This is a genomic window from Rhodoferax sp. XS2R6 (assembly GCF_056521365.1).
In genome coordinates, this window is record NZ_JBWMAY010000001.1 from 1 (window position 1) to 111493 (window position 111493).

Sequence of the window (111493 nt, forward strand, 5' to 3'; positions counted from 1 at the left end):
ATACAGCGATGGTCTGGCGCTCTTGGTAGTCCAGCTGTTTGTATTCTTGCTTCAGTTTCATGAACACACCTTATTGAAGTTTCAATCGGTGTGTTGCACTTCACTTTTGAGCGGGCCTGGCACAAGAACCTATATGGCACCAAACTATTGTTAACTTAGTAGCCCTGCGTGGTTCGTTGTGCTTCTTGACGATTGCCCTGGCTCTTGACAGAGCAAGCAGGGCAACGTGCCAACCAATTAGGTCTTGGTAGCTCCCGATTTGTCCTTTGCATTGTTGCGACGGCGAGCGATCGTACCCATCAAGCCCAAACCAGCCAGCAAGAGTGCATAGGTTTCAGGCTCCGGAACTGCAGCGGCAAATCCAAGGGCGTTGTCACCAATGCCGTTAAGCAAGCCGAAGTTGCCCGGCTGGTACTCGCGTGCATTCGTACGAATGATTTGCGTAAAACTGCTTGTTCCCGGATTGATTTTGGACAGACCGTTGGGGACGAAGTTGAAGCCAATCACCCCGGCGTTGGTACGGTCTGCATAGTCAGACTTTTCAGTACCAGAAACAAACAAGTCAAACGCAGCATCCGTCTGGTACACGTTCACTACGGACGTGCCGAGACTGCTGAAGTCATAACCGGTGAAACGTTCCACACCGTTCTTGGAGCTGGTGTTGTTAGTGAACTGGTAGTAGAAGTCCAGGCCATTGCCGGTGTCATATACCGCTGCGCGGGCGGTACCGTTGTAGCTGGCGTTGCTGATGTAGCTGACAGCCTGTGCCAGCAGGGTTCCTCCGAATGAGGTGGCCGAGTAGTCCACATTGGCGGTGGGCGTGTTGCTGACCAATACAGTGGCTTGTGCATTGCTGAACGCAGCGATGACCGCCAAAGCGACGGCACCTTGTTTCATTGAAAATTTCATGGTTGCTTCCTTGTAAGGTTGAAGGGATGTGGTCCACCGATTGCGCACTCCGCGGTGACCCAAACGCAGGCTAGCGACCTGCCTCCATCCCATATGTGCGCTACAGAACATTGCATCCGAATGATTAACTTTGCACCGCCCGGAGTGCAGGCATATTCCCCAGAGTCGCCTGTGTGCTCTTCCATACAGACCGCGGTGATTGGACTATCTAAGCTGCAGGCATCGGACCCAAATCCAGCGCGCTGACTTCTCGCTGGTTCGGCGATGAACGTTGACGCGGAGCCTGTCATGTGCCCGCGTTGCGCCTATGTCTTGTCACACCAAGGAGGCTCTATGCCCATTCCTAAACTTCAACTGATCTTTCTCGCCATGGGGTTGGCCAGCAGTACCTCACTGCTGGCCCAGGGCTTGCCCAAGGCGGAGTACAAATCCGGCCAGCAAGTAGTGGCGGATGACTACCAAGCAGCCAAAGTCAAATGCGATGCCCTCTCGGGCAATGCCAAAGATATTTGCGTGGTGGATGCCAAAGCGGGGCGCAAGGTGGCCAAGGCCAATCTCGAAGCCAATTACCAACCCACCGAGAAGAACCACTACAAGGCACGCCTGGCCAAAGCCGAAGGTGACTATGACATGGCCAAGGAGCGCTGCAGCGAAAAAGCGGGCAATGCCAAAGACGTCTGTGTGAAAGAAGCCAAGGCCCTGGAAGTAACGGCCAAGGCCGATGCAAAAACCCAGATGCAGACCCGTGACGCCAACAAAGAAGCCAAAGAAGTGACCCAGGATGCCCGCAAAGATGCGGCCGAAGAAAAGACTACGGCTGCCTTTGCACTGGCCAAAGAAAAGTGCGACGCGTTAGCAGGCGTTGCCAAAGACAACTGCGTGAGTGAAGCCAAAGTCAAGTTTGGCAAGCAGTGAGCGCAGCACCTTCCATCTACCAAGGAAAAACACCATGAGCCATATCAGTAAAACGGCATACGCCGCAATTTATGCGGTAACTTTGGCAAGCCTGGCCGGTTGTGCAGGCATGACTGCACAAGAAAAAGGCACAGCCATCGGGGCAGGTGCCGGAGCCATTGGCGGCGCCGTCCTTGGCGGCGGTGCCTTGGGCACTATCGGTGGTGCCGCCGTAGGCGGTGTCATCGGCCACGAGGTCACCAAGCCGTGATTCGCCACGCCTCAAGTCCATCCCCCATTCCCACCCTTACGGAGCGTTCTATGCTTATGTCCAACACCCCCCATCCTACTGAACCCTTGAGTGACGGCATCTTGCCCTTTATGAGCGAGACCGTCGAACAGGCTGATGCGCTCATGCATCGGGGCGCCGACGCAATGCGTCAAACCGGCCAGAACCTGCAACAACGAGCCACCCACGCGGGTGAACTGGCAAGCGACTATGTACGCAAGGAGCCCTTCAAGTCCTTGCTCATGGCAGCCGCCACCGGGGCGGTGCTCATGGGCATGGTGAGTTTGCTCAGCCGTTCCCACGCTCCGCGCTAGCAGCATGCTGACGCCCGACGCAGTACTCAGCCGGCGGCTGGTGTATGTGCTGACAGCGTACTGGGGGCACAAGATCTTGTGCTACCTGGGCGCCTTGGTGCTGGCCACAGTCGGGCTGGCGCTGGGCGGTGCTGCCACCATGCTCTGGGATATCACACCCGCTGCATCACAGTGGATTTTGCTGGTGGTCCCTTGCCTGGGTTTGCTGGCATCGGCGGCATGCTGGTTTTCGGCCCGCGCTAGCACCGAAAGCATGGAGTTGGAGCAATGCATTGCGCTGCTGGAAGCGGATCAGCTAAGGCTGTATGCTGGCAGCACAGAGCAGTGAGCGGGAGCGCCACCACTGTGGCGCTCCCCTCGATCTCCGCTTAATTCACTTCGCCGCACTGGTCAAAAAACGCATAGCCGCTCTGCATGCGTTTGGCGTGGTACATCGCTGCATCAGCGTTCTTCAACAGAGACACCGGAGTAGCCCCATCCTTGGGGCAAATGGCAATGCCGATGCTAGGGCGCACTGTCACGTCATGGATGCCAATCTTGCAGGGCGCGGCGACTGAGTCGAACAACTTGGCAGCGAGTTGTGTCAGTTGTTTGCGGTTACCCAGCCCACGCAGCAGGCAAGCAAATTCATCGCCGCCCAGGCGGCACACCACGTCCTCCATACGCACCCCCTGGTTCAGACGGGCTGCCACGACACGCAGTAACTCATCGCCAGCGCTATGGCCACGCGTGTCATTGATCAGCTTGAACTCGTCGAGGTCCAAAAACAGGACTGCCAGCCCCGCTCCGGCCAATTGCGGGTCCTCCAGTGCGTGGTGCAACTGGTCTTCAAAAAAACTTCGGTTGGGCAGTAGGGTCAGACTGTCGTGCAGCGCAGAGTGGCGAGCCCTTCGTTCGCCCGCACGCGTGCCCATCAACTCGTTGCGCGCCTGTAGCAGCGCGGATTGGGTTTCCAACATTTCCAACTTGAGCAGAGCGTTGCGATCCAACTCACCATCCAGACGGGTCTGCAGAGTATCCAAAGATTCGACGCATTCCAGCACGCTCATGCAAAAGCGCGACAGCACATGGTGATCGGCTTGGCCATGGCCTTGCGCCGATAGCTCACCCACTGTGAGGTTCAGGCGCAGTTTCACCGCGTTGAGCATGCTGTCCCAGTCGGGACTCGCCAGGGGCAGTGCTACCGTGTCTGTGTGGTGCAGGCCGTTGTAGCCAGGGAGTGCGCTCATGGCTGCTCAGCTCGCTTTGCGCGCAGTGGCAGGGGTCGGCGATACCGCTCCATGCAGTAGAGGCCGGATGGGCAGATGCAGGATCTCCTTGTGCACCCGTGCTGCGGTCGCCCGCAGCACGTCCATCGCGGTATCTCGCGGTCGGGCGTCAGGCACCAGGTCGCGAACCAAGTACTTGGGGCTTTTGCTCGTGGTAATACTGGTCATGGGGAGTCCTGTGGATGTAGAGAATTACTTTTTAGCAAGCGACGTTGACAAGGTCTGTACGCCAACGAACAAGTTGTATTGGTTCTTTCGGGCCATGGTGCGCCAGCGCACAGAGAGGCAGCGCAACCATTGCCACACTGGGGCTCACATTCACTTCAAAGGACACCATGAAAGCCATCTCCGGCACGCTGAGTCCCGGTGAGGCCAGCAATAACTTGCTGCTGGCCCGTCTGACCCGTAAAGATCGCCTGATGGTGCAAGCGCAGGCCGAATTGGTGGACTTGACGCTCCAGCAGGTGCTGTGGATGCAAGGCGACAAAGTGGGTTACGTGTATTTCCCGCTCTCCGGCTACGTCTCACTGGTGGTTAACGCCGACGCAGTGCACGCCATTGAAGTCGGCATGGTGGGCGCAGAGGGCATGTTGGGCACAGGGATTGGTTTGGGTGTGGTGCACTCCCCTCTACAGGCATTGGTCCAGGAAAGTGGACAGGCATTGCGTCTAAATGCGAGTGATTTCTCCCTCCTGCTCACCACATGCCAATCCTTTTCCCGAGTGGTGGGGCGATTCACTTTTTTTACCATGAGCCAGCTGGCCAACGCCTGCGCCTGTGTGCGCTTCCATTTAGTGGAGCAGCGGCTTGCGCGCTGGCTGCTCATGAGCCATGACCGCTCACCTGGCGATGAGTTTCCCATGACGCATGTATTCCTGTCTGCCATGTTGGGCGTGCGCAGGGTCAGCGTGACCAATGCTGCAACGGCCATGCATGCTGCGGGGCTGATTGACTACCACCGCGGTGTGGTGCGCGTGGTTGATCGTGCAGGACTGGCGGCCGCGGCCTGCAGCTGCTACCAGCGGGATTGCGAAAGCTACGACGCTGTTTTTTCTTTACCCACCAAAAGGAGCGCGGCATGAGCCTTGGCACACTGATACTGATTGTTCTGGTTCTTATGCTGGTTGGGGTGTTCCCGGCCTGGCCGCACAGCCAATCCTGGGGCTATGGCCCCAGCGGTGGATTGGGGCTTTTGTTGATCGTCCTGCTCGTTCTGGTACTGACGGGACGCTTATAGCGGAGTCAGGTCGCCATGGCTTTAGGCAGCAGGCGGTCGTACTCCACTTTAACCACCTCGTAGCATTCGCAAGCCCGGGCTTCCAGGCCCGGGCGGTCCAGCACAGTGATGTGCCCCCGCGCGTAGCTGATCAAACCTGCACGCTGCAGCTTGAGGGCAGACTCGGTAACTCCCTCGCGCCGCACGCCCAGCATATTGGCGATGAGCTCCTGCGTCATGATGAGCTCGCTGCCGCGCAAGCGATCCAGACTCAACAACAGCCAGCGGCAGAGCTGTTGGTCCAGCGAGTGGTGGCGATTGCAAACCGCGGTTTGCGACATCTGGGTAATCAAGGCCTGGGTGTAGCGCAGCATTAGATGCATCACCGGACCGGAGCGGTTGAACTCCTCTTTCATGGTGTGAGAGCTCAATCGAAAGCCCTTGCCTGCGCTTTGCACCACCGCACGGCTGGGGGTAGAGCCGCCTCCCATAAACAGGGAGATGCCGACCACCCCTTCAAAACCGACCACCGCAATCTCGGCGGATGCGCCGTTTTCCAGCACATACAACAAGGACACGATGGCCGTGGTGGGGAAATACACATGGCGCAGCGTAGCGCCAGACTCGTAAAGCACCTTGCCGAGTGGCAGGTCTACTTCTTCTAAGAGCGGCAGCCAGCGCGCCCATTCGGCATCGGGCAGGCAGGCTAAAAGTTGGTTGCGTTTCGGGTTGCTATCTGGGGGCATGGACACCTCGGATTGGTGGAGGGACGGTAGCCAAACCGACAGATGGGTGGTTCGTACTGAAATGCAGTTTAGTCCTGCACCTTGCGGAGGTATGTGCGCTATCGCACCAAAGCTCCCATCCTTGCACCAGAAAGAGTGCGCTGGCGAACAGACTGGAGCGTGAGAGTTACGCAGGATGGAGCTCTACAAAACGGAGGCACCCGATGGGGCTATTGACAATCGAGCACAGCCTTTTGGCCTACCGCCTGGATTTTGTTCTGTACACCGCCGCCGTGTTGTCACTGGGTGGCTTTTTGCTGGGGTTGACACCTGCCCCCATGGCCTGGCCTGTGGCAGGGTACGCCCTGCTGGGCTTGGTAGCCTGGAGCCCGCTGGAGTACGCCCTACACCGCTTTGTGTTGCATGGCATACCTCCTTTCAAACGTTGGCACCAGGCACACCACGCGAACCCCATGGCACCCATCTGTAGCCCCACGCTACTGAGTGCGGGCGCCATCCTGCTTTTTTGTTATCTGCCTGCCTGGTGGGTGTTGGGCGCTTGGCGTGCCACAGGACTCACATTGGGGGTGTTAGTGGGCTACTTGTTATATGCAGTCACACACCACGCTTTGCACCACTGGCGCGCACCTTGGCCGTGGCTGCGCAGGCGCAAGAGTGCCCATGCTTACCACCACCATACCCACGCGTCGAGTCACTTTGGTGTGACCACCGGTGTCTGGGACCAGATCGCGGGCACCACCCGCATTGGCAAGGAAACCCCATGAAACAAGCATCTCCTACACCGCCACCATGGAGCACCGCTGCCTTTGGCACGTCAGCAGACACCTCACCCATGGAGCTGGATGCCCTCTCGGGACATTTGCAGCGCTGCACCGTGCGGCGCAGTGGTGCACAGGCCATGCACTTTGCGGCCGGCTCCTTGCTGCGTTTTGTACTGGGCCGTTCGGTAACGAGTGTGGTGCTGCTGGTCCTGCTGCTCAGTGCGGCTGCGTCTGTGGCTGCCTGAGACGCATGCGATTGGTAGCGCTGCGCCACTTGGTTCCTTTTGCCCCGGCCGGCCTGGCACGGGTTCTGGATCTGCAGGCCGGCCCCCTGGATCCCCCAATTCGCTCTGAGGTCTTTGGTGAAAGCCGTTTTGCACAACACGGGCGCAGCCTGGGTATCAGCCACCAATACACCAGTGTGCGGCGGCGCAGGGATAGCTTCACGCCTCGGCTACGCCACAACATCCAGCGCCTGCGCTTGGCCAATGCCTACATCGGGACCCAGGCGCAGACGGGCTACGACATCAGCCCCGCGGCAGAGTGGTTGCTGGAGAACTTTCACCTGCTGGAGGCTCAGTTCAAGGAAGTGTATGAGGGCCTGCCCAGCTCCTATTTCCAATCTTTACCCATCCTTGTACAAGCGCCTCTGGCCGGGTTACCCAGGGTGTACGGCGTAGCCTGGGCATTTGTAGCCCACACCGATGGTGCTTTTGATGAAGACTTGCTGGTGCAGTTTTTGCACGCCTACCAGGAAACATGCGCGCTCAACCTGAGCGAGCTGTGGGCCTTGCCCACCACCTTGCGGGTGGTGCTGATGGAAAACCTGCGCCGCCTAGCAGACCGGGTGGCAGCAAACAAAGCCGCCCGTGAGCTGGCCAACATTTGCTGTGACCACCTCGATAGTCACGACGTAACGCGACTGAATGCCCTGTTAGACCTGTTACGCCCACGTGGAGTTGGTGGAGTTTTCATGGCACAGATGGCATTGCGCCTGCAGGCCACGGTGCTGGACAGCAATACCGTTTACAAGGATTGGCTGTACATCACCATGCCGGATGTGGCTGAGATGCTGGTGCAGCAGCGTGCCGACCAGGCTGCCGACAACGTAAGTGTGAGTAACTCAGTCACCTCCTTGCGCGCCATTGGAGACACCGACTGGGCCAGCGTGATTGGGCAAGTGGACATTGCCACCCGCTTGTTGCTGGAGAGCCCAGTGTTCCAGGCAGAGCACCCCCTGACTCGGGAAGACACACTGCACGGCGTAGAGGCGCTGGCCAAGCGCAGCGCCAGAAGCGAGGCCGATGTGGCCAAAGCCTTGCTGGCCGCCATGGCACAGGCCAACCCTGCGCAACAGGCCAGTACGGTGCCCGCATACTGGTTGCAAGGGGCAGGCGCACCCACATTGCGGCAAGCGCTTGGAATGGCGTCGGTGCCCTATCTGTATGGACCTGAGGCCGTGCGTCGGCTGGCCTTGCCCGCCTACTTACTCACCATGGCCTGCAGCACGGCGGGACTGGTGTGGTGGCTGCTAACACAACATTGGAACGTAGGACTCGCAACGCATGCTGGCTGGGGCTGGCTGGCCCTGGGGCTGTTGGGCATTCCTGCGTCAGAGGCCATGGTGGCCCTGGTGAACCGCCTGGTGAGCGAGTCGGTACGGCCGGCCCGCCTGCCCCGCATGGCTTTTGCCCAAGGCATTACGCCGGAGCACCGGGTGCTGGTTGTGATTCCCGGCATGCTGGGGAGCGTGCAAGACGTCAATGCGCTGGCCCACCGGCTGCACCTGCACTACCTGGCGAATACCGAGGAACAGGCCCAGTTCGGCCTGCTAACCGACTGGCTCGATGCACCGACCTGCACCCTACCAGGGGATGCGGCCTTACTGGCACATGCGCTAGACAGCATTGCAGCGCTGAATCTGAAATACCCACGGTCTGACCCGACCCAATGCCCACGTTTTGTTTTGTTGCATCGCAAACGGCGGTTCAGCGAGTCAGAACAGCGCTGGATTGGGTGGGAGCGCAAGCGGGGCAAACTAGAGCTTTTGATTACCACTCTGGCACTGGGCCATAACGTCGGGCTGATGGACCTGGGAGATGCGAGCCGTCTGCAGGTCGGTACCCGTTATGTGTTGACACTCGATGCCGATACCCAATTGCCCTCCGGGCGCCTGCGCTCGCTGGTGGGCATTGCGGCCCATCCCAGCAACCATCCGCGCGTAGACCCAGTTACGCGCACCGTGGTCTCGGGCTACGGCATTCTGCAGCCGCGTGTTGCGACACCCTTGCCGAAACAGGGCATGCGTACCCCCTACCACTGGCTGTTTGCGGGGCAATACGGCATTGACCCCTACAGCATGGCCAGCTCCGAGGTGTACCAGGACATTTTTGCGCAGGGCACCTTCACTGGCAAAGGACTGTTGCATGTGCAGGCCCTGCACCAAGTGCTGGCAGGACGCCTGCCAGAAGAGCGGGTGCTGAGCCACGACCTGCTGGAGGGCGCCATGGCACGTTGTGCCGCCGTGACAGACGTGACCGTGCTGGAAGATGCGCCACACCACCCCGATGTGGCCTATGCGCGCATTCATCGTTGGACGCGCGGAGACTGGCAACTGCTGCCCTTCATGCTGCGTGCCAGGCACTACGGGATCACGACCCTCAACCTATGGAAGATGCTGGACAATCTGCGTCGCTCGCTCGTAGCGCCCGCCTGTGTAAGCCTGCTGTTGCTGTCTGTCTGTGGCGTGGGGCTTACCCCTGCTGCTGCGATGGGACTGGTGTTCATGGCCTATACAGCAGGCCCGCTGATGGGCGCCTTTGCCGGCCTGTTTCCGAGCCGACCGCATGTGGCACTTCGTTATTTTTACGCCCAGGCTGGCACCGAGCTGCTGCGCGCGCTGTGCGTAGGCGCCTGGCAGATTGCGCAGTTATTGCGCCAGTCCGCCCTGGGCTTGGATGCGGTGGCGCGCGCGCTGTACCGCATGCTGGTCAGCGGCAAGGATTTGCTGGAATGGACCACGGCAGCGTCCACACAGGCGTCTGCCAAAACGGGGCTTGTGCCACTGTTGCGACAACATTGGCCAGTGTCAGCCTTCGGTCTGCTGCTGGCCGCCACGCTGTGGCACCAGGTGGAACACCCGGCATACGCCCTGCTGCTGTTTGGGCTCTGGTTCCTCTCTCCTGTAGGAACCTGGCTGGTCAGCTGCGTGCCAAAAGCCCGCACGGCCCAGAGTCTGTCCAAGGCAGACCGCCTCTACCTGGGCAGCGTGGGCCGCGATACATGGCGATTTTTTGAGCGCTGTGTCACCCCACAAGACAACTACTTGCCACCCGACAACCTGCAGGTTGTGCCGATTGACCAACTGGCCCACCGCACCTCTCCCACCAATATCGGCCTGTACCTGTTGAGCACGGCATGTGCAGCTGAGTTTGGTTGGATTGGCACCACCGACATGCTGGACCGCATGGAGCACACCCTGGCCACCCTACGCACCTTGGAGCGCTACCGAGGGCATTTTTTCAACTGGTACGACACGCAGACCCTGGCACCGTTGTTACCGGTCTATGTCTCCACCGTAGACAGTGGCAACCTCAGCGGCCACCTGCTGGCCAGTGCACAAGCGTGTCTGGCCAGGGCAGCCCTGCCCCACGCCCTGGCACACCGCACGCGCTTGTGCACATTGGCACAGGCGCTGCAAGGCCTGGCATGGGAAGCCGGGTACGGTTTCTTGTACAACCCCAAGCGGCGCCTATTCCACATTGGTTACCGCGTACTGGAGCAGGAACTGGACGCCAGTTACTACGACCTGCTGGCGTCGGAATCACGGCTCACAAGCCTGCTCGCCATCGCCAAAGGAGATGTTCCGGTCTCTCACTGGGCGGCCTTGGGCCGCATGCACTATGTATCGGGTTTGCGGGTCGGCTTGCGTTCATGGTCGGGGTCCATGTTCGAGTACCTCATGCCCTCCTTGGTACTGGCCGAACCGGAAAACAGCGTGCTACAGGTCGCCAACCGCGCAGCGGTGCAGGCACAGCAGGCTTATGGAGGGTTGCGCGGTGTGCCATGGGGCATTTCGGAGTCGGCATATGCCGGACGTGACAGCTCCCTGGCGTACCAGTACGCACCGCAAGGCGCACCAGCACTGGCCTTGCGCCGCACGCCAGCGGATGAGCTAGTGGTGGCGCCCTATGCGACAGCGCTGGCCACTTTGGTGGACCCGGTAGCGGCCATCGCCAATTTCCGACGTCTGGAGGGCTTGGGTGCACGCCAGGCCTGTGGCTTCATTGAAGCCCTGGACTACACACCGGCGCGCCAAAACGGCCCTGAACCCTTCACGCCAGTCGCCACCTACATGGCACACCACCAGGGCATGTGTATTGTGGCGTTGGCCAATGTGCTGATGGAGGGCGTGGTGCAACGTTGGGGGATGGCAGATCCCCACATTGATGCGACCTCGGCCTTGCTCCACGAACGTTTACCCAAAGAGGTGTCGCAGCACCTCAATCTGGCCCCAGGCTTGCCGTTGCAGATGCTGCGCCACCGGGTTCCGGGCATGCTGCGCAGCGTGCGCCCCGGCGCTGCAGCCGTGGAGCCCAGCCACTTGCTCTCCAATGGCAACTACAGTGTGGCACTGCGCCCTCAGGGCGCTGGCTGGAGCCGCTGGAAAGGCGTAGGCGTGTCCCGCTGGCGCGACGATGCGTTGCGCGACCACTACGGCACCTTCTTTTTTGTACGCGCCCTTGCCCCAAGATCCACCAGTGGGCGCCACTCGCTCACCCAGCATCCAGCGCCAGATGCCAATGCCGTGTACGACTGCACCTTCCATGCAGACCGGGTGGTGTTTTCGGCCCTCTGGCCGAATCTGCGAACCCAGATCACCGTCTGGGTGAGCCCTGAGGACGATGTCGAGTTTCGGCAGGTCGAAATTTGCAATCTGGCAGATGAAGGCACTTGGCTGGAGTTGTCGTCAGCGCTGGAAATCACGTTGGCCAGAGCCCAGGCCGATGCGGCACACCCCGCTTTTTCCAACCTCTTTGTCAACACACAGTGGCTGGCACCACAGCGCGCCCTTCTGTTCGAGCGCAAGGCCCGGATCGCCAACGAACCAACGGTGAGTGCCGTGCACTTCATCGCGCATGCCGATGCGAGCGTGCTACAGGTTCGGGCCTGTGCGGACCGCCAGCAGTGGGCAGGACGCAACCGCAAGCCCGGCGAGGACAGCGGCTGGAGCGAGGCCTCCGTGGCTCCACCTGCATATTTTCAGGACGTAGGTCCTGACGCCAATGGCCTGGACCCCGTAGCGGCACTGGCGGTACGCCTTCACCTGGCGCCCCATGCGAAAACCGTGCTGACCTTTGCCACGGCCGCTGCAGCAGACACACAGCTGCTGCATGCCTTGCTGGACAAGTACCAGCAGGCCAATCACTTGCAACGCGCCTCATTGATGTCTGCGACCCTCACCGGCATCCGCCTGCGAGCCTTGCGCATCAACCCGGAAAACTTTGCAGCAGTGCAATCGCTGACTACCGCACTGCTGCTGGTGCTGAGCAAGCCGCGCATTAGCCGTGCATTTGCTTTTCCTGCGCCAGGCGTGGTGTGTGACAAGTCGGTATTGTGGCGCTGGGGAATTTCGGGTGACCGCCCTATCGTGCTGGTCTCCATTGCGATTCTTCAGGGTCTGGGGTTGGTGCGGGGCTTGGCACAGGGGCTGCGCATCTGGGCATGGGGTGGGGTGGACTGTGACCTGGTGGTGATCAATGCCGAACCCGCGTCGTACCAACTGCCGCTGCAGCGGGAACTGCTGGACCAGATGCAGCGTCTGCAGTCAGATTGCCCGCCGGCCAGCGCGCGGGGTACGGTTCAGTTCTTTGTGCTGCGCAACGAGGCCCTGAGTGCCGATGAGCGCAGCACCTTGCACGCCTTGGCTCGCATCCACATCGATTCCCACGGCCGCCCACTGGCACACCATGTGTCGGAATGGGAGGCCTTGCACCATCGCGATGCGCTGCTGCGCCAACTGAAGGCCTGCCAATCCGTGGGAGTCGCCGGCCGTGCGGGGCAGGCGCACCAAGTTAGCGTAGGAAGCTTTGACACGGAATCAGGGAACTTCAGCTTTGACGTGACACAGCAACAACGCCCCCTGCGCCCTTGGTCCAACGTACTGGCAAATGCAGAGTTTGGCACAGTGCTGACCGAAACCGGGGGGGGCTACACCTGGGCGCGCAACAGCCGCATGAACCAGCTCACCCCATGGTCTAACGACCCGGTCGCTGATCCGCCCGGAGAATGGCTCTTGTTGCAGGATCGCAAGACGCTGGAAACCTGGTCACTGGCCCCCAACGCCTGGGGAGATATGCGGTGTCGCTACACAGTGGTGCATGGACCAGGCGGTTCACGCATTGGGCACCAACGCGGCCCGTTGGACATCAGCCTGCATTGGACTGTGGACCCGCATACGGCGGTCAAGCAAGTGCAGCTGCGTATTCACAACCAAGGAGAGCGCCTGGTGGCACTGCGCCTGGTGGCCATGGTGGAGTGGGTGCTGGGGGCAGGACGGCAGGACCGGGCCAGCACCCACACCTCCAGCCACCAGGAAACGCTGGTGGGTGGGCGCAACACCGTACTCATGTGCCACCAGCGTGAGCGCTCGGGGGGGCTTGGGAGCGGTACTGCCTTTTTAGCGACCAAAGAAGCCACACGTGGCGGCGCATTGGAGTGGACCTGTGACCGACGCGAGTTTTTTGATGCCAGCGGTGCGCTGGTCATGCCCGCCCGGCTGGCATCACACTGTGGCGATGGGCTTGACCCATGTGCAGCACTGTCCCAAAACCTGGAAGTCGAGGGCGGTGAAAGCACCGAGCGCATATTTTTAGTGGGTTATGCATCGGACGCGGTGTCTGCACTGACCTTGGCCCGCGACGCATTGCGCGTGCCGGGTGCCAGCCGTCTAGCCGCAGTGGACGCCTATTGGCGTGGCGTGCTGGATGCCACCCAGGTGCACACCCCCGACCCTTTGTTTGATGTGTTGGTCAATCGCTGGCTGCTGTACCAAGCTGTGGTGTGCCGCTTGCATGCCAAGGCCGGTTTTTACCAGGCAGGAGGCGCCACAGGTTACCGCGACCAACTACAAGACGCCATGGCACTGAGTTGGGCCAAGCCCGAGCTGCTGCATGCGCAGATCGTGCTGTGCGCCTCGCGCCAGTTTGAAGCCGGCGACGTGCAGCACTGGTGGCATAGCCCCCTGGGGGCAGGTGTGCGCACCCATATCTCGGACGACCTGCTATGGCTGCCCATGGCCTGCAGTCGTTACCTGCAGGCAACGGCCGATACAGCGCTGCTGGATACACCTGTAGCATTTCTGCAGGGGCAGGATATTCCAGCGGGGGCAGAGGACGTTTATTTCACCCCCGGGATCAGCGCGGTCCAGGCCTCGGTCTACGAACATGCGGCCCGGGCCATTGACCACAGCCTCACCCATGGTGCACACGATCTGCCCCTGATGGGGGCGGGAGACTGGAACGATGGTATGAACACCGTGGGCCACCTGGGGCGCGGTGAGTCGATCTGGCTGGGCTGGTTTGTCTGCGACATCGTGCGTGACTGGGCACCGTTGGCCCAGCAGCGGGGCGAGCTGGCGCGGGCACAGCGCTGGCGCGAGGCAGCAGCACGCTGGGAGCAGGCCTTGCGCACCAGCGCGTGGGACGGGGCCTGGTTCCGACGGGCCTACTTTGACGACGGCCAGGCCCTGGGGGCCAGCAGCAACGCCGAGTGCCGCATCGACCTGGTGGCCCAGGCGTGGGCGGTGTTGTCCGGCGTAGCCGGGCCAGCACAGCAAGCAACGGCCATGGCATCGGCCCACTCAGAGTTAGTCGACCCACACGCCGGGCTGATTCGGCTTCTGGCTCCGCCCTTGCAGCACATGCTGCCCCATGCGGGTTATATCCAGTCCTACCCGCCCGGAGTGCGGGAAAACGGCGGGCAGTACTGCCACGCAGGTGTCTGGGCGCTGATGGCGCAAGCGCGCTTGGCCTCTGCGGGGCAGACGGACGTGCCCTACACCTACTTCACCTACCTGAGCCCGGCTCACCGTAGCCACCACGCCGTGAACGGCCCGGTATATGGCTTGGAGCCGTATGTGATGGCAGGTGATGTGTATGCCGCTGCGCCCTATATGGGGCGCGGTGGCTGGAGCTGGTACACCGGCTCCGCAGGCCTGATGCACCGTGCGGCGCTGGAATCCATTCTGGGTTTGCAACAGAGGGCGGCGGAGCTGTGGTTCTCCCCCTGTCTGCCTGCACATTGGCCCGAGGTGACCGTGAACTTGCATCGCGATGGCTGTGACTTGCATTTCACGTTGCAAAGGCTGGAACACTCCGCAGTCGCCGCCCGGGCACAGGCGCTTGGCGCGACTGTCTTGCACGTAGGAGAGCGTTTGGCATGGAGCACAGTGCAAGGGCCCGCGCACTTTCTGGTTCCCATCGATATGGCATTGGGTGCGGCAGCGTACCGACGCGCCTGAGCAAGCCCTCTATATTGACTTGGTACCTATCCTGTATCTCTGGAGAACACCATGAAAACCATTCCCCGCCTCGGCAGCACCCTGGCCCTTGTCGCTCTGGTCTCGCTGTCTGGCTGTGCCGTTCAGCGTGGGCAAGAAAGCATGGGGGCTTACATCGACGACGCCACCATCACCACCCAGGTCAAGAGCCGCTTTGTCGAGAGCAAGCTGGTGGATGCAGGCGCTATCAGCGTGGAAACCATGAAGGGGACTGTCATGCTCTCCGGTTTTGCCAAAAACACCACGGAAAAAACTACCGCCGAGAGCATTGCTCGCAAGGTCAGTGGCGTGACCTCGGTGAAGAACGAAATCACCGTACGTCCTTGAAAACCATGTCCCTACCCGCACAGGAGAACAGCATGAAAGATGCAGCACGTTATTGGGCCTTGATTGAGAGCAACTGGAAACAGGTGGCAGGCCAGGCCAAGGAACATTGGGGAAAATTTACCGACGAGGAGTTGACGGCGATTGCTGGCAGGCGCGAGCAATTCATGGGTAAATTGCAGGAACACTATGCCCTGACCACGGTAGAGGTGGAGCGGCAAATGGCGCAGTGGGCCCGCAAAGCCAGCGAACCCTGGTTCAAAAAGCCACCGGTCAGAGAGGCACAACCATGAGTCCGCGCGCCATCCTGTGGGCGCCATGCAGTGCCTTGCTGCTGTGCTTGCCTTTGGCCGCACAAGCGCAAACAGCGGTGAAGCCAGGGTATTGGTTGGACGCGAGCGGCCAATTCATTGGCTCTGCCACGCCCGGCCAGTGCTGGCACAGCGCAGAGTGGACCCCTGCCCTTGCGGCACCGCCCTGTGACGGTGCCATTGCCGCCGTGGCTGCCGTGCCAGTGCCTGCGCCACCCGCGCCCGCTGCGCCAGAACCCGTTGCTGCGGCCCCCGTGCCGATACCTGTCCCGGTTGCTGTCCCGCAAAAAATGAGCTACGCGTCAGATGCGCTGTTCGCATTTGACAAGTCAGCCTTGAATAACGAAGGCATGAACATGCTCGATGAGTTGGCTCTCCAGCTCAGTGGCGCCAGCTATGACACCATTCAGGTGACTGGGCATACCGACCGGATGGGCGCTACCGCGTACAACCAAAAATTGTCACTGCGACGCGCAACGGTGGTGGGCGACTACCTGGTGTCCAGGGGCATAGCAGCAACCGCCATCAAGGCATCAGGCCAGGGAGAAAAGCAACCCGTGACGGCTCCCACTGACTGTGTGAGTGGAAATCGCAGCGCGCGGATTGTCTGTTTAGCGCCGGATCGCCGGGTGGATGTAGAGGTTCAGGCAGTCAAACCGGTATCGCCCTGACATTCACCAGCCTGCGCCTGGAGAATGGGGGCGTTCCCTCGCGCAAAGTGTTCTTTGTTCCAATAGAACTCGACCCCAAGAGTCAACTGAAGGTCAAAGGCAACTGGGGAGTGGCGAGCTCACCGGGTCTGTTCAATACAGCTCTGCGCCAGCCACTCCCGAAACGCCAGCATCGCGTCACTCTCACGCCGCGTCTTGAGCCGGGTCAGCCAATAAGCACCCAACTCGACCTGGGTGTCGAACAGGCGAACCAAACGCCCTCCCCGCAGGTCACGACTGAACAGGCGTACCGGCAACAGGGCCACTCCCGCCCCCTGCGCGGCCGCATCCGCCAGCACCAGGGATGAATCAAACATGGGCCCGGTCAGGAGCGGGGGCTCCAGCCCTGCAGCCTTGAACCAGGCCAACCATTCATCCACACGGTACGAGCGCAACAGGGTTTCACGACCCAGGTCGCGCATGGTGTGGATTCGGCTTGCCACGGAAGGCGCACACACAGGGGCCAGGGGCGCGGACAACAGATGGACGGCTTCTGTGCCGTGCCAGTGGCCGTCTCCAAAACGAATGGCGTAGTCCAAGCCGTCGCCAGCCAGGTCCACCCGGTTGTTGTTGGTGAACAGCCGTAACTCGACAAACGGATGCCGCGCCTGAAACTCACGCATACGCGGCAGCAGCCAACCCACCGCAAAGGTGCCCACCACGCCAACCGACAAAACTTCTTTCTTGTGCGTGGCCTTGAAGGTTTCCAGCGTTGCGCTGATCCGCTCAAACGCATCCACCAGCACCGGGAGCAAAGCCATGCCCTCATCGGTCAAAGCCAGCCCTTTGGGCACGCGCCTGAACAACTTTTTGCCCAGCCGGTCTTCCAGGTTCTTCACATGCTGGCTCACTGCGGTCTGCGTCAGGTGCAGCTCCAGCCCGGCACGGGTGAAACTCAGGTGGCGGGCGGAGACCTCAAAGGCGCGCAAAGCGTTGAGTGGTAAATCCATAGTGACCCAAGTTTTTCTTTGGTTAAAGCCCAATTATTCCCGTTTGAACAAACACCCGGTCATTTTTATGATTCGCCTCTTTTCAGAGGAACCACCACAATGCATCGACGCACCTTCTCCGCTTCCATGGCCTGTGCCGTCTTGGGCACCACCCCCCTCTTGCCCAAGAATAGCTTTGCCAGCAATCAACAAACGCAGATCACGGCAGCACTGCAAAAACTGGAGGCCAAAGCCCAGGGCCGCCTGGGCGTGCACATGGTGGACAGCGCCTCCGGCCAGGAATACGGCTACCGCTCGGACGAACGTTTCATGATGCTGAGCTCCTTCAAGATGCTGGCAAGCGCCCTGGTGCTGGCGCGCGTTGACCGCGGCCAGGAATCACTGGAGCGGCGAATTCGCTACCGCAAGCAGGACCTGGTGCCATGGTCCCCGGTAACCGAGGCGCATGCCGATGGCGAAGGCCTGACCCTGGCCCAGCTCTGCCAGGCCACCATCACCACCAGTGACAACACGGCGGCCAACCTCATCCTGGCCAGTTATGGCGGCCCCCAAGCGCTGACCGCGTTTGCACGCCAGTTGGGCGACACGGTCACGCGGCTGGACCGCAACGAACCCGAGCTCAATGTCAGCAAAGGAATACTGGACACCACATCGCCCCGTGCCATGGCCAAGACCCTGCAGGTGCTGCTCACAGGCAACACACTTTCGCCGTCATCGCGCCAGTTGCTACAGCAATGGTTTCTGGCCAACACCACAGGCGGCAAACGGCTCAAAGCCGGCATGCCCATCGGCTGGGCCATTGGCGACAAAACGGGCACCAACAAGACCGACTCCAACGACATTGGAATCCTGCTGCCCCCGCAAGGCGCGCCCATTTTTGTAACCGCCTACCTGGCCGACAGCGCGGCGAGCAGCCAGGTCAGGGACGAGACGCTGGCTGAAGTGGGCAGGCTGGTGGCCAGCACCGGCAGAACAATATAGCTACATAATTGATAGCGGCTTGCGCATATTCCACAAGGGCCAAAGGCATTTTTGGCACTAAAACTGGGCGCTGAGACAGCAACTTGCAGAGCGCATCACACGGGCCCCGTTTCCAGCGTAGCCTGCAGCGTGATTTCTGCCACGCCCGCCAGCGCCTTGGACACCGGGCAGTCGCGTTTGGCCGAGGTGGCGATCTGCTGAAACTGGCCTTCATCGATGCCAGGCACGGTGGCATTCATGTGAAGCGCAATCCGGTCAATCACAAAACCAGCGCCCGGCTCCGACAGCCGCACATGGGCCTGGGTGTCGATGGTGGTGGTGGCAAAGCCGGCTTTCTCGCAGGCGAACGAAAACGCCATGGTGAAACACGCGGCGTGGGCAGCGCCCAGAATTTCTTCGGGGTTGGTGCTGCGGCGATCTTCACCCCATCGGCTCTCAAAGCCGTAGGGGTAGTCCATCAGTGCTCCAGACCCGGTACTGACTTTGCCCGAGCCATTTTTGCCCGAGCCGTCCCACAAAACACTGGCAGATTTTTCAGTCATGGTGAATCCTTTCGTGAATGCTTTGGCGGCCTCTAGCCCAAGGTCTGGTCGGAATACCCAGGGGCCTACAGCAGGGCGAACAGGCGGTCCATGTGCCGGTGTTTGCCTATCGCGTGGATGAATTGGGCGGTCCCGTCTGCCACCTTGCTGGTGGTGGACTGGATGATGCCGGGGTCGGGGACCGTGCCGCGCAGAAAGGTGTTGATGCCCGCTTGCTCCACCAGCACCTCCGATGCGCCCAGCACCAGCAAGCTTTTGCCATGGTGGTAGTGGCTGCTGATGAACGCTTGCACCGCGCGGCAGGTAGTCAGTTGTGCAACGCATGCCTCACCGTCGGGCAACACCACCGCATCAAACAACACGGGTGAGCTGTTCTCAAACGTTGCCGTGGCGTGCAAGGCCGTGCCATCGGAGGTGTTGATGGCACCCAGCGTTTTGGCAACGATGCAGGGCACCGCGTCGGCCGCCGTGAGTGCCTGCACCACCGTGGCGATGGACGCACCCGACACACCGTCGGCCACCAGAATCGCCACTTTGCGAGTGCGAATGCCACCGTCCCCCGGCAATGCGGTGAGCGACAGCGCCGGGGACCGGTCAACTTCTGGCTTGGGGGGCTGGGGCATTGCGCGTGCCAGGGCGGCGGGCACGGCAATGCCCAGGCCCTGGGCCACGGTGCTGGCCAGCGCGGGGGACACATTGACCAGCGAGGCCACCATGCGCTCCTGGATGGCGGGCACGGTCAGTTTGCTTAACTCGAACCGAAAACCCGCGGCCAGGTGGGCCTGCTCCAAGTCGGTCTGGCTGTTCCAGAACAAGGTGGCCTGGGTGTAGTGGTCAGCAAACTTCTCGGGTTTGCCACGCACCTTGTCCCCGTGCTCGGGTTGTGGAAACGAGTTGAAGCCCGCCGCACCGGCCTGGAACGGGCAGCCCCCGCCCAGCGAGTTGGGCTCATACGCCACGCGGCCCGTAGGCACGGCCATGCGGTGCAAGCCATCGCGCTGGTTGTTGTGGACCGGTACCTTGGGCGCGTTGATGGGCAGCTCGTGAAAGTTCACCCCGCCCAAGCGCGAGATTTGGGTGTCGATGTACGAGTGGATGCGCCCCGCCAGCAAGGGGTCATTGCTGAAATCAATGCCGGGAACCACGTGTGCGGCGCAAAACGCGACTTGCTCGGTCTGCGCAAAGAAGTTGTCGGGGTTGCGGTCCAGCACCATGCGCCCCACCGGTGTGACCGGGACCAACTCTTCAGGAATGAGCTTGGTTGCATCCAGCACATCAAAGCTAAACGCCTCGGCCTGGGCTTCGGTGAATATTTGCAGGCCCAGCTCCCACTCGGGAAATTCACCGGCATCAATCGCCTCCCACAGGTCGCGGCGGTGAAAGTCGGAGTCCGCACCGGCCAGGGCAACCGCCTCGTCCCACACCAGAGAGTGGGTGCCCAGCAGAGGCTTCCAGTGGAACTTGACGAAGTGCGACAGCCCCTCTGCATTGACGAGCCGGAAGGTGTGCACGCCAAAGCCTTGCATCATGCGCAGGCTGCGCGGAATACCGCGGTCGGACATGACCCACATGAGGGTGTGGGTGGTCTCGGGGCTGAGCGAGGCAAAGTCCCAAAACGTGTCGTGCGCGGACGCAGCCTGCGGCATGCCGTGGTGGGGCTCGGGCTTGACCGCGTGGATCAGGTCCGGAAACTTCATCGCGTCCTGGATGAAAAACACCGGGATGTTGTTGCCCACCAAGTCCCAGTTGCCTTCGTCGGTGTAGAACTTGACGGCAAAGCCGTGCACATCGCGGGCCGTGTCCACCGAGCCGCGCTCCCCGGCCACGGTGGAAAAACGTACGAACACCGGTGTGATTTTTCCGGCAGCCTGGAACGGGGCCGCACGGGTGAGGTCCGGCAAGGCCTGGTAGGCCTCGAAGTAGCCGTGCGCCGCAGAACCGCGCGCATGCACGATGCGCTCGGGAATACGTTCGTGGTCAAAGTGCGTGATTTTTTCGCGCAGGATGAAGTCTTCCAGCAGCACCGGCCCGCGCAGGCCTGCCTTGAGCGAGTTCTGGTTGTCGCCCACTGGCACGCCTTGGTTGGTGGTGAGGGTGGGAGGAACGGGGGGAGATGTTTTCATGGCGTGGCCTTTTTCGGGGTCAAGTGTTCAGCTCACAAACAGGGGAATCGAATGGCTGCGTGCGGCTGGTGTGCATAAAAATGCGTCCCGCTTCGGCCAGCTCCGTGGCATTCGCATACGCAGGGCTGTCTTTACCGAGGGGGGCCTGTGTAGAAATTTTTCACCTGAAAGTGCTGAAGAAATACGCATGCAAAGTCCCATCCATAAACTGCAAAAAAAGGGGCATAGCGGCCAAATAGCCGCGTCATGCCGAAGCTGGACCTTAGTTCTGCAGATGACATCTGTATGTGTGAAACCGCACATTCAGGCGCGTGCATCTGCAATAAGGTTCGTTTAACTTTTATGGGTGAACGATGGGCAAGAAATTTTGGACAAAAGCCATGCAACGCCAGATGGTCGCGTTGGCCCGCAGTGCCTTGCGCGCGGGAAAGAAGGCACAGAAACTGGCGATCAAGTCGGCACCTCAGGTTCGAAAACGCACCGCGCCCCTAGGCAGCCATTGGAGCTCGGGTGTGGCCACAAGCGCAGCGGGGCTGCGCCGCTACCACCTGTTCAAACCACCCGCCGATATGGCGGAACACGGCATGCCATTGATGGTGATGCTGCACGGCTGCAGCCAGGATGCACGCAGCTTTGCGGCCAGCACCCACATGAACCGCCTGGCCGCAGCGACAGGATTCATGGTGCTGTACCCCGAGCAGGAGCTGTTGGCCAATGTGCAGGCGTGCTGGAATTGGTTTGACACACGCGCGGGCCGCGCACACAAGGAGGCCACCAGCATTCTGTCGGCAGTGGACCAGGTGTGCATCCGTTACCCCGTGGACACACGGCGCGTTGTGGTGGCTGGCATGTCTGCGGGAGCCAGTATGGCGGCGTTGCTTGCATTGCAGGCCCCGGAGCGTTTTCTGGCGGTGGCCATGCACTCAGGCGTAGGGCCAGGAATGGCCGAGTCCACCGCCACCGCACTCTCCGCCATGCGGGGCCACATACCCAAAGGCACGACCAAGTCGCTTTCCGCCAAAACGGTGCTGCCCGCTTTGCTGGTCATACACGGTGATAGAGATGCCGTGGTCGTACCGTCCAATGGGGCGTTAACGGTTCAGCGCTGGGCTGCGGCATCAGATGCCACTGCCGTTGCCCCCCGGGGGGTACAGCGCGGTGCGCGTTACCCAGTGACCGTACACGACTGGAAAGTGGGGCAGCGTGTGGTTGCAAGCTTGGCGGAGGTCAGGGGTTTGGGTCACGCCTGGAGCGGTGGTTCTGCAGCGCAGTCTTTTTCAGACCCAGCAGGCCCGGACGCGTCACGCATGGTGTGGGCATTTTCACAGCGTGAATTCCAATGGACCCAAAGCCGCCGTCATGCTTGATCTACGCGGGGTCATCGCAGCCCCCGTGCAACTGCCAGCACCTCTCGCGCAATTCAGCCGATGGATTCTTTTCCGCGACAACGGCCCTCACAACACCCGCATCACCCAAGGCATTTTTCTTTGGCACCAACATCGCCACCTCATGGGAAGCAGAAAGTCCCATCCGTATCACGCCCGACAAACCCGACACGGCGGCAAATTGCCACGTTGCTTCTTTCCAACTTTCTCGCCGGGGTGCAGCAACACATATCCCTTTGAGTCAAGCCAACCTGACGGGTGGTGTAACGGCGGCAGACATCAAGAGCCGGGCCGAATATGAGAAGAACGGATCTTCTGCCCTCAATGGTTTGAACAAACTATTCCAGTGAGGCAAGTAGCAGGCAGGTCTCTGTGCGTGACCGCCCACTGCTGAAAGGGATTAACGTGATGTGCGTGAGCCCTTCAATGCAGCCTTGGCGTTTTCGATCGCCTGCGTAGCATTGCCAATGCTTTTTTGTGCGGAGCCTTCCAGCTGCTTGCCAAATCCCTTCATCTGCTGCTCTTTGCTACCCACCAGTTTGCCAGCAGCCTCCTGGACTTTGCCCGCGGCGGTTTTTGCGCTGCCTTTGATCTGATCTTTGTTCATGGTGCGTATTCCTTAGTTGGGTGTCGTCTGCAAACATGCAGGCCAGAAACTGGCTTGCCACCGCAGATTAAGAGCTCGCAACCGATTTATCTGTGGGGTAACAGACCAAGGGCCTGTGCAAACAAAAAAAATAAACCCTGGGTGATCCGGTGTTCACCCCTAGACTGCGCCTGCGGCAATCCAATGCGCACCCTATTCATTCCAAAGGAACGCGCGCTATGCCGACCGACTCAGAGAGCCTGATTTTTGCCAAGCTAACCGAACTTGAAGCGGAGATTGCAGCGCTTCGCAGCGGCTACCTGGTTGTCAACAAACGCTACTCCGATGCGCTATCGACCATGAAGGCGCTAACAGCCAATTCACTGGAAGCGGCAATCCGTGCGGCCATCGCCGCAGAAAAAGCAACCCAGGCCTGCAAAAATGCCATGAATGCAGCCGTGGCTGCGGCCTCTTTGTATATCTTCAACCAGGCAGATGCAGGCATACAAGGCTCCGCACAGTACGTCATTGAGGCAACAGAGGCAGCGGCTGAGGCCGCCAGTCTGGCCGCGCTGGCAGCATCGGAAGCCGCAGCCTCCGCGTCTGCTGCCGCATCCGCAGCAGCATCTGCAGCCGCTCTTCAGGCAGAAGAAACTGCTATTCAAGCCTCCGCCGAAGCAGCGCGGGCCACCGTGCGGGCAACTAGCGCTGCGGCACAGGCAGCAGAGATGGCCTTGGAAGCAGCTGCAGTGGCTAAGTCGATCCGAAAATAGTCAGCAACGGCAGCACAGCGCAGCCATGCCAAGGGCTACAGGTTCGCCCAATGCCCAAAGCAGCTTCACGTCGCAGTGGCTGCGAAGAAACCGACACCACCTTGCCCCCTCACCACCCTAACAATTGCGCCGGTGCATCCCACACCATCTGCCGGACCTCGTCCGGGCTGAACCACTGTTCGGTCAGGCGAAGCAAGGTGCCGTAGTCCAGCCGGTACGGCGCGCGCAGGTAGGGCCAGTCAGACGCCCAGATGCAGCGCTCGGGGCCAAACGCGTCCAGCACGCGGCGTACGTGGGCGCGGGCATCGTCAAACGGGTAGGCCTGTTGTGAGAACTTGGCAAAGCCAGAGAGCTTGATGACGGCACGGCCGCGCTCGCCCAGTTGCAGCAACGCCCGCACGCCCGGCGCATCGGGGCCATCGGCCAGGTCCGGGCGGCCACAGTGGTCGATCATTACCTGCACACCTGACGCTTCGATCATCGGCAAAAAATCGAGCAGCAGGTCTTTGCTGACCTGGAACTGTGCCCACATGCCCAGCGCCGCCAGGCGCGCAAGCAAGGGGGCAATGTCCTGGTAATAGGCAAAGCCGTGCAAGGCGGCGTTGAACGCAACGCCCACGATGCCTTGGGCCTGCAAATCCTGCAGCGCAGCGGTAGAGGTGTCCGCCGGTACCACCGCAATGCCCTTGAAGCGGCCCTGGCCGCGCGCAATGGCGTCCAGCAGGCAACGGTTGTCGTTGCCATAACCCGAATTGGGACCAACCAGCAGGGCGTGCCGCACGCCGTAGGCGTCTAACACGTGGTGAAAGTAGTCGGCCGTGCCAATCTCCTGCCCGGCCGGGTGGTACGGGATGTCGGCCCCATAGGCAAACCGCGCGGGGTCCAGCACATGGCAGTGCCCGTCGATCTTGGGGATGTCAAAAATGCCCACGCCCTGCCCCACCTAAAACGTGGCCTGCACCGCGGCGCGCAGTTCCGGCGTGATACCCGGCAGCACGCCAAACCAGGCGAGGAAGGCCGGACGTGCCTGGTTCAGCAGCATGCCCAGGCCGTTCACCGTCTGGTGGCCCCGCTGCCGGGCAGTGGCCAGCAAAGGCGTTTCCAGTGGAATGTAAATCGCGTCCGACACCATGGCAGTGGCGGGCAAGTCGTCCAGCTGCACGTCCAGCGCGGGCTGGCCATGCATGCCCTGCGTGGTGGTGTTCACCAGCAGGCTGACACCCGCCATGGCCTGGTTGCGCTCGGCCCAGGGCACCACGGTCACGCGGTCGCCAAAGGCGTCTTTCAGAGCCTGCGCTTTCTCTTGCGTGCGGTTGGTAATGCGCAGCTCGGGCACGCCTTCGTCCAACAGGGCCACCACAATGGCACGGGCCGCACCACCGGCGCCCAGCACCAGCGCGGGGCCGGCGTCGCCGCGCCAGACGGGGTTGGCATCGCGCAGGCTCTGGATGTAGCCGATGCCGTCGTTGTTAACGCCCAGCAGGCGGCCGTCGGGCTGCACCACCACGGTGTTGATGGCGGCAATGCGGGCGGCCTGCGGGTGCAGCTCGTCCATCAGTTGCATGGCATTCACCTTGTGCGGCACGGTGATGTTGCAGCCCGCAAAGCCCAGCGCGGGCAGCCCGCGGATGGCGGCCTCCAGCCGGTCCGGCTGGACCGGGAGCTGCACATAGGCGCCCTTGAGCCCATGCTTGGCAATCCAGTGGTTGTGGATCACGGGCGAGCGGGTGTGCGCCACGGGCCAGCCCATGACACCGGCCAGTACAAAGCGTTGTTCAGACATGCAGTTATTTTCCAAAGTACGGGTTAACAGATTTACTTTTTGTTCAGCGGTGGCAGGGTTTCGGCCACCACGGTTTTGCCATTGCGGATTTCGGTGATGAAGCTCTCGCGGTCGATGTCGCCTTTGTCGTCAAAACACACGTCCATCAAGATGCCGGCCTGCTGCTTGGCCGAGAAACAGCTGTTACGAATGGCCGCGGCCACGGCCTTGCGGTCCAGCTTGCCGGCCTTCTCGATGGCGGCCTTGAGCACGTACATACCGGTGTAGCCCTTCACGCCGTTGTGGTCCGACACCGAGTTGTAAATCGCCTGGTAGCGTTTGCCAAAGTCCTGCAACTGGGGTGCCTCTACCGTCAGGCCCACGTGGGCCACGGCGCCGTTGGCGGCCTCACCAGCCAACTCCACCACCTTGGCGCTGGTGAGAGTGGTTTCGCCAATGATGGGTTTGTTCCAGCCCTGCTTGCGCAGTTCGCGCAGCAGGCGGGCCGACTCTTCTTCGTTGGTATAGGCAAACACCGCATCGGCGCCCGACTGCTTGGCCTGGATGACGGCGGCCGAGAAGTCGATGTGGCCGGACTCGGTGGAGATTTCGGCCACCACCTGGGTGGGCGAGTTGGCCAGCAGCTGTTTGATGGTGGTTTGCCCGCCCTTGCCAAAGTCGTTGTTCACGTAGATGACGGCCAGCTTTTTGGACTTGGCGTTGATGTAACGCGCCAGCTTGGGGAAGGCAATGCTCTGGCCAAACGAAGTGCGAAACACATAAGGGTTGCCCTGGGCGGTGATGCTGCCGGCCTCACCACCGGTGAAATTGGGCGTTTCGCCACGGCGGCTCTCGGCCATGGACACCATGATGGAACCCGAGAACACCGGGCCAAAGATGGCGAACACCTCGTTGTCCACGGCCTTTTGCGTCAGGCCCTTGGCCACGCCGGGCTGGCTTTGCGTGTCTTCGGTAGTGAAAGCAATCTTGCGACCCAAGATGCCGCCGGCCGTGTTGATCTCCTTGATGGCCATCTCCACGCCGTTCTTGAACATGGTGCCCGAGGTGGTGCCCGCGCCCGAGAGCTCCACGATGTTGGCGATCTTGATGTCCTGGCTGTGGGCCTGGAAAGAACAGGACGCCAGAACCCCGCTCAGGGCGAATCGGGCCAGTGTGTGCATGCGTGTCATGGGAGGTCTCCTCGTTGGTCTTGGGTGGTGCCGCGGTGCGGTGTGCTGCCCGGCTACTTTACGAAGCAAATGCCACGCGTCCGTGGGGAGGAAGCCATTTTTGTGCGATTATCAAACGCAAGCGAGCGATGAATAAACGTTTCTAGGGGAAGTACGTAGGGCCCATGAACACCCAATCAGGCGACACCACGCAGGACAGCGCCCTGCCCGCTGGCAAGACCAGCAAGCTGCTGGCGCGCGACTGGATTGCCGGCCTGGAGCGCGGCATTTCCGTCATCGAAGTGTTTGACGAAGAACACCCCCGGCTCAGCGCCAGCCAGGTGGGCGAACGCTGTGGCCTGGCCCGCACTGCCGCGCGCCGCTACCTGCTCACGCTGGAGCACATGGGTTTTGTGGCCACCGACGGCAAGCACTACTGGCTCACCCCACGCGTGATGCGGCTGGGCCAGCACTACCTGGCCTCGGCCCGGCTGCCGCGCCTGGCGCAGCCGTTTTTGCAACGCATCTCAGCTGCCACACAAGAGATTGCCTACCTGGCCGTGCTGGACGAGGGCGAGATTGTTTACGTGGCCCGCAACGGCCCCAACCGCGTCATGAACTCGGGCTTTGTGCTGGGCGCACGTGTCATCAGCCATGTCACCGCGGCCGGCCTGCTGCTCATGGCGCACCAACCGGCCGACTACATCCGGCACTGGCTGTCGCAGCGCGAGCTGTCCGCCTTCACGCCGCACACCATCACCGACAAGGCGCAGTTTCAGCAGAACCTGGCCACCTTCAAACGCCAGGGCTGGGCCATATCGGAGCGCCAGTTTGACCTGGACTGCCGCGGTGTGGCCGTGCCGCTGCGCGACATGAAGGGCGACATTCAGGGCGCCTTGAGCATCGTCATGCCCATCCACAACGAAACCACCGACACCGCCGTGCAGCGCGTGCTGCCGGCGTTGCAGGGGGCCGCGCAGTCGCTGCGCAACATGATCTGATACTGGGTAAAAAGCCGCCCGCATGTGTGCACGCGCAGCAACTGCCAATGGGTGCTGGTGCTAGACTGGTTACACAAGAGGTACACGTTGCCCACCACAAGGGCAACCCGCCTTGCAGTCAGGAAGGATGCGGCCTAGATGAAGTTCTGGAAGAGCCAACCATCGCGTTTTAGCCTCTACCTGTACTTGATGCTCAGCATCGTTTGTTTGCTGGTCGTCAGCTTTGTGGTTCTGGCCTATGGGCAAGCGAAGTACGAGCGTGCGCTGGAAAACAGAATGTTGTCCATCCGCCTGGCAGAAGAACTGCGCCAATCCTCCAACGACCTGACCCGCCTGGTTCGGGCCTATGTCACCACCGGCAACCCGGCGTTCAAAGAGCAATTCCAGGCGGTGATCGACATTCGCGATGGCAACCGCCCCAGGCCGCTTAACTACAGTCTGGCGTACTGGGATTTCAAAGCCATCAAGGCGGCTCAGCAGCCAGACGCAACCGAAGCACAGGGCGATGCCGTCCCCCTGCTAGAACTGATGCGCAAGGCAGGCGTCACCGATAGCGAGCTGGAAAACCTCAAAAAGTCAAAGGCCAGCTCCGACGCACTGGTTCAGATTGAGCACCAGGCCATGGCCTTGATCGAAGAAGACTCGCCCACCAATCCCCTCAAGCGGGAGAAGGCCTTGAAGATGCTGGTGGATGACCATTTTTTGTCGATCAAGGCCGAGGTCATGCAACCGATTGTGCTGACCGAAGGCCTGATCACCCAGCGAACACAGGCCGCCGTGAACGAAGCCCAACTGCGGCTGAAGATGGCTATCACGTCGCTATTTGTGTTTGGCGCTTTGTTGGTTGTCCTGATTGTCAAACTGCGGCAACAACTTCAGATGATCATCGGTTGCTCGATCCCGGAGCTGCAAAAAACCATTGCCAACTTGGGCAGTGGAGATTTTGTATCCCCGATCGAGGTGGACCAGCAACGTGCCGACAGCGTGTTGGGCTGGATTGCACAAACACAGCGCAAGCTGGCAGAGCTGGATCTGATGCACATCAAAGCCATCGTTGACTCTTCCGACGACGCCATCATCAGCAAAACGATGCAGGGCATTATTGCAAGTTGGAACCATGGTGCCGAAAAGATATTCGGCTACACGGCCAACGACATGCTTGGCAAACCCATGCAAACCATCATTCCAGACGACCGCCAACACGAAGAGCCCGAGATTCTGGCCCGTATTGCCCGGGGTGAGAAGGTAGACCACTTTGAAACCCAACGACGCCACCGCGACGGCCATTTGGTGGATGTCTCCGTCACTATCTCGCCGGTGTACGACCCGAAAGGCCGGGTCATTGGCGCCTCCAAGATTGCCAGGGACATCTCCAAAGCCAAGGCCGCAGAAGCAGAAATCCACCGGCTGGCGTTTTACGACACACTCACCGGCCTTGCCAACCGCCGCCTTCTCATGGACCGGTTGCACCTCACCCTGGCCAAGGCCACACGTGACAAGACCAGCTTTGCCGTCCTGTTTCTGGACTTGGACAACTTCAAGTCACTGAACGACACCCAGGGACACGAGGCCGGTGATGTCTTGCTCAAAGAAGTCGCCAAACGGCTGAATACCTGCGTGCGCGAATCTGACACCGTGGCCCGCTTTGGCGGCGACGAGTTCGTGATGATTTTGAACAGCAAGCACGAGAACACCGAGCATGCAGGCGACTGGGTGGAAGCGGTGACACAAAAAATCATCACCAGTTTGGCGCTCCCCTACCAGATTCTGGACATCTCCCATGCGTGCACCACCAGCGTGGGCGCCGCGGTGTACACCGGCCAGCCCTGCACCGCCAGCGACCTGCTAAAACAGGCAGACCAAGCGATGTACGAAGCCAAATACGCTGGCAAAAACGGCTATCGGATTTTTAAACCAAGTTTGGAAAAGTCAGGCGCTGCACCCTAGGCAACATTTGGTAGCACCGCTTGCGTGGCTACAGCTGAGCCAGAGGAATGCTGCCCGCGTCCTCATCCGTTGCCAACAATTGCACCAGTTTTTCCAGATCGCGGTTCAGGTTGGCCAGGGTTTCATCATCCAGCTGCCGCAACGCGTCGGGCAACACGCCTTCAAACGGGCCGGGCATTTTTTTCAGCGCCTTTTTGCCTGCCGGTGTCACGCGCAGCTCCACCACCCGTTTGTCACCATCGGATTTGGACAGGGTGATCAGCTCTTTTTTGAGCAAAACCTTGGCCAGGTTGCTGGCGGTGGACTGGTGGATGTCCATATGGGTGGCAATGTCGCCGACACCCAGCCCAGGGCTTTTCTGGATCAGGCTCAGTGCCCAGACCTGGGCGCCGCCCAAACCGGTCTCTTGCTCAACCTGTCGAAAGTGCGTTCTGACCGCGTTAAACACCACCCGAAACTGCCGCAGTGCCTGCGCGGCGCTGTCACTGGGGTTGGCAGTTGGCTTGGAATTTTTCATGGGTACACAGAGACGGTAAATGTGCCCGAATCATACGGTGGGGCACCGTAGCGGCGCGGCTAGTGGGCCCCGCCCGCCAGGATTTGCGCGCGCACCCGCTTCATCAACACATCGTCAAACGTGTAAAAACCATTGGGGCAATTGCGCAGTTCGTTCAGGGCAAATGCCGCCCCCGTGCCAAAGGCTTCGCGCTTGATGGAGTCGTGGATCAGCCGCACAGTTTGGTACGGAAAGCCAAAGATCACCTCGTGGTGCCCCACGATGCCACCCAAGCGCATGGACGTGATTTTGTCGCCGCCCACGTCCAGGCTTTCTGCAATTTTTTTGGCCGTGCCAGACACCTCCGGCTTGTCCCGAAAATGCTGCTCCAGAATTTCGACATCTGCAAACGGCGCAATCTCCCGCAACAGCCGTGCGGCCATGATCAGAAAGTTGATACCCACGGTGATGTTGGGTGAACACAGCACCTTGGCATGCGCACCCAGTGCGCGAATGCAGGCCAACTGGTCATCGTCATACGACGAAATCGCCGTTACCAGCGTCAGCCCTCTGCGCTTGACCTCTTCCCCGTAGATTGCCGCCGACGCTGCATTCGAAAAATCTACCAAGGCATCCACCGGATGCTGGTCCAGCCAAGCGGCCAAGCTGTCCGACGACAACGCGGTAACAGGGATGCTGGCCCCACCCAACTCCACGGATGCCAGCTTGCCACTGCGCGTGGCGATCCACTGCAGCGCGTAGCGCGGGTCTTCGCTTAACACCTGGGCCACCGCGCTACCTGCCTTGCCATATCCGATCAGTCCTACTTTCATGTCGGTCTCCTTGTTGTTGTGACTCATGCCATTTACATTGGTACAAATATAACAAATACATTTGTACCAATGTATGATTGACCCCAGCGATCACATGGACGGCAACACGATGCGGCAGCCCCCCCACATTTATTCGGCGTTTAGAAACGAGCTGTACGACGCCCACCTCTGGCGCGGCCGCGCCCTGTTCATCACCTTTGCCGCGCTGGCTGGCCTCACCGTGGTCGGCTTCACGTGGTTGACCGAACACGCGCTCGCCCTGTTCTTCAAGGTGCAGTCCGGCCACTGGTGGGCGCCGCTACTTTGGACACCGCTCACCGCAGCCGCCATCGTCTGGCTTACCAAGCGCTACGTCCCGGGCGCGGCTGGGTCCGGCATTCCGCAGGTCATGGCGGCACAAGACCCCGCGGTTACCGAGGGCACGCGTGGCCTGTTTGTGTCCCTGCGCTTGGCACTGGCCAAGGCGGTGCTCACCGCCTGGGGCCTGCTGGGCGGCCTGTCGCTGGGGCGCGAAGGCCCGTCGGTGCAGATTGCGGCGGGCGTCATGCACAGCGTGCGCCGCTGGTTACCCAAGCGCTCCCAGATCAGCGAACACAGCCTGCTGGTGGCCGGTGGTGCCGCAGGCATTGCGGCTGCGTTCAACACGCCGCTGGGCGGCGTCATGTTTGCCATTGAAGAGCTGACCCGCAAACCCGAGAACCGCAACCACGGCCTCACCATCGCCGCCATCGTGCTGGCGGGGCTGATGGGTATCTCGGCCTATGGCAATGGCAGCTACTTTGGCATCATTCGGGTAGAAGGTTTTGGCTGGGCCACGCTGCTGCCAGGCATTCTGGTGTCACTGGCCTGCGGCCTGCTGGGGGGCTTGTTTGCGCGCTTGCTGGTGGTGTCTTTGGCCGGCCATTCGCTGGACTGGTTCAGCACACAACGCAAAGCCCGGCCGGTGGCATTTGCCGCAGCGTGCGGCCTGGGCGTTGCCGTAATTGGTGTGGTAACGGCAGGCGACACCTTTGGCAGCGGCTATGCGCACACCAAGGCGTCGCTGGAGAACACTGGCGACACCAGCTCCCTGTATGTGTTGCTCAAGTTCGTCACCACCTGGCTCACCGCCTGGGCCGGTGTGCCCGGTGGCATCTTTGCGCCGTCGCTGGCCATTGGTGGCGCCGTGGGCGGCGATGTGGCGCAATGGACGTCGTATGCCAACCCGCCCACCCTCATCGCCCTGGGCATGGCCGCATTTTTGGCCGCTGTGACCCAAGCCCCACTCACCGCCTTCATCATCGTTATGGAAATGGTGGACGGCCACGCCCTGGTGCTGAGCCTCATGGCCAGCGCCTTGTTTGCCAGCGCCGTGTCGCGCCTCATCAGCGCACCCTTGTATGCGTCGCTGGCGGAGCTGCAACTGACCCGCCTGCCCAAAGCCTGAGGCTTTGCAGTGGCCTGATGACCGGGCACCGGTGGTGCGGGTCGCCTCGTAGCACCACTGGCAGAGTGGCAACCCTTCAGGCCATGGAGTGCAGACCCACCTTGTTGCCCTCGGAATCCAGAAAGTGCGCAAAGAAGCCGAAGTTGTTGCCGATTTCGGTTTTGGGCACCAGGATGCGCCCGCCTGCGGCCTCCACACGCCCCAAGATCGGGGCCAGGTCCACGCCTGCGTTGAGATACACCACCGTGCCATTGGCGGATGGCTGGCTACTGCCATCGAAAACAATGGCCCCACCAACCGAGGCCTGGTCGACGGGGAACATTCCCATCACCGTGGGCCCCATGTCCATGCGTTCAAGCGCGTTCCCCAGGATGGCCTCGTAAAACGCTTGCGCGCGGCGGAAATCGGACACGGGAATCTCAAACCAGTTCAGGGCGTTGGCCATATGAATCTCCTTGGTGGTGGGGTGGAAAGTCTTGCGTGTAGTGCCTGGCGTTTGCATTATCAGCAAGGGGCAGACTAGCAGGATGACGCCGCCACGCACGACTACAAATCGCTATGCAATTGATAGCTAGTTGCGCAATATCCATAAGCCTTACAGACCAATTTTATATATAAATCACGCCATACCCGTGCCCACTTTCTTTGCTACCCCCACCCTCCTCCTCTTCCGCACCTGGCTGCACGCCCACGCCGCCGGGCTACAAAAAGACCACATTGCATTGGGTCACCACTGCAAAGAAAGCGCCGGCGCAGGCTGGGGGGTGGAGAAACTGGTGAGGCTTGTGGGTATGGAGTTCGGTTGCGATAACTTACATACTTGATCGCACTTGCACAGAAAATGCAAATTTCACTTTGATCAATCCATAGGAAACGTGCAATGAAAGCCGGTTTTATCTATGTGTTAACTCACCCATCCAACCCCAATCTATTCAAAGTTGGAGTGACTACTCGTGACCCGGAACAGCGCTTGATCGAACACAACAACCGGTATGAAAAATATGCCGGCCAAGTAGTTCATACGACTGGCCAAAAATGGGAGTTGAAGGAATTCCACGCTGTTCCAGATATCTATTGGGCAGAGTCGGTTTTCTGGGGGAAAACACCGTTCGCAGACATCCCGTATCGATACGGAGTTGAAGTCGAATCGATGAACTGGGATCAATTGCAAAGAGGACTGGATACAGCAAAGAAAGCTGGGATTCGACCTCAACCAAGCCCCTTGCCGGATCATGTGTACGCCAATACGGCATCAATCAGAAAACGACTGGAAAGCCGGGGCATCACTCTTTTGAGCCACGTGAGAAGTATCGCTAGTGGAAAAGCCAACTTTCGTTGCAGTAACGGCCACACATGGCGGACGATCCCCAAGGATGTGGGAGACGGTCAGGGTTGCCCTGAATGTGGGGTTGGCGAAAGCGACCCAGAAGAAATTAGGCAAAGAATAAATGCGGGCGTCGTCTACCTATTGACGCATCCAGACAAGCCGGGGTTTGTCAGAGTGGGACTAGATAACGCCCCAAACAACGTGGCATACAAAGAGCGACTTAGCGATGGATGGGAAATTCATCGCTATCGAAATGTTGAGGATGTCGGATTGGCCGAATCACTAGTTTGGGAGTTGCTGGGCAACCCACTGCCCCATGATCGAGAACCAATCCCAAAGGCGTTGGATGAAGCAGAGGAGGCCTTCCGCAAATTGATTTACGAAATGCGAGAAGTAATTGCTTTGGCGGAAAAGGCCAGAGAGGTAGCACAGGGACCTACTTCAGCCAACCTGCCTGATTCAACACGCTGACGCTTGCTATTGAATCCATAGCTTCTTACGCTTATTCCATAAGCGCTAGAGACCTATTAGGCACTCAAACCTCACCCACCACCTGCCGCCCAAACATCGCCCGATAATCCCGCGGCGACAGCCCCAGCTGTTGCTGAAAATGGTGCCGCAGCGCCTGAAGGCTGCCCAGCCCCACCTCGGTGGCAATACGCTCCACCGGCAGCGCGCTGCCTTCCAACAAGCGCTTCGCATGCTCCACGCGTTCCGCCACCACCCATTGGCCGGGGGACTGACCGGTGAGCTCCACAAAACGACGCAAAAAAGTGCGCGGGCTCATGGCCACTTGGCTGGCCATCTGGTCTACCGTCCAGGGCGCTCGCAAGTCGGTGCGCACCTGCTCCAGCAGTTGCACCAGCCGTTGGTCGCCATGTTGCGGTACGGGGCGTTCGATGAACTGGGCTTGGCCGCCGCTGCGGTGCGGCGGCATGACCAGGCGGCGCGCCACGCTGTTGGCAGCGTCCACCCCAAAGTCGCTGCGCACGATGTGCAGCATCAGGTCCATGCCCGCGGCACTGCCAGCCGAGGTGTAGATGCGCTCACCCTCGGCATACAACACGCTGGCGTCTACCTCGATGCTGGGGTGGCGGGCCTGCAGCGCCTTGGCGTAGCGCCAGTGGGTGGCGGCGCGCTGGCCGTCCAGCAGGCCGGTGGCCGCCAGCACAAAGGCGCCGGAGCAAATGGACGCCAGCCGCGCGCCGCGCTGCCAGGCCGCCCGCAAGTGCTCTGTCAGATCACTAGGCACGGGCACCTGCGCCCCCTTCCACCCCGCCATCACGATGAGGTCCGCCTGCTCCAGCAGGCTGGGGTCGCCATCGGTGGTGACCTGCAAGCCACCGTGGGCGCGCAACGGGCCGGGCTCGATGGCGGCGCTGGCAAAGCGGTACCAGCCGGGCCCCATCTCGGGCCGGGCCAGGCCAAAGATCTCGGCCACGATGGAAAACTCGAAGGTGCACAAGCCGTCGTACACCGGGGCGACGACCAGCGGGCCTGTGGTGGAGTGCGCAGGTGGCGCAGCGGCAGGATTTGGCGTGTTTTTTGTCATAAATGGCTTTTACGCCAATTGTAGAAAACAGGCCGCACTTGCACCATAGGGGCATCGAATCACTTACCGGAGAACCCCAGATGCCTACTGCAGTCACCGCCATCCCCGCCGCCCCCTCTGCCCTGGCCGAGGCACACTTTGCCGCCGAATTCACCTTTGAGGCCGACTGCTGGGACACCCACGACGCGCTGGCCCAGGGCGCCGACTTTGTGCTGCTGGACGTGCGCTCCCCTGCCCTGTTTGCACGCGGCCATGTGCCCGGCGCCATCAACCTGCCGCACGGCAAGATCGTGGACAGCAAGATGGCCCAATGGTCGGCCGACACCCTGTTTGTGACCTACTGCGCCGGGCCCCACTGCAACGGTGCCGCCCGCGGCGCGCTGCGGCTGGCGCGCCTGGGCCGGCCCGTCAAGATCATGGCGGGCGGCATTACCGGCTGGCTGGACGAAGGGTTTGCGCTGGCCACGGGTGAGGCATAAAGGTGGAGTGCCCCGCCTCGCGGGGCCCCCGTTAGCCCAGACCTTCGGGCTTGATCTGGGCGCGGTCGATCACGGGCTTCCAGCGCGCCTTCTCCGCCTTGATGAAGGCGTCGAACTCTTTGCCCGTGTTGCCTACGGCCAGCGCAGTTTCCTGCGACAGCTTGTCTTTGACAATGCTGCCGCGCGCGGCCTTGATCGCCTCGGCTTCCAGCTTGTCCACATTGGCCTTGGCCCATTTGCGCGGTGCCAGCAGGCCGTACCACTGCGTCATCTCGAAACCCTTGTAGCCCTGCTCGGCCACGGTGGGCACATCAGGCAACTGGGGCAGGCGCTCAGGGGTGCCAGTAGCAATGCAGCGCAGCTTGCCTGATCTGATAAACGCCAACAGCGCCGGGGCACCGACGGAAGCCGCCTGCAGGCGGCCGGCCATCAGGTCGGTCAACATGGGGCCGGTGCCGCGGTAAGGCACGTGCAGCATAAAAGTGCCACTGACCATCTTGAGGTATTCAAACGCCAGATGGCCCGCGCTGCCGTTGCCGGCCGAGCCGTAGTTCAGCTGCCCGGGCTTGCTCTTGGCATAGGCCACAAACTCTTTGAGGTTGTGCACCGGCAAATCAGGGTGTACCACATACAGGCTGGGCACCTTGGAGATCAGGGTGACGGGCACAAAATCGCGCTCGGCGTCGTAGGGTAGCTTGGAAAAGATAAAGGGGTTGACCGCCAGTGTGCCGATGTGGCCCAGGATGAAGGAATGCTCGTCCGTGTTGTTGGCCACTTCCTGCATGGCAATGTTGCCAGCGGCGCCAGGCTTGTTTTCCACAAACACGTTCTGGCCCATGGTCTTGGCCATCTCGCCGGCAATGGCACGGGCCACGATCTCCGAGCTGCCACCGGGCGCAAAGGGCACCACCAGGCGCAGGGGTTTGCTGGGCCAGCTGCTCTGGGCCAGCGCGGGTGGCAGCCACAGGCCGGATGCGGCGGCAGCGCTGGCGCCCAGCCATTGGCGGCGGTTGAGTGTGGTTTCGGTCATGTTTTGTCTCCTTGTTGTGGGTAAGCCGGCGCCATGATGCCGGGCCCAACCTAACAATTCCCTATCAGCCGCACCGCAGACGCTGACCCATAATCCGCCGCATGCACATCCTCCTGGCCGAAGACGAACACGCCCTGGGCGAGTGGCTCAGCAAGGCCCTGGAGCAAAGCAGCCACCGGGTGGACTGGCGCGACGACGGGCGCCTGGTGGAGCAGGCCTTGGCCGAGACCGACTACGACGTGCTGGTGCTGGACCTGGGCCTGCCCGGGCGCAGTGGCACCGACATCCTGCGCCGCCTGCGCAGCAAGGACAGCCGACTGCCCGTGCTGGTGCTGACGGCGCGCGACTCGCTGACCGAACGCGTGAACACGCTCAACCAGGGCGCCGACGACTTTCTGCCCAAACCCTTTGCACTGGCCGAGCTGGAGGCCCGGCTCACCGCCCTGGTGCGCCGCGCACGCGGCAGCGAACACCCGCGTTTTGCCTGCGGCCCGCTGGCCTTTGACACGGTGACGCGGCAGTTCACGCTCGAAGGTGATGTGGTGCAACTCTCGCCCCGCGAACACGCGCTGCTCAAAGCCCTGATTTCACGCAGCGGCGAGCCGCTCTCGCGCCAGCAGGCCATGGACCGCATCTTCAGCGACGAGGCCGATGTGCAGGCCAGCGCGCTGGACATGCTGCTGCACCGCCTGCGCAAACGCCTGGAACACAGCGGCGTGCGCATCCACACTTACCGAGGCCTGGGTTATGCACTGGAATCGGATACGCCAAGCCAGCCTTAAGGTACGCCTGCTGGTCTTGCTGCTGCCCGTCATGGCGCTGGTGACGGTGGGCAGCCTGTGGCTCACCCGCAGCGACTCGGTGGCCGCTGCCAACGCCGCCTACGACCGCTCGCTCCTGGGCGCCATCAAGGCGCTGGACCTGAATGTCTCCACCGGGTCTGGCGGGCTGGCAGTGGAGCTGCCCTACCGGCTGTTCGAGTTCTTCCAGCTCACCGCCACGGGCAGCGTGTACTTCCGCGTGGCCACGGCAGATGGCCTGGTGGAGATTGGCAACCCCGATCTGCCCACCCCGCCGCGCGCCCTGCTGCCGGGCCAGCCCCAGTTTTACGATGCGGTGTACTTTGGAGAATCGGTGCGCGTGGGCGCCTTCATGCGCCCGCTGGCGCAGGCGCTGGAGAGCTCGGACAGCGGCTTTGTAGTGATCCAGGTGGCCGAGAGCACGGCCTCGCGCGAGCAGTTCACCGCCAGCTTTCTGCGCCGCAGCCTGCTGCGCGATGCGGTGTTTCTAGCCGCCATGGTGCTGGCAGTGTGGGTGGGGCTGACGCTGGCGCTGCGCCCGCTCACCCGGCTGGCCCGGCAAACCAGCGACCGCAGTGCCGAGGACATGCGCCCCCTGCCCGCGCAAGATCTGCCCCGCGATGTGCGCCCGCTGGTGGACGCCATCAACCAGCAGCTGCAACGCACCGAAACGCTGATCGCCGAGCAGCGCGGCTTTGTGGACGACGCATCGCACCAGCTGCGCACACCGCTGAGCGTGCTGCGCGCCCAGCTCGACTTCATCCTGCGCGAGCAAGACCCAACCCAAAAAGCACTCGCCCTGCGCGCCTTGTCAGACGCACTGGGCCACGCCATCCGCGCCACCAACCAGCTGCTGGCCCTGGCCCGCAGCGACACCGGTGTGGCCCAGCAGTCCCCATTTGACCTGGCAACGCTGGTGCGCGAAGTGGCGCTGGAGCTGATGCCGCTGGCGCGCGAACGTGGCGTGGACTTTGGGGTGGACGCCCCCGAAAACGGCCTGCCCTGCGTGGGCGACCGCGCCCTGCTGCGCCAAGCCCTGCTCAACCTGGCGCACAACGCCATCCAGCATGGCCGCCCGCAAGGCACAGCCACCCTGGGGGCTGCGGCCGACACCCAGGGCTACCGCGTGCAGGTGACCGACGATGGAGACGGTATGGACGACGACCTACGCGAGCAAGCCGGGCAACGCTTTGTCAAAGGGCGCCATAGCCCGGGCTCGGGCCTGGGCATGGCGATTGCGCGCTCGGTCATCGAGGCCCACGGTGGCAGCCTGCGTGTGGAGCCCCTGGACCCCGGCCCCGGGCTGTGTGTGGCGCTATGGTGGCCGCGGTGAAGCACGCCTGCGCTTGGGTCCTGCAGCTTGCCCTGCTGCTAGCGTGTGCGGGGGGCAGCCACCTGGCGATGGCCGGCGCGGTGGACGGGGGGCGCTGCGTGGCCCCCGCCAAACCCGGTGGCGGCTTTGACCTGACCTGCCAGCTCACACGCGACCTGCTGCAGCAAGTCGCTGCCAGCCGCACACCACTGACCATTGCCTACCAGCCCGGCGGCATCGGCGCGCTGGCCTTCAAGGCCACGGCAACCCAACGCCCACCCGACAGCAAGACGGTGGTGGCCTTCTCATCGGGCTCGCTGCTGAACCTGGCGCAAAACCGCTTTGGCCCCTACTCCACGCAAAGCGTGCGCTGGCTGGCAGTGCTGGGCATGGACTACGGCGTGGTGGCCGTGCAGCGCGACTCCCCCTACAAGACCCTGGGCCAGCTGATGGAGGCCTTGCGCCGCAACCCGGCCGGCATCGTCTTCGGCGCTGGTGGCTCCATCGGCAGCCAGGACTGGATGAAGGCCGCCCTGCTGGCGCGCGCGGCGGGCGTCAGCCACAAGGTCATGCGTTTTGTGGCGTTTGAGGGTGGCGGCGAAGCCCTCTCCGCCCTGGGTGACAACCATGTGCAGGTGCTGGCCGGCGACGCAGCCGAAGTGGGCCGGCAGATTGAACAAGGGGGGGCCGTGCGTGTGCTGGCCGTGCTGTCGGACAAACGGCTGGGCGGGCGTTTGTCGGGCGTGCCCACGGCGCGCGAGCAGGGCTTTGACATCCAGTGGCCCATTCTGCGCGGGCTCTACATGGGGCCCGGCGTGCCAGAACGCGACTACAAAGAATGGGCCGACGCACTGGCCAAAGCGGCCAGCCACCCGGGCATGGCGCGTGCACTGGCGCGCGCGGGCATGGAGCGTGGCTGGATCGCCGGCCCCGCACTGGACCACACCATCCAGCAGCAGGTTGACAGCTACCGGGAACTGGCCAGCGAGTTCGGCCTCAGCCCCAAAGCGCCACCGGCGCCGGGCAAATCGCTATCAAATCAATAGCTGTTTGCGCATACTCCACGAGGGCTAGAGGCCAATTTGGCACTAAAAATCCGCCTCCAGCAGGCTGCCCACGTTCGTCAGGACGATCCGGCCAGGCCCTGCGCCACCCGGTGCTGCGCCGCCTGCTGGCGGATAGCGTCACGCGCGCTGTCGTCCAGCCGTGCCAGGTTTTTGAGCTGCATGGCCATGCGGGCATTGGGTTTGAGCAGCGCCTCGTGCTGCATCAGAAAGTCCCAGTACAGCGTGGTGAAGGGGCAGGCTTGGGCGCCGGTGGACTGCGCGGGGTCATAGCGGCAGCCCTGGCAGTGGTTGCTCATGCGCTGGATGTATTTGCCGCTGGCCACATAGGGCTTGCTGGCCATCAGCCCGCCATCGCCAAACTGACCCATGCCCAGCGTGTTGGGCAGCTCCACCCATTCCACTGCATCCACATACACCGCCAGATACCAGACGTGCACCGCCTGTGGCTTCACGCCCAGCAGCAGCGCATACAGCCCGGTCACCATCAGGCGTTGGATGTGGTGGGCGTAGCCGTGTTCCAGGGTTTGGCCAATGGCGTCTTTGAGGCAAGCCATCTCGGTGTCACCGGTCCAGTACCAGGCGGGCAAGTCGGCCTGCGCATCCAACGCGTTGCGCGCCAGGTAGCTGGGCATTTGGGTCCAGTAGATGCCACGCACATATTCGCGCCAGCCCAAAATTTGCCGGATAAACCCCTCCACCGCGGCCAGCGGCGCATGGCCTGCGCGGTGGGCGTCTTCGGCGGCCTGCACCACCTCACGCGGGTTGATCAGCTTGAGGTTGAGCGCACAGCTCAAGTGCGAGTGGTAGAGCCAGGCCTCGCCCGCCCACATGGCGTCTTCATACTTGCCAAACAGCGGCAAGCGCTCGGTGATGAAGGCGTGCAAGGCCTGCAGCGCCTGCGGGCGCGTCACCGGCCAACCAAAACTGTGCAGCGTGCCGGGGTGGCTGGCAAAGCGGGTGTTGACCAGGGTGATGACGTCTTGCGTGATGGCGTCGGGCGCAAAGCGGGTGGGTGGCGGCACCTGCTGCGGCCCGGCCTTGCCAAAGGACTCACGGTTGTCGGCGTCAAAGTTCCACTGCCCGCCCACGGGGGCTTTGCCGTCCATCAAGATGCCGTGTTTTTGGCGCAGCGCGCGGTACCAGTACTCCAGGCGCAGCTGTTTGCGGCCTTGGGCGTGCGCCGCAAACTCGCGCACGGTGCTGAAGAAATGGTGGTCGTCGCGCAGGTCCAGTGGCAGTTGGTGGGCTGCCGCCACGGCGCGCAGGTTGTGCAGCACGCGCCAGTCGCCCGGCGCGGTGAGTACCAGGCCCGCGGGTTGTAGTGCGGTAATGTCCCGCTGCAGCACGGTGGCCAGCGTGCCCGGGTTGTTGTCGTCGTCCAGCGCGGTGTAGCGCAGCGGCAGGCCACGTGCGCGCAAGTCCTCTGCAAAGTGGCGCATGGCGCTTAAAAACACCGCCGTGCGCTGCTTGGCGGACCACACATGGGTGGACTCTTCCGCCACCTCGGCCATCCACACCACGTCTTGGGCCGGGTCAAAGCCTTCAAATGCAGACGATTCGGCATCGAGCTGGTCGCCCAGCACGATGACCAAGTGGCGCACCTGGGCGGGCATAGGGGTAGTGGGCATGGTGTTCAGTGAGTTCATTTTTTGGCCCTGCAGGCGTCGGAGCAGTAGCGCACCGCGTCCCAGTTTTTGGCCCAGGCCTTGCGCCAGGTCATGGTGCGGCCGCACACGGCGCACGGTTTGCTGGGCAGCGATTGTTTGTTGCCCTTGAAGTCGTTTTTGGCGTTGTTTTTCATGGGTGCTTTGCGGGTGTCAGCCAAACAGGTCGCCCTGGGGCGATGGCGTGTCGGCGGTTTTGGCACGGGGCTTTGCAGCCACCTTGCGCCGCTGGCCAGAGGGCGGCAGGCCGCTTTTGCGCGACCCGTGCCGTGCCTGCACATCGCCCGCCTCTGCACGCGCCTCCTGGGTTTGGCGCAGGCCGTACATGCGGTCTTTGGCAGCCTTCATGGCACGTTTGTCATCCACCACCGGGGCTGGGTAGTCGGTGCCCATCTGGCAGCCCGCCATGTTCTGCACGCTGGCGTCCATCTTCCACGGCTCAGCCAAATACGGCAGCGGCACACGGGCCAACTCGGGCACCCAGCGGCGGATGAACACGCCCTCGGGGTCCTGGTCCTGCGCCTGCTTGGTGGGCGAATACATGCGCAGCGTGTTGATGCCGGTGGTGCCGCTTTGCATCTGCATCTGGCTCCAGTGGATGCCGGGCTCAAAGTCGAGAAACTGCCGCGCCAAAAACAAGCCCGGCTCGCGCCAGTGCAGCCACAGGTGGTAACTGGCAAAGCTCACCAGCATGGCGCGCATGCGAAAGTTCAGCCAGCCGGTGGCCACCAGAGAGCGCATGCAGGCGTCCACCATGGGGTAGCCGGTGCGGCCCTCGCACCAGGCGGCAAAGTGGTCGTCGTTGAAGTCGTCCTCCCGCAGGCCGTCGCACACACGCGCAAAGTTGTGGAACTCAATGCCCGGCTCGTCTTCCAGCTTTTGCATGAAGTGGCAGTGCCAGCGGAGCCGCCCGGCAAAGCCGCGCAGCGCGTGGGCCAAGGTGCGGTCGGGGGTGGTGGCAATGGTGACCTCAGTGGCCTGGTGCACCGTGCGCACAGACAACGTGCCAAAGGCCAGGTGCGGGCTCAGGCGGCTGCAGCCGTCTTGGGCCGTGAGTGGGCTGGAGAGGGCCTTGCGGTAGTCATACCCCCGCTCGGCCAAAAACGTCTGCAGGGTGCGGCGTGCGGCTTTTTCTCCGGCGCGCTGCAGCTGCCTGCCATGCGGCGCAAAGCCCAATTCGGCCAACGTGGGCAGCACGGGCTGGTCCAGCGGCGCAGCGGCGGCAAACCCGCCCTCCAGCAGTTGCAAGGGCGCATCCATGCGCGCCTGCCAGCGCCCTGCCCAGCCGCTGCGGCTGCGCAGGCGGCGCACCACACCGGTCTGGGTGAATTCTTGCCACGCCACCTGGTGCGCCTGGCACCACTGGCCCACCTGCACATCGCGGCGGTAGCTCCAACCGGGGCCGGTTTCCTCGTGGCTCAGCAGTTGACCAAAGCCCAGCTCGGCATGCAGCGCGGTGAGCACCGGCAGCGCCGAGCCCACGCGCACCAGCAGCGGCAGGCCACGCGCGGCCAGCGCAGCACGCAGCTCGTCCAGGCAGCGCAGCACAAAGTCCACATGCTGCGCATCACACTCGGGGCTCTGCAACCATTCGGGTTCGATGATGAAGAGGCCCGCTGCATCGCCGCAGCGCTGCGCCGCAACCAGGGGCGCATGGTCGTGCACACGCAGGTCGCGCTTGAACCAGACCAGGGTGCGCAGGGCCTGCATGGCGATGGCCTGTGCGGACTACCGCCGTGGCTCCGGCGCTTGCGCCAGCAAAGCGGCGCGCAGCTCGGGGCGTTTGGTTTTGGGGTCCAGCCAGATCTTGAAGAAGGCCTCGCTAAACGCCGCGTCTGCGGTTTCGCCCAGCAACTTGCCATTCAAGAAGAAGCGTGCGCCCTCCCCCGGCAGGTGCACACCCACCAGTTGGTCACCCGACTTAACGTCCACAAACAACGTCTCCATCCATTTGGACCACGCCAGGATTTGCTCTGGCGACGAGGTGCTGATGCGCTGCAGCTCAATCAACGAGGTGTTGGTGATGTCACGCCCCTTGATGGTCGTGGCGTACCGGATATCGAGCGCAAACGGGCGCGAGAAACTGAAGGTAGCGTCAGCGCCAGGCAGCCACAGCGTCGCGTCGTAGGCCTTAAAACCAAAGAACCGCAGCGTGCCAGTGCCTTTGGCTTGCCACTTGGGCCCATAAGGGGCCAGCTCGGCAGGGGCGGCCACTGTGGCCGGGGCAGCGGCGGGCGCGGCAGATTGGGCCCACACAGCCTGGGCAGACAGCAAAGCCAGGGCCGCGAACCAGGGCAACAGCAACCGGGCGGGCAATAGATGCAAGAGGTTCATGGGCAGAGTGGGCAGGGCCCGGTTAAAAACCAAAAAGCCCAGGAATGCAGTGCAGTCCTGGGCAGCGAACGAAAGGTTCAGCGTTTACTTGGGGATCACCACGCTGTCGATCACGTGGATCACGCCGTTGTCGGCCACGATGTCGGTTTTGACAACCTTGGCGTTGTCCACCATCACCCCGCCGGTGGTGGAGATGGTCAGCTCGGAGCCCTGCACGGTTTTCACCTTGCCAGCACGCACGTCAGCCGCCATGACCTTGCCGGGCACCACGTGGTAGGTGAGGATGGCAGTCAGCTTGGCTTTGTCTTTCAGCAAGGCGTCCAGGTCAGCCTTGGGGATCTTGGCAAAGGCTTCGTCGGTGGGGGCAAACACCGTGAACGGGCCCTTGCCCTTGAGGGTATCCACCAGACCTGCCGCGCCCAGCGCTGCGGCCAGGGTCTTGAAGCTGCCCGCACCTACGGCGGTATCCACAATGTCTTTGGCCTGGGCAGAGAAAGCCACACCCAAGGACAGAACAGATGCAATCAGAAACTTTTTCATCGATATCTCCGTAACGGTTAGATCAATCAAACGCACCAAAAATGTGGCGCAGACGGAATGTACATACCAATAAGTATCCATGTGAACTTGATGGTATTTATTTATCCAAATTGGTTTTATTTTTGCCAAAGCCGGCACATTGACCACCCGACGGACCGGAAAACCCTGCATCCACTACAGTGTCTAGTGCTACAGGAAAGAGGAGCCCGCAATGAAAATCGGTGAACTGGCCAAGGCCACTGGCACACAGGTGGAGACCGTGCGGTATTACGAACGCGAGGGCCTGTTGCCCACGCCGCTGCGCACCGAGGGCAACTACCGCATCTACGGTGCCAGCCACACCGAGCGGCTGTCCTTCATCCGCCACTGCCGCTCACTGGACATGACGCTGGGCGAAATCCGCACACTGCTGGGTTTTAAAGACGCGCCCGAGGACAACTGTGAACAGGTGAACGCGCTGCTGGACGAACACATAGGCCATGTGGCCCAGCGCATCAAGGAGTTGCGCGCGCTGGAGCGGCAGCTCAAAACCTTGCGCGAGCAGTGCCAGGTGACACAGGCCGCGGCGCACTGCGGCATCTTGAGCGAGCTGTCATCGGCAGCATCCCGCGCCCAACCGGCGCAGGCAGCAGCGGGCCATGTGCATGGCAGTCACGCCCGAGGACAGCGGGCGCGCTAACGCCCCCTCATTACTCAATGCCGACCATGCCCGCGTCCGGGTAACGCGCCCCGGCCACCTTGCCCAGGGCAAACATCTGGTCCAGCTCGGCCACGTCCGCTGCCGTCAGCACAAGCTCGGCGGCCGCAGCGTTTTGTTCCAGGTAGGTGATGCGCCGGGTGCCGGGAATCGGGATCACATGCGGGTGTTTGTGCAGCAGCCAAGCCAGCGCAATCTGTGCGTTGGTGGCGCCACGCGCCGCAGCAAAACGCCCCAGCGCCTCCACCAGCAGGCGGTTGGCCACTTCGGCATCGCCGTTGATGCGCGGCAGGATTTTGCGGAAGTCGTTGCTGGCCAGCGCCGTGGTGTCCAGCGTGCCGGTGAGGAAGGCGCGGCCCAGTGGGCTGTAGGCCACAAAACTGGTACCCAGCTCGGCGCAGGTCTGCAGCATCTCTTGTTCGGGCTCGCGCGCCCACAGCGAATATTCGCTCTGCACGGCGGCAATCGGGTGCACCGCATGGGCCTTGCGCAAGCTGCTGACCGACACCTCGGACAGGCCAATCTGCCGCACCTTGCCGGCCTGCACCAGCCCAGCCATGGCACCCACCATGTCTTCCATCGGCACCTCGGGGTTGCGCCGGTGGCAGTAGTACAGGTCGATGCAATCCACCTGCAGACGGCGCAGCGAAGCCTCGCAGGCGCTGCGGATGTAGGCCGGCGTGTTGTCGATGCGGCGCTCGTATTTACCCTCCTGGCGCACGATGCCAAATTTGGTGGCCACCACCAGTTGCTGGCGCAGCGCCGGCCCGCTTTGGGCGATGAAGCGGCCCAGCAGGCTTTCGTTGTGGCCAAAGCCGTAGGTGTCGGCCGTGTCCCAGAAGTTGATGCCCAGCTCCAGCGCGCGCTGCAACGTGTGCAGCGACTGCGTGTCGTCGCTGGCGCCGTAAAACTCGCTCATGCCCATGCAGCCCAGCCCCAGGGCGGCCACGGGGGTATGGGCCTGGCCCAGGGTGCGGTGTTTCATGCGGGTGTCCTGTCGATCGTGGAAGTAGGGGTGGCGCCAATGGCTTGCAACACCTGTGCCGGAATGCGGCGCGGCTTGAGGGTCTCGGCCCACACACAGCCAATACGGATGCGGCCCTGCGCCAGCAGCGTGTCGCCGCGCCAGGCCTCTTGCACCAGCGCCATGCTGGCGGCGCCCTGCTCGACCACCTGCACGCTCACGGTAATGAGGTCATCCAGCTTGGCCGGCGCAAGGTAACGCATCTGCACCTCAGCCACGATAAAGATGGCACCGGTCGTGTCACGCAGTGCCTGTTGCTCCACGCCCGCAGCGCGCAGCCACTCGGTGCGCGCACGCTCAAAAAACTTCAGGTAGTTGGCATAAAACACCACGCCGCCCGCGTCAGTGTCCTCCCAATAAATGCGAATGGAAAAAGGATTGGGGATGTCGGGCACCGCAGCGGAACCTGCAGGTTGGCTCACAGCGTCTGCGCCAGTGCCAGCAACTGGTCGGTGGCCACGCCCCAGCCTTCGTGAAAACCCATGGCCTCGTGCTGGGCCTTGTCCTCGGCATTCCAGTGCAGCGCACGGGCGGTATAACGTGTGTGGCCCTCAGCCGTGTCTTCCAGCGTAATCTCACCCACCATAAACGGCTTGGCCGGTACCCAGCCCGCCTGAAACGCATCGGTAAACACCAGCTTGCGGCCCGGCACCAGCTCCAGAAACACGCCTTCGTTGGGAGCCTGTTCACCGGCCGGGCCCACCATGTGGGTGAAAAAGCGCCCGCCACTGCGCAGGTCCATCACCGCTTCGCTCACGCCCCAAGGCTTGGGGCAAAACCACTGCACCAAGAGCGCAGGTTCGGTCCAGCAGCGCCAGACTTTGGCAGGTGCGACAGGCAGGGTGCGCTCCAGTGTGAGGGTGTGTTCGGCAGTGGCAAGGGTCATGGTCATGGTCGTGCTCCTGGGTTTTGGCCGCAGTGTAGCGGACACCGCAGCTTGGCCCGGGCACAAAAAAAGCGGGCCGTTTGGCCCGCTTTCATCGTGAAGGCAACCCGCAGGTTTACTTCTTTTTCTCCATCATCTTTTTGCATTCCGCCTTCATCTTGTCGTCCGCTTTTTTCTCGTCCATCTTTTTGCATTCTTCCATTTTCTTGTCGTCCATCGCGCCCCCGTGGGAGGCAGCGAGTGCGCTGAAAGACAGGGTGGCAAAGGTTGCGGCAATCACAACTGACAGTAGCTTGTTCATGGGTAAACTCCAATGACTCGATGGTTAGCTGCCACCACAATAGGTGACAACTCACTCTACAACACCCATGGGAATCGTTTGGTTGACAGGTTCAAACCGCACTAGGGTTTACACGGGTGCCGCCGCCAGCCTGCTGCTTGCGCTGGCCGGCGCAGCCCTGGCAGAGCCCTACACCCCGCGCAGTGACACCCAGGTGCTGGAGACACTGCCCACCCGCCCCACCGACACCACGGCCCGCGAACTGACAACGCTACGCGCCGCCCTGGCACAGGCCCCCAACGATGCACAACGGGTGAGCGACTTGGCCCGGCGTTACTTTGCGCTGGCTACCGCCCGGGGGGACCCGCGGTATGTCGGTTATGCCGAGGCCGTGGTGGGCCGTTTTGCCGGCCCGCTGACGCCCGACCTGTTCACCCTGCGCGGCATGCTGCGCCAGTACCGCCACGACTTTTCCGGAGCCCTGCAAGACTTTGCCAGCGCGCTGCAATTGGACCCGGATTACGCGGTGGCCCACGCCTGGCGTGGTGCCATTTTTCTGGTGCAGGCCGACTACCACGCGGCGCGCCAAGAGTGTGCGGCGCTGCAGCGCCTGGGGCGCGACGCCCTGGCCGGTGGCTGCCTGGGATTGGCACAGGCCTACGGTGGACAGCTGGAGGCCGGCTACGCCACCTTGCAAAACGCACTGCGCCTGAGCCGTGATGCGGGCAACCGCCTGTGGCTGCTGACCCGCCTGGGTGAGGTGGCCGCCTGGCAAGGCCACACGGCCAAGGCCCGCGCGCACTACCAGGAGGCTTTGGCGCTGGGCCGGGACGATGTGTACCTGCTGGCGGCGTGGTCCGACTTTTTGCTTGACACCGGGCAGGCCGTCGAGGTGGTGAAGCTGCTGGCGACCTGGGAGTCTGCCGACAGCCTGCTGCTGCGCCTGGCCGAGGCCGAAACCGCTCTGCAACGGCCCGCCGCTGCGCGCCACCAGGACATGCTGCGTGACCGGTTTGCTGCGGCCCGCGCGCGCGGCGACACCACCCACCGCGCCGAAGAAGCCCGCTTTGAGCTGGTACTGCGCAAAGACCCGCGCACCGCCCTGCGCCTGGCGCAAGCAAACTACGCCATCCAACGTGAACCCCGCGATGCACGCGTGTTGCTGGAAGCGGCCAAAGCCGCCCAAGACCCGGCAGGCGCACAAGCCGCACGCGATTGGTTGGCTCGCAGTGGTTTTGAAGACCAACGCTTGCGCCGCCTGGCCGGAGACGCACCATGAACTGGCGAGTCCTCTGGCGCGTGTGTCTGACCACCCTGTGGCTGTGCGCCCTGCCTGCCTGGGCCCACAAGGCCAGCGACAGCTACCTCGTGCTCCAGGTCAACGGTACTGAGGTGTCTGGCCAGTGGGACATCGCACTGCGCGACATCGACTTTGCCCTGGGGCTGGATGCCGACGGCAACGGTGACATCACCTGGGGCGAGCTGCGTGCCCGCCATGCCGACGTTGCGGCCTGGGCTACCAGCGCCCTGACGCTGGAGCGCGGCGGTACCTGCCCGCTGCAGGTAACCCAACACCAGGTGGACACCCACACCGATGGCGCTTATGCCGTGCTCACCCTCTCGGGCCAGTGCCCGGCGGCGGGAGACGACCTGGCGCTGCACTACCGCCTGCTGTTTGACCTGGACGCACTGCACCGTGGCCTGCTGCGTCTGGAGCTGGACGGGCTGACCCACTCCGCCGTGCTGGCCCCTGACACAGCGCAACAGCGTTTTGCCCGGGGCGAGGCGTCACGCCTGGCACAGTTTGGCCAGTTTCTGGTGCAAGGCGTCTGGCACATCTGGATCGGCTTTGACCACATCCTGTTTTTGCTCTCGCTGCTGCTGCCAGTGGTGCTGGTGCGCCGCGCGGGGGCGTGGCAAGGCGTGGACCGTTTTCGTGATGCACTGCGTGAGGTGTTGTGGGTGGTGACCGCATTCACCGCGGCCCACTCCATCACGCTGTCGCTGGCGGCGCTGCGGGTGGTGGAGCTGCCTTCGCGCTGGGTGGAGTCCGCCATTGCGCTGTCGGTGGTGCTGGCGGCGGCCAACAACTTGCGGCCCTTGGTCGGTGAGCGGCGCTGGATGGTGGCCTTTGGTTTTGGCCTGATCCATGGCTTTGGCTTTGCCAGCGTGCTGGCCGAACTGGGCCTGCCGCAAGAGACGCTGGTGCTGAGCCTGGTGGGCTTCAACTTGGGGGTGGAGGTGGGCCAACTGGCCATCGTGGCGGTGTTTTTGCCGTTGATCTTCTGGCTGCGCAACACCCCCGCCTACCGGCATGGCATCTTTGTCGGTGGTTCCTTGCTCACCATGGCCATCGCCCTGGTCTGGCTGGCAGAGAGGGTACTGGACCTGAAACTGATCAGCGCCTAGTGACCCGAGGGGCAAGGACGGCTTTCTTGTCTACTTGCCGCCCAGCCCCATGGACCGCGTGATCACCTCTTTCATGATCTCGTTGGTGCCGCCGTAGATGCGCTGCACGCGCGCATCCGCATAAGCGCGGGTGATGGGGTATTCCCACATGTAGCCGTAGCCGCCAAACAGTTGCACGCATTCGTCCATCACCTTGCACTGCAGGTCCGTGGTCCAGTACTTGGCCATGCTGGCCGTGGCCGTGTCCAACTTGTCATGGCCAATCAGCTCGCAGCATTTGTCAACAAACACGCGCGCCACCTGCACCTGGGTCTGCAGCTCGGCCAGCGTGAAGCGCGTGTTCTGAAAGCTGGCCACGGGCGCGCCAAACACCTTGCGCTCTTTCACGTAGTCCACGGTCCAGTCGATGGCGGCCTGCGAGGCGGCCACGGCGCCAATGGCGATCTGCAGGCGCTCCCAGGGCAGTTGCTCCATCAGGCAGATGAAGCCCTTGTTCTCATACGCCTTGCCGCCCAGCAGGTTGTCGGCCGGCACGCGCACGTTGTCGAAGAACAGCTCAGAGGTGTCCTGCGCCTTCATACCCATCTTCTTGAGCCGCTGGCCCACGCTGAAGCCCGGCATGCCGCGCTCCACCAGCAGCAGGCTGGTGCCCTTGCCACCGGCGGCGGGGTTGGTCTTAGCCACCACGACCACCAGGTCCGCATGCCAGCCGTTGGTGATGAAGGTCTTGCTGCCGTTGAGCAGGTAGCTGCCATCGGCCTGCTGGATGGCGGTGGCCTTGATGCCCTGCAGGTCCGAGCCCGCAGCGGGCTCGCTCATGGCGATGGCGCCCACCATCTCGCCACTGGCCAGCTTGGGCAGGTACTTGGCCTTTTGCTCCGGCGTGCCGTAGTGCAGGATGTACGGCGCCACGATTTCGCTGTGCAGCCCAAAGCCAATGCCGGTGAAGCCGCCGCGCGCCAGCTCCTCCATCTGGATCACCGAGTACAGCTTGTCGGCCTCGGAGCCACCGTATTCCTCGGGCATGGTCATGCACAGAAAGCCGTTCTCGCCGGCCTTGTTCCACACGGCGCGGTCTACATAGCCCTGCTCTTCCCATTCGGCATGGAAAGGCGCAATCTCTTTCTCCATGAAGCGGCGAAAGCTGTCGCGGAAGGACTCGTGGTCGGGGGAAAACAGGGTGCGTTCAATCATGGGGTTTCCTCGGGTCATGTGACATTATTTTTACAAAGCGTTTGCTTGGTAAAAAGAATATACTGCAATTCAGTCCAGAACGACAGGCCCTAGCCTGCGCCCGAACAACCCGAGGAGACACCCCATGAGCGAAGCATTTGTGTTTGACGCCATCCGCACCCCACGCGGCAAGGGCAAGAAAGACGGCAGCCTGCACGAGGTCAAGCCCGTCACCCTGCTGGCTGGCCTTTTGTCCGACTTGCAGCAGCGCCACGGTTTTGACACGGCGCGCGTGGACGACGTGGTGATGGGTGTGGTCTCCCCCGTGGGCGACCAGGGCTCCGTCATTCCCAAGGTGGCTGCGCTCAAGGCGGGCTGGGACTTCCAGGCTTCGGGTGTGCAGATCAACCGCTTCTGCGCCTCCGGCCTAGAGGCCGTGAACATGGCCGCGCAAAAAGTACGCTCGGGTTGGGAAGACCTGGTGGTGGCCGGTGGTGTGGAGAGCATGAGCCGCGTGCCGATTGGCTCCGACGGCGGCGCCTGGGCCATGGACCCGGAGACCAATTCGCAAACCCTGTTTGTGCCGCAAGGCATTGGCGCGGATTTGATCGCCACGCTGGAAGGATTCACCCGTGCCGATGTGGATGCGTACGCGCTCGAATCACAACGCCGCGCCACCAAGGCACAGGCGGCGGGCTACTTTGACCAATCCGTACTGCCCGTGAAAGACGCGCTGGGCCAGACCATTCTGGCGCGCGACGAGTTCATCAAACCCGGCACCACGCTGGAAGGCCTGGCCGGGCTCAAGCCCGCGTTTGCCGATATGGGCGGCATGGGCTTTGACGCCGTGGCGTTGACCCGCTACCCGCAGGTGGAGCGCATCCACCATGTGCACCACGCGGGCAACTCGTCGGGCATTGTGGACGGCGCAGCCGCCGTGCTGGTGGGCAACGAAGCCGCCGCCAAGGCGCATAACTTGACACCGCGCGCGCGAATTGTGGCCACGGCCCTGAGCGGGGCCGACCCCACCATCATGCTCACCGGCCCCATGCCCGCCACGCGCAAGGCGCTGGCCAAGGCGGGGCTGACGGTGGATGACATCGACCTGTTTGAAGTGAACGAGGCCTTTGCCGCCGTGGTGATGCGCTTTATGAAGGAGATGAAGGTGCCGCACGACAAGGTGAACGTGAACGGCGGCGCCATTGCCATGGGCCACCCGCTGGGCGCCACGGGCGCCATGATTTTGGGCACGCTGATTGACGAGCTGCACCGACGCAAGCTGCGCTACGGCCTGGCCACGCTGTGCGTGGGTGGCGGCATGGGCATTGCCACTATCGTCGAGAGAATTTGAAGCCTTTTAGGCCTCTAGCCCACGTATTCATTGCGCAAGCAGCTCCTTATTTCATAGCAGGTTAACTCCATGAAAACCATCCAATATTCGCTGGACAACATCGACGGTAAGGGCATTGCCACCATCACCTTCGACGAGCCAGACTCCCCCGTCAACACCATGTGCCTGCAGTGGCAGGAAGACATGGACGCGGTGGCCGCCCGTGTGCTGCAGGACAAGGACAGCATCACCGGCATCCTGCTGGCGTCCGCCAAAACCACCTTCTTTGCGGGTGCCGACCTCAAGGCCGCCATGCGCCTTACGCCAGCCGACGCGCCGCGCATCTTTGAAGAAATCGAGCGGGTCAAAAAGAACTTCCGCACCATCGAGACCCTGGGCAAGCCCGTGGTCAGCCTGCTCAACGGCACGGCGCTGGGCGGCGGCTGGGAGGTGGCGCTGGTGGGCCACTACCGCATTGCCGTGGACGACAAGAAGACCCAGTTTGGCCTGCCCGAGGTGACGCTGGGCCTGCTGCCCGGCGCCAGCGGCGTGACCAAGATGACGCGCCACTTAGGCCTGATGGGTGCGCAGCCCTACCTGGTGGAGGGCAAGACCTTCAACCCCGCAGAGGCCAAAGCCCTGGGTTTGGTGCATGAGCTGGTGGCCCCTGGCCCCGATGCAGCCACGGAGATGAAAACCAAGGCCCTGGCCTGGATCGCCGCCAACCCCAACGCCCAGCACCCCTGGGAGGCCAAAGGCTACAAGGTGCCCGGCGGCCTGCCCTCCTCGCCCGCCGTGGCTGGCATGCTGCCGGTGGTGCCAGCGGTCATCAAGAAGAACACCCGCGGTCTCTACCCCGCGCCCGAGGCCATCATTGCCTGCATGGTCGAAGGCCTGCAGGTGGACCTGGAGACCGCGCTACGCATTGAGAGTCGCTACCTGGCCAAGCTCATGTCCGGCCCGCAGGCCAAGGCCATGATCAACACCTTTTTCTTCAACCTCAACGCCATCAAGAGCGGCCAGAGCCGCCCGGCCGGCGTGCCGCGCTTCAAGCCCGCCAAGGTGGGCCTGCTGGGCGCCGGCATGATGGGCGCGGGCATTGCCTACAGCCAGGCCAGCAAGGGCATAAGCACGGTGCTGAAGGACGTGAGCCAGGAGAAGGCCGACCTGGGCAAGAGCTACAGCGCCAAGATCACCCAAGGCCGGGTCGACAAGGGCCGCATGAAGCCCGAGGCACAACAAGCCATCCTCGACCTGATCCAGCCCACCGGCAGCGCAGCCGACCTGCAGGGCTGCGACCTCATCATCGAAGCCGTGTTCGAGAACCGCGAGCTCAAGGCCCGCGTGACGCAGGAGGCCGAGCCGCTGCTCGCGCCCGGCGGCTTCTTTGCCTCCAACACCTCCACCCTGCCCATCACCGGCTTGGCCACGGCCTCTGCCCGCCCCGAGAAGTTCATCGGCATCCACTTCTTCAGCCCCGTGGACAAGATGAAGCTGGTGGAAATCATCAAGGGCAAGCAGACCGACGACGAAACCGTGGCGCGCGCTTTTGACTATGTGCAGGCACTGGGCAAGCTCCCCATCGTGGTGAACGACTCGCGCGGCTTCTTCACCAGCCGCGTGTTTGGCACCTTTGTGATGGAGGGCGCGGCCATGCTGGGCGAAGGCATTCCGGCCGCGGCGATTGAGAACGCAGGCGTGCAGTGCGGCATGCCCGTGGGCCCGCTGGCCGTGCTGGACGAAACCGCTCTCACGCTGAGCCTGCATGTGATGGAGCAAACCCGCAAAGACTTTGAAGCCGAAGGCAAGACCTATGTGGCCACACCCGGCGAGCTGGTGGTGGAGCAGATGGTGCGCAAGCACGAGCGCCCCGGCCGTGCTGGCGGTGCGGGCTTCTACGAATACCCCACAGAAAAAGGTGCCAAGAAGTTTCTGTGGCCCGAACTCAAAGGCCTGTTCGAGAAAGCGGAAACGCCCTGGAACATCACCGACCTGAAAGACCGCCTGCTCTACCGCCAAGCCGTGGAGACCGCGCGCTGCCTGGCGGAGGGTGTGCTGACCAGCGTGCACGACGCCAACATTGGCTCCATCTTCGGCATCGGCTTTCCAGCCTGGACGGGCGGCGCCATGCAGTTCATCTATGGCATGGGCATTGAGGTGTTCGAGGCACGTGCCGCCGAGCTGGCGGCCCAGTTTGGCCCAGGTTTTGCATTGGGCGATGATGTGAAGGCGGCCATCCGCCGTTACCAACCCCACTACTGAGCCCACGGCTACCCCCACACCCATGCTTGCCCAACTGCTGCGCCGTATTCTGCTGGCCCAAACCCTGGCCGGTGCAGCGCTGGGCTACTGGCTGTGGAGCTCGGTATTCGGCGCCATCGCCCTGGCGCTGGCGCTGCCTGTGGCCATACTGCTGCTGGGCGATGTGGCCAGTGCCCTCATCACCCGCGGGCCTGAGCCCTGGCGCGATTGGTGGCGTGCACTAGCGGGCGAGATGGTGGCGGGCGTAGTGGTGTTTTTGCTGCGCCAGCCCTGGGAGCGCCGGGCCCCGCGCTACCTGGCCGCCACCGGCAGCACGCCGCGCGTGCCCGTGGTGCTGGTGCATGGCTACCTGTGCAACCAATGCATCTGGGACACCACGGCAGCGCAGCTGCGCGCCCAGGGCCACGCGGTGTTTGCGGTGGACCTGGAGCCGGTGTTTGCCTCCATCGACGACTACACCGCCACCCTCGAATCCGCCGTGGCCAGCGTGCTGCTGAACACCGGGCAAACGCAGGTGGCCCTGGTGGGCCACAGCATGGGCGGCCTGGCCATTCGGGCCTGGCTGCGCAAGCACGGCACGGCACGTGTGGCGCGGGTGCTCACGCTGGGCACCCCGCATGTGGGCACCAAGCTGGCCAAGGGCAGCCGCACCCCCAATGGCCTGCAAATGCTGTGGGGCAGCCCCTGGCTGGCCACGCTGGCCGACGGCGAAGACGATGCCCTGCGCCGCCTGCTGCGCATTGCCATCACCCCGCAAGACAACATCGTGTACCCCCAACGGGCGCAAACGCTGCCCGGCATCACGCCCACCGTATTCCCCGGCATCGGCCATTTGCAAATGTGCCTGGACCCGGACGTGAATGCCTGGGTGCTGCGCGAACTGGCTGACCTGCACCCCACCTTCCACGGAGCCACCCCATGACCGAGCTCGTCGTTCGCAAGCTGCTGATTGACCTGAACACCCCGTTTGCCACGCGCTGGAATGGCGGCGACGCGTTCCGCTCCGCCTTCTTCAACGCGCTGTCCATGAGTTTTCCGCTGGGCGAGCAGTACTTCATGGATTCAGTGCGCGCCGGGCTCAAGACCCTGCCCGACGACCAGCGCTCGCGCTTTGCCGCCGAGGTGCAAGGCTTTGTAGGCCAGGAGGCCACGCACCGCCGCATCCACAGCCTGTTCAACGCCCAGCTCACGCAGCAGGGCTTTGACAACGCGCTGGAGCGCCGCGCCGCCAAGCGCCTGCTGGCCAATGCCCACCACGATGTGCGCAACCACGTGGCCGCCACCGCGGCTACGGAGCACCTCACCGCCATCTTTGCCGACTGGATGCTGAGCCACCCCGAGGCGCTGGAAGGCAGCGAGGACCGCCTGAAAACCCTGTGGCTGTGGCACAGCGCCGAAGAGAGCGAGCACCGCAGCACCGCGTTTGACGTGTACCAGGCCATGGGCGGCAACCACGAGTGGCGCCTGCGCCTGTTCCGCTATATCACCTTGACATTTTTTGCCGACGTGGCGCGCCAGACTGTGCGCAACCTGTGGCACGACAAGGCGCTATTGCGCTGGAGCACCTGGCGCAGCGCGGGCCATTTTTTGTTTGGCAAGCAGGGCATCATCCGCAGCAACCGGGCGCTGTGGCGCGCCTACTTGCGCGAAGATTTTCACCCGCGTGAGCAGGATGCGACGCGGTCGGTGCAATGGCTGCGCGACAATAGTGGCCAGTTCACCGTGGTGGGGCAACCCGCCTAAGCCCCTGTCCCACTGCATGCCACCCAGCACATCCCCAGCCCCCCGCCCCGGCCCCCGTTCCAAGACCGAATTGTTTGTTGCCTTCTCGCTGCTCGCCCTGCAGGGCTTTGGCGGCGTGCTGGCCGTGGTGCAGCGCGAGCTGGTCGACAAAAAGAAGTGGCTCACGCCCGAAGAATTTATTGAAGACTGGGCCGTCGCCCAGATCCTCCCGGGCCCGAATGTGGTCAACCTCTCGCTCATGCTGGGCGACCGCTACTTTGGCCTGCGCGGCGCGGTGGTTGGCGTGGCGGGCATGCTGTGCTTTCCACTCATCATCGTGCTGATCATGGCCGCCGCCTTTGCCGGTGTGGCCGACAACCCGCAGGCCCAGGGTGCGCTGCGCGGCATGGGGGCGGTGGCCGCGGGGCTGATCGCCGCCGCCGGCCTGCGCCTGGTGCCGGCGCTCAAAAGCAATGTGATGGGCCTGGGCGCCTGCGTGGCTCTGGTGATAGCCACCTTTGCCGCAGTGGCGCTGCTACGGGTGCCGCTGGCCTGGGTGCTACTGGGCGTGGGCGGTGTGGGCTGTGTGTGGGCCTATGTGTGCCTGGGCAAGCTGGCGGCACAGGCCCCCAAGAAGGAGGCCCCATGAGCATCACCCTGACCGCCGCCCAGTGGCTGGAGCTGTTCATGCACTTTGCATCGCTCTCGCTGCTGGCGGTGGGCGGCGCCATCACCACGGCGCCCGATATGCAGCGCTTTCTGGTGGTGGAGCAAGGCTGGCTCAGCGACGAGCAGTTCAGCTCCAGCATCGCACTGGCCCAGGCCGCGCCGGGCCCCAACATCCTGTTTGTGCCCCTGGTGGGCTGGAACATCGGGCTCAACGCTGCAGGCAGCCTGGCTGCCGGCTGGTACGGCCTGGCCTTTGCCATGGCCGGTGTGTTCGTCACGCTCATCGGCATCATGCTGCCCAGCTCCATCCTCACCTTCACCGCCGCCCGCTGGGGCCACCGCAACCGCGAGCTGCGCGCCGTGCGCGCCTTCAAACAAGGCATGGCCCCCCTCGTCATCGCCCTGCTGGTGGCCACCGGCTGGATCCTGGCCGCCAACCACAAGGCCGACACCCAGCACCTAGCCCTGTGGGCCGTCACCGCTGTCAGCACCCTCATCGTCTGGAAAACCCGCATCCACATCCTGTGGCTACTGGGCGCGGGGGCAATAGCGGGCTGGATGGGGTGGATTTAGTCCGGGGTGACATCGGCTCAGCTTCGTTTTCTGGCCATCTCCATCCAGCAGTTGCTGCAGCGCCATCGTCCGGGTGCCAGCTCCACCCCGCCCTCTGGGGGGCGCTCGCCTTGGCAGCGCCCTGAGCAAAAGCGAAAACGGGCTGAATCTCGCATAGTGTGGCTGCTGTTCTCAGGGACAGCATGCACGGCGGCAGATGGAGACATGGCTTGCATTCGGTATCACCTCTCGGTTCACGTCAAAAAATGTCGTTCCCATGCTAACCAGGGTGTTTGACGCTGATGTTGCACACTTGCAAGCAGTATCCGGGCCACCAACACCGTAAAATTGCGGTATGAGTAAGCCAGCAGACAAAACCAAGATCCTGGAGGATGGCTTGCGCTACAAGTCCAAGGTCGGAGGATCACCCTTCATGACCGCATCCAATCCCGGCGCAGCCACCATGTCCTGCTTCTTGTGCGGCAAGCACAGGCCGCGCAGTGAACTGAAATCCCGCAAGTTCATTGGTAAATCCCAGGCCGTGTGTGACCCCAAGTGCGGCTGAGGGCACAAGCGCACCGGTGGTTAGGCCCCACCCGCGCATGCCCATGGGCCGCCTGAACACCGAATTTTCCCGCCTGTATTTGGTGCCCGACCCGGTGCCGCCGGAACAAGGGCATCTGCTCACCACGGATGGCACTGTCAGGGCGATGGTGCTGGAGATTGCCAGACCCGCGGACTGGACGGAGCTGTCTGCGGTCTGGAGCGGCGTGCAGCACGACTTGGCGTTGCCTGCGGCTGCCATCGCCGTGTCGGGAACAGACGGGTTGCAGCTGTGGTTTTCTGTGGCGGAGCCGGTCAAGGCCCAGGATGCAGCGGATTTTTTGTCTGGGCTGCAGCACAAGTACCTCAGCACCACCGCCGCGAAAAGGATCCACCGGTATCCGTCCGGTGCGCAGGACGCTGCGGTGGGGCACCGACATGCGAGAGAAGTTCCCGCGGTGCACGAGGACACCGGAAATTGGTCCGCATTCGTAAGCCCAGACTTGGCGTCCGTGTTTGGTGAAGAGCCTTGGCTGGATCTCCCGCCCAATCCCGATCAGCAGGCGGACATTCTCTCCCGGCTGAAGTCAATGAAAACGCCCCAGTTTCGCGATGCTTTAGGGCTCTTGCGGGCAGCACCCGACGCTGCGACACAAGCCGCGGAATCCCGTGCAAAACAACCCGGCAACAGAGCAGCTGCGCCCCCGGGATACAACACCGGAAAAATGAGCCCCAAAGAGTTTCTGATGCAGGTGATGAATGACCCTGCGGTCGGTTTGAAGGACAGGATGGAAGCAGCGAAGGCGCTGCTGCCCTACGCAGACTGAGCCAGCAGGCGCCGCACCTGCGCCAAGCCGGCGGCCATGATAAACACCAAAACCCCCGCCCATTTGGCACTGGCACACAGCCCCGCCAGCAGGTAACACGCCGCGGCCCAGGGAGAGACCACAGCACCGCTTCCCGTCAGCCCCCAGTGCAGCAGATTCTCCCCCGCGTCACACACTGCCGCCAGCGGCAACAGCAGCGCCAGCCACCGCAGGGGCAGCCATGTCGCCAGAGGTTCAAAAAAACGGGTGCGTGCCGCGGCCAGGTAGCCCGCCGCGCCATAACTCAGTAGCAGGAACCCATCCACCGGCAGGTGGGTGCGAAAGCGCTGCACACCTTCGGGGCCCCAGGCTTGCAGCACTTGGGCAAAAGCTTCTGGGGTAAAGGTGAACTGCAGCGCCACCACGCTGGGCTGCAGCGGCGCCAAGTAGATGCCGAGCCCACCGAACAAGAGCACGCAAGCCGCGGCGGCCAGCTTCAGGGGCGCGGTGGACGCGTGCATGAATCCGCTTAGCGTGGGTTTTCGAAGAACAGGTAGTTGGAGCCGAAGTCGCTGATTTCGAAGTAGACCTTCTTCTCACCGGAGTCGGCCTGCATGTTCAGGTTTTCGTCCAGCACGCCGTAGCCAAAGCGGTAGCTGCGCGGCTTGCCGTCTTCGGTGCCCATGGCGGTGCTGAGTTTGTCGATCTTGAGGAAGCGGCGCACCAGCTTGTCACCGGCGTAGAACTCCAGCACGCCGTCGGTACCGGTCCAGTTCTGGATGTCTCGGCTGATCTTGTTTTGCTGCTCCTGGGTGCAACCCAACAAGACAAAAGTGGCCACCAGGCCCACCAATATTGCGCGAACAGCTCCCGATTTCATAGCGATCATGCTCATTCCCTGGGGTTCAAGTTACTTGGCAACTGCGGTGCGCTGGCGCAGCGCCTCGTACAAGCAGACGCCGCTGGCCACCGACACGTTCAGGCTTTCCACCGCACCCTGCATAGGAATGCTGACCAGCTGGTCGCAGGTCTTGGCGGTGAGCTGGCGCATGCCGTCGCCCTCGGCCCCCAGCACCAGGGCCACGGGGCCTTTAAGGTCGGCCTGGTAGAGGTTGCTGGTGGCTTGGTCGCTGGTGCCGATGATCCAGATGTTGCGCTCCTTCAACTCGTTGAGCGTGCGCGCCAGGTTGGTCACCATGAAGTACGGCACGGTCTCGGCCGCGCCGCTGGCCACCTTGGCCACCGTGGCATTGATGCCGGCCGCGTGGTCCTTGGGGGCAATGACGCAGTGCGCGCCCGCGCCATCGGCCACACGCAGGCAGGCGCCCAGGTTGTGCGGGTCGGTCACACCGTCCAGCACCAGGATCAGCGGATTGGTGCGCTGGTCTGCAGGCAACTCAGCGTTGGCGGCTTCCAGGTTTTCCAGCAGCTCGTCCAGCGAATGGACCTGTTTGATCTCTTGCACACGGGCGGCCACACCCTGGTGGCCATGGCTACCGGCAATCTTGGCCAGGCGCATGCCGTCGGCGTCGACCACGCGGATGCCGGCCTCGGCCACCTTTTCCAGAAACTGGCGCATGCGCGCGTCGCGGCGCGTGGGCTCGTAGAAGATTTCGATGATGGATTTGGGGGCGGTCTTCAGGCGCACGCCCACGGCATGGAAGCCGAATAGCACTTTGGGGGATGACATGCCCCGATTATCGGGCCTACGCCCTCAAAACCCAGCCCAGCGACAGCACATAACGGCTGCCACCCACCACCCGGGTCACGCTGTGCTCGCAGGCGTCGGGGCGGAACAGCTTGATGCGGCGGCTGGCGTAGAGGGGCGTGGCACAGACAAAGTCGCCACCCGATGGGGACGACTTGAGCACGATGTTGAGCCGGTAGTGGTGCCCGGCCTGCACCGGGTCAGTGTGCGGCGGAATCTCGGAGCCCTCGGGGTAACGGATCAGATAACTGTCAAATGGCAGCGGCCAGCGCGCGGTGAGCAGCAGCATCTTGTCGTAGCCCGTGCCTTGACGGCCGTGCTGCCAGCGCAAGGCGGTTTGCAGGTACTTGCGCATGCCACACCAGGTCACAAAGGCACCATATTTGCTACGTTTTCAGGAGCTTCTCGCGCAATATCCACGGGCTCCAGAGGCCAAAATGGCTCAAACCTCAGCCGCAGGCTCTGCCACCACCCTGCCCGCCTCGATGGTGATGCGGCGGTCGCAGCGGGCGGCAATGCCGCGGTCGTGGGTGACCAGCACCAGGGTCGTTCCCTGTTCGCGGTTCAGGTCAAACATCAGCTCCATGATTTTTTCGCCGGTGGCAAAGTCCAGGCTGCCGGTGGGCTCGTCGGCCAGCAGCACGGCGGGCTTGACCACAAAAGCCCGGGCCAGCGCCACGCGCTGCTGCTCGCCACCGCTCAGCACCTTGGGATACGAATTGAGCCGCTGCGACAAGCCCACGCGGGCCAACATCTCGGTGGCGGCGCTGCGGGCGTCTTTGCGGCCATCCAGTTCCAGCGGCAGCATCACGTTTTCCAGCGCGGTGAGGTTGCCCAACAGCTGGAAGCTCTGGAACACAAAACCCACCTGCTTGGCGCGCAAGGCGGCGCGTGCGTCTTCGTCGATGGCAAAAATGTCGTGGCCGGCCAGGCGTACGGTGCCGCTGGTGGGAGTGTCCAGCCCGGCGATGATGGAGAGCAATGTACTCTTGCCCGACCCGGATGCTCCGACGATGGCCGCGGTCTCGCGGGCTTTGAGTGCAAAATCAATGTCGCGCAGGATCTCCAGCGTGCCGGTGGAATCAGTCACCGCCTTGAAAACATGGTCAACCGAAATGATGGAATCAGACATGGGGCTCTCTGTAGTTCGACGACACTGTATCGCGCTGCTTATTTTGGCGGGATTTGCAGGGGCTTCCCTGGCCCAGCCCAAGCCACACACCATTTTGGTGGTGGGCGACTCGCTGAGCGCCGAATACGGCCTCAAACGGGGCACCGGCTGGGTGGCGCTGATGGAGCAGCGCCTGGCCAAAGAGAACCCGCAGGCCAAGGTGGTCAACGCCAGCATCAGCGGTGACACCACCTCGGGCGGCCGCTCCCGGCTGCCCGCGCTGCTGGCCCAGCACAAACCCACGGTGGTGGTGGTGGAGCTGGGGGGCAATGACGCGCTACGCGGTCTGCCCCTGGCAATGACCCAGGAAAACCTGCAGGCCATGACCCAGGCGGCCCAGGCCGCCGGCGCCAAGGTGCTGCTGGCCGGTATGCAGGTGCCGCCCAACTATGGGCAGGACTACACCAAGAAGTTTTCCGAGACCTTTGCCGCCGTGGCCAAGGCCCAGAAGGCGGCGCTAGTGCCGTTCTTGCTCAAGGGTGTCGCCGACGGGCCCAACGCGGCCAAGTTGTTCCAGGCCGACCGCATTCACCCCAACGAGTCGGCCCACCCCACCATCCTCAACACCATGTGGCCCGCCGTGCGTGCGCTGCTGCGCTAAGCCGCCCCTATGAGTTTGAAACTGATGGCCGCCGCCCAGGCCCTGGCCCAGCTGGACCAGTTTGACGCGGTGATTGATGCACGCAGCGAAGGTGAATACGCACTGGACCACCTGCCCGGTGCGCAGAACTGGCCCACGCTGCACGACGACGAGCGCATCACGATTGGCACCCTGTACAAACAGGTCAGCCCGTTTGAGGCACGCAAGCTGGGTGGGGTAACGGCGGCGCGCAATATCGCCAGCAACATTGAAACCCACGCACTGGACAAACCCAAACACTGGGCCCCGCTGGCCTATTGCTGGCGCGGTGGCCAGCGCAGCGGCTCACTGAGCCTGGTGCTGGACCAGATCGGCTTCAAGGTCACGCTGGTGCAAGGCGGCTACAAGGCGTTTCGCGCAGCGATGCTGGAAGACATTCCGCTGCAGGCCCAGCGCTTGCAGTTGGAGGTGGTGTGTGGCACCACCGGCTGCGGCAAAACCCGCCTGTTGCACGCCCTGGCGACCGAGGGCGCGCAGGTGCTGGACCTGGAAGGCCTGGCCAACCACCGCAGCTCCCTCTTGGGTGCGGTGCCCGGTCTGCCCCAGCCCACCCAAAAGCGCTTTGACACGCTGGTATGGGACACGCTGCGCAAATTTGACGCCACCCGCCCCGTGTATGTGGAAAGCGAAAGCAAGAAGATTGGCAACCTGACCCTGCCCACGGCCCTGGTGGAGCGCATGCATGCCAGCCCCTGCCTGCAGCTGAGCCTGCCCACCGAAGAACGTATTGAACTGCTGCTGGAGGACTACAGCCACCTGGTGCATGACACCGCCTACTTTTGCCACCGGCTGGACGTGATGGCTGAGTTTCGCGGCAAGGTGGTGGTGCAGGGCTGGAAAGACCAGGTGGCAGCAGGCAACTTCCGCCCCGTGGTGCAAGACCTGCTGACGCAGCACTACGACCCGAGTTACCTCAAGTCCATGCAGAACAACTTTCGCCATTTCGGCGCCGCGCGCAGCATCACCGCCAGCGATCGCTCTGCAGACGCGATGCGCAAGCTGGCGCAGGCGCTCTTGGCGCCCTAACAGGTCATTGGGGGGGAGAGCGGGCCTAGGGAGCCTGACCGCTCAGTGGCGGTCGCTCTCAGGCAGCGTCGCCAGCGGCCGTGCCTTCTGCGGGCGTGCCGGGCTCTGCGTCGGTCTCATCGTTCTCAGGCGCGTCACCGGTCAGTTTGCGCTCGGCCTTGCTCTTGAGCTTTTCTTCTTTTTTCTTTCGCTTGGCCAGTTCTTTCTGACGCTTTTCGTAACCGTAATTGGGTGTTGCCAAGATGTGCTTTCAGTTTGATGGGGCCACTGTAACATCTCCCGGCCACTGCACCGCCCCCCGGTAGGCATGCCAGCTGGCGTGCCCCAGCCAGGGGCCCACCACCAGCAGGCCCAAACTCCAGGGCAACAGCATGGCCAGCACTACCAGCGTGGTCAGCAGCAGGCCCCACAGCACCATCACCCCGGTGTTGTGAAAGACCACCTCCAGGCTGGTGATGGCGGCCGAGATGGCGTCGGTGTCGCGGTCCAAAATCATGGGGATGGAGACCACTGCGGTGGCAAACACCAGCATGGCAAAGGCGCCACCCACCACGGCATAGGCCGCCACAAACTCCCAGTTTTGCGGGTTAAACACCGCCTCCAGCACCCCGGTGGTGGACGGCATGCCGGTGTTGAAGAACACGGCAAACACCACCAGCGACGCCCGGCCCCACAGAAGCTCCAGCAACACCAGCACCAAAACCAGCAGCCCCATGCTGCCCAGATGGCGGTCCCAGCAGGTGACTGATGCCCCCAGCGCCGGGGCAACGCCGAGCTCGCGACGGCGGCTCACCTCGTACAGGCCCATGGCCAGAAACGGGCCTAGCAACAGGCAGCCAGAGGCAATCGACATGGTGTATTCGGGTTTGGCGCGGAACACCGCGGTCAACACCACGGCCATGGTGCAAAAGGCCACGCCATAAAAGGCCGCAATGCCGGGGTGTGCCAGCAGGTCGGCCGCGCCCTTGCACAGCCAGACAAAAGGTTGCCCCCAGGTGAGCGGAACAATCGTCTTGCGTGGTGCATCCGAAGGCGGCGGCACATAAGGCTCGGCCATCACGGGCAAGTCTTGCCCGGAAGTTTCTGGTGGGGGTGAGGTGTGCATGGCCGCAGCTTAAAGCGGCGGTGGGGCCTTGCCTACTCAGGAAAACACGCAGAGGTCATGCGGGTGCACAGCCTCTGCGCGAACGCGACTCAGCGCAGTGCGTTCAGCGCTTGCGCGATGTCAGCTTGCAGGTCGGCCACGTCTTCCAGGCCAATGGAGAAACGTACCAGCGTGCCCGGCAGCAAATGCGCCGGCCAGCCCGTGCGCATGGTCTCCAGCTCGTACGGCACCACCAGGCTGATGGGGCCGCCCCAGCTGTAGCCCAGGCGGAACAGTTTGAGCGCGTCACAAAACGCGTCGGTCTGCGCCTGGGTGAAACGTTTGTCCAAAATCACGCTGAACAGGCCCGCCGCTGTGCCCTCGGCACCGCCACACAGGGCTTTCCAGTGTGCGTGGCCGGGCGACTCCTCCAGCGCCGGGTGCAGCACCTGCACAAACTCGGGCAGGGTTTGCGCCCAGGCCGCCAAACTGCGGGTCGCCACGTCGTGGGTGCGGTAGCGCAGCGCCATGCTGGGCAGAGAGCGCAGCACCAGCTCCACATCGTTCATGCCCACACCAATACCAAACCGCATGTGGGTGAGCTTGAGCTTGAGGTGCAGGCCAGCGTCACGTGTAATGACGCTGCCCATGAGCACATCACCACCACCGCTGGGGTACTTGGTCAGCGCGTGGGCCGAGATATCGACGCCCACGGCCGGGCTGGCGCCAGGTACCAGGTCAAACGGCGCAAACGCCAGACCCGCACCCCAGGTGTTGTCCAGCGCGGTCAGCACCTTGCGGCGCTGGCAGATGCGGACCATTTCCACCAGGTTGGGAAACTCCAGCGAGACCGAGCCCGCAGCTTCGAGCCACACCAGCTTGGTGCGGCTGGAGATTTGCGCTTCCAGGTCCTCGGGGTCCATGGGGTTGTAGTACTGGTGGGTAATGCCCCAGCCCAGCAACTCGCCCTCGACCAGGGATTTGTTGGGGCCGTAGGCGTTGTCGGGCAGCAGCACCTCGTCGCCGCTCTTGAGCAGCGACATGGCCACCAGGCCCAATGCTGCCAGGCCGCTGGGCACCAGCAGACATTGCGCGCCACCTTCCAGCGTGGCCAGGCGTTCTTCCAGCGCGTAGCTGGTGGGCGTGCCGTGCAGGCCGTAGGTGTAGGCGGTTTTGTCTTTCCACTCGCGGCTGCGCATGGCGGCCACGGTGGGGAAGAAGACGGTGGACGCCTTGAAGACGCCGGGCTGCGGCGCTTCAAACCCGCCAGGAGGCTGGTAGGCGTGGTGGATCAGGTCGGTAATGCGTTCGGTCATGCGGCGCTGCAGGGGTCTGTCAGACGCTCCACTTCTGGATGAGCTGCTGCGGACGCAGCGAGTCGTAGCCCTCGAAGGGCTGGTGGATCCAGGGGTTGGTGGGCAGAAACTCGACCGAATAATCGGGCGTGAAGGTGCTCAGCGCCTTGGTCCAGATCACGGCGCTGCGCAGCTCGGTGATGGGCTTGTAGTTGTTCTTGAGCTGGTGAATCACCGCATTCAAGGTGTGGCCCGAATCGGCCAGGTCGTCCACCAGCAGCACGCGGCCGGCGATCTCGCCCTTGGGCGTGGTGATGAAACGCGCGATGTCCAGGTTGCCCTGCTGCGTGCCAGCTTCGGCGCGGTAGGAGCTGGTGGACATGATGGCCAGGGGTTTGTCAAACACGCGCGACAAGATGTCGCCAGGGCGCATGCCGCCACGGGCCAGGCACAGGATTGTGTCGAACTCCCAGCCCGACTGAAAAATCTTGATCGCCAGTTTTTCAATCAGGTTGTGGTACTCGTCGTAGCTCACATAGAGGTGTTTGCCGTCTTCTGTCAACATCAGAATGCTCCTAAATTAGTAGCTGCTTACGCAATATTTACGGGGGCTAGAGGGCTATTTGACTTAAAAATGGCAATCACTCGGCCAGGTAGGGATGGCGCATCATGATGGTGTGGTCGCGGTCCGGGCTGGTGGACACCATGTGGATGGGCACACCAGTGACCTGCTCGATACGCTGCAGGTACAGACGCGCGGCCACGGGCAGCTTGTCATACTGGGTCACGCCCACGGTGCTGTCGCTCCAGCCTTCCATGGTTTCGTAAATCGGCTTGCAGCGCGAAATGTCATCGGCGCCCATGGGGAGGATGTCCACCACTTCACCGTCCAGTTCGTAGCCGGTGCACAGCAGCAGTTCTTTCAAGCCATCCAGCACGTCCAGCTTGGTGATGCACAGGCCGGACAAGCCGTTCACCTGCGCCGAGCGCTTGAGCAGCGCGGCATCAAACCAGCCGCAGCGGCGCGAACGGCCGGTGGTCACACCCTTTTCGGCGCCCACAGTGCTCATGTGGTAGCCGGGTGTGCCCTCCACTTCCCAGTCCAGCTCGGTGGGGAACGGGCCGCCACCCACGCGGGTGCAGTAGGCCTTGGTGATACCGAGGATGTAGTGCAGCATGCCCGGGCCCACGCCCGCACCGGCGGCGGCATTGCCAGCCACGCAGTTGCTCGATGTCACATACGGGTAGGTGCCGTGGTCCACGTCCAGCAGCGTGCCCTGCGCGCCTTCAAACAGCAGGTTGGCACCGTGCAGGTTGGCTTCGTTCAGCTCGCGCGACACATCGGCCATCATGGGCTTGAGCAGTTCGGCGTGGCGCATGGCCTCGGCATACACGGGCTCAAACTGCACCTGGCCGTCCTTCATGTAGGGCGCCAGCGTGGGGCCGAAATCAAATGCAGCGGAGCCCAGGTAGCTGGTCAACACATGGTTGTGCAGGTCCAGCAGCTCGCGCAGCTTGGCGGCAAAACGCTCGGGGTACTTCAGGTCTTGCACGCGCAGGGCGCGGCGGGCGATTTTGTCTTCGTAGGCGGGGCCAATGCCGCGGCCGGTGGTGCCGATCTTGGCGGTGCCGCCCTTTTCGCGGAAGGCCTCACGGGCCACGTCCAGCGCGGCGTGGAACGGCAAAATCAGCGGGCAGGCTTCGCTAATGCGCAGGCGCGAACGCAACTCCACACCGACTTTTTCCAGACCTTCAATTTCTTCAAACAGCTTGGCGGCTGACAGCACCACACCGTTGCCGATGTAACACTTGACGCCAGGGCGCATGATGCCGCTGGGGATAAGGTGCAAGGCGGTTTTGACGCCGTTGATGACCAAGGTGTGACCGGCATTGTGGCCGCCTTGAAAGCGCACCACGCCTTGGGCGCTTTCGGTGAGCCAATCGACCAGCTTGCCCTTGCCCTCGTCGCCCCACTGGGTGCCCACGACCACTACATTTCGACCTTTGGTTGTATTCATTTCGCTCTGCTTTAAATTGCTGTTACGACCCACTGACCGGCGGCTTGCACCAACTCGCGGTCGCACTGAAACTCATCGACTTCACTCTCGTGCCCTGGCAGGACACACACCACCGTTTCGCCCTGCTGGCGCAACTGCGCAATGGCAGCGCGCAAGGCGGACGCCTCACCCCAGGGCGCACGCACCGCCGCCCGCAAGGGACGCACCGCAGCGGCACTGGCCAAGACCTTCACGTCCAAACTGAACCCCACGGCCGGCCGCTTGCGGCCAAACACGGAGCCCACCTCGTCGTAACGACCACCGCGTGCCAGCGCGTCGCTGGCACCCGTGGCATACACCGAGAAACGCGCGCCGGTGTAATAGGCATAACCACGCAGATCAGCCAGGTCAAAGGAAACACGCACGCCATCCAGATGACTAGCCAGCCATTCCAGGTGGGTCAATGCTTCGCGGATACCGGGCAGATCTGGCAAGGCCTGCCGAGCTTGCGCCAGGACCGACACATCGCCGTACAAATCCACCAGTGCCAGCAGGCCCTGGGCCGTGGCCGCGGGGCAGTGCTGTACCAGCAGGTCCAATTCGCTGCGATCTTTGGCGGCCAGTGCAGCGTGCACCAGCACCTGCTGGGCGGCGCTCAGGCCCGAAGGCAGCAGCAAAGCGTCCACGATGCGGGCATCGGCCAGATCCACGGTGAGGGCCCCCACTTGGGCGGACTTCAAGGCGTCCAGCGCGAGGGTAAGGATTTCGAGATCAGCCTCCAACCCGGTGTGGCCATAAATCTCGGCGCCGAACTGCAGTGGCTCGCGGGTGGCATGGGGGGCCGCCGGGCGCGTGTGCAGCACGGGACCGCAATAGCACAGGCGGGTGACACCACGGCGATTGAGCAAGTGGGCATCGATGCGGGCCACCTGGGGTGTGCTGTCGGCCCGCAGCCCCATCATGCGGCCCGAGAGCTGGTCCACCAATTTGAAGGTTTGCAAATCGAGCGCCTCACCGGTGCCCGAGAGCAAAGACTCCAGGTGTTCCAGCAAAGGCGGCATCACCAGCTCATAGCCATAGCAGCGCGCCATGTCCAGCAGGTCTCGACGTATTTCTTCGATGTGGCGCGCTTCAGACGGCAGCACATCGGCAATGTGATCCGGCAGGACCCAAGCAGACATGGAATTGGAGGGGGCTGTTAAAACAGCGATTTTACCGGGCTTGGAGCCCGCTTTTCAGGGCAGCAGCCACCAAATCGACAACAAGCCCACCAAGATGCTGGCCAAACCGAAAAAGCGGATCTGGCCATCGTTGAGTTGCAAGAGCTGGGTGAACATGCGCCGCCACCCAGTGGGTGACAGAAAGGGGAAAAGCCCCTCCACCACCAGCACGAGGGCGAGCGCCACCCACAGGGTGTCTGCGCTCAAGGCTTACTTCTTGGCAGCGCCAGGGCTATTGCCACCGTTGCGGAACACCTTGAAGAACTCGGAGGATGAGGGGTCCAGCACCATCACGTCGCTCTTGTTCGCAAAGCTGGACTTGTAGGCTTCCAGGCTGCGGTAGAACTGGGCAAACTGGGGGTCTTTGCCAAAGGCTTCGGCGTAAATACGCGCAGCTTCGGCATCGCCCTCCCCCTTGATCTTCTGGGCATCACGGTAGGCGTTGGCAATGGTAATCTCGCGCTGGCGGTCCGCATCAGCACGAATTTTTTCGCCTTCAGCACCGCCGGTAGAGCGGAGTTCATTGGCCACACGTTTACGTTCAGCCTCCATGCGGCGGTAGACAGACTCGGTGATGGCCTCCACATAGTCGACGCGGGTGATACGCACATCCACCACATCCACACCCCAGGGTTTGGCACCACGAACCTTGTCCAGCACCTCAGCCTTTACGTCGGCCATCAGGGCTTCGCGTTTGAGCGACAGCAGCTCTTTCACGGTGCGTTTGTTGATTTCTTCCTGGAATGCATTGCGCACCACACGGTTCAACTGGCTAGCACCAGCGCTTTCGTTCAAACCCACATTGCGGATGTACTCCGTGGGTTCAGAAATGCGCCAGCGCACGTACCAGTCAATCACCACACGCTGCTTCTCGGCAGTCAGCATGGGCTCGGCATCGGTGCTGTCCAGCGTCAGCAGGCGCTTGTCGATGTACGAAACGTTTTGGAACGGTGGTGGGAGCTTGAAGTTAAGCCCAGGCTCGGTGATAACTTCCTTGATCTGACCCAAGGCATACACGACGCCAAACTGGCGCTGGTCCACCACAAACAGCGTGGAGCTGGCCAAAGCCAAGAGCACCAGCAGCGAAGAAAAAATAAATCCAATGCGGTTCATGGTCGGGTCCTAGCGAGAGTCACGTTCACGCGAACGGGCGGCATCGCGGCTGCGGGCATCGTTGTTCAAGATGGAGGTGGCGGGCGCTGCAGGCTGGGGAGCCGCCGCGGGTGCCGAGGCGTCCGCCGCGGGTGCGGCATTCATCTGAAGAATTTTGTCCAGTGGCAGGTACAACATGCTGTTGCCCTGGCGGGACTCTACCAATACCTTGGTCACGTTGCCATAAATCTGTTGCATGGTGTCTAGGTACATGCGGTCACGGGTCACCTGCGGTGCCTTTTGGTATTCGGTGTACACGGAGCGGAAGCGCTGGGCATCACCCTGGGCCTGGGCCACCACACGGGCTTTGTAGGCATCGGCTTCCTCCTTCAGGCGCGAAGCGGAACCGACGGCACGCGGCACCACATCGTTGGCATACGCCTCGGCCTCGTTCTTGGCACGTTCACGCTCTTGGCCAGCCTTGAGCACATCGTCAAATGAAGATTGCACTTGCTCAGGCGGACGCACACCACCCTGCTGCAGGTTGATGCCAACCACTTCCACACCGACCTTGTAGCGGTCCAGAATGGTTTGCATGAGGGTGCGCACACGGGGCGCAATCTGGTCACGCTCTTCCGACAAGGCCGCATCCATCTTCATCTTTCCCAAAACTTCGCGTACCGCGGTTTCGGCGGCCTGCACCACCGCGTCATTGGGGTTCTTGCTTTCGAACAGGAAAGCACGCGCATCACTCAGGCGGTATTGCACAGCAAACTTGATGTCGAGGATGTTTTCATCTTCGGTCAGCATGGCGGACTCTTTCAGGCCAGTCGCCTTGAGCACGGTATCTCGCCCCACGTCCACAGAGCGGATCTGGCTGACGAACACCAACTCGTGTTTTTCAATCGGGTACGGCAGACGCCAGTTGAAACCGGCGTTCACCGTGGACTTGTATTTGCCAAACTGGGTGATCACCGCTTGTTGGCCTTCTTGCACGATGAAGAATCCAGTGCCCAGCCAAATCAGGGCCAAAACGCCCAGAATCAAGCCAACACCGATGCCGGCACTTTTCATATCGGGCTGAAAACCACCACCCGAACCACCACCGCTGCCATTGCCACCACGGGGCTTGGAGGCGCCACCAAACAAGCCACTCAGCTTGCGGTTGAAATCGCGCCACAACTCATCCAGGTCCGGTGGACCCGATTGCGCCGCACCACGACGGTCCGGCTGCGCCTGGGGCACTGCAGAGGGTTTGGGGGGGTCACTGTCTGGAGCTGCGCCTTCGGGCTTATCGGAAGGTGCAGAGGAATCGTCTCCTCGGCCCCAACGGGAGTCGTTCAGATTGAACATATTGCGCATCCACTGGGGCCACGTGACCTTGGGGGGATTCGGCAGGGATAGTTTCATGGTTTTGTCTCGCGTACAACAGCTCGGGATTGTGCCCAATTACGAACCGGCCCCATAGGGCTCAGGGGAATACTCGTTGGCGGGGCCCGCACCCGGGGCCGCACTGGCCACAGCGGCCAAATGCTGGCGCAGCAGGGGCATGCCCACATTCTCGCGCGCACTAACAAACACGCGTGGGGTCTGCACGCCGTGCAGGTCGTACATGTCTTCCATGCGCAGCGGCTGCAGCTCAGGTGGCAAAGCGTCTACTTTGTTGAACACCAGCAGTTGCGGAATTTGGTCCGCACCGATCTCCGCCAGCACCGATTGCACCTGCTCGATCTGCTCGGTGTAGTTGGGGTTGGAGGCATCCACCACATGCAGCAGCAAATCGGCATCAACGGCCTCTTGCAACGTGGCCTGAAATGCATCGACCAGTCCGTGGGGCAAATCGCGGATGAAACCCACGGTATCCGACAGGGACACCGAGCGCTGCGCGTCTCCCAGGTACAACTGGCGGGTCGTCGTGTCCAACGTGGCAAACAGCTGATCCGCCGCGTAGGCCCGCGCCTTCACCAGCGCATTAAACAGCGTGGACTTGCCAGCGTTGGTGTAGCCAATCAGGGAGATATTGAACGCATCCCGGCGCTCACGCTGGCGGCGCTGGGTCTGGCGCTGGCGCTTGACCTTGGAGAGGCGCTCCTTGGTGCGTTTGATGGTCTCGTCGATCATGCGACGGTCCAGCTCAATTTGCTTCTCACCCGGGCCGCCGCGCACGCCAGCGCCACCCGTCTGCCGTTCCAGGTGGGACCAACGGCGTACCAAGCGGGTGCTGAGGTACTGCAAACGCGCCAGCTCGACCTGCAACTTACCCTCATGGCTGCGCGCCCGCTGGGCAAAAATTTCCAGAATCAGGTAGGTACGATCGTTGACCGGCAGCTCCAGGTGCCGCTCCAGATTGCGCTGCTGGCCAGGACTCAGGCTTTGGTCAAACAGAATTTCGGTCGCACCATGCTGCTGTGCAAGCAGCTTGATTTCGTCGGCCTTGCCCGAGCCCACAAACAATGCGGCATCGGGCGCACGGCGTTTGCAGGTGATGCGGGCTACCGGGCTCAGGCCAGCGGTCTGGGCCAACAAGCCTAACTCTTCGAGCTCGGCATCAAAGTTGGGCACCCCCAAGTCAACTCCGACCAAAATGGTGGGAGCGACGATCGGTGGAGTTTTGGCTGTCAAATGGGTGTGAGGCGTCTGACCGAACGCGTGCTGACGGGGCGCAGGCCCCGCAGCATCACGCAGCGGCGTTGTCTTCGGGAACGGCAGCCAAGTTCACGGCACGTCCGGGGACGATGGTGGAAATGGCATGTTTGTAGACCATCTGGGTCACGGTGTTGCGCAGTAGCACTACGTACTGGTCAAACGATTCGATCTGGCCCTGAAGTTTGATGCCGTTGACCAAATAAATGGACACTGGCACATGTTCCCTGCGCAAGGCATTGAGGAACGGGTCTTGTAAAAGTTGGCCTTTGTTGCTCACGATATTCTCCGTGTTCAAGTAGTGAAAGAAGCTTGACGATACCACAGCCACAGTAGCCCCGGCACCGGCCCAGGCGAATAGCCATCAGCTTATCGGTCGTCCTTGTCTGCAAAGGGGTTGGTGGACGACTTCATTTCGATGCGCAGCGGTGTACCAATGAGGTTGAACTCCTTGCGGAAACGCCCCTCCAGAAAACGCTTGTACGTCTCCGTCACATGCTCCAGCGAGTTGCCGTGGACGACAATGATGGGCGGGTTCATGCCCCCCTGGTGGGCGTAACGCAATTTTGGACGGTAGGCACCGTTCTTCTTGGGCGTCTGGAACTGGACGGCCTCCAGCAGCAAGCGGGTCAACACAGGCGTGGGCATCTTGCAGTTGGCTGCGCGGTGCGCCTGGGCAATCGAATCCCAAACCGGGCCCAGGCCCTGGCGCTTCTGCGCCGAAATCATGTGCAGGGCGGCAAACTTGAGAAAACCCAGACGGGTTTCCAGTGAGCGCCGCACCAGCTCACGCTGGTAATCATCGACAGCATCCCATTTGTTGACGGCCACCACCACAGCCCGGCCCGACTCCAAAATGTAGCCAGCAATATGGGCATCCTGGTCGGTCACGCCCTGGGTGGCATCAATGAGTAAGAGCACCACACTCGCAGATTCAATGGCCTGCAAGGTCTTGACGACGGAAAATTTTTCAATGGCCTCAAAGACCTGGCCTTTGCGACGCAAACCCGCAGTGTCAATCAACTCGAACCGTTGCCCATTGCGCTCAAAAGGCACAGAAATCGCGTCCCGTGTGGTTCCAGGCATGTCAAATGCCACCAGTCGCTCTTCGCCAAGCCAAGTGTTGATCAACGTGGATTTACCCACATTCGGGCGCCCTGCGACGGCCAGTTTGATGACAGCGGGATCTTCCTCTACCTCGGCCTCATCGGGTAACACCCAACCCAAACGATCTATGGCCATGTCTATCAGAGACCGAATGCCCTGACCGTGTGCTGCCGAGACAGGAAATACCTCGCCCAAGCCCAGCTCAAAGAACTCGACCAATTGGGCGCCTTCCTTCATGCCCTCAGCCTTGTTGGCGACCACCAGACAAGGCTTGCCCAACTTGCGGAGGTATTTGCCGATGTCGTGGTCTTGCGCCGACAAACCGCCGCGCGCATCCACAACAAACACCACCACGTCAGCCTCTGCCACTGCCTGGCGGGTTTGTTTGGCCATCTCGCGGTAAATCCCGCTGCTGGCATCGGGCTCAAAACCGCCGGTGTCAATGACGATGAACTCGTGTTTGCCCTGCTTGCCGTTGCCGTAATGGCGGTCCCGCGTCAATCCTGCGTAGTCCGCAACAATCGCGTCCCGGGTCTTGGTCATGCGATTGAAGAGGGTGGACTTGCCCACATTGGGGCGCCCTACCAAGGCGATCACTGGTTTCATGGTTCAGAACCCTTCAAACTTATTCGGGTCGGAACGCAAAAACGCCGCCCTTTTGCGTAACGGCAATCAATGTCTTACCAACAAGCACAGGGACACCCAAAATAGCGGAACCATCGGTAGTGGCCCGGTCCATGGGTGCGCCATCTGCGCGCGAGAGAAAATGGAGTACGCCAGCGTTATCGCCCACCACCAAGGACTGGCCGACGGCAAGTGGTGTGCCAAGACCGCGCCAGCGCAAGGCCTCGGACACCCACAAACGTTCACCCGAAACCCGGCTCCAGGCAATCAGCTTGCTGTCTGCTTCGGTACCGAACACATACTCGGCGTCCCCCCCCAGGCCCGTAGTCCCCGCAGCGGGTTTGTTCCAAACCATGGTGCCATTGGTGGCATTGACACATGCCACCGCAGCTTGGAAAGAACGCACACACACATTGGCCTGCAACCGGCTCACACCAGCCACCAGGTCGACCAAACGTTCCACCTCGTTGGTGCCACGGCTGACCGCCACGGGCGCCTCCCAGCGGGAAGCACCATTCAAGGGATTCACCCCCAACAAGCGTCCAGCCACCCCGACCACCAAAGTGTCACCCACGGCCAACAACACACCAGCCTGCCCCAGGACCAGGGGATCCGAAGACCGCTGTAATTGCCACAAGCGCTGACCACTTGTCGCATCAAACGCTGTGACGGTGCGGTCAGCAGACAAGGTAAAGATGCGCGCACCGGCCACGAGAGGCGGAGTAAGGCCCAAAGCACCCAGGCGCTGCTTCCACAGCACTTTGCCGGATGACATGGCGATCAATTCGCCGGCCTCAGACACGACCGCAGCAGTTTGCCCGTCGCTGCCCACACCAGAGACCAACGGCGTTCCCACATCCAACTGCCAGGCCACACTGCCCGTCTCACCCTGCAGTGCGGTCACTATTCCCTTGGCGGACGCTAGCAAAACTTGCGATCCCACTACATGCGGTTGTGCCGAGCTTTCCATGGCACCCAACTGGGCAGACCAGGCAGTTTTGACACCAATCAAGCCAATATTGGCACCCAAGTCCTTGGGCACTGGTTTGCTGGGCCCAGAGCAAGCCGCAAGCACCGCAACCAACGCCGCAGCGCTGGCCCATGTGGGTATTTGACGGAACAAAGAAAATGCCATGGTCAGTTGGCCGCCGTTTCCGACGCACCCAAAGCGCCCAGCTTCACAGAAACCAGACGCCGGTATTCTGCACGCGTGTCCATACCAGCCCACGCCTTGCGATACTCGGCAACCGCCTCCGCGTTCTTTCCCTGGGCCAACAACAAATCGCCTTGTTTGTCAGCTGCCAAGGCAACAAATGGCGCTGGGTAACTTTCACTCAGTACCTTGGATGCCAGATCAAACTCTTTCGCTTCGATATGGATACCCGCCAGACGTAGCTTGGCGATGGACGCGTAAGCCACATCTGCTTGACTGCCCCCCACCCAGGTTAATGCCGCCTTGGCCAAATCGCCCTTGCCACCCTGATACGCCAGCTTGGCGAGTGCCAGGCCCGCTTGTTGGGTGTAGACCGTGGAGGCAAAACGCTCCTTCATGTCACCAAACACCCGCTCAGCCAGGACCAAATCGCCGCTGCGCAGGACTTTGTCGACTTCTTCGAACATCACCGAGGCCTGGGCTGCGGTGCGTTTCTGCCAATACTGGTAGCCGTTCCAGGCGGCAAAGGCGCCCAGCACCACGATCAGCAGACCGGTGATCAGGTTGCCATACTGGTTCCAGAAATGTTTGAGCTGATCCAGCTGCTCTTGTTCTTCAAGGTCTAAATGGTTTGCCATAAGGGTCTCTGATTAGGTGGCGGATTGTAGGCCTTTGGCCCATTGGCTCAGCTCTTGCAGGGGCCTGCTTTGCTGGGCCTGCGACGCATCGCGCAAATCTTTGATGGTGACCTGTCCCTGCGCCAGTTCGTCCACGCCAAACACCAGCGCGTAGCGCGCGCCCGAGGCGTCGGCCTTCTTGAACTGCGACTTCAAACTGGCCATGCCCTCGGCCCCGGCGGGGTGCATTTGCACCGAGATGCCTGCCGCGCGGAGTTGCTCCAGGCTGACCATGACGCGCGGAGCATCCTTGGCATCACCCACGATGGCATAGGCATCCAGAGATGCCACAGCCTCGCTGGCACCGGTCTCCTTAAGCAGCTCCAGCACACGCTCCACGCCCAAAGCCCAGCCCACGGCCGGAGTGGGCTTGCCACCGATCTGCACGATCAGGTCGTCATAGCGGCCACCCGCACACACGGTGCCCTGGGAGCCCAGGCGATCGGTAACGAACTCGAAGACCGTCAGGTTGTAGTAGTCTAGGCCCCGCACCAGACGCGGGTTGATGGTGTAGGCCACGCCATTCGCATCGAGAATGGCCTTGAGCCCTTCGAAGTGCGCCAGCGATTCGGCACCGAGAAAATCCAGCAGGCGCGGCGCCCCCGCAACCATCTCTTGCATCGTCGGGTTTTTGGTGTCTAGGATGCGCAACGGGTTGCTGTGCAGCCGGCGCTTGGCGTCTTCATCGAGCAGCCCGGCATGTTGCTCAAAATAGGCGATGAGCTGGGCGCGGTGTAGTGCACGCTCCGCCGGCTGGCCCAGGCTGTTGAGTTCCAGTCGCACATCGGTGAGGCCAATGGCCTTCCACAGCGCAGCGGCCAGCAAAATCACCTCGGCATCGGTGTCCGGGCCACCAAAGCCCAGCGCTTCCACGCCGACTTGGTGAAACTGGCGGTAGCGCCCGCGCTGCGGCTTCTCGCGGCGAAACATCGGGCCCATGTAGAACAAGCGCTTGCCACCGTCATACAGCAGGTTGCTTTCGATCACGGCGCGCACCACCGCAGCGGTCCCCTCGGGGCGCATGCTCAGGTGTTCGGCCTGGCCGTGCTTGTCCGAACGGTCTTCGAAGGAGTACATCTCCTTCTCAACAATGTCCGTCACCTCGCCAATGCCGCGTACGAAGAGCGCGGTGTGTTCCAGAATGGGCGTGCGGATGTTGCGGTACGCATAGCGCAGCATCAGTTCACGCACCGTGGCTTCCAGAGCCTCCCATCGCGCCGACTCCGGCGGCAGGATGTCATTCATCCCCTTCACGCCCACCAACTTTTCCGCCTTGCGCGGAACGACCTTCTCATCCATATGCATTCAAATCAAGTGTTTGGGGTAGACGGCGTAAAGCGTTGCCGAATGTAGTCTTCGACCACCGTCTGGAATTCAGCGGCAATCGCATTGCCACGCAGGGTCATGCGCTTCTCGCCATCAATAAAGACCGGTGCGGCCGGCGCTTCGCCGGTACCCGGCAGGCTTATGCCGATGTCTGCGTGTTTGCTTTCACCAGGGCCATTCACGATACAGCCCATGACCGCAACCTTGAGGCTTTCCACACCAGGATAGACCGAGCGCCAGACCGGCATTTTTTCACGCAAAAAATCATCGATCTGCTTGGTGAGTTCTTGGAAAGTTGTGCTCGTGGTGCGTCCGCAACCTGGACAGGCTGTGACACTGGGAACAAACTTGCGCAAGCCCAAAGATTGCAGAATCTCGGAGGCCACCACCACCTCCTGGGTCCGCGCCTCGCCAGGTGCGGGGGTCAGCGACACCCGAATGGTGTCACCAATGCCATCTTGCAAAAGCACCGCCAGTGCCGCGGTGGACGCCACCGTACCTTTGGTGCCCATACCCGCCTCAGTCAGGCCCAGGTGCAGGGCATAACGCGAACGCTGGGCCAGTGCTCGGTAAACCGCGATCAGATCCTGCACGCCACTTACCTTGCAGGAAAGAATGATTTGCTCTGCAGGCAAGCCAATCTCCTGGGCACGCTGCGCAGACTCCAAGGCCGAAACAATCAAGGCTTCGTACATTACCTGCTTCGCATCCCACGGAACGGCACGCTTGCTGTTGTCGTCCATCAGGGACGCCAACAGCTCTTGGTCCAGACTGCCCCAATTCACGCCAATGCGCACCGCCTTGTCCCACTTGACGGCGGCCTCAATCATCTGGCCAAACTGCTTGTCGCGCTTGTCGCCCTTCCCCACGTTGCCGGGGTTAATGCGGTATTTGGACAGTGCCTGTGCGCAGTCAGGGAATTCACTGAGCAAACGATGGCCGTTGTAATGAAAATCACCCACCAACGGCACATCAATGCCCATGCGATCCAGTTGATTGCGGATGTGCGGAACTGCCTCTGCGGCCTCAGGTGTATTGACGGTAATGCGCACCATCTCCGAGCCCGCCAATGCCAACTCCTTGACCTGTATGGCGGTACCAATAGCGTCCACGGTATCTGTATTGGTCATGGACTGGATGCGAACAGGCGCACCACCACCAACGGTCACAGTTCTTCCACCCCAAACCACGCGAGCCTGGAGAGACTCCCTCAACTGGGGGGTAACGATGGGTATAGGAAAACCACTTTGCACTACTTCACCTCAAATCGCGCAACATTGTCTTTGGCGAACGCGGTCAGGCTGAACGGTTTACCCTTGACTTCAACCTCGGTGACATCCGCACGCCCCACCACCACCGACAGGGGCAACACACCCGAAATGCCAGCCGCATCACCTTGCACCAGATTTCTGCGCATCAAAACCACGCCTTTGGCGTCGGTCACCTCCACCCAAGACGGCCCTTTGACACGGAACACCACTTGCTGCCCCGCAACGGGAGCAAGCGACGGCGCACTCGCGGGCTTCATCACCTCTGGCACGGCAACCGCCGCGGCAATGGCAACGGGAGCAGGCGCTACAGGCGCCGGAGATGCGGAAGCAACTGCTAGGGCCGCCTGCGCAGCAGGCTCCGCGGCAATAACAGATGGGACAGGAACATCGGGCACTGCATTCTGTGCGGATGGCACGATTAGAGCGGATTCCGATGGTGCAGCGACTTCCTCAGGCGGGGCTTCCGTTTGCCACTCTGGGAGAAACACCACCACCAAGGCAGCCACCAACAAAAGCAAAACCACCAAAACTACAGGTTGCTTGAGGGTTGCAGGTACGGACAGGGAGCGATTTTCCCCCGCTGCATGGAATGGCGCGTTGATGCCCCCCTCGCTGGCTCCCAAGCGAGGCACGTGTTGGTGCGGCAGCCTAGAGAGTATCGGTGCAGGATCGATCTTCAAATTGCGGCAAACACTGGACGCAAGCGCCCGCACAAACACGGCATCGGGCAGCAAATCAAAACGGTCCGCTTCCAAAGCTTCCAACTTTTTGACAGGCACTTTCATGGATACCGCCAGCGCAGCCACATGCAGACCCGCCGTCTCGCGCGCAGCACGCAACAGGGCTCCCGCAGACGCCTGGGTTACCGGCTCATCCGCAGCAGAGGCCATATCCGCTGATTGCAAAGAGTTGCCCTCACTCATCAAATGCCCCACGTTCAAACAAAGTCGCTTCTTTGGATTGTGGAAAACGCTTGGCCAATTGCGCGCCCAATTGCGCCACGCCCTCCCGATTGCCCAGGCCGCGCTCCACCTTGGCGCCCAACCACAGGGACTCGGCATTGGCCAACTCGCCGTTATTGATGCGACGGATGTAGAACTGGGCGCGCAAGTATTCACCACGTTGAAATAACACCAGCGCCAAGTTGTACCCAGTGACAGGGTTGCCCGCGTCCAGCTCATAGGCGCGCTGCAAACTAGCCTCAGCTTCGACACGCTGCCCAGCTTTCGCCTGACAAACACCCATGGTCATCCAGGACTTGGCTTTGTCTACATAACTGGGCTCGGCAATGGCATTCATGAATTGACGGTTAGCCTCCGCCATACGGCCTTGCTGGCATAACATCCAACCCAGGTTGTGGTGCACCGACGAAGCCTGGGGATTGATTTGCAAGGCTTTTCGGAAACTCTCTTCCGCCAAGGGGGCATCGTTTAAACGCATGTAAATGAGGCCGCGCAGGTTGTGAGCCTCTAGCAACGTGGGGTCGGCAGCAATCGATTGCTTCAACTCATCCAGCGCAATGGTGGTTTGGCCATTGTTGTAATAACCCACTGCCAGCTCCAGGCGAATGCGGGCCCGCTTGCGGGCTACGGTCTCGTCAGACTCCGTCAGCAAATCACTTCCAGGAGCCGCAGTCGGCGCACTAGAAGCACAGCCAGTGAGCGCCAACGCCAACAAGCCCAGCACAGCAAAGGCCGTCAAGCCACGCCGCATCCAGCGGGCAGGAAAAAGCAAATCAGGCATCGGTCCCCTTTGTCTGCTCGGTACGAGCAATGTCCATTACGGGTTGGAGCATAACGGTTCGCTGCTTGGACATGCGCTTCGCGACATCCGTACGGTCCTTGACATCTCCGGCCAGCTGACCGCACGCCGCATCAATATCATCACCGCGGGTCTTTCGCACCGTCGTCACAATCCCGGCATCACTCAGAATTTTGGAGAAAGCCTGCACCTGTGCGGCACTGGAGCGCTTGAGACCAGATGCCGGAAAGGGATTGAAAGGAATCAGGTTGAACTTGCAAGAGACAGCAGGCCCATCCACAGGGCGCACCAACGCCAACAACTCGCGGGCATGGGCTGGCGTGTCATTGACACCATCGAGCATGCAGTACTCGAAGGTGATGAAGTCGCGTGGTGCAAACGCCAAGTAGCGGCGGCAGGCGTCCAGCAACTCGGATAGCGGGTATTTGCGATTCAGTGGAACCAGGTTGTCCCGCAAGGCGTCATTAGGAGCGTGCAGAGACACGGCTAATGCCACGGGGCAATCGGCGCCCAGACGGTCCATCATGGGAACCACGCCGGAGGTTGACACCGTAACCCGGCGGCGTGACAGCCCATAGGCGTTGTCACTGAGCATGACCTGCAGCGCGGGAACCAGGGCGGAATAGTTTTGCAGCGGCTCACCCATGCCCATCATCACCACATTGGAGATAACGCGCTGGCTCGCACCCAGATGCTTGCGCAGGAAGTGCTCGGCAAACCACAGCTGCGCAATGATTTCACCCGTCGTCAGGTTGCGACTGAAACCTTGGTGGCCGGTCGAGCAGAAACGGCAGCCCACAGCACAGCCAGCTTGCGAGGAAATACAGAGGGTGCCACGATCATCTTCGGGGATGAACACAGCTTCCACCGCATCACCACCCCCAACATCAAACAACCATTTGATCGTGCCATCACCCGAAATATGTTGGGTGATCACGGCAAGCGGTTTCATTTCCGCACAGGTTTTGAGCTTTTCGCGCAAAGACTTGGCGAGGTCACTCATATCATCAAAGGATGAGGCGCCTCTTTGGTGAATCCAGCGAAACAGCTGGGTGGCTCGGAATCGCTTTTCTCCGAGCCGCTCACAAAAAGCGGCCAATCCCTCAAGATCGAATTCAAGAAGATTGGCCGTCATTGCATGTCTTAGCGGGAGTAAACGTTCAGGCCAGCGAAGAAGAAGGCGATTTCGGCGGCAGCAGTTTCTGCAGCATCGGAACCGTGCACGGCGTTGGCGTCAATGCTGTCTGCAAAGTCAGCGCGGATGGTGCCGGCGTCGGCCTTCTTAGGATCGGTGGCACCCATCAGGTCGCGATTTTTCAGGATGGCGTTTTCGCCTTCCAGAGCCTGGATCATCACGGGGCCGGAGATCATGAAATCCACCAGATCCTTGAAGAAAGGACGTGCTTTGTGCACGGCGTAAAAAGCTTCTGCTTCACCGCGGGACAGGTGAGCCATGCGAGCAGCCACTACCTTCAGGCCAGCCGCTTCAAAGCGGGCGTAAATTTGACCGATCACGTTCTTGGCAACTGCGTCGGGCTTGATGATGGAGAGAGTGCGTTCGATAGCCATAGGATTCCTGTTATGAATGAAGAGACATTTGCCCCAGCAGAAGCAAAGCGCTGGATTTTACACTGTGATTAGCGGTTTCGGCCGCCTCTGCGCTGCCCGCCTTGCCCACCACGGGGTCGGCCAGCAGCGTCTTGGCGCTGGCGAGAAAAACTGTCTGCACCGATGTAGCCAAATGCCGTTTTCATGGGGTCTGGCTGAGCACCGGCCTGGCGATCAGAGGGCTTGTCCTTGCGTCCACTGGCGCCACGGCCAGGATTGGCACCAGGGGTGGGTCCGGCCTTGGGATACGACGGCCCACGGCCACCCGTAGAGCGCCCGCGGGCGGGATTGCGGTTACCCGTCGCCTTGGGGGGGCGACCTGCACCCTCGGCGGGACCGTCGGCACGCGGCCGCCCCGCGCCAGCCGCTTGTGCCAGGGCACGGATATCCGCGTCATCCAGCTCCATCCAAGCGCCACGCTTCAAGCCCCGTGGCAAGACCATGGCCCCGTAGCGAATACGAATCAGGCGACTCACCGCATGGCCCACGGACTCCATCATGCGACGCACCTCACGGTTGCGGCCTTCAGAAATTGTGACCCGGTACCAGCAGTTGGAACCCTCGCCACCGCCCTCTTCGATAGACCCAAACTGCGCCATACCGTCATCGAGTTGCACGCCATCCAACAAAGCCTGCTTTTCTTCCTTGTTCAAGGCGCCCAAAACACGCACCGCATATTCGCGCTCCAAACCAAATCGGGGGTGCATCAGGTTGTTGGCCAGCTCGCCTGAGCTGGTGAACAACAACAGCCCTTCGGTATTTAAGTCCAAACGCCCCACAGACTGCCACTTGCCCTGTTGCAGTTTGGGCAGCTTGCGGAACACGGTGGGTCGGTTCTGGGGGTCGTCATGCGTGACCACCTCGCCTGCAGGCTTGTGGTATGCAATCACACGGGCTGGTGGCGGATCAATGCGATAACGGATCGGCTTGCCATTCACCTTGATGCTGTCACCAAACTGGATACGCTGGCCAATGTGGGCCGGCTCGTTGTTGACTGAAATGCGCCCCTCCAAAATGAGCTGCTCCATCTCCAGGCGCGAGCCCATGCCGGATTGCGCCAGCACCTTGTGCAGCTTGGGCGTTTCGGCCTGCGGCAGCAGCACCCGCTTGGGAGGCGCCAACTCTTCCAACGCATCGTCCGCATCAAATTGGCCAGACACCACATCTTCAAACCGGTACACGGGGCTAACGCCGGCAGCGGCAGACGGTCCAACTGGGGCTGGATTCAGACTCTCTTCGTGAGACTCCATGGGCTGCTCGGCAGCATCAGAGGGCATGGATTCAGGGGCTTCATTCATGTGGGGGACCCATTTCAGGTTCGGGGGTAACTTGCGCGTCAAGAGACATGGTCATTTGGGGACCCGCATCGTCCACTGCGGGCATGGAGATCGTCGCGATGGTGGGCTCTTCCATGGCAGATGCCAAATGCCCAAATGCATCGCCCGCCTGCGCGGGATGGTCTAACAGGGGCAATTGGTCCAGAGAGCCCAAACCCAAATCGTCCAAAAACTGCTTGGTGGTCGCAAACAAGGCGGGCCGACCGGGCGCTTCGCGGTGACCTATCACCTCCACCCAACCACGATCTTCCAATTGTTTGATCAACAAGGAACTGATGGTGACACCGCGGATGTCTTCCATATCACCGCGCGTTACAGGCTGCCGATAGGCAATGATAGCCAGGGTTTCCAACGTGGCGCGCGTATATTTCGGCGGTTTTTCAGGGTGCAGACGATCCAGGTATTCCCGCATTTCGGGACGACTCTGGAACCGCCAGCCGGTCGCCACACTGACCAACTCCATGCCGCGTCCTGCCCAGTCATTGCGCAGATCTTCCAACATGTGCTTGATGGAATCCACGCCAATCGCTTCCGCAAACAACTCCCGCATGTTTTTCAGCGGCAAAGGTTGTTGGGCACACATCAGGGCGGTCTCCAGGACCCGCTTGGCATCGACCATGTTCATAGTCAGGGCGTTTCGAAAAAGTCACCAGCAAATTGAGCGATCACAGTGATCGTCGTTGGCAAACAGCGCGTCGTCAGCGCTTGGGTGGCAGGCCACAAGCGATGGGCTTGGACCTATCAGAGTCCTCCCGGACCTGCACCTGCATTGTAACTGAGCCCCCACAAAGCCAAAAGCGCAAGAAAATCAACGGCAGGCTCCGCACGGAATTCTTGCCACACACCGGTGACCGGATGGTGAAACGCTAGGCGAAACGCATGCAAAGCCTGCCGCTCCATACCGGGCTCTGAGCTGCCACCGTACAGCGCATCACCCACCAAAGGGTGCCCCAGTGAGGCCATGTGGACACGGATCTGGTGCGTGCGCCCGGTGTGCAAAGCACAACGCACCCAACAGCCCGCCACCGAGTTGGCAAGCCAAAACACATCCGTCTTGGCCAGCTTGCCAGAAGAAACAGAAAGATCCACCACGGCCATGCGCAGGCGGTTGCGAGGATCGCGCCCGATGGGCTTGTCCACCGTCACTTGCGCAGCACCCTTCCAGGGGCGTTGCGCCAATGCCAGGTACTGCCGACTGACTTCCCGGGCGGCAATCGCCTTGACCAGCACGTCCATAGCAGCGCGCGTACGGGCTACCACCATCAAACCACTGGTGTCTTTGTCCAGACGGTGCACGATACCGGCCCGTGGCACGCTCGCAAACTGTGGGTCCCTGGCCAACAGCCCATTGAGCAGGGTTCCGCTCCAGTTGCCTGGTGCGGGGTGCACCACCAGGCCTGCAGGTTTGTTGATCACCAGCACATGGGCGTCTTCGTAGACGATGTTCAAGTCCATGGGCTGGGCTTTGAAGGCCTGGCTCTGCTGCGTGGGCCGAAGCTCTACGGCGATGACATCCCCCGCCTTGACACGCTGCGCGGGCTTGGAGACCGGCTGCCCATTGAGAGAAACCGCCCCGCCATCGATCAGCTGCTGCAGGTAATTGCGTGAAAACTCACTCGCAGCCTGAGCCAAGGCACGGTCTATACGCTCACCGTGCTGGCCGGGGGTGACCTCCACACTGCGGAGTTCGACCTCAGAGACCCCATCCAGAACCTCGTCTTCCGGATCCGGTTCACTGGAGTGCGTCGATATAATTCCGCCGGTCTGATTCAAGAAGGTCCCCAAGATGCTACGTGTGAAATTATCGGTCGTTTATGCCTTACTCATGGCGGCCGTATCGCTGGTCGTAGCCGGATGCTCGTCCGCACCGATCGACAAGACCGCAGGCATGAGCCCCAACCGTCTGTATGCAGAAGCGAAAGATGAAATGGGCTCGGCCCAATGGGACAAGGCCGTTCCCTTGCTCGAAAAACTGGAAGCCCGTGCGGCTGGTACGCCCTTGGCGCAGCAAGCCCAACTGGACAAGGCCTATGCCCACTACAAGGCTGCGGAGCCTGCACAAGCATTGGCAACACTGGACCGCTTCATCAAGCTGCACCCCGCCAGCCCGGCGCTGGACTATGCCATTTACCTCAAAGGCATCATCAATTTCAATGATGACCTGGGGCTGCTCTCCTCCATCACCCGGCAAGACCTGTCCGAGCGCGACCAGAAAGCGGCCAAAGAGTCGTTTGAATCCTTCAAGGAGCTGGTAGCACGCTTCCCCGATTCACGGTATGCACCAGACGCACGCCAGCGTATGGCCTACATCGTCGGCTCCCTGGCGCAGTACGAAGTCCATGTAGCCCGCTACTACTACAAACGCGGTGCCTATCTGGCTGCGGCCAACCGGGCCCAACAAGCAGTAACCGACTACCGCGACGTGCCTGCCATCGAAGAAGCGCTGTTCATCCTGTACAAGTCGTACGATGCATTGGGCATGGAACAGCTGCGTGACGACGCCAAACGGATTCTCGAAAAGAATTATCCCCAGTCGGATTACGTACTCAAGGGAGAAAAGTCGAATACGGATCCGTGGTGGAAGGTTTGGTAAGCGCCCACAGCGCCTGCTGAAACTCACTGGCCTCACTCAGCACAGGCATACCAGGCAGGCTGGCCAACAGGGTTCGGCCGTAGCCCATTTGCAGCAACCGCACATCGCAAATCACCAGCACGCCGCGATCCGTCTCGCGGCGAATCAAGCGCCCCACTCCCTGTTTCAGCGCCATGGCCGCTTGCGGCACTTGGTAGTGCGTGAAGGCACTCTTGCCCTCCGTCTCCAACTGCAGGCAGCGGGCCTCCACTACTGGGTCATCAGGGGGAGCGAAGGGAATTTTGTCAATCACCACCATCTGCAGTGCGTCGCCCGGCACATCTACGCCCTCCCAAAACGATCCTGTGGCCACCAGGATGTAGCCAGAAGCCGCATCCTCCGTAAAACGTGCCAATAACTCACGTTTGGAAGCCTCGCCTTGCAAGAGCACCTGGATGCCACCCTTTTGGGGCAGACGTGCACGCAGCACCTGCGCAATACGCCGCATGGCACGCAGCGTGGTGGTGAGCACCAAGGTTCTACCGTGCAAAACCCCACTGGCCTGCGCAAGCAACTCAGCCACCTGGTCACTATGACGCGGGTCTGACGGTTTGGGAAAAACAGTCGGAATGTAGAGACGTGCTTGGCGCGCATAGTCAAACGGACTGGGAACTTGCAACACCCGCGCTCCGTCAAGACCGTGTGCAGTCACGAACGAAGCCAACCCCGCGTCATGGCCCAGGGTGGCCGACGTAAAGACCCAGGCAGGTCCGATCTGCGCTGCCGCCCGCTGCGCTACACGCTCACGCAATGCATCGGCAATGGTCAGTGGTGACTCCAGCATCCGCAGGCGCACCCCACATTCAATCCAGCGCACACCGCCCGCAGGCGGCGGTTGGATGAAATGTGCCAGCCGCTCGGCCAATGCCATGGCGCGCGCATACAAGGCAGAAAGCTCCGCGGCAGCTTCTGCCACACCCGCCACAGCTGCAATCGCGGCCGACAAGGCCACCTCCACCTGGGCCAGTGCCTGGCGCCACCGCACAGGTGCAATACCCTGGGGTGCATCTCCCACCCAGCGCAGTCGGGTCTGCGGCTCCGCCGGCGCCTGGCAGACCAGTTGCCACTCCGCCAAGGCCCCTTCCAAGCGCATGGCCAAGTCTTGCCAATCGGCAAAACCCCGCGCGTGCAGCAAGCCCACAGTCACCAAGTCACGCCCCCAGGCGAGCAACTGGCCAGTGCCCAACTGGCTTCCCAGAAACTGAATACCAATCTCATTGAGTTGGTGCGCCTCGTCAAACACCACGGCATTGACGGTCGGCAATAGCTCGGCCACGCCCGACTCCCGGACATTCCAATCGGCAAAAAACAAGTGGTGGTTGATCACCACCACGTCTGCCGCCATGGCTTTGCGGCGTGCCCGGTACACATGGCAACTATGGAACTGCGGACACTGGGCACCCGTGCAGTTGTCACGCGTCGAAGTAACCTGGGGGATGACTGGCGACTGCTCGTCCAGCGCCGCGAGTTCGGCCAAATCACCACTGCGGGTGCTGATTGCCCACACCTCCACCGACGCCAACGCCCGCAGGTCCGCAGGACGTTGCAACAGGCCTGTATGCCGCGCCTGCCCCAGGCGACTGAGACAGAGGTAGCTGGCTCGGCCTTTGAGCAAGGCGATGCGGGATGGCAAACCCAGGGTCGACAGCAACTGGGGAATGTCCCGGCCAAACAGCTGGTCCTGCAAGGCTTTGGTCGCTGTTGACAACAGGACACGCCCGCCACTCAGGAGTGCAGGCAGCAAATAGGCAAACGTTTTTCCAATACCAGTGCCAGCCTCCACCACCAGCACACCACCCTGCTCCAGCGTCTGCGCTACGGCATGGGCCATGGCGCGCTGGCCCTCACGGGGAGCAAAACCCTCGACCGCCCGCGCCAGAGGGCCCTCGGCATCCAGTGCCTGTGCCACGGCATCGGTCAGCATCACCGTTCAGGCCGGTTCATCGGGCTGCAAAGCGCCCTGCAAGCGGGAGATCTCATCGCGCAAGGCGAGCCGCCGCTTCTTGAGCCGACGCATCATCAACTCGTCAGCCGGTGCCGACTCGTGTGCGCGGTCGATCAGCGCATCGAGATCGCCGTGTTCCATGCGCAACTCAATCAGGCGCCGCTGCGGGGAGTGGTGATTCGTTTCCAAAGGTAAATGGGGAGAAGTACGTGGTTAAATGGCGCAGATTTGCGGGGCGTCCACTCGATAATACGACCGGACTGCCGCCTTCCGGACCTATTCCGATTAATTGCCCACACACCATGGCCACCACTGGATACCGACTTACCGCCTCCACCGGCATCCACAAGGGTGACCGCGAATACCAGCAGGACCAGGTCGCGCTGCTCAAGCATCCGCGTGTGAATGGCTGCCTGCTGGCCATCGTGGCCGATGGCATGGGTGGACGCAGCGGTGGGCGCAAGGCCTCCGACCAGGTGATGATGACCGCCAAACAGCTGTTTGAGCGTTACGACCCGGACACCGATGACGCTGCGGCAACCTTGATGCAAGTGGTGCAAGAAGCCCATATCGTCATCAAACTCACCGCAATATCCTCCGAAGAAGAGCCACACAGCACACTGGCCGCATTTCTGATCAACCCCGGCGGCGACTGCCATTGGGCCCACACCGGCGACTCACGGGTCTACCAGTACCACGGCAACCGTTTCATCAAACGCACCATGGACCACTCCTATGTGCAAGCCCTGGTGAACCGCGGGGAACTGACCGAAGAACAAGCCGCCGTACACCCACAGTCCAACATCCTGATGGGCTGCCTGGGTACCGAGAGCGACCCACCCGTCGACTTCCATTTCATTTCCAAACTGCGCCCTGGCGATGTGCTCATGGCCTGCAGTGACGGCGTCTGGCATTACTTCAACACCGGTGAACTGGGCTCTGTGCTGTCCACCTTGTCCGCACGCGAAGCCACTGAGTTTTTGATCGAAAAAGCGCGCTCCCGCGGCCATGGCGGAGGCGACAACCTCTCTCTGGTGGTGGTCAAAGTCGAATCGCTACACAGCTAGCCCCAAGCACCCGGCGCACGCCCACCTACTGGGGCGTTGGCAAAGCGGGGGTTTTCAGCGTCGACTCACGCAAACGTTTCTCACGCACAGCCCGGCGCTCTTGGGCAGCCCGCTGCTTGGCGGCATAGGCTTCGCGCAGTGATGCCTGCTCCCCAGCTGTTGGCGCGGCGGGCAAGGGTTTGCCGGCTGTATTGTTCACGGGTAGCACCTTGTGATGGGCTTGCTGCTTTTCCTGCTGGGCTTGAAGGCGATCGGCCATCGTGTTGTCAGTCTGTTCCGCCGTACGCGCCTGACGGTCACGCTCTTTTTCGGCACTGCGCTGCAACTGCTCTTGCGCGCGTTGCTGGCGCTCTGCGGCGTTGAGGGACGCTTCCTGCCGCCTGAGCTCGCGGTCCAGCGTCCGACGCTGGACCGCAATCTGGTCCACACAGGCCTGTACCGCAAAGCGGCTTTGGCAAGCCTGCTCTTGGCGGGAAAACTCAGCCTCGGTACGTGTTCGCTCCGCACTGATACGTTGGCGCTGCGCCTGCGCTGCCTCTAGCACCGGGGCGTCTGTTTGTGCCCAAACAAGCTGCGGCCCCAGGAGAACCGCAAGCACCCACAGCAGCCACAACCCCCTCATGTCAGGCGCGTATCCACAATGCGGCGCTCCAGGTCCAGAAACTCCCTGGATTGCATCTCGGTGAGCCTTGAGACGGTGCGCGGAAACTCATGCGACATGGGGCCTTCGGTGTAAAGCGCCTCGGGCGCCACCGCCGCCGACATGATGAGTTTGACGCGCCGGTCGTACAACACGTCCACCAGCCAGGTAAAACGCCGTGCCTCGGAAGCCATACGCACGGGCATATAAGGCACGTCACTCAAGAACACCGTATGAAAGCGCGAGGCGATTTCCAGGTAGTCGTTTTGCGAACGAGGGCCACCACACAGGGTTTTGAAGTCAAACCAGACGGCACCACCCGCCATGCGGCGCGCATGGATCTCGCGCGACTCGATGTGCAGCACCGGGTTTTCATCGTGCTGCTCCGCCAGCGCATTGAAGGTGGCCGTCATCGCTGCATCGGCCTCGGGGCCGTTGGGCGTGTGGTAGAGCCGGGCATCTTCCAGCGTGCGGCGCCGGTAGTCGGTCCCGTTGTCCACACTCAGCACCTCCAGCTTGGCATTGAGCAAGGCAATGGCGGGCAAGATGCGGTCGCGGTGCAGGCCACCGGGGTACAGGTCGTTGGGCTTGAAGTTGGAGGTGGTGACAAAACCCACGCCATTGTCAAACAAGGCCGTCAGCAGGCGGTGCAAGATCATCGCGTCAGTGATGTCCGCCACGTGGAACTCGTCAAAGCAGATCAGGCGGTAGCGCTTGGCCATGCGCTTGCCCAGCTCGTCCAGCGGGTTTACCGTGCCTTGCAGGTCGATCAGCTCACGGTGCACCTCGCGCATGAACTCGTGGAAATGCAGGCGCGTTTTGCGCTTGAGCGGCACGGCGTTGAAGAAGCAATCCATGAGAAAGCTCTTGCCCCGCCCCACCCCACCATGCATGTACACGCCGCGTGGAATCTCCGGGCGGTTGATCAGCTTCTTGAACGCGTTGGAACGTTTTTCTTTGAATGCCGCCCACTCGGTGGCGCAGCGCTCCAACGCCTCCACCGCGCGCAGCTGGGCCGGATCGGCGGTGTAGCCGCGTGCAGCCAGTTCGGCCTCGTAGGTAGCTTTAACGCTCAAATAGAACTCCGATTTGCTATGAAAACAATAGCTGCCAGCGCACGACCTACGTGGGCTAGCAGCCCATTTCACTCTTAAATCAGAAGTTCAGGGTGCGTTTGTCCACCGCCAGCGCCGCTTCCTTGGTGGCTTCGCTCAAGGAGGGGTGGGCATGGCAAATGCGCGCGATGTCTTCAGCACTGGCCTTGAACTCCATCGCCACCACGGCCTCGGAAATCAATTCCGACGCCTGTGGGCCCACGATGTGCACGCCCAGGATTTCGTCGGTCGTGGCATCGGCCAGGAACTTCACAAACCCGGTGGTGTCGCCCAGCGCGCGTGCGCGGCCATTCGCCAAGAAGGGGAAGCTGCCCGCCTTGTACGCCACGCCGTCCGCCTTGAGCTGTTGCTCGGTACGGCCCACCCACGCGATCTCGGGGCTGGTGTAAATGACCCAAGGCACGGTGTTGAAGTTAACGTGTCCGTGCTGGCCGGCAATGCGCTCGGCCACGGCAACGCCCTCTTCTTCCGCCTTGTGTGCCAGCATGGGGCCGCGCACCACGTCACCCACCGCCCACACGCCAGGCAGGTTGGTTTTGCAGTCGCCGTCCACCACAATCGCGCCACGCTCGTCCAATGCCAGGCCCACCGCTTCGGTGTTCAAACCGATGGTGTTGGGCACGCGGCCGATGGAGATGATGAGCTTGTCCACGTCCAGCGTTTGGGCTTCGCCCTTGGCGTTGGTGTAGGCCACGGACACGCCCTTTTTGCCGTTCTTGATTTCGCCGACTTTGACGCCCAACTCGATCTTCAGGCCCTGCTTGGTGAAGGCCTTGTGCGCTTCCTTGGCCACCTGCTCATCCACCGCGCCCAGGAAGACCGGCAGGCCTTCCAGGATGGTGACTTCAGCGCCCAAGCGCTTCCACACAGAGCCCATTTCCAGGCCGATCACACCGGAGCCGATCAGGCCCAGCTTCTTGGGCACCACGCCGATATTCAGGGCTCCGTCGTTGGACAACACATTCACTTCGTCAAACGGTGTACCGGGCAAGGCACGTGCGTTGGAGCCGGTAGCAATGATGATTTGCTTGCCGCTGATGACTTCTTCGGCAGCACCCGCCACCTTGATTTCGTAGCCACCTTCAGCGGCTTTGACGAAAGAACCACGGCCGTGGAAGAAGGCGATCTTGTTCTTCTTGAACAGGTACAAGATACCGTCGTTGTTTTGCTTCACCACGGTGTTCTTGCGGGCAATCATCTTGGCCACATCCATGCTCACGCCGGTGGCCGTAATGCCGTGCTCGGCAAAGTGGTGGTTGGCGTGGTTGAAGTGCTCAGACGATTGCAGCAAGGCCTTGGAGGGAATGCAGCCTACGTTGGTACAAGTACCGCCGGGCGCAGGACCGCCCTTCTCGTTCTTCCACTCATCGATACAGGCTACGTTAAAGCCCAGTTGGGCCGCGCGGATAGCGGCGATGTAGCCACCGGGGCCACCACCAATAACGATCACGTCGAATTGTTTGCTCATAGTGTTTCTCGCTTAATTCTTGAAACGCCACACGGAGCGCGTGCCTTCACTCAGGAACACCGCGGAACTGGCTCTGCCAGGCCGCTGGTGTTGCCCCCTCCAAGGGGGAAAGCGAAGCGCACACAGTGCGCGCAGCCGGGGGGTGTTCAGATATCGAACAGCAGACGTGCGGGATCTTCCAGCGCTTCCTTCATGGCCACCAGCCCCAGCACGGCTTCACGGCCGTCGATGATGCGGTGGTCATAGGACATAGCGAAGTAATTCATCGGGCGAACGACGACAACACCGTTTTCAACCATCGCGCGATCCTTGGTGGCGTGCACGCCCAGGATGGCCGACTGGGGCGGGTTGATGATGGGGGTGGACATCATGGAGCCGAAGGTGCCGCCGTTGGAGATCGAGAAGGTGCCACCGGTCATTTCTTCAATGCCCAGCTTGCCGTCCTTGGCCTTCTGACCGAATTCAGCAATCTTCTTTTCGATGTCCGCAAAGCTCATCTGGTCTGCATTGCGCAGGATGGGCACCACCAGGCCACGGGGCGAGCCCACGGCAATACCGATGTCGAAGTAACCGTGGTAGACGATGTCGGTACCGTCCACCGACGCATTCAACACGGGGAACTTCTTCAAGGCGTGCACAGCCGCCTTGACGAAGAAACTCATGAAGCCCAGCTTGCAACCGTGCTCCTTCTCGAAACGCTCTTGCATGCGTTTGCGCATCTCCATGACCGGAGCCATGTTGATTTCGTTGAAGGTGGTCAGGATCGCGTTGGTGGATTGCGATTGCAGCAAACGCTCGGCCACACGTGCACGCAGGCGGCTCATGGGCACGCGCTGCTCGGGGCGGTCACCCAGGTTTACCGAAGGCGCTGCCACTTGGGGCAGAGATTTGGTCGGAACGCCCGTGGGTATTGCGGAAGCAGCTACAACTTTAGGAGCAGCTGCAGCAGCCAGTACGTCACCCTTGGTAATGCGGCCATCTTTACCGGTACCTGCCACGCTGGACGCAGCGATGCCGTTGTCAGCCAACAGCTTGGCAGCCGCGGGCATGGCAACACCAGCCTTGGAATTGCTGGCCGGGGCTGCAGCGGCTGCAGGCGCAGCAGCGGGCGCGGAGGCCGCAGGTGCTGCCGCGGCGGGAGCCACGGCACCGGCTACAGCGGCCGTGTCGATGCGGGCGATCAACTGCTCCGCAGCCACGGTGCCACCATCGGCCACCAAAATTTCGACAATCACGCCAGAAGACGGTGCAGGCACTTCCAGCACCACTTTGTCGGTTTCGATGTCGATCAGGATTTCGTCCGCGGTGACGGCGTCACCCACTTTTTTCTTCCAAGCCAGCATGGTGGCTTCGGCCACAGATTCAGAGAGCTGGGGTACTTTGACTTCTACGATTGCCATATCAATTCTTTCCGTATGTGTTCGAGTGAGGGTTCTGCTGACGGCTTATTTGGTCAGCACAAAGCCCTTGAGCTTGGCGAATGCGCCTTCCACCAGCGCTTTTTGTTGCTCTTGGTGGAGGTGGGAATAACCCACCGCAGGCGACGCAGACGCGGCGCGCCCAGAGTAGCCCAGCTTCTGGCCTTCGAGCATGTTTTCGTGGATGTAGTGCTGCACGAAGAACCAGGCGCCCTGGTTCTGTGGCTCGTCCTGGCACCACACCACGTCGGTGGCGTTAGGGTACTTTTTCAGCTCGGCCGCAAACACCTTGTGCGGGAACGGGTACAGCTGCTCCACACGGATGATGGCGACATCGTCCAGCCCCTTCTCTTCGCGCTTTTTCACGAGGTCGTAGTACACCTTGCCGGAGCAGGCGATCACGCGCTTAACCTTGTCGCCTTTGAGCTCTTTGCTCTCGGGGATCACGGTCTGGAACGCACCCTTGGTGAACTCGGTCAGCGGCGAGGTCGCATCCTTGTTCCGCAGCAGGCTCTTGGGCGTCATGATGATCAAGGGCTTGCGCAGGTTGCGCACCATCTGGCGACGCAACACGTGGAAGATCTGGCTGGCCGTGGTGGGCTGCACGATCTGCATGTTGGTGTCCGCAGCCAGCTGCATGAAACGCTCCAGGCGCGCCGAGCTGTGCTCCGGGCCCTGGCCTTCGTAGCCGTGGGGCAGCATCAAGGTAATGCCGTTCACACGGCCCCACTTCACTTCACCAGAGGCGATGAACTGATCGATCACGACCTGGGCGCCGTTGGCGAAGTCGCCAAACTGGGCTTCCCAGATCACCAGGGTGTTGGGATCGTTGGAGGAGTAGCCGTACTCAAAGCCCAACACCGCCTCTTCAGACAGGATGGAGTCGATCACCACAAACGGAGCCTGGTTGTCAGCCACGTTCTGCAAGGGCACGTAGGTGCCGACGTCCCACTTCTCACGGTTCTGGTCGTGAATCACGGCGTGGCGGTGCGTGAAGGTGCCGCGTCCACAGTCTTCGCCCGACAAACGCACGGGGTAACCACTGGCGACCAGCGAGGCAAACGCCATGTGTTCGCCCATGCCCCAGTCCACATTGGTTTCACCACGGCCCATGGCCGCACGGTCGTCATATACCTTCTTCACCAACTGGTGGGGGGTCACGCCAGCAGGAATGGTGGTGAGTTTTTCAGACAAACGCTTCCACTCGGTAAGAGGAATGGCGGTGTCGCCTGCATCGGTCCATTTTTTACCGAGGAAAGGCGACCAGTCCACCGAGTACTTGCTCTTGAAGTTGGTCAGCACCGGGTCCACGGTGTGTTTACCCGCGTCCATGGCAGAGCGGTAGGCCTTGACCATGTCATCGCCCAGCGTATCGCCCAGGCCTTGGGCTGCCAGCTTGTCGGCATACAGCTTGCGGGTACCGGGGTGGGTCGCAATCTTCTTGTACATCAGCGGCTGGGTCAGGCTGGGTGTATCTTGCTCGTTGTGGCCCAGCTTGCGGAAGCAGGTGATGTCCACCACCACGTCTTGGCGGAATTCCATGCGGAACTCCAACGCCAGTTGGGTGGCCAGCACCACGGCCTCGGGGTCGTCACCGTTCACGTGCAGCACAGGCGCTTCCACCATCTTCACGATGTCGGTACAGAACGCGCTGGAGCGCATGTCGCGCGGGTCGGAGGTGGTGAAACCGATCTGGTTGTTGATGATGATGTGGACCGTACCACCTGTGGTGTAACCACGGGTTTGGGCGAGCGCCAGAGTTTCCTGGTTCACACCCTGGCCGCCGAAAGCCGCATCGCCGTGCACCAACACGGGCAGCACCTGGCTACCAGTGGGATCATCACGGCGGTCCATGCGCGCGCGCACCGAACCTTCGACCACGGGGTTCACGATTTCCAGGTGCGACGGGTTGAATGCCAGCGACAGGTGAACGGGGCCACCCACGGTAGACACATCAGAGCTGAAACCCTGGTGGTACTTCACGTCGCCGGCCGGCAGGTCTTCGGGTGCCGTGTGGTCGAATTCTGCAAACAAATCGGCAGGCATCTTGCCCAGGGTGTTCACCAGCACGTTCAGGCGGCCACGGTGGGCCATGCCGATGACAATTTCCTGGACGCCCTTGGCGCCGGCTTGCTGGATCAGCTCGTCCATGGCGGCGATAAAACTCTCACCGCCCTCCAGCGAAAAGCGCTTTTGGCCCACAAACTTGGTGTGCAGAAAACGCTCCAGGCCTTCAGCAGCCGTCAGCCGGTCCAGAATTTGGCGTTTTTTCTCGGCCGGGAAGCTGGGCTTGCTGCGAATCGCCTCCAGCTTTTGCTGCCACCAGCGTTTTTGGTTCTGGTCGGTGGTGTACATGTACTCCACGCCAATGGTGCCGCAGTAGGTCTCACGCAGAGCGTTCATGAGCTCACGCAGGCTCATGGACTCTTTACCAAAGAAGGTGTTGCTGATGTTGAAGACCGTTTCCTGGTCTGCGTCGCTGAAACCGTAGAACGTTGGCTCCAACTCGGGGATTTTGTCGCGCTCGGTGCGCTTGAGGGGGTCGAGGTCAGCCCAGCGGGCGCCCACGTTGCGGTAAGCGGCAATCAGCTGCTGCACGGCCGTGCGCTTGCGTCCCATCTCGGAATCGGCACCGGTGGCCAGCACCGTTTGCTTGACGCCTTTTTTTGCCAGATCAACAAATGCGTTGATCACGGGCATGTGGGCTACGTCTTTGGAAGTTGTCCCATCGGCTGCGGGAACGTTTTGCAGCGCATCGAAGTAATCGCGCCAGGTGTCAGGAACGCTGCCGGGGTTGGCCAGGTAGTTCTCGTACATCTCTTCGACGTACGGGGCATTGCCGCCGAACAGGTAGGTGTTGTTTTGGTAGGCTTGGTACACGGACGAAGCCGTGCTCGCACCATTGGAGCTGGAATCACTCATATTTCGCTGACCTCCGTTCCCCTTCAGGGAACATAAGCTGGTTAAAGCTGGTTAATTAACCTTCCGCGACACGGCTGAACCGGTTGGCGGATGCGACTGTGGCATGGGAAGGGCCTTCATTGCAGGACGGATTGTGCCACTTTATGGGTGCAGTGCAAAGGTAATTTGCCCGCCGCCAAGGCTTTTGGGTCTGGGCCTTGACGCTAAGCCAGCACGGATCTTTTGCGCACGGCAAGCGGCGCACTGGCATAAAATTCGCTCAGTTGTCTGGCCATTGAGCCCCGAAAGCTGTTTGTTAACGGTATTTACTGCCTGAGAGCCCAGCCCCATGCGCTTGTCAACCCGCTCCCTCCTTCTTTTTAGCCTGTCTAGCCTGTTGCTGGCGGCACCAGTGCATGCGGAATGGGATACCACTTTGCGCAACGCCCTGGCTTTGACTGAATCCGGGGCTGCCCAGCAAGCCTTCGAGATGCTAGAGCCTTTGGAAATGGAGCGTTCGGGCGATCCAGACTACGACTTGGTACTGGGTATCGCCGCCAACCAGTCAGGGCACCACACCCGTGCCATTTTTGCACTCGAACGCACCTTGATGGTGAACCCCAATAACGCACGGGCCCGCGCCGAGCTGGGACACGCCCTGTATGCCGTGGGCGACAACGCCGGCGCCAAAGCCATGTTGGGCCAGGCCAAGGCGCAGGGCATCCCCACAGAGGCGGCCCGCTCTATTAACCAGTTGCTGCAAACCATAGACCGGATCGAGGCAGAAGCAGGCACCACCTCCCGCGCCTATGCCGAAGCCGTTCTGGGCCATGACGACAACGTTAACAGTGCCCCTGCAAACAAGGTATTTGGCCTGAAGCCGGTTCCCAGTGCGTTTTCGGGTCTGGCGTTCCACATTTCCGGCCGCAAGGCGATTGCCCCACGCTGGTCGGCCATCGGAAGTTTTGGCGCATCCACCCGGAGCCACGACACGACAGCCCTGCCCTATGACTCCAGGCAGCTGGATGCTTCAGTGGGAGCCAGCTACCGTGTCGAGCGAAACGAGTACACCACGGCCCTCCAATTGGGGGAAAGCACCCTTGCCAATGCACCGGCACGTTCCAGCTGGAGCATCACTGGCGAATGGACCCACCGGCTGGACGCATTCCGTCAATTCAATGCTTATGCGCAAGCAGGGCAACTGAGCTACCCCCAGAAAACACGCAATGTGGACCGCTACGTCTTTGGGGCATCCTATGGACAGCAATTCCGGTCCGAACTATCGGTCTACGCCAGCGCGTACTTGGGCCAAGAAGTGACGAGCCAAGCCGGCGTCGGCCACCTGGGGCACCATCTGGTAGGCGGCCGCGTGGGTATGCAACAGCCCTTTGGCAGCGCGCTTGCCGTGTTTGCATCGTTCAGCTTGGAAGACCGCAGCTACAACGGCCCGGACCCATTCTTTCTGAGCACCCGCCACGACCAGCAATGGGGCCTGACTGCAGGCGCCCACTGGATACCCGCCAAAGCCTGGCGTGTAACCCCGCAGTGGAATTACCTGCAAACGGTATCCAACATCAGCACCTCATCCTCTGACAAACAAACGCTGTCGGTCACCGCCCGCCGCGAGTTTTGACACCAGGAGCCCCGCATGCGCAAGACCACCTCTTCCCCCCTCGCCTCCATCTGCCTGCTAGTCGCCGCTGCCTCGGCATCCAATGTGCAAGCTGCCGATGCAGGTATTGCCAATTTTGTGTTTGGTGACGTGGCCGTGCGTTCTGCCAACGGCGGCAACACGCCGCTGCAAAAAGGGCGTGCCGTACAAAGCGGCGATGACATTGTGACCGGTGCGGGCGCACAGGCCCAGATCCGTTTTAGCGATGGCGGCATGGTGGCGATACAACCCAATTCCCAGTTCAAACTGGCAAGTTATGCCGACAAGAATGACCCCAAAACCGACAGCTTTCTGGTCGAGCTGGCCAAAGGCGGCATGCGTGCCATCACCGGCCTGATTGGAAAACGCAACCGCGAGAACTACAAAGTCATCACCAGCACGGCCACCATTGGTATACGCGGCTCTTCCTTTTTGATCAGCTACAACCCCGATGGATCGGTCACTGTCAATGCCGAGCAAGATGCGATTGTGGTGTGCACCAATACTGGCTGCACCGGCCTGACCGCTGGTGAAACGGTTGTCGTGAAGGATAAAAATCAGGATCCGGCACGTACCACAGAGAGGGCCACAACCGAAGCCTCGGTACCACCACCCCAAAGCCAGACGGTGTCGGGCGACAAAATTTTCATAGCGAATGGCCTGCATGCCGTGTTTCAAAGTGACGCTGGCGCCTCCGTCGCCAACAATACCAATGGCCAGTCCACAGCCGTCATTGCGGATCTGCCACTGGTGAGTTATGCCGACACCGATGGCAACCTATACAAGGCAGGCACCTCCGGCGTCTCCAGCTTCAACACCTCCGGAGACCCTTATGCAGCAGACTACATTGGCTGGGGCTACTGGGCGAGTGGCACCCAAACGACAACCGCAAACTCGACGGCGCTGAGCAATGTGCACTACATCGCTGCGCGGCCAACACCCGAGTTGTCCATGCCCAATACAGGCACCTTCGAATACAACCTGATTGGTGGCACAGCGCCAACAGCCTCATCCGGCGGAACGATTCTTGTAGGCACCTTGGCCAGCGCGTCCATGACTGTAAATTTCAGCGGCGGATACACCTCTATCAACAATGTCACCGTTAACACGGTGTTCAATGGCGTCAGTTACAGTGGCAACGCCTATGGTTCTGGTACGGGCGCCACCTTCTCGGCCTCCAGCTCCATGAATGTCAACGGCGTGTTCAGCGGTGATGGTGCGTCCAAAGCCGCGCTGACCTACAAGATCCCCGGCACGGCTATCGGCAACATCACCGGTGCAGTGGGCATGAGCAAGGGCGCAGATACCAGCTACATGGGCCAATAGCTTCCGTCACGGCGTGGTCAGATCGCGGATCTGCTGCAGAGCGGTCGGGTCTTCCATGGTGGTCAGGTCGCCGGGGTCGCGCCCCTCGCAAACCGCCTGAATGGCCCGGCGCAGCAGCTTGCCGCTGCGGGTTTTGGGTAACACCGTCACAAAACGCACACGCGCCGGCCGGCCCACAGCGCCAATGCTTTGGTCCACCACCTTCATGATGTCGCCTTCGAGTTTCAGCTTCGCCGCGTCATCCACCAGACCGCTGGCGTCTTTGGCTACGACGAAAGCCATCGCCACCTGCCCTTTGAGCGCATCGGCAACGCCGACCACTGCGACTTCGGACACGTTCGGATGGCTGGAAATACTCTCTTCAATTTCGCGCGTACCCAAGCGATGGCCCGCCACATTGATCACGTCATCGGTACGGCCCAGGATGAAGTAATAACCGTCCTTGTCGCGCACGCCCCAGTCAAAGGTGCTGTACACCAGCTTGCCGGGGATGCTGCTCCAATAAGTTTTGACAAAACGCGCATCGTCCTGCCACACGGTCTGCATGCAGCCGGGGGGCAGTGGCCCTTCAATCGCCACCACCCCTTTTTGGTCGGCCCCCGTCAGCTCTTCCCCCGTGTTCTCGTCCAGCAGCTTGACGTTGTAGCCATACATGGCCACGCCAGGGCTGCCAAACTTGCTTTCAGCCTTTTCCACACCATTGGCAATGCTGAGAATGGGCCAGCCGGTCTCGGTCTGCCAGTAGTTGTCGATGATGGGTTTGCCCAGCGCATTGCTGATCCACTGCGCGGTCGGCTCGTCCAGCGGCTCACCGGCCAAAAACAAGGCGCGCAGGCTGGACAGGTCGTATTTGCTGAGCAACTCCGGATCCTGCTTCTTGAGCACGCGCACCGCCGTGGGCGCGCTGAACATCACGGTCACTTTGTACTTCTCCACCAAGCTCCACCACACGCCGCCGTCAGGTCGGGTGGGCAGCCCCTCGTACATGATGGTGGCCATGCCGGCAATCAGCGGGCCGTAGATGATGTAGCTGTGCCCCACCACCCAGCCAATATCGCTGGTCGAAAAGTAGGTCTCGCCCGCGTTGCCACAGTAAATGTGCTTCATGCTGGCCGCCAGCGCCACGGCGTAACCGCCGGTGTCGCGCTGCACACCCTTGGGTTTGCCTGTAGTACCGCTGGTGTAGAGCGTGTAGCTCGGGTGGGTGGCGTCCACCCAAACGCAGGGCACCTGCGTGTCCAGGTGTTTTTGTCGCAAGTCCCGCCACAGATGGTCGCGACCAGCTACCAAATTCATAGCAGCCAGCGATCGGTCTACCAGTAACACCGCACCCGGCTTGTGGCTGGACAGGCGAATCGCCTCGTCCAGCAGCGGCTTGTACTCCACCACCTTGCCGCCGCGCGAGCCTGCATCGGCACTCACGATGACGGTGGGCGACGCATCTTCAATGCGCGATGCCAGCGAGCCCGAAGCAAAACCACCAAACACCACCGAATGGATAGCGCCAATGCGCGCACAGGCCAGCATCGCAAACGCCGCCTCGGCCACCATCGGCATGTAGATCAGTACGCGGTCGCCCTTTTGCACGCCCAGCCCCAACAGGCTGGCCGCCATACGTTGCACTTCGGCATGCAATTGCCGAAAGCTGTAAACCTGCTCGGTATTGGTTTCGGTGGAAACGGCAATCAGGGCCGCCTGGTCGGGCCGGGTGGCCAGGTGGCGGTCTACCGCGTTGTGGCACAGGTTGGTGGTGCCGCCCACAAACCAACGGGCGAAGGGCGGATTGCTGTAGTCGCAGACCTGCTGGGGCGGCGTGTGCCAGTCGATCAGGGCGGACTGTTCAGCCCAAAAGCCGTCGCGGTCTTCGATAGAACGGCGGTGAAAGTCGGCGTAGCCTGTCATTGTGTGTCTCCGGTCGGGCCTGTCAAACTGAATTCATAATTATGGATAAGCAACTTGCTACAAGCTGACTTGCCCCAATTCAGTGGACTGGCACCGGGCAACGGCGTCCCCGCCGTGCCCTGAAAACACCCTCAAATACCCAACCTGCGCTATTTGATGAGCGCCTGCATTTCCTTGAAGGCAGGATGTTCGGCCGAGCGTAACCACTCAAAACCGACCATCTCGGTGGTCACCAGCTCGGCGCCCGCGCCGGCCAGACGGTCAAACGCGGCGTCGCGGTTGCGCTCGGTGCGGGAGGTGCAGGCGTCGGTCACCACCCATACGTCAAACTCATCTTCCAGCAAATTCAAGGCGGTTTGCAGCAGGCAGACATGGGCTTCACAACCGGCAATTACCACCATGCCACGCTCGGAGGCGGCAGGTTTCTGCAGGTGCTTGGGCAGGCTGCGGGCATTGCCCTGCACCGGCTTGGCTGGTGGGCGCAGCCATTCGCCCAAGCCCTCTTCCACCGCGCTGAACTGCATTTTGCTCAGCAAACGTGCGTTTGCCGATTGCAGCGCTGATGCCAGCTCGGGCACCGTGGCGCCCAGGCCGCTGGGGTTTTGTTCGGTGTACACCACGGGCACCTCCAGCAGCGCCGCCCACTGCGCCAGGCGCACAGCGTTGGCCAGCACAGCGGCCTGCTCAAACATGACCGGCATCAGCCGGGCCTGATAGTCCACCAACACCAGTTGGCTCTCTTCCAATTCAATCAACATCGCCGTTCTCCTTGCGTTGCGTGTGAGCATAACCGCCAGCCTGCGCCACGCCGGCCGGCAGCCGGGTCCTAGCCGAACAAATCCACCTGGGCCAGCACCTCGGGCGCGGCGGCGGGCTGGGCAGTTACCGCGGCCAACCGCAGCTGCACACTTTCTATATAGGCGGCCAGTGCCTCCACGGCCAAGGCATTGGTACCGCTGAGTTTGCTGGGATCGTGGATCAGCAGCACGCCCACCGCCATGGACAACAAGGCCATGGTTTCGCGCTGCAGCAGCGCCGGGCTGCAGCCCAATGCCTGCAAGGCCTGGGTAACGGGCACCAGCGAATCCAGAAGCAGCGTGGCCAGTCCCTCCCCCATACGCCCGAGGCCCCGCCCGTCGCTGGACAAGACATGTAATAGCAAATGCGCCTCGGCCGGGTGCGCCAGAAAATAGGCAAACCAGGCCTGGGCCCGTGCGGCAAACGCGCCCTCGGGCGCACCCCGCGCCACCTTGGCCGACTGGGCTGCCGCCTGCGCCCGCGACACACTGTCTGCCAACACCGCCTCAAACAAAGCCTGTTTGCCCGGAAAGTAGGCATACAAGGCGCCCGCGGTGTAACCCGCCCGCTTGGCAATGTCGCGCACATTGGCGCTGGCAACACCGCCCTCTGCCACGGCCTGGCGCACGGCGCGCAGCACCAGGTCACGCCGGGTTTGCGCCATCGCCTCCTGCCTGGACCGCCGGGAATCACTCACGAGACCACCTTCCATTGAACTGAGCGCAATTATTACAAACCTTGTTCTTCAAAAATTTATCAGTTTTAAATATCGAACATTGTTCAAATTTAAATACACACAATTACATACACTTCAACTCATACGGAGTAATTTGTTATGAATCAAGCACTTAGAAAGGCAATCTGAGAAGTCACATTGCTTGACAAGTCCTGGCCCTGCCCCTAGAGTGCGCCACATGCGAAAAATCCTCCTCAGCACCCTTCTTGCGACCTGCGCCTGTGCGCACGCCAATCCGCAAGGCACGGCTGACGAGATGGGCCATTTCATGGCGGAACGCGGGCTCATGTCCCGCATCAGCGCTGCTGGAGAAAAAGTGGAGGCCCGCGCCACCGAGCTGGTCATGAACTCCATGGCCTTTTTGGGCGTGCCCTACAAACGCGGTGGCACCAACGCCGACACCGGCTTTGACTGCAGCGGCTTTGTACGCGCCATTTACGAGCAAACCGCCGGACTGGTGCTGCCGCGCAAAGCCGAACAACAAGCCGCTGCTACCCAAAAGATCGACAAGACTGACCTCAAGCCCGGCGACCTGGTGTTCTTCAACACTCTGCGCCGCACGTTCAGCCACGTGGGCATTTACGTCGGCAATGGCAAATTCATCCACTCCCCCAAACCCGGTGCCGAAGTGCGCGTGGAAGACATGGGCGTGAGTTACTGGGCCAAGCGTTTTGATGGCGCCCGCCGCGTAAGCGCCGAAGACACGACACAAAACGCCGCCCGCTAAGCGCGCAGTTTGCTCCCTCGCTTGCCAGATTCGGCCTGAGTCTGGATCTGTTCTACTGGCTCCCACCACTACGCTCGGGACCGCCATGCCAACACCCCTTGAAAACGCAGACCTGCCATCCCTGCAGGCCACCTTTGACGCGCAGCTACCCACCGCGCTGGCTTGGCGGCAGTCCACCGCTGCCGAGCGGATTGAGCGGCTGCAAGCCCTGCGCAGCAGCCTGCTGGCCCACCGCGAGGCCCTTTACGACGCATTTGCCGCCGACTTTCACAAACCCCGTTTCGAGGTGGATGGCACCGAGATCATCCCCAGCCTGGATGAAATTCGCCACAACATCGCCAAGCTCAAAGGCTGGATGCGGCCCACCCGCATCCGTGCCACCGAACTGACGCTGGGCCACGGCGCCTATGTGCAATACCAGCCGCGCGGGCGCTGCCTGATCATCGCGCCCTGGAACTACCCGCTCTACCTCATGCTGAGCCCGCTGGTGTCTGCACTGGCGGCGGGCAACTCAGCCATCCTCAAGCCGTCAGAGATGGCGCCCCGCGTGGCGCAAGTGTTGGCCGCCATCGTCCAAGCCGCATTTCCGCCCAACCAGGTCGCGCTGGTTGAAGGTGGCCTTGGCACCTCGCAGGCCCTGCTGGCTCTGCCGTTTGACCACATTTTCTTCACCGGTTCACCCGCGGTTGGCAAAGTGGTCATGGCCGCAGCCGCCCAACACCTGGCCAGCGTTACGCTGGAGCTGGGCGGAAAGTCCCCCACCATCGTGGACGAAACGGCCGACCTGCAAAAGGCTGCCGAAACGCTGATGTGGGGCAAGTTTGTCAACGCCGGCCAGACCTGTGTGGCGCCCGACTACCTGTATGTGCACGCATCGGTGCGCAACGCGTTTGTGGCGGCCTGCCAGGCGGTACTCAAAACCCGATACGGCGAAACCGCCCAAGCCCAGCGCAGCAGCACCGACCTCACCCGCATCATCAACCAGCGCCACACCCAGCGTATTGAAGGCTTGCTGCACGATGCCACCGCGCGCGGCGCACGCGTGCTGGCCGGGGGCGAGATCGACACGGCCGCCAACTACGTGGCCCCCACCCTGCTGGACAACGTGGCACGGGACGCCAAGGTGATGCAGGAAGAAATCTTCGGCCCCCTGCTGCCCGTGCTGCCCTACACCGACCTGAACCAGGTGATTGCCGACATCAACGCCCAGCCCAAACCCTTGGCCCTGTACATCTGGAGCAAAAACCAGGCGACCATCGACGCCGTGTTAATGCGCACCAGCTCTGGCGGCGCCTGCATCAACCACTGCGTGCTGCACGTGGCGCAGGGCAACCTGCCCTTTGGCGGAGTCAACAACTCCGGCATCGGCAGTTCACACGGCATTTACGGCTTCAAGGCCTTCTCGCACGAACGCGCGGTGCTCAAGGGCAGTTGGCTGCACACCATCCGCATGTTCTTTCCGCCCTACACCGCGGGGCGCATGCGCATAGTGGGCATGCTGCTCAAGTGGGTGAGCCGCTAGGGCCTGCCCAGCCCCGGCGGGGTGGTATCGTGCGGCGATGAAAACACAGATAGACCACCTCGTTGTTGCCGCCCACACCCTGGACCAAGGTGTGCAATGGTGCGAAGCCACCCTGGGGCTGACCCCGGAAACCGGGGGCGACCACCCCCAGTTCGGTACCCACAACCGCCTCTTCAAAATCGCCACCCCGGCCCACCCGCTGGCGTATTTTGAAATCATCGCCATCAACCCCAACGCCAAAGGTCCGGCCAACCCGAACGCCAAACGCTGGTTCGACCTGGACAACCCCGAACTGCGCGCCGCTGTTACCAAGGAACCGCGCCTGGTGCACTTTGTGGCCGGCACGGATGAACTACAGGCAGCCCGCATCGCCCTCAAAACGCTTGGTATCGACCGTGGCCCGGCCATGCCGGCCAGCCGCCACTCCCGCAAAGGTGTGCTGCACTGGCAGATTACGGTGCGCGAAGACGGTTTGCGCCTGTTTGAAGGCTGCCTGCCCACGCTCATCCAATGGGGCAAGCCCGATGAAGCCGAGCCCCTGCGCCTGCACCCGCGCAACAGCCTGCCACGCAGCAAAGCCAGCCTGGACCACATTGCCATTACCCACCCCAGCGCGGCCAAACTGCAGGCCGCCTATACAGCGATCGGGCTGGAAGGCATCAGCATCACTGAGGGCCCGGCCAACCTGAGCGCCACCCTCAAGACGCCCAAGGGCCTGGTGACGCTGCACAGCATGGGCCTCTGAGCGCATTATTCGCTATCGTTTTAATAGCTGCTCGCGCATATTCCACGAGGGCTAGCTGCCTATTTCACTATGAATCGCGAGCGTACGCCGCCCCTGCCGCCAAACTCATCTCCTGACCATGACGACGCGAATGCGGTGGCCGGCCAGTTCCGCCCCCGCATCACGCTGATGACGCTGGGCCGGGGTGAAGGCCTGCTGGGCCTCAAGCCCCAGGGCAAACTGGGCCCACGCGGTGACAGCGTGACGCTGGCCCAGTTCGACTGGACCTACCGCACCGCGGCGGGCGACCGCTGGGAGACCCCCGCCCCCACCTCCATCCTCAACAGCCGACCGGCCGAATTTGAAGACCTGTTTGACACCGGCGGCCCGGTGGTGCGCCTGCAACGCAACCTGGTGGCCGAGGCCGACGCCATGGACGCGGTGTGGGACCTGGGCTTTGTGCCACTGGTCGACACCACGTTTCAGTGGCGCAGCCAGAAACAGCGCCCGCATCTGGGCAGCGTGTGGACGCTGCCGCAGGAAGACTACTTTGGCGACTTCTGGGCCGACCAGGTACCCCAGCTGCAGGCCAAGGGCTGGACGGTGGTGGTGCAACCCGGCTTTGCGCATGAGAGTGTGCCAGTGGAGCGCTGGAAGCTCATCCTCAGCCCCGACACCGGTGAGGTGCTGAGCAAGGAACTGGACAGCCCACTGGTGAAACCGGCCCACGGTGTGGAGAAACTGGCCCTGCCCGAACGCGAAGGTGAATGGCTGCTGAGCCTGGGCATAGAGATTGACGGCGAAACACTGGACCTCGCGCCCATGCTGGCCAACCTCATCAAACGCGACCCGCGCTGGCTGACCCGCCAATATCTGGACAGCCTGGACGACCTGGCCACCGTGTCGCTGCGCGCACCGGGCGGCAAGCGCATCGACGCCGAAGCCGGCCCGCTCAAAGCCATCGTCGGCGCCATGGTGGACTTGTTGACCGACCCGCAGCGTATGGCACCCAAGGGCCCCATCCAACTAGGCGCGTGGGAAGCCCGCCGCATCAACACCCTACGCGCCAGCTTGCTGGACGCCTCGCGCGTGGGCGCCCACCAAGGCTGGCAGCTGGAAGGCGACGCGGGCTTGGCCACACTGGCCAAGCGCCTGCACACCATCGGCCAGCCCCAGCCGGTCGCGGCGCCAGCGGGATTGCAAGTGCAGTTGCGCCCATATCAACTGGAAGGCCTGGCCTGGCTGCAATACCTGCGGGCCCAGCACCTGGGCGGTATCTTGGCCGACGACATGGGCCTGGGCAAAACCGCCCAGGCGCTGGCCCATGTGCTGCTGGAGAAGCAAGCTGGGTGCCTGGACCGCCCAGTGCTGGTGGTACTGCCGACCTCGTTGCTGTTCAACTGGCAGGCCGAGGCGAAGCGCATGGCGCCGGACTTGCAGGTGCTGAACCTGCACGGCCCGGACCGCGCCGCGCTGTTTGCAGACATGCCCGCGCACGACCTCGTGCTCACCACCTACCCGCTGCTGTGGCGCGACATCGAGGTGCTGGCCGCGCAGCCTTTTCATCTGGTCATTCTGGATGAAGCGCAAATGGTCAAAAACGCCGCCAGCCGGAGCGCCCGTGCCCTGCGCCAGCTGCAAAGTCGCCACCGCCTGTGCCTGACCGGCACGCCGCTGGAAAACCACCTGGGCGAACTCTGGGCGCAGTTCGACTGGCTGATGCCCGGCTTTTTGGGCGACCAGCGCAGCTTTGCCGCCCGCTGGCGCAAGCCGATTGAAGAGAACGGCGAAACGGTGCGCGCCGCCCTGCTCGCCCAGCGCGTGCGCCCCTTCATCCTGCGCCGCCGCAAACAAGACGTGGCCACCGAGCTGCCGCCGCGCACCGAAGTCATCCAGCGCGTGCAACTGCAGGGCCGCCAGCGCGAGCTGTATGAGAGCGTGCGTGTAGCCGCTGACAAACAGGTGCGCCGCGTGCTGCAACGGCAGAACTTTGCCGGCGCGCAAATCAGCATCCTGGATGCGCTGCTCAAGCTGCGGCAGGTGTGTTGCGATCCACTCTTGGTGAAAGGGAGCGACATCACGCCCGACATGGAGCGGGCCAAACTCCACACACTCACCGACTTGTTGGTCCCGCTGGTAGACGAAGGCCGCCGCGTGTTGGTGTTCTCGCAGTTCACCGAGCTGCTGGAGCTGATTGCCGATGCACTCTCAGCACTAAGCCTGCCCTTCCTGAGCCTGACCGGCAACACCCGCCCCGCCCAGCGCGGCCAGATCGTGCAGCGCTTCCAAAGCCTGGAAGTGCCAGTGCTGCTGGTCAGCCTGAAAGCAGGCGGCTTAGGACTGAACCTCACCGCCGCCGACACCGTCATCCACATGGACCCATGGTGGAACCCCGCCGTGGAAGAACAAGCCACCGCCCGCGCCCACCGCATCGGCCAGGACCAACCGGTGTTCGTCTACAAGCTGGTGGTGGAAGGCAGCATCGAAGAACGCATGCTGGAACTACAGGCCCGCAAACTCGCGCTGTCCGACAGCGTGCTCGGCCATGACGCAGAAGGCGCCGCCAAGTTTGACGAGGCCGACTTGCAAGCGCTGCTGGCACCGCTGGGCGCGCTTATGGAACAGGGGCAAACGCCGGAAGAAGCTGCGCGGCGCTGGGGGCGTACCGGGAGCCGGGTGGAAGGCGTTTAGGCATCCATTCGGCACCTAGCGCTCATGGAATATGCGCGAGCAGCTACTGAAACGATAGCACCTCCTAACGCGCAGGTTTACAGCTTAAGCAGCTTGTGCCGGTCGAGCCAGACTTTGCGCACAAAGGGGTCGGCCACGGTGTAGACACCGTGGCCCGGGCGGGCGATGAGGTTGGCGCTGATCATGCGGTCGGCCAGGTTTTGCACTTGCGGCGGTAGCACTTGCGAGCCGGTACGCTGGGCATACGAGGCCAATGCTTCTTCGCCAAACAAACCAGATACGCCGGATTCACTGCCCTCAGCAATGCGGGCAAATATGGCTTGGCCGAGTTCGCCAAAGTCTTCTACAGCACGCAGCTCCACATCGGCTGCCACCGAGGCCAGCGTGGCGCAGATGATGGGAAACGCTTGGTCAGCAGGGGTGGAGGCAGAGGCGGAGGCGGTTTGCAGTTGCACCAGTGCTTTCAACAACTCTTCAGGCCGATGACCCATGAGCTGAAACCCCGCCCAAGCCACCGCGACACTGGGCAGCACCACACCGGGCGTAGCGGCAATGGCGTCCAGCTGCCATTGCACAAAGTCCTCCCCCAACACTTGGTACGCCGTGGTAAGTGCTCCGGTGAATGGCTGGGCGCGGCGGGTCGCCATGTCGGTGATCAGGGACTTGTGCGAGCCGGTGCCCAGAAACAAGAAATGCCCAGGCGTGCCAGGCTGGGAGTTCACCGCATCGCGCGCAGCTTTGAGGGCATGCAAGAGGCTGGTGCCATCTTCGCTGCCAAGCGCTTGCTGCACCTCGTCCACGATGAGCACCACATTCACCTGCGCTTTGGCCACCAGCTCGGCAAACGCTTGGGCCAGCGTGGTGCCGCTGGTGGTGCCCAGGCTGTCCAACTGAAACCCGAAGCTGAAACCCGCAGCCCCCAGGTTGAGGCCCTTGAACCGCTGTAGCAGCCCGGAGCCCGGTGTTTGCAGCTGTAGCAAGGTATTGCGCACGGCTTCCAACACCAAGGCGGCAGGGCTTTTGCTGCGGTCAGCCCATAGGTCTACATAAATGACTAGCGCCCCCAAAGCCTCTAGCGCGGGCACGAGGTCACGGCGCAAAAAAGTGGTTTTACCTACCCGGCGAATGCCGGATAAAAACACGCCCGAGCGAACGTTCATGTGCAAGGGTGAGGGTTGGAGCAGTTGCTGCGCCATCTGCTCAGCGTAGGTCTTGCGGTGGAAGATCTGGTCAGAGGTGTTCATGTTTAGGCATTTTTAGCTAATACTGATAATTATCAGTTTCAAATAAACAGGTGTAAAGCCCAAATATGACTGCTGTTTTATAGTTCCTCTCCATGCCCACCCGCCCCAGCACCTCCCCCATCCCCCTGCAAGCCGAACCCGGGCACCTGATCCGCCGGGCGCACCAGTTGGCGGTGGGCACCTTTGCCAAGACGCATGGCAAGCAGATCACGCCGGTGCAGTACGCGGTGTTGCGGGCGCTGCAGGACACGCCGGGCATGGACCAAGTGACGTTGGCGGAGCGGGTGGCGTTGGACACGTCCACCACCGCCGACATTGCCGCGCGGCTGGATGCCAAGGGCTGGATCGTGCGCGAGCTGCTGCCCCGCCGCCAGCGCGCACTGCGCCTCACCCCCGAGGGCGAGGCGGTGCTGGCCGACATGCTGCCGCGCGTGGAACCCATGTACGCACAGTTGCTGGACGCCCTGGAGCCGGCCGAGCGCGAGGAGTTTTTGCGCCTGCTGCGCAAGTTTGTGCACCTGAACACGCCAGCCCCTGAAGACCAGGCCGATATGCCGGATCAACCATCCGACAGCGCATAGCCCAAGGCCCCCGACCAGTCGTCGGATTCGTCCCATTTCGAGGGAAAACCCTCATTCCTGCCCCCTAGCCTTGGAATTGACTTGGGTCTATGATTTGCGTCATTCAGCATACTGAATGAAGAATTCCAACCCAAGGAGCCTGGCCATGTTTCCCATCAACACCTGGTACGTTGCCGCCCGCAGCGAAGAAATCCCCAGCGACCGCCCCCTGGGCCGCCGCATCTGCAACCACCCCATGGCCCTGTTCCGCAACAGCGCGGGCCAGGTGGCGGCGGTAGAAGACTTCTGCCCGCACCGCGGTGCCCCGCTCTCGCTGGGCAAGGTGGAAGGCGACACCCTGGTCTGCGGCTACCACGGCCTGGCCATGGGCTGCGACGGCAAAACCGTGTCCATGCCCTGCCAGCGCACGCGCGGCTTTCCTGCGATCCGCAGCTTTCCCATCCACGAGGCGCATGGCTTTGTCTGGGTCTGGCCTGGCGATGCGGCCAAGGCGGACGTGGCCCTGGTGCCCCAGTTTGAGTGGCTGGGCAATCCGCAGTTTGGCTATGGCGGCGGCTTGTACGAGATTGCCTGCGACTACCGCCTGATGATCGACAACCTGATGGACCTGACGCACGAAACCTATGTGCACAGCACCAGCATTGGCCAGAAGGAAATTGACGAAGTGCCCTGCCAGACCCGGGTGGACGGCGACCATGTGATCACCGAGCGTTTCATGGAGGGCATTGAGGCGCCACCGTTCTGGAGGATGGCGCTGCGCATGAACGGCCTGCCCGACGACCAGCCGGTAGACCGCTGGCAGATCTGCCACTTCACGCCACCCAGCCACATCATGATTGAGGTGGGTGTGGCGCTGCAGGGCCACGGCGGCTACAACGCCCCGGACGAATTCAAGGCCGCAAGCTGGGTGGTGGACTTCATCACCCCCGAG

Annotated in this window: 112 protein-coding genes (1 of these 112 cut by a window edge); 47 read left to right on the forward strand and 65 right to left on the reverse strand. The window is 61.9% G+C overall.

The annotated features are described in order from the left end of the window. Window positions 1-237: 237 nt before the first annotated feature. The gene (locus AC097A_RS00005; RefSeq protein WP_479619277.1) at window positions 238-909 is read right to left on the reverse strand and encodes a PEP-CTERM sorting domain-containing protein; all 672 of its coding nucleotides are present in this window, start codon (window positions 907-909) and stop codon (window positions 238-240) included. 333 nt (window positions 910-1242) lie between these two features. Between AC097A_RS00005 and AC097A_RS00010 the strand changes: the two genes are divergently transcribed. Genes AC097A_RS00010 through AC097A_RS00025 form a run of 4 tightly spaced genes read left to right on the forward strand, consistent with a single transcriptional unit; the run spans window position 1243 to window position 2734 of the window. Then, window positions 1243-1824 carry a hypothetical protein gene (locus AC097A_RS00010; protein WP_479619278.1) on the forward strand — a complete coding sequence of 194 codons (582 nt, stop codon included), beginning with the start codon at window positions 1243-1245 and terminating at the stop codon, window positions 1822-1824. A 34-nt stretch (window positions 1825-1858) separates the two neighbouring features. Then, complete coding sequence (locus AC097A_RS00015; protein ID WP_479619279.1) at window positions 1859-2074, forward strand: glycine zipper 2TM domain-containing protein; 216 nt, start codon at window positions 1859-1861, stop codon at window positions 2072-2074. 50 nt (window positions 2075-2124) lie between these two features. Further along, window positions 2125-2406 (forward strand): hypothetical protein, encoded by a 282-nt coding sequence (locus tag AC097A_RS00020; RefSeq protein WP_479619280.1) that lies wholly within the window; start codon window positions 2125-2127, stop codon window positions 2404-2406. A gap of 4 nt (window positions 2407-2410) precedes the next feature. Beyond that, window positions 2411-2734: a hypothetical protein gene (locus AC097A_RS00025; RefSeq protein WP_479619281.1), complete on the forward strand. Its 324-nt coding sequence runs from the start codon at window positions 2411-2413 to the stop codon at window positions 2732-2734. Between the two features lie 40 nt (window positions 2735-2774). Here AC097A_RS00025 and AC097A_RS00030 read toward each other — a convergent pair whose 3' ends face one another. Both AC097A_RS00030 and AC097A_RS00035 read right to left on the reverse strand, forming a co-directional pair. Then, window positions 2775-3635 carry a diguanylate cyclase domain-containing protein gene (locus AC097A_RS00030; protein ID WP_479619282.1) on the reverse strand — a complete coding sequence of 287 codons (861 nt, stop codon included), beginning with the start codon at window positions 3633-3635 and terminating at the stop codon, window positions 2775-2777. 6 nt (window positions 3636-3641) lie between these two features. After that, window positions 3642-3842: a hypothetical protein gene (locus AC097A_RS00035; protein ID WP_479619283.1), complete on the reverse strand. Its 201-nt coding sequence runs from the start codon at window positions 3840-3842 to the stop codon at window positions 3642-3644. A 167-nt stretch (window positions 3843-4009) separates the two neighbouring features. Between AC097A_RS00035 and AC097A_RS00040 the strand changes: the two genes are divergently transcribed. Beyond that, window positions 4010-4756, forward strand: coding sequence for a Crp/Fnr family transcriptional regulator (locus tag AC097A_RS00040; protein ID WP_479619284.1), 747 nt, complete (start codon window positions 4010-4012; stop codon window positions 4754-4756). After that, window positions 4753-4911: a DUF3309 family protein gene (locus tag AC097A_RS00045; RefSeq protein WP_479619285.1), complete on the forward strand. Its 159-nt coding sequence runs from the start codon at window positions 4753-4755 to the stop codon at window positions 4909-4911. Before AC097A_RS00040 ends, AC097A_RS00045 begins: the two co-directional genes overlap by 4 nt. A gap of 5 nt (window positions 4912-4916) precedes the next feature. Here the strand turns inward: AC097A_RS00045 and AC097A_RS00050 are convergent, their stop codons facing one another. Then, on the reverse strand, window positions 4917-5636 hold the full coding sequence (locus AC097A_RS00050; protein ID WP_479619286.1) for a Crp/Fnr family transcriptional regulator: 720 nt from the start codon (window positions 5634-5636) through the stop codon (window positions 4917-4919). Window positions 5637-5839: 203 nt separating this feature from the next. Here AC097A_RS00050 and AC097A_RS00055 point away from each other — a divergent pair, with 203 nt between their 5' ends. Genes AC097A_RS00055 through AC097A_RS00080 form a run of 6 tightly spaced genes read left to right on the forward strand, consistent with a single transcriptional unit; the run spans window position 5840 to window position 16263 of the window. Continuing rightward, complete coding sequence (locus AC097A_RS00055; RefSeq protein ID WP_479619287.1) at window positions 5840-6400, forward strand: sterol desaturase family protein; 561 nt, start codon at window positions 5840-5842, stop codon at window positions 6398-6400. Then, entirely contained in the window at window positions 6397-6642 is a 246-nt protein-coding gene (locus AC097A_RS00060) for a hypothetical protein (protein ID WP_479619288.1), read from the forward strand. Before AC097A_RS00055 ends, AC097A_RS00060 begins: the two co-directional genes overlap by 4 nt. Before the next feature lie 5 nt (window positions 6643-6647). Then, complete coding sequence (locus AC097A_RS00065; RefSeq protein WP_479619289.1) at window positions 6648-14918, forward strand: GH36-type glycosyl hydrolase domain-containing protein; 8271 nt, start codon at window positions 6648-6650, stop codon at window positions 14916-14918. Between the two features lie 51 nt (window positions 14919-14969). Beyond that, window positions 14970-15284: a BON domain-containing protein gene (locus AC097A_RS00070; RefSeq protein ID WP_479619290.1), complete on the forward strand. Its 315-nt coding sequence runs from the start codon at window positions 14970-14972 to the stop codon at window positions 15282-15284. Window positions 15285-15289: 5 nt separating this feature from the next. After that, window positions 15290-15574: a CsbD family protein gene (locus AC097A_RS00075; protein WP_479619291.1), complete on the forward strand. Its 285-nt coding sequence runs from the start codon at window positions 15290-15292 to the stop codon at window positions 15572-15574. Then, window positions 15571-16263 (forward strand): OmpA family protein, encoded by a 693-nt coding sequence (locus tag AC097A_RS00080; RefSeq protein ID WP_479619292.1) that lies wholly within the window; start codon window positions 15571-15573, stop codon window positions 16261-16263. Before AC097A_RS00075 ends, AC097A_RS00080 begins: the two co-directional genes overlap by 4 nt. Before the next feature lie 119 nt (window positions 16264-16382). On the opposite strand, the gene AC097A_RS00085 is transcribed toward AC097A_RS00080, so the two are convergent. Beyond that, window positions 16383-17252, reverse strand: coding sequence for a LysR family transcriptional regulator (locus tag AC097A_RS00085; RefSeq protein ID WP_479619293.1), 870 nt, complete (start codon window positions 17250-17252; stop codon window positions 16383-16385). A 99-nt stretch (window positions 17253-17351) separates the two neighbouring features. Between AC097A_RS00085 and bla the strand changes: the two genes are divergently transcribed. Then, window positions 17352-18233, forward strand: coding sequence for a class A beta-lactamase (bla, locus tag AC097A_RS00090; RefSeq protein ID WP_479619294.1), 882 nt, complete (start codon window positions 17352-17354; stop codon window positions 18231-18233). 95 nt (window positions 18234-18328) lie between these two features. Here bla and AC097A_RS00095 read toward each other — a convergent pair whose 3' ends face one another. Beyond that, on the reverse strand, window positions 18329-18775 hold the full coding sequence (locus AC097A_RS00095; RefSeq protein WP_479619295.1) for an OsmC family protein: 447 nt from the start codon (window positions 18773-18775) through the stop codon (window positions 18329-18331). A gap of 65 nt (window positions 18776-18840) precedes the next feature. Beyond that, window positions 18841-20898: a catalase gene (locus AC097A_RS00100; RefSeq protein WP_479619296.1), complete on the reverse strand. Its 2058-nt coding sequence runs from the start codon at window positions 20896-20898 to the stop codon at window positions 18841-18843. A gap of 380 nt (window positions 20899-21278) precedes the next feature. On the opposite strand from AC097A_RS00100, the gene AC097A_RS00105 reads away from it, so the two are divergent. Next, window positions 21279-22265 (forward strand): extracellular catalytic domain type 1 short-chain-length polyhydroxyalkanoate depolymerase, encoded by a 987-nt coding sequence (locus AC097A_RS00105; RefSeq protein ID WP_479619297.1) that lies wholly within the window; start codon window positions 21279-21281, stop codon window positions 22263-22265. Window positions 22266-22683: 418 nt separating this feature from the next. On the opposite strand, the gene AC097A_RS00110 is transcribed toward AC097A_RS00105, so the two are convergent. Beyond that, window positions 22684-22890, reverse strand: coding sequence for a CsbD family protein (locus tag AC097A_RS00110; protein WP_479619298.1), 207 nt, complete (start codon window positions 22888-22890; stop codon window positions 22684-22686). A 218-nt stretch (window positions 22891-23108) separates the two neighbouring features. On the opposite strand from AC097A_RS00110, the gene AC097A_RS00115 reads away from it, so the two are divergent. Further along, a complete protein-coding gene (locus AC097A_RS00115) occupies window positions 23109-23642 on the forward strand; it encodes a hypothetical protein (RefSeq protein WP_479619299.1) in 534 nt (177 codons plus the stop codon). 109 nt (window positions 23643-23751) lie between these two features. Here AC097A_RS00115 and AC097A_RS00120 read toward each other — a convergent pair whose 3' ends face one another. The 3 genes from AC097A_RS00120 to AC097A_RS00130 are packed head-to-tail and all read right to left on the reverse strand — an operon-like array spanning window position 23752 to window position 26585. Next, window positions 23752-24573 (reverse strand): amidohydrolase family protein, encoded by an 822-nt coding sequence (locus AC097A_RS00120; RefSeq protein WP_479619300.1) that lies wholly within the window; start codon window positions 24571-24573, stop codon window positions 23752-23754. Between the two features lie 12 nt (window positions 24574-24585). Further along, window positions 24586-25425, reverse strand: coding sequence for a shikimate dehydrogenase (locus AC097A_RS00125; RefSeq protein ID WP_479619301.1), 840 nt, complete (start codon window positions 25423-25425; stop codon window positions 24586-24588). Window positions 25426-25457: 32 nt separating this feature from the next. After that, window positions 25458-26585 carry an ABC transporter substrate-binding protein gene (locus AC097A_RS00130; RefSeq protein ID WP_479620179.1) on the reverse strand — a complete coding sequence of 376 codons (1128 nt, stop codon included), beginning with the start codon at window positions 26583-26585 and terminating at the stop codon, window positions 25458-25460. A 173-nt stretch (window positions 26586-26758) separates the two neighbouring features. Here AC097A_RS00130 and AC097A_RS00135 point away from each other — a divergent pair, with 173 nt between their 5' ends. Together AC097A_RS00135 and AC097A_RS00140 are read left to right on the forward strand one after the other, a co-directional pair. Then, the gene (locus AC097A_RS00135; RefSeq protein ID WP_479619302.1) at window positions 26759-27574 is read left to right on the forward strand and encodes an IclR family transcriptional regulator domain-containing protein; all 816 of its coding nucleotides are present in this window, start codon (window positions 26759-26761) and stop codon (window positions 27572-27574) included. Between the two features lie 138 nt (window positions 27575-27712). Next, window positions 27713-29521, forward strand: a complete 1809-nt coding sequence (locus AC097A_RS00140) for a diguanylate cyclase domain-containing protein (RefSeq protein ID WP_479619303.1) — start codon at window positions 27713-27715, stop codon at window positions 29519-29521. A 28-nt stretch (window positions 29522-29549) separates the two neighbouring features. Here the strand turns inward: AC097A_RS00140 and AC097A_RS00145 are convergent, their stop codons facing one another. Then, window positions 29550-30038: a MarR family winged helix-turn-helix transcriptional regulator gene (locus tag AC097A_RS00145; protein ID WP_479619304.1), complete on the reverse strand. Its 489-nt coding sequence runs from the start codon at window positions 30036-30038 to the stop codon at window positions 29550-29552. 59 nt (window positions 30039-30097) lie between these two features. Beyond that, a complete protein-coding gene (locus AC097A_RS00150) occupies window positions 30098-30850 on the reverse strand; it encodes a 4-hydroxy-tetrahydrodipicolinate reductase (protein WP_479619305.1) in 753 nt (250 codons plus the stop codon). Window positions 30851-30923: 73 nt separating this feature from the next. On the opposite strand from AC097A_RS00150, the gene AC097A_RS00155 reads away from it, so the two are divergent. Beyond that, entirely contained in the window at window positions 30924-32276 is a 1353-nt protein-coding gene (locus AC097A_RS00155; RefSeq protein ID WP_479619306.1) for a chloride channel protein, read from the forward strand. A 76-nt stretch (window positions 32277-32352) separates the two neighbouring features. On the opposite strand, the gene AC097A_RS00160 is transcribed toward AC097A_RS00155, so the two are convergent. Next, a complete protein-coding gene (locus AC097A_RS00160; RefSeq protein ID WP_479619307.1) occupies window positions 32353-32721 on the reverse strand; it encodes a VOC family protein in 369 nt (122 codons plus the stop codon). Between the two features lie 435 nt (window positions 32722-33156). Here AC097A_RS00160 and AC097A_RS00165 point away from each other — a divergent pair, with 435 nt between their 5' ends. Next, entirely contained in the window at window positions 33157-34074 is a 918-nt protein-coding gene (locus AC097A_RS00165) for a GIY-YIG nuclease family protein (RefSeq protein ID WP_479619308.1), read from the forward strand. A gap of 64 nt (window positions 34075-34138) precedes the next feature. Here the strand turns inward: AC097A_RS00165 and ftrA are convergent, their stop codons facing one another. After that, window positions 34139-35155 carry a transcriptional regulator FtrA gene (gene ftrA / locus AC097A_RS00170; protein WP_479619309.1) on the reverse strand — a complete coding sequence of 339 codons (1017 nt, stop codon included), beginning with the start codon at window positions 35153-35155 and terminating at the stop codon, window positions 34139-34141. Between the two features lie 80 nt (window positions 35156-35235). On the opposite strand from ftrA, the gene AC097A_RS00175 reads away from it, so the two are divergent. Next, on the forward strand, window positions 35236-35634 hold the full coding sequence (locus tag AC097A_RS00175; RefSeq protein WP_479619310.1) for a rhodanese-like domain-containing protein: 399 nt from the start codon (window positions 35236-35238) through the stop codon (window positions 35632-35634). Between the two features lie 31 nt (window positions 35635-35665). On the opposite strand, the gene AC097A_RS00180 is transcribed toward AC097A_RS00175, so the two are convergent. Then, entirely contained in the window at window positions 35666-36664 is a 999-nt protein-coding gene (locus tag AC097A_RS00180) for a Bug family tripartite tricarboxylate transporter substrate binding protein (protein WP_479619311.1), read from the reverse strand. 101 nt (window positions 36665-36765) lie between these two features. Between AC097A_RS00180 and AC097A_RS00185 the strand changes: the two genes are divergently transcribed. Genes AC097A_RS00185 through AC097A_RS00195 form a run of 3 tightly spaced genes read left to right on the forward strand, consistent with a single transcriptional unit; the run spans window position 36766 to window position 39822 of the window. Beyond that, a complete protein-coding gene (locus AC097A_RS00185) occupies window positions 36766-37446 on the forward strand; it encodes a response regulator (RefSeq protein WP_479619312.1) in 681 nt (226 codons plus the stop codon). Beyond that, window positions 37412-38797: a sensor histidine kinase gene (locus AC097A_RS00190; RefSeq protein WP_479619313.1), complete on the forward strand. Its 1386-nt coding sequence runs from the start codon at window positions 37412-37414 to the stop codon at window positions 38795-38797. Before AC097A_RS00185 ends, AC097A_RS00190 begins: the two co-directional genes overlap by 35 nt. Continuing rightward, window positions 38782-39822, forward strand: coding sequence for a tripartite tricarboxylate transporter substrate binding protein (locus tag AC097A_RS00195; protein WP_479619314.1), 1041 nt, complete (start codon window positions 38782-38784; stop codon window positions 39820-39822). Before AC097A_RS00190 ends, AC097A_RS00195 begins: the two co-directional genes overlap by 16 nt. 77 nt (window positions 39823-39899) lie before the next feature. On the opposite strand, the gene AC097A_RS00200 is transcribed toward AC097A_RS00195, so the two are convergent. From AC097A_RS00200 to AC097A_RS00220, 5 genes are all read right to left on the reverse strand, one after another. Beyond that, window positions 39900-41471 carry a cryptochrome/photolyase family protein gene (locus AC097A_RS00200; protein ID WP_479619315.1) on the reverse strand — a complete coding sequence of 524 codons (1572 nt, stop codon included), beginning with the start codon at window positions 41469-41471 and terminating at the stop codon, window positions 39900-39902. Window positions 41472-41485: 14 nt separating this feature from the next. After that, complete coding sequence (locus AC097A_RS00205) at window positions 41486-41644, reverse strand: DUF2256 domain-containing protein (protein ID WP_479619316.1); 159 nt, start codon at window positions 41642-41644, stop codon at window positions 41486-41488. 16 nt (window positions 41645-41660) lie between these two features. Next, on the reverse strand, window positions 41661-43217 hold the full coding sequence (locus tag AC097A_RS00210) for an FAD-binding domain-containing protein (protein WP_479619317.1): 1557 nt from the start codon (window positions 43215-43217) through the stop codon (window positions 41661-41663). Between the two features lie 18 nt (window positions 43218-43235). Continuing rightward, entirely contained in the window at window positions 43236-43841 is a 606-nt protein-coding gene (locus AC097A_RS00215) for a chalcone isomerase family protein (protein ID WP_479619318.1), read from the reverse strand. A gap of 84 nt (window positions 43842-43925) precedes the next feature. After that, window positions 43926-44381, reverse strand: coding sequence for a fasciclin domain-containing protein (locus tag AC097A_RS00220; protein WP_479619319.1), 456 nt, complete (start codon window positions 44379-44381; stop codon window positions 43926-43928). 211 nt (window positions 44382-44592) lie between these two features. Between AC097A_RS00220 and cadR the strand changes: the two genes are divergently transcribed. After that, a complete protein-coding gene (cadR, locus tag AC097A_RS00225) occupies window positions 44593-45060 on the forward strand; it encodes a Cd(II)/Pb(II)-responsive transcriptional regulator (protein ID WP_105263069.1) in 468 nt (155 codons plus the stop codon). Window positions 45061-45070: 10 nt separating this feature from the next. Here cadR and AC097A_RS00230 read toward each other — a convergent pair whose 3' ends face one another. The 4 genes from AC097A_RS00230 to AC097A_RS00245 form a co-directional block, all read right to left on the reverse strand. Then, window positions 45071-46063 carry an aldo/keto reductase gene (locus AC097A_RS00230; RefSeq protein WP_479619320.1) on the reverse strand — a complete coding sequence of 331 codons (993 nt, stop codon included), beginning with the start codon at window positions 46061-46063 and terminating at the stop codon, window positions 45071-45073. Next, entirely contained in the window at window positions 46060-46524 is a 465-nt protein-coding gene (gene ybgC, locus AC097A_RS00235) for a tol-pal system-associated acyl-CoA thioesterase (protein WP_479619321.1), read from the reverse strand. The genes AC097A_RS00230 and ybgC overlap by 4 nt, the downstream gene beginning before the upstream one ends. Further along, window positions 46521-46994, reverse strand: a complete 474-nt coding sequence (locus AC097A_RS00240) for an SRPBCC family protein (protein WP_479619322.1) — start codon at window positions 46992-46994, stop codon at window positions 46521-46523. The genes ybgC and AC097A_RS00240 overlap by 4 nt, the downstream gene beginning before the upstream one ends. A 109-nt stretch (window positions 46995-47103) precedes the next feature. Further along, entirely contained in the window at window positions 47104-47289 is a 186-nt protein-coding gene (locus AC097A_RS00245; RefSeq protein ID WP_479619323.1) for a hypothetical protein, read from the reverse strand. 67 nt (window positions 47290-47356) lie between these two features. Here AC097A_RS00245 and AC097A_RS00250 point away from each other — a divergent pair, with 67 nt between their 5' ends. Both AC097A_RS00250 and AC097A_RS00255 read left to right on the forward strand, forming a co-directional pair. Further along, window positions 47357-48547: a tetratricopeptide repeat protein gene (locus tag AC097A_RS00250; protein WP_479619324.1), complete on the forward strand. Its 1191-nt coding sequence runs from the start codon at window positions 47357-47359 to the stop codon at window positions 48545-48547. Continuing rightward, window positions 48544-49677, forward strand: coding sequence for a HupE/UreJ family protein (locus AC097A_RS00255; RefSeq protein ID WP_479619325.1), 1134 nt, complete (start codon window positions 48544-48546; stop codon window positions 49675-49677). Before AC097A_RS00250 ends, AC097A_RS00255 begins: the two co-directional genes overlap by 4 nt. Before the next feature lie 30 nt (window positions 49678-49707). Here AC097A_RS00255 and AC097A_RS00260 read toward each other — a convergent pair whose 3' ends face one another. Continuing rightward, window positions 49708-50871 carry an acyl-CoA dehydrogenase family protein gene (locus AC097A_RS00260; RefSeq protein ID WP_479619326.1) on the reverse strand — a complete coding sequence of 388 codons (1164 nt, stop codon included), beginning with the start codon at window positions 50869-50871 and terminating at the stop codon, window positions 49708-49710. Window positions 50872-50995: 124 nt separating this feature from the next. Between AC097A_RS00260 and AC097A_RS00265 the strand changes: the two genes are divergently transcribed. From AC097A_RS00265 to AC097A_RS00300, 8 genes are all read left to right on the forward strand, one after another. Further along, window positions 50996-52201, forward strand: a complete 1206-nt coding sequence (locus AC097A_RS00265; protein WP_479619327.1) for an acetyl-CoA C-acetyltransferase — start codon at window positions 50996-50998, stop codon at window positions 52199-52201. Window positions 52202-52270: 69 nt separating this feature from the next. Next, window positions 52271-54442: a 3-hydroxyacyl-CoA dehydrogenase NAD-binding domain-containing protein gene (locus AC097A_RS00270; RefSeq protein WP_479619328.1), complete on the forward strand. Its 2172-nt coding sequence runs from the start codon at window positions 52271-52273 to the stop codon at window positions 54440-54442. A gap of 22 nt (window positions 54443-54464) precedes the next feature. Then, window positions 54465-55364, forward strand: coding sequence for an esterase/lipase family protein (locus tag AC097A_RS00275; RefSeq protein WP_479619329.1), 900 nt, complete (start codon window positions 54465-54467; stop codon window positions 55362-55364). Beyond that, window positions 55361-56185, forward strand: a complete 825-nt coding sequence (locus AC097A_RS00280) for a metal-dependent hydrolase (protein ID WP_479619330.1) — start codon at window positions 55361-55363, stop codon at window positions 56183-56185. Before AC097A_RS00275 ends, AC097A_RS00280 begins: the two co-directional genes overlap by 4 nt. Before the next feature lie 16 nt (window positions 56186-56201). Next, window positions 56202-56813 carry a chromate transporter gene (locus tag AC097A_RS00285; RefSeq protein ID WP_479619331.1) on the forward strand — a complete coding sequence of 204 codons (612 nt, stop codon included), beginning with the start codon at window positions 56202-56204 and terminating at the stop codon, window positions 56811-56813. Further along, entirely contained in the window at window positions 56810-57406 is a 597-nt protein-coding gene (locus AC097A_RS00290) for a chromate transporter (protein ID WP_479619332.1), read from the forward strand. The genes AC097A_RS00285 and AC097A_RS00290 overlap by 4 nt, the downstream gene beginning before the upstream one ends. Before the next feature lie 334 nt (window positions 57407-57740). Continuing rightward, on the forward strand, window positions 57741-57950 hold the full coding sequence (locus AC097A_RS00295) for a hypothetical protein (protein WP_105263083.1): 210 nt from the start codon (window positions 57741-57743) through the stop codon (window positions 57948-57950). 43 nt (window positions 57951-57993) lie between these two features. After that, entirely contained in the window at window positions 57994-58755 is a 762-nt protein-coding gene (locus AC097A_RS00300) for a hypothetical protein (RefSeq protein WP_479619333.1), read from the forward strand. On the opposite strand, the gene AC097A_RS00305 is transcribed toward AC097A_RS00300, so the two are convergent. The 5 genes from AC097A_RS00305 to AC097A_RS00325 all read right to left on the reverse strand — a co-directional run bounded on the left by AC097A_RS00305 (window position 58743) and on the right by AC097A_RS00325 (window position 61574). Beyond that, entirely contained in the window at window positions 58743-59255 is a 513-nt protein-coding gene (locus tag AC097A_RS00305; protein ID WP_479619334.1) for a hypothetical protein, read from the reverse strand. The two genes, AC097A_RS00300 and AC097A_RS00305, sit on opposite strands and share 13 nt — an antisense overlap. 8 nt (window positions 59256-59263) lie before the next feature. After that, window positions 59264-59614: a hypothetical protein gene (locus tag AC097A_RS00310; protein ID WP_479620180.1), complete on the reverse strand. Its 351-nt coding sequence runs from the start codon at window positions 59612-59614 to the stop codon at window positions 59264-59266. Window positions 59615-59644: 30 nt separating this feature from the next. Continuing rightward, window positions 59645-60424 (reverse strand): 23S rRNA (guanosine(2251)-2'-O)-methyltransferase RlmB, encoded by a 780-nt coding sequence (gene rlmB / locus AC097A_RS00315; RefSeq protein WP_479619335.1) that lies wholly within the window; start codon window positions 60422-60424, stop codon window positions 59645-59647. A 16-nt stretch (window positions 60425-60440) separates the two neighbouring features. Further along, window positions 60441-60797 (reverse strand): 2OG-Fe(II) oxygenase, encoded by a 357-nt coding sequence (locus AC097A_RS00320; protein WP_479619336.1) that lies wholly within the window; start codon window positions 60795-60797, stop codon window positions 60441-60443. Between the two features lie 87 nt (window positions 60798-60884). Continuing rightward, a complete protein-coding gene (locus AC097A_RS00325) occupies window positions 60885-61574 on the reverse strand; it encodes an ABC transporter ATP-binding protein (protein ID WP_479619337.1) in 690 nt (229 codons plus the stop codon). Between AC097A_RS00325 and AC097A_RS00330 the strand changes: the two genes are divergently transcribed. Then, on the forward strand, window positions 61573-62214 hold the full coding sequence (locus AC097A_RS00330; RefSeq protein ID WP_479619338.1) for an arylesterase: 642 nt from the start codon (window positions 61573-61575) through the stop codon (window positions 62212-62214). The genes AC097A_RS00325 and AC097A_RS00330 overlap by 2 nt on opposite strands. 9 nt (window positions 62215-62223) lie before the next feature. Beyond that, the gene (gene mnmH, locus AC097A_RS00335) at window positions 62224-63279 is read left to right on the forward strand and encodes a tRNA 2-selenouridine(34) synthase MnmH (protein ID WP_479619339.1); all 1056 of its coding nucleotides are present in this window, start codon (window positions 62224-62226) and stop codon (window positions 63277-63279) included. Window positions 63280-63337: 58 nt separating this feature from the next. Here mnmH and AC097A_RS00340 read toward each other — a convergent pair whose 3' ends face one another. The 23 genes from AC097A_RS00340 to AC097A_RS00450 all read right to left on the reverse strand — a co-directional run bounded on the left by AC097A_RS00340 (window position 63338) and on the right by AC097A_RS00450 (window position 85247). Further along, window positions 63338-63520, reverse strand: a complete 183-nt coding sequence (locus AC097A_RS00340; RefSeq protein ID WP_479598682.1) for a hypothetical protein — start codon at window positions 63518-63520, stop codon at window positions 63338-63340. 9 nt (window positions 63521-63529) lie between these two features. After that, window positions 63530-64384 carry a DUF2189 domain-containing protein gene (locus AC097A_RS00345; protein WP_479619340.1) on the reverse strand — a complete coding sequence of 285 codons (855 nt, stop codon included), beginning with the start codon at window positions 64382-64384 and terminating at the stop codon, window positions 63530-63532. A gap of 89 nt (window positions 64385-64473) precedes the next feature. Next, window positions 64474-65679 carry a PLP-dependent transferase gene (locus tag AC097A_RS00350; protein ID WP_479619341.1) on the reverse strand — a complete coding sequence of 402 codons (1206 nt, stop codon included), beginning with the start codon at window positions 65677-65679 and terminating at the stop codon, window positions 64474-64476. Between the two features lie 19 nt (window positions 65680-65698). After that, the gene (locus AC097A_RS00355) at window positions 65699-66223 is read right to left on the reverse strand and encodes a phosphoribosyltransferase (RefSeq protein WP_105263095.1); all 525 of its coding nucleotides are present in this window, start codon (window positions 66221-66223) and stop codon (window positions 65699-65701) included. A gap of 76 nt (window positions 66224-66299) precedes the next feature. Further along, window positions 66300-67676 carry an adenylosuccinate synthase gene (locus AC097A_RS00360; RefSeq protein WP_315848463.1) on the reverse strand — a complete coding sequence of 459 codons (1377 nt, stop codon included), beginning with the start codon at window positions 67674-67676 and terminating at the stop codon, window positions 66300-66302. 11 nt (window positions 67677-67687) lie between these two features. Then, window positions 67688-68836, reverse strand: coding sequence for an ATP phosphoribosyltransferase regulatory subunit (locus AC097A_RS00365; protein WP_479619342.1), 1149 nt, complete (start codon window positions 68834-68836; stop codon window positions 67688-67690). 54 nt (window positions 68837-68890) lie between these two features. After that, window positions 68891-69082, reverse strand: coding sequence for a DUF2065 domain-containing protein (locus AC097A_RS00370; RefSeq protein WP_479619343.1), 192 nt, complete (start codon window positions 69080-69082; stop codon window positions 68891-68893). 3 nt (window positions 69083-69085) lie between these two features. Continuing rightward, window positions 69086-69988 (reverse strand): protease modulator HflC, encoded by a 903-nt coding sequence (gene hflC, locus AC097A_RS00375; protein ID WP_479619344.1) that lies wholly within the window; start codon window positions 69986-69988, stop codon window positions 69086-69088. 9 nt (window positions 69989-69997) lie between these two features. Further along, window positions 69998-71377 carry an FtsH protease activity modulator HflK gene (gene hflK, locus AC097A_RS00380; RefSeq protein WP_479619345.1) on the reverse strand — a complete coding sequence of 460 codons (1380 nt, stop codon included), beginning with the start codon at window positions 71375-71377 and terminating at the stop codon, window positions 69998-70000. A gap of 39 nt (window positions 71378-71416) precedes the next feature. Further along, a complete protein-coding gene (hflX, locus tag AC097A_RS00385) occupies window positions 71417-72589 on the reverse strand; it encodes a GTPase HflX (RefSeq protein WP_479619346.1) in 1173 nt (390 codons plus the stop codon). A 55-nt stretch (window positions 72590-72644) separates the two neighbouring features. Next, on the reverse strand, window positions 72645-72890 hold the full coding sequence (hfq, locus tag AC097A_RS00390; RefSeq protein ID WP_105263137.1) for an RNA chaperone Hfq: 246 nt from the start codon (window positions 72888-72890) through the stop codon (window positions 72645-72647). An 89-nt stretch (window positions 72891-72979) separates the two neighbouring features. After that, window positions 72980-74323 (reverse strand): ribosome biogenesis GTPase Der, encoded by a 1344-nt coding sequence (gene der / locus AC097A_RS00395; protein WP_479619347.1) that lies wholly within the window; start codon window positions 74321-74323, stop codon window positions 72980-72982. Window positions 74324-74342: 19 nt separating this feature from the next. Then, window positions 74343-75476, reverse strand: a complete 1134-nt coding sequence (bamB, locus tag AC097A_RS00400; RefSeq protein ID WP_315848458.1) for an outer membrane protein assembly factor BamB — start codon at window positions 75474-75476, stop codon at window positions 74343-74345. Window positions 75477-75478: 2 nt separating this feature from the next. Then, window positions 75479-76132 carry a YfgM family protein gene (locus tag AC097A_RS00405; protein ID WP_105263104.1) on the reverse strand — a complete coding sequence of 218 codons (654 nt, stop codon included), beginning with the start codon at window positions 76130-76132 and terminating at the stop codon, window positions 75479-75481. A 12-nt stretch (window positions 76133-76144) separates the two neighbouring features. Next, a complete protein-coding gene (gene hisS, locus AC097A_RS00410; protein ID WP_479619348.1) occupies window positions 76145-77470 on the reverse strand; it encodes a histidine--tRNA ligase in 1326 nt (441 codons plus the stop codon). 11 nt (window positions 77471-77481) lie between these two features. Further along, complete coding sequence (gene ispG / locus AC097A_RS00415) at window positions 77482-78750, reverse strand: flavodoxin-dependent (E)-4-hydroxy-3-methylbut-2-enyl-diphosphate synthase (RefSeq protein ID WP_315478204.1); 1269 nt, start codon at window positions 78748-78750, stop codon at window positions 77482-77484. Then, window positions 78750-79691 (reverse strand): helix-turn-helix domain-containing protein, encoded by a 942-nt coding sequence (locus AC097A_RS00420; protein ID WP_479619349.1) that lies wholly within the window; start codon window positions 79689-79691, stop codon window positions 78750-78752. Before AC097A_RS00420 ends, ispG begins: the two co-directional genes overlap by 1 nt. Next, complete coding sequence (gene pilW, locus AC097A_RS00425; RefSeq protein ID WP_479620181.1) at window positions 79684-80481, reverse strand: type IV pilus biogenesis/stability protein PilW; 798 nt, start codon at window positions 80479-80481, stop codon at window positions 79684-79686. Before pilW ends, AC097A_RS00420 begins: the two co-directional genes overlap by 8 nt. A gap of 22 nt (window positions 80482-80503) precedes the next feature. Next, window positions 80504-81664: a dual-specificity RNA methyltransferase RlmN gene (gene rlmN / locus AC097A_RS00430; protein WP_105263107.1), complete on the reverse strand. Its 1161-nt coding sequence runs from the start codon at window positions 81662-81664 to the stop codon at window positions 80504-80506. Window positions 81665-81672: 8 nt separating this feature from the next. Beyond that, window positions 81673-82098 (reverse strand): nucleoside-diphosphate kinase, encoded by a 426-nt coding sequence (gene ndk, locus AC097A_RS00435; RefSeq protein ID WP_105263108.1) that lies wholly within the window; start codon window positions 82096-82098, stop codon window positions 81673-81675. Window positions 82099-82166: 68 nt separating this feature from the next. Next, on the reverse strand, window positions 82167-83435 hold the full coding sequence (locus AC097A_RS00440) for a pseudouridine synthase (protein ID WP_479619350.1): 1269 nt from the start codon (window positions 83433-83435) through the stop codon (window positions 82167-82169). Next, window positions 83428-84099: an SMC-Scp complex subunit ScpB gene (scpB, locus tag AC097A_RS00445; protein WP_315847525.1), complete on the reverse strand. Its 672-nt coding sequence runs from the start codon at window positions 84097-84099 to the stop codon at window positions 83428-83430. Before scpB ends, AC097A_RS00440 begins: the two co-directional genes overlap by 8 nt. Window positions 84100-84215: 116 nt before the next feature. Then, window positions 84216-85247, reverse strand: a complete 1032-nt coding sequence (locus AC097A_RS00450; RefSeq protein WP_479619351.1) for an RluA family pseudouridine synthase — start codon at window positions 85245-85247, stop codon at window positions 84216-84218. Window positions 85248-85260: 13 nt separating this feature from the next. On the opposite strand from AC097A_RS00450, the gene AC097A_RS00455 reads away from it, so the two are divergent. Continuing rightward, window positions 85261-86067: an outer membrane protein assembly factor BamD gene (locus AC097A_RS00455; RefSeq protein ID WP_479619352.1), complete on the forward strand. Its 807-nt coding sequence runs from the start codon at window positions 85261-85263 to the stop codon at window positions 86065-86067. Here AC097A_RS00455 and AC097A_RS00460 read toward each other — a convergent pair. Together AC097A_RS00460 and AC097A_RS00465 are read right to left on the reverse strand one after the other, a co-directional pair. Next, window positions 86021-88030: an ATP-dependent DNA helicase gene (locus AC097A_RS00460; protein WP_479619353.1), complete on the reverse strand. Its 2010-nt coding sequence runs from the start codon at window positions 88028-88030 to the stop codon at window positions 86021-86023. The two genes, AC097A_RS00455 and AC097A_RS00460, sit on opposite strands and share 47 nt — an antisense overlap. Before the next feature lie 6 nt (window positions 88031-88036). Continuing rightward, window positions 88037-88240 (reverse strand): YdcH family protein, encoded by a 204-nt coding sequence (locus tag AC097A_RS00465; RefSeq protein ID WP_105263112.1) that lies wholly within the window; start codon window positions 88238-88240, stop codon window positions 88037-88039. A 113-nt stretch (window positions 88241-88353) separates the two neighbouring features. Here AC097A_RS00465 and AC097A_RS00470 point away from each other — a divergent pair, with 113 nt between their 5' ends. Then, entirely contained in the window at window positions 88354-89118 is a 765-nt protein-coding gene (locus AC097A_RS00470) for a PP2C family protein-serine/threonine phosphatase (protein WP_105263113.1), read from the forward strand. A gap of 25 nt (window positions 89119-89143) precedes the next feature. Here the strand turns inward: AC097A_RS00470 and AC097A_RS00475 are convergent, their stop codons facing one another. Continuing rightward, window positions 89144-89317 carry a hypothetical protein gene (locus AC097A_RS00475; RefSeq protein ID WP_479619354.1) on the reverse strand — a complete coding sequence of 58 codons (174 nt, stop codon included), beginning with the start codon at window positions 89315-89317 and terminating at the stop codon, window positions 89144-89146. Between the two features lie 15 nt (window positions 89318-89332). Here AC097A_RS00475 and AC097A_RS00480 point away from each other — a divergent pair, with 15 nt between their 5' ends. Then, window positions 89333-89659: a hypothetical protein gene (locus AC097A_RS00480; RefSeq protein ID WP_479619355.1), complete on the forward strand. Its 327-nt coding sequence runs from the start codon at window positions 89333-89335 to the stop codon at window positions 89657-89659. Between the two features lie 77 nt (window positions 89660-89736). Here the strand turns inward: AC097A_RS00480 and zapE are convergent, their stop codons facing one another. The 4 genes from zapE to AC097A_RS00500 all read right to left on the reverse strand — a co-directional run bounded on the left by zapE (window position 89737) and on the right by AC097A_RS00500 (window position 96681). Beyond that, window positions 89737-90834, reverse strand: a complete 1098-nt coding sequence (zapE, locus tag AC097A_RS00485) for a cell division protein ZapE (RefSeq protein WP_479619356.1) — start codon at window positions 90832-90834, stop codon at window positions 89737-89739. A gap of 79 nt (window positions 90835-90913) precedes the next feature. Further along, entirely contained in the window at window positions 90914-92341 is a 1428-nt protein-coding gene (gene lpdA, locus AC097A_RS00490) for a dihydrolipoyl dehydrogenase (RefSeq protein ID WP_479619357.1), read from the reverse strand. Between the two features lie 146 nt (window positions 92342-92487). Further along, a complete protein-coding gene (odhB, locus tag AC097A_RS00495; RefSeq protein ID WP_315847520.1) occupies window positions 92488-93741 on the reverse strand; it encodes a 2-oxoglutarate dehydrogenase complex dihydrolipoyllysine-residue succinyltransferase in 1254 nt (417 codons plus the stop codon). Between the two features lie 45 nt (window positions 93742-93786). Continuing rightward, on the reverse strand, window positions 93787-96681 hold the full coding sequence (locus AC097A_RS00500) for a 2-oxoglutarate dehydrogenase E1 component (protein WP_479619358.1): 2895 nt from the start codon (window positions 96679-96681) through the stop codon (window positions 93787-93789). A gap of 328 nt (window positions 96682-97009) precedes the next feature. On the opposite strand from AC097A_RS00500, the gene AC097A_RS00505 reads away from it, so the two are divergent. Both AC097A_RS00505 and AC097A_RS00510 read left to right on the forward strand, forming a co-directional pair. Continuing rightward, a complete protein-coding gene (locus tag AC097A_RS00505; RefSeq protein WP_479619359.1) occupies window positions 97010-98293 on the forward strand; it encodes a surface lipoprotein assembly modifier in 1284 nt (427 codons plus the stop codon). Between the two features lie 15 nt (window positions 98294-98308). Beyond that, window positions 98309-99637: a FecR family protein gene (locus AC097A_RS00510; protein ID WP_479619360.1), complete on the forward strand. Its 1329-nt coding sequence runs from the start codon at window positions 98309-98311 to the stop codon at window positions 99635-99637. A gap of 6 nt (window positions 99638-99643) precedes the next feature. Here AC097A_RS00510 and AC097A_RS00515 read toward each other — a convergent pair whose 3' ends face one another. From AC097A_RS00515 to AC097A_RS00525, 3 genes are all read right to left on the reverse strand, one after another. Next, window positions 99644-101539, reverse strand: a complete 1896-nt coding sequence (locus AC097A_RS00515) for a propionate--CoA ligase (protein ID WP_479619361.1) — start codon at window positions 101537-101539, stop codon at window positions 99644-99646. Between the two features lie 149 nt (window positions 101540-101688). Further along, the gene (locus AC097A_RS00520; RefSeq protein ID WP_479619362.1) at window positions 101689-102297 is read right to left on the reverse strand and encodes an isochorismatase family protein; all 609 of its coding nucleotides are present in this window, start codon (window positions 102295-102297) and stop codon (window positions 101689-101691) included. Between the two features lie 68 nt (window positions 102298-102365). Then, a complete protein-coding gene (locus tag AC097A_RS00525) occupies window positions 102366-103034 on the reverse strand; it encodes a TetR/AcrR family transcriptional regulator (protein WP_479619363.1) in 669 nt (222 codons plus the stop codon). Between the two features lie 217 nt (window positions 103035-103251). Between AC097A_RS00525 and AC097A_RS00530 the strand changes: the two genes are divergently transcribed. The 4 genes from AC097A_RS00530 to AC097A_RS00545 all read left to right on the forward strand — a co-directional run bounded on the left by AC097A_RS00530 (window position 103252) and on the right by AC097A_RS00545 (window position 108737). Continuing rightward, window positions 103252-103800, forward strand: a complete 549-nt coding sequence (locus tag AC097A_RS00530) for a C40 family peptidase (protein ID WP_479619364.1) — start codon at window positions 103252-103254, stop codon at window positions 103798-103800. A gap of 85 nt (window positions 103801-103885) precedes the next feature. Beyond that, the gene (locus AC097A_RS00535) at window positions 103886-105322 is read left to right on the forward strand and encodes an aldehyde dehydrogenase family protein (protein WP_479619365.1); all 1437 of its coding nucleotides are present in this window, start codon (window positions 103886-103888) and stop codon (window positions 105320-105322) included. Window positions 105323-105359: 37 nt separating this feature from the next. Beyond that, complete coding sequence (locus tag AC097A_RS00540; protein WP_479619366.1) at window positions 105360-106067, forward strand: VOC family protein; 708 nt, start codon at window positions 105360-105362, stop codon at window positions 106065-106067. Between the two features lie 69 nt (window positions 106068-106136). Beyond that, entirely contained in the window at window positions 106137-108737 is a 2601-nt protein-coding gene (locus AC097A_RS00545) for a DEAD/DEAH box helicase (RefSeq protein WP_479619367.1), read from the forward strand. A gap of 77 nt (window positions 108738-108814) precedes the next feature. Here AC097A_RS00545 and AC097A_RS00550 read toward each other — a convergent pair whose 3' ends face one another. Then, entirely contained in the window at window positions 108815-109981 is a 1167-nt protein-coding gene (locus AC097A_RS00550) for an ATP-binding protein (RefSeq protein ID WP_479619368.1), read from the reverse strand. Window positions 109982-110073: 92 nt separating this feature from the next. On the opposite strand from AC097A_RS00550, the gene AC097A_RS00555 reads away from it, so the two are divergent. Further along, window positions 110074-110562: a MarR family winged helix-turn-helix transcriptional regulator gene (locus tag AC097A_RS00555; protein WP_479619369.1), complete on the forward strand. Its 489-nt coding sequence runs from the start codon at window positions 110074-110076 to the stop codon at window positions 110560-110562. A gap of 145 nt (window positions 110563-110707) precedes the next feature. Further along, window positions 110708-111493, forward strand: partial view of an aromatic ring-hydroxylating dioxygenase subunit alpha gene (locus AC097A_RS00560; RefSeq protein WP_479619370.1) — the 5' portion only. The gene runs 255 nt beyond the window's last position; the window shows 786 of its 1041 coding nt (coding positions 1-786); the start codon lies at window positions 110708-110710; the stop codon falls past the right edge of the window.

What these genes read in the sequence shown, in the direction of transcription:
- hflK (WP_479619345.1), bottom strand. Translation starts at nt 71,377, where the DNA reads ATGAAACTATCCCTGCCGAATCCCCCCAAGGTCACGTGGCCCCAGTGG.
- AC097A_RS00530 (WP_479619364.1), top strand. Translation starts at nt 103,252, where the DNA reads ATGCGAAAAATCCTCCTCAGCACCCTTCTTGCGACCTGCGCCTGTGCG.
- AC097A_RS00030 (WP_479619282.1), bottom strand. Translation starts at nt 3,635, where the DNA reads ATGAGCGCACTCCCTGGCTACAACGGCCTGCACCACACAGACACGGTA.
- AC097A_RS00135 (WP_479619302.1), top strand. Translation starts at nt 26,759, where the DNA reads ATGAACACCCAATCAGGCGACACCACGCAGGACAGCGCCCTGCCCGCT.
- AC097A_RS00165 (WP_479619308.1), top strand. Translation starts at nt 33,157, where the DNA reads ATGAAAGCCGGTTTTATCTATGTGTTAACTCACCCATCCAACCCCAAT.
- odhB (WP_315847520.1), bottom strand. Translation starts at nt 93,741, where the DNA reads ATGGCAATCGTAGAAGTCAAAGTACCCCAGCTCTCTGAATCTGTGGCC.
- ndk (WP_105263108.1), bottom strand. Translation starts at nt 82,098, where the DNA reads ATGGCTATCGAACGCACTCTCTCCATCATCAAGCCCGACGCAGTTGCC.
- AC097A_RS00540 (WP_479619366.1), top strand. Translation starts at nt 105,360, where the DNA reads ATGAAAACACAGATAGACCACCTCGTTGTTGCCGCCCACACCCTGGAC.
- AC097A_RS00125 (WP_479619301.1), bottom strand. Translation starts at nt 25,425, where the DNA reads ATGTCTGAACAACGCTTTGTACTGGCCGGTGTCATGGGCTGGCCCGTG.
- AC097A_RS00075 (WP_479619291.1), top strand. Translation starts at nt 15,290, where the DNA reads ATGTCCCTACCCGCACAGGAGAACAGCATGAAAGATGCAGCACGTTAT.
- AC097A_RS00470 (WP_105263113.1), top strand. Translation starts at nt 88,354, where the DNA reads ATGGCCACCACTGGATACCGACTTACCGCCTCCACCGGCATCCACAAG.
- der (WP_479619347.1), bottom strand. Translation starts at nt 74,323, where the DNA reads ATGAAACCAGTGATCGCCTTGGTAGGGCGCCCCAATGTGGGCAAGTCC.
- hflC (WP_479619344.1), bottom strand. Translation starts at nt 69,988, where the DNA reads ATGAACCGCATTGGATTTATTTTTTCTTCGCTGCTGGTGCTCTTGGCT.
- AC097A_RS00515 (WP_479619361.1), bottom strand. Translation starts at nt 101,539, where the DNA reads ATGACAGGCTACGCCGACTTTCACCGCCGTTCTATCGAAGACCGCGAC.
- AC097A_RS00210 (WP_479619317.1), bottom strand. Translation starts at nt 43,217, where the DNA reads ATGCAGGCCCTGCGCACCCTGGTCTGGTTCAAGCGCGACCTGCGTGTG.
- AC097A_RS00015 (WP_479619279.1), top strand. Translation starts at nt 1,859, where the DNA reads ATGAGCCATATCAGTAAAACGGCATACGCCGCAATTTATGCGGTAACT.
- AC097A_RS00250 (WP_479619324.1), top strand. Translation starts at nt 47,357, where the DNA reads ATGGGAATCGTTTGGTTGACAGGTTCAAACCGCACTAGGGTTTACACG.
- AC097A_RS00535 (WP_479619365.1), top strand. Translation starts at nt 103,886, where the DNA reads ATGCCAACACCCCTTGAAAACGCAGACCTGCCATCCCTGCAGGCCACC.
- AC097A_RS00145 (WP_479619304.1), bottom strand. Translation starts at nt 30,038, where the DNA reads ATGAAAAATTCCAAGCCAACTGCCAACCCCAGTGACAGCGCCGCGCAG.
- AC097A_RS00130 (WP_479620179.1), bottom strand. Translation starts at nt 26,585, where the DNA reads ATGCACACACTGGCCCGATTCGCCCTGAGCGGGGTTCTGGCGTCCTGT.
- AC097A_RS00255 (WP_479619325.1), top strand. Translation starts at nt 48,544, where the DNA reads ATGAACTGGCGAGTCCTCTGGCGCGTGTGTCTGACCACCCTGTGGCTG.
- AC097A_RS00260 (WP_479619326.1), bottom strand. Translation starts at nt 50,871, where the DNA reads ATGATTGAACGCACCCTGTTTTCCCCCGACCACGAGTCCTTCCGCGAC.
- rlmN (WP_105263107.1), bottom strand. Translation starts at nt 81,664, where the DNA reads ATGACGGCCAATCTTCTTGAATTCGATCTTGAGGGATTGGCCGCTTTT.
- AC097A_RS00240 (WP_479619322.1), bottom strand. Translation starts at nt 46,994, where the DNA reads ATGACCATGACCCTTGCCACTGCCGAACACACCCTCACACTGGAGCGC.
- AC097A_RS00045 (WP_479619285.1), top strand. Translation starts at nt 4,753, where the DNA reads ATGAGCCTTGGCACACTGATACTGATTGTTCTGGTTCTTATGCTGGTT.
- AC097A_RS00175 (WP_479619310.1), top strand. Translation starts at nt 35,236, where the DNA reads ATGCCTACTGCAGTCACCGCCATCCCCGCCGCCCCCTCTGCCCTGGCC.
- AC097A_RS00480 (WP_479619355.1), top strand. Translation starts at nt 89,333, where the DNA reads ATGGGCTTGCTGCTTTTCCTGCTGGGCTTGAAGGCGATCGGCCATCGT.
- AC097A_RS00105 (WP_479619297.1), top strand. Translation starts at nt 21,279, where the DNA reads ATGCAACGCCAGATGGTCGCGTTGGCCCGCAGTGCCTTGCGCGCGGGA.
- AC097A_RS00095 (WP_479619295.1), bottom strand. Translation starts at nt 18,775, where the DNA reads ATGACTGAAAAATCTGCCAGTGTTTTGTGGGACGGCTCGGGCAAAAAT.
- AC097A_RS00300 (WP_479619333.1), top strand. Translation starts at nt 57,994, where the DNA reads ATGGGCCGCCTGAACACCGAATTTTCCCGCCTGTATTTGGTGCCCGAC.
- AC097A_RS00220 (WP_479619319.1), bottom strand. Translation starts at nt 44,381, where the DNA reads ATGAAAAAGTTTCTGATTGCATCTGTTCTGTCCTTGGGTGTGGCTTTC.
- AC097A_RS00290 (WP_479619332.1), top strand. Translation starts at nt 56,810, where the DNA reads ATGAGCATCACCCTGACCGCCGCCCAGTGGCTGGAGCTGTTCATGCAC.
- AC097A_RS00505 (WP_479619359.1), top strand. Translation starts at nt 97,010, where the DNA reads ATGCGCTTGTCAACCCGCTCCCTCCTTCTTTTTAGCCTGTCTAGCCTG.
- AC097A_RS00360 (WP_315848463.1), bottom strand. Translation starts at nt 67,676, where the DNA reads ATGAATACAACCAAAGGTCGAAATGTAGTGGTCGTGGGCACCCAGTGG.
- AC097A_RS00510 (WP_479619360.1), top strand. Translation starts at nt 98,309, where the DNA reads ATGCGCAAGACCACCTCTTCCCCCCTCGCCTCCATCTGCCTGCTAGTC.
- AC097A_RS00055 (WP_479619287.1), top strand. Translation starts at nt 5,840, where the DNA reads ATGGGGCTATTGACAATCGAGCACAGCCTTTTGGCCTACCGCCTGGAT.
- AC097A_RS00205 (WP_479619316.1), bottom strand. Translation starts at nt 41,644, where the DNA reads ATGAAAAACAACGCCAAAAACGACTTCAAGGGCAACAAACAATCGCTG.
- AC097A_RS00310 (WP_479620180.1), bottom strand. Translation starts at nt 59,614, where the DNA reads ATGAAATCGGGAGCTGTTCGCGCAATATTGGTGGGCCTGGTGGCCACT.
- AC097A_RS00555 (WP_479619369.1), top strand. Translation starts at nt 110,074, where the DNA reads ATGCCCACCCGCCCCAGCACCTCCCCCATCCCCCTGCAAGCCGAACCC.
- AC097A_RS00050 (WP_479619286.1), bottom strand. Translation starts at nt 5,636, where the DNA reads ATGCCCCCAGATAGCAACCCGAAACGCAACCAACTTTTAGCCTGCCTG.
- AC097A_RS00420 (WP_479619349.1), bottom strand. Translation starts at nt 79,691, where the DNA reads ATGAGTGAGGGCAACTCTTTGCAATCAGCGGATATGGCCTCTGCTGCG.
- AC097A_RS00355 (WP_105263095.1), bottom strand. Translation starts at nt 66,223, where the DNA reads ATGTTGACAGAAGACGGCAAACACCTCTATGTGAGCTACGACGAGTAC.
- AC097A_RS00140 (WP_479619303.1), top strand. Translation starts at nt 27,713, where the DNA reads ATGAAGTTCTGGAAGAGCCAACCATCGCGTTTTAGCCTCTACCTGTAC.
- AC097A_RS00185 (WP_479619312.1), top strand. Translation starts at nt 36,766, where the DNA reads ATGCACATCCTCCTGGCCGAAGACGAACACGCCCTGGGCGAGTGGCTC.
- AC097A_RS00100 (WP_479619296.1), bottom strand. Translation starts at nt 20,898, where the DNA reads ATGAAAACATCTCCCCCCGTTCCTCCCACCCTCACCACCAACCAAGGC.
- AC097A_RS00200 (WP_479619315.1), bottom strand. Translation starts at nt 41,471, where the DNA reads ATGCCCACTACCCCTATGCCCGCCCAGGTGCGCCACTTGGTCATCGTG.
- AC097A_RS00160 (WP_479619307.1), bottom strand. Translation starts at nt 32,721, where the DNA reads ATGGCCAACGCCCTGAACTGGTTTGAGATTCCCGTGTCCGATTTCCGC.
- AC097A_RS00285 (WP_479619331.1), top strand. Translation starts at nt 56,202, where the DNA reads ATGCCACCCAGCACATCCCCAGCCCCCCGCCCCGGCCCCCGTTCCAAG.
- AC097A_RS00180 (WP_479619311.1), bottom strand. Translation starts at nt 36,664, where the DNA reads ATGACCGAAACCACACTCAACCGCCGCCAATGGCTGGGCGCCAGCGCT.
- AC097A_RS00520 (WP_479619362.1), bottom strand. Translation starts at nt 102,297, where the DNA reads ATGTTGATTGAATTGGAAGAGAGCCAACTGGTGTTGGTGGACTATCAG.
- AC097A_RS00115 (WP_479619299.1), top strand. Translation starts at nt 23,109, where the DNA reads ATGCCGACCGACTCAGAGAGCCTGATTTTTGCCAAGCTAACCGAACTT.
- AC097A_RS00305 (WP_479619334.1), bottom strand. Translation starts at nt 59,255, where the DNA reads ATGCACGCGTCCACCGCGCCCCTGAAGCTGGCCGCCGCGGCTTGCGTG.
- ftrA (WP_479619309.1), bottom strand. Translation starts at nt 35,155, where the DNA reads ATGACAAAAAACACGCCAAATCCTGCCGCTGCGCCACCTGCGCACTCC.
- pilW (WP_479620181.1), bottom strand. Translation starts at nt 80,481, where the DNA reads ATGCGGCGTGGCTTGACGGCCTTTGCTGTGCTGGGCTTGTTGGCGTTG.
- lpdA (WP_479619357.1), bottom strand. Translation starts at nt 92,341, where the DNA reads ATGAGCAAACAATTCGACGTGATCGTTATTGGTGGTGGCCCCGGTGGC.
- AC097A_RS00035 (WP_479619283.1), bottom strand. Translation starts at nt 3,842, where the DNA reads ATGACCAGTATTACCACGAGCAAAAGCCCCAAGTACTTGGTTCGCGAC.
- AC097A_RS00070 (WP_479619290.1), top strand. Translation starts at nt 14,970, where the DNA reads ATGAAAACCATTCCCCGCCTCGGCAGCACCCTGGCCCTTGTCGCTCTG.
- AC097A_RS00150 (WP_479619305.1), bottom strand. Translation starts at nt 30,850, where the DNA reads ATGAAAGTAGGACTGATCGGATATGGCAAGGCAGGTAGCGCGGTGGCC.
- AC097A_RS00085 (WP_479619293.1), bottom strand. Translation starts at nt 17,252, where the DNA reads ATGGATTTACCACTCAACGCTTTGCGCGCCTTTGAGGTCTCCGCCCGC.
- AC097A_RS00325 (WP_479619337.1), bottom strand. Translation starts at nt 61,574, where the DNA reads ATGTCTGATTCCATCATTTCGGTTGACCATGTTTTCAAGGCGGTGACT.
- AC097A_RS00295 (WP_105263083.1), top strand. Translation starts at nt 57,741, where the DNA reads ATGAGTAAGCCAGCAGACAAAACCAAGATCCTGGAGGATGGCTTGCGC.
- AC097A_RS00440 (WP_479619350.1), bottom strand. Translation starts at nt 83,435, where the DNA reads ATGAATGAAGCCCCTGAATCCATGCCCTCTGATGCTGCCGAGCAGCCC.
- bla (WP_479619294.1), top strand. Translation starts at nt 17,352, where the DNA reads ATGCATCGACGCACCTTCTCCGCTTCCATGGCCTGTGCCGTCTTGGGC.
- AC097A_RS00245 (WP_479619323.1), bottom strand. Translation starts at nt 47,289, where the DNA reads ATGAACAAGCTACTGTCAGTTGTGATTGCCGCAACCTTTGCCACCCTG.
- AC097A_RS00545 (WP_479619367.1), top strand. Translation starts at nt 106,137, where the DNA reads ATGAATCGCGAGCGTACGCCGCCCCTGCCGCCAAACTCATCTCCTGAC.
- AC097A_RS00550 (WP_479619368.1), bottom strand. Translation starts at nt 109,981, where the DNA reads ATGAACACCTCTGACCAGATCTTCCACCGCAAGACCTACGCTGAGCAG.
- AC097A_RS00280 (WP_479619330.1), top strand. Translation starts at nt 55,361, where the DNA reads ATGACCGAGCTCGTCGTTCGCAAGCTGCTGATTGACCTGAACACCCCG.
- AC097A_RS00020 (WP_479619280.1), top strand. Translation starts at nt 2,125, where the DNA reads ATGCTTATGTCCAACACCCCCCATCCTACTGAACCCTTGAGTGACGGC.
- cadR (WP_105263069.1), top strand. Translation starts at nt 44,593, where the DNA reads ATGAAAATCGGTGAACTGGCCAAGGCCACTGGCACACAGGTGGAGACC.
- AC097A_RS00025 (WP_479619281.1), top strand. Translation starts at nt 2,411, where the DNA reads ATGCTGACGCCCGACGCAGTACTCAGCCGGCGGCTGGTGTATGTGCTG.
- AC097A_RS00350 (WP_479619341.1), bottom strand. Translation starts at nt 65,679, where the DNA reads ATGACCGAACGCATTACCGACCTGATCCACCACGCCTACCAGCCTCCT.
- scpB (WP_315847525.1), bottom strand. Translation starts at nt 84,099, where the DNA reads ATGAACATGGTCGATGCCAAGCGGGTCCTGGAGACCGCCCTGATGTGT.
- AC097A_RS00060 (WP_479619288.1), top strand. Translation starts at nt 6,397, where the DNA reads ATGAAACAAGCATCTCCTACACCGCCACCATGGAGCACCGCTGCCTTT.
- mnmH (WP_479619339.1), top strand. Translation starts at nt 62,224, where the DNA reads ATGAGTTTGAAACTGATGGCCGCCGCCCAGGCCCTGGCCCAGCTGGAC.
- AC097A_RS00405 (WP_105263104.1), bottom strand. Translation starts at nt 76,132, where the DNA reads ATGGCAAACCATTTAGACCTTGAAGAACAAGAGCAGCTGGATCAGCTC.
- AC097A_RS00155 (WP_479619306.1), top strand. Translation starts at nt 30,924, where the DNA reads ATGATTGACCCCAGCGATCACATGGACGGCAACACGATGCGGCAGCCC.
- AC097A_RS00190 (WP_479619313.1), top strand. Translation starts at nt 37,412, where the DNA reads ATGCACTGGAATCGGATACGCCAAGCCAGCCTTAAGGTACGCCTGCTG.
- AC097A_RS00110 (WP_479619298.1), bottom strand. Translation starts at nt 22,890, where the DNA reads ATGAACAAAGATCAGATCAAAGGCAGCGCAAAAACCGCCGCGGGCAAA.
- AC097A_RS00065 (WP_479619289.1), top strand. Translation starts at nt 6,648, where the DNA reads ATGCGATTGGTAGCGCTGCGCCACTTGGTTCCTTTTGCCCCGGCCGGC.
- AC097A_RS00270 (WP_479619328.1), top strand. Translation starts at nt 52,271, where the DNA reads ATGAAAACCATCCAATATTCGCTGGACAACATCGACGGTAAGGGCATT.
- rlmB (WP_479619335.1), bottom strand. Translation starts at nt 60,424, where the DNA reads ATGTCATCCCCCAAAGTGCTATTCGGCTTCCATGCCGTGGGCGTGCGC.
- AC097A_RS00265 (WP_479619327.1), top strand. Translation starts at nt 50,996, where the DNA reads ATGAGCGAAGCATTTGTGTTTGACGCCATCCGCACCCCACGCGGCAAG.
- AC097A_RS00230 (WP_479619320.1), bottom strand. Translation starts at nt 46,063, where the DNA reads ATGAAACACCGCACCCTGGGCCAGGCCCATACCCCCGTGGCCGCCCTG.
- AC097A_RS00365 (WP_479619342.1), bottom strand. Translation starts at nt 68,836, where the DNA reads ATGTCTGCTTGGGTCCTGCCGGATCACATTGCCGATGTGCTGCCGTCT.
- AC097A_RS00275 (WP_479619329.1), top strand. Translation starts at nt 54,465, where the DNA reads ATGCTTGCCCAACTGCTGCGCCGTATTCTGCTGGCCCAAACCCTGGCC.
- bamB (WP_315848458.1), bottom strand. Translation starts at nt 75,476, where the DNA reads ATGGCATTTTCTTTGTTCCGTCAAATACCCACATGGGCCAGCGCTGCG.
- AC097A_RS00215 (WP_479619318.1), bottom strand. Translation starts at nt 43,841, where the DNA reads ATGAACCTCTTGCATCTATTGCCCGCCCGGTTGCTGTTGCCCTGGTTC.
- AC097A_RS00345 (WP_479619340.1), bottom strand. Translation starts at nt 64,384, where the DNA reads ATGCACACCTCACCCCCACCAGAAACTTCCGGGCAAGACTTGCCCGTG.
- AC097A_RS00195 (WP_479619314.1), top strand. Translation starts at nt 38,782, where the DNA reads ATGGTGGCCGCGGTGAAGCACGCCTGCGCTTGGGTCCTGCAGCTTGCC.
- AC097A_RS00500 (WP_479619358.1), bottom strand. Translation starts at nt 96,681, where the DNA reads ATGAGTGATTCCAGCTCCAATGGTGCGAGCACGGCTTCGTCCGTGTAC.
- AC097A_RS00460 (WP_479619353.1), bottom strand. Translation starts at nt 88,030, where the DNA reads ATGCTGACCGATGCCGTGGCACAGGCACTGGATGCCGAGGGCCCTCTG.
- AC097A_RS00080 (WP_479619292.1), top strand. Translation starts at nt 15,571, where the DNA reads ATGAGTCCGCGCGCCATCCTGTGGGCGCCATGCAGTGCCTTGCTGCTG.
- AC097A_RS00040 (WP_479619284.1), top strand. Translation starts at nt 4,010, where the DNA reads ATGAAAGCCATCTCCGGCACGCTGAGTCCCGGTGAGGCCAGCAATAAC.
- AC097A_RS00005 (WP_479619277.1), bottom strand. Translation starts at nt 909, where the DNA reads ATGAAATTTTCAATGAAACAAGGTGCCGTCGCTTTGGCGGTCATCGCT.
- AC097A_RS00320 (WP_479619336.1), bottom strand. Translation starts at nt 60,797, where the DNA reads ATGCGCAAGTACCTGCAAACCGCCTTGCGCTGGCAGCACGGCCGTCAA.
- hisS (WP_479619348.1), bottom strand. Translation starts at nt 77,470, where the DNA reads ATGGATGAGAAGGTCGTTCCGCGCAAGGCGGAAAAGTTGGTGGGCGTG.
- AC097A_RS00455 (WP_479619352.1), top strand. Translation starts at nt 85,261, where the DNA reads ATGCTACGTGTGAAATTATCGGTCGTTTATGCCTTACTCATGGCGGCC.
- AC097A_RS00010 (WP_479619278.1), top strand. Translation starts at nt 1,243, where the DNA reads ATGCCCATTCCTAAACTTCAACTGATCTTTCTCGCCATGGGGTTGGCC.
- AC097A_RS00330 (WP_479619338.1), top strand. Translation starts at nt 61,573, where the DNA reads ATGGGGCTCTCTGTAGTTCGACGACACTGTATCGCGCTGCTTATTTTG.